General features: G+C 72.0%; 102 protein-coding genes and 8 pseudogenes (2 of these 110 only partly in view). 56 read left to right on the top strand and 54 right to left on the bottom strand.

The genetic code is table 11. The annotated features are described in order from the left end of the window. Nucleotides 1-467 carry the 5' portion of an isoprenylcysteine carboxylmethyltransferase family protein gene (locus tag BIV25_RS07145; protein WP_071371292.1) on the bottom strand. The gene continues 175 nt to the left of window position 1, outside the view, so 467 of the gene's 642 nt are visible here — the first part of the coding sequence; its start codon is at nt 465-467; the stop codon falls past the left edge of the window. 193 nt (nt 468-660) lie between these two features. On the opposite strand from BIV25_RS07145, the gene BIV25_RS07140 reads away from it, so the two are divergent. The 3 genes from BIV25_RS07140 to BIV25_RS07130 are packed head-to-tail and all read left to right on the top strand — an operon-like array spanning nt 661 to nt 2,654. Next, the gene (locus BIV25_RS07140; RefSeq protein ID WP_071371291.1) at nt 661-1,188 is read left to right on the top strand and encodes a GNAT family N-acetyltransferase; all 528 of its coding nucleotides are present in this window, start codon (nt 661-663) and stop codon (nt 1,186-1,188) included. 54 nt (nt 1,189-1,242) lie between these two features. Further along, entirely contained in the window at nt 1,243-1,680 is a 438-nt protein-coding gene (locus BIV25_RS07135; RefSeq protein ID WP_071371290.1) for a MerR family transcriptional regulator, read from the top strand. Beyond that, on the top strand, nt 1,677-2,654 hold the full coding sequence (locus tag BIV25_RS07130) for an NAD-dependent epimerase/dehydratase family protein (protein ID WP_071371289.1): 978 nt from the start codon (nt 1,677-1,679) through the stop codon (nt 2,652-2,654). Before BIV25_RS07135 ends, BIV25_RS07130 begins: the two co-directional genes overlap by 4 nt. 154 nt (nt 2,655-2,808) lie before the next feature. On the opposite strand, the gene BIV25_RS07125 is transcribed toward BIV25_RS07130, so the two are convergent. The 3 genes from BIV25_RS07125 to BIV25_RS50820 all read right to left on the bottom strand — a co-directional run bounded on the left by BIV25_RS07125 (nt 2,809) and on the right by BIV25_RS50820 (nt 6,071). After that, a complete protein-coding gene (locus tag BIV25_RS07125) occupies nt 2,809-3,786 on the bottom strand; it encodes an asparaginase domain-containing protein (RefSeq protein WP_071371288.1) in 978 nt (325 codons plus the stop codon). Between the two features lie 361 nt (nt 3,787-4,147). Next, a complete protein-coding gene (locus BIV25_RS07120) occupies nt 4,148-4,936 on the bottom strand; it encodes a flavodoxin family protein (protein WP_371272997.1) in 789 nt (262 codons plus the stop codon). 841 nt (nt 4,937-5,777) lie between these two features. After that, nucleotides 5,778-6,071 carry a hypothetical protein gene (locus tag BIV25_RS50820; protein WP_177235175.1) on the bottom strand — a complete coding sequence of 98 codons (294 nt, stop codon included), beginning with the start codon at nt 6,069-6,071 and terminating at the stop codon, nt 5,778-5,780. Nucleotides 6,072-6,123: 52 nt separating this feature from the next. On the opposite strand from BIV25_RS50820, the gene BIV25_RS07115 reads away from it, so the two are divergent. From BIV25_RS07115 to BIV25_RS07095, 5 genes and pseudogenes are all read left to right on the top strand, one after another. Beyond that, the gene (locus BIV25_RS07115; protein WP_177235174.1) at nt 6,124-7,401 is read left to right on the top strand and encodes an alpha/beta hydrolase; all 1,278 of its coding nucleotides are present in this window, start codon (nt 6,124-6,126) and stop codon (nt 7,399-7,401) included. A gap of 88 nt (nt 7,402-7,489) precedes the next feature. Further along, nucleotides 7,490-8,113, top strand: coding sequence for a TetR family transcriptional regulator (locus BIV25_RS07110; RefSeq protein ID WP_071371286.1), 624 nt, complete (start codon nt 7,490-7,492; stop codon nt 8,111-8,113). Nucleotides 8,114-8,524: 411 nt separating this feature from the next. Continuing rightward, nucleotides 8,525-9,217: pseudogene (locus BIV25_RS46495) on the top strand (response regulator transcription factor); the annotation flags it as partial. Further along, nucleotides 9,213-10,288, top strand: a pseudogene (locus tag BIV25_RS07100) (sensor histidine kinase). The pseudogenes BIV25_RS46495 and BIV25_RS07100, both read left to right, overlap by 5 nt. Before the next feature lie 40 nt (nt 10,289-10,328). Then, a complete protein-coding gene (locus BIV25_RS07095) occupies nt 10,329-11,093 on the top strand; it encodes an SDR family oxidoreductase (RefSeq protein ID WP_071371383.1) in 765 nt (254 codons plus the stop codon). Nucleotides 11,094-11,113: 20 nt separating this feature from the next. On the opposite strand, the gene BIV25_RS07090 is transcribed toward BIV25_RS07095, so the two are convergent. The 3 genes and pseudogenes from BIV25_RS07090 to BIV25_RS07080 form a co-directional block, all read right to left on the bottom strand. Then, entirely contained in the window at nt 11,114-12,118 is a 1,005-nt protein-coding gene (locus BIV25_RS07090; protein WP_071371284.1) for a 2-dehydropantoate 2-reductase, read from the bottom strand. A 167-nt stretch (nt 12,119-12,285) separates the two neighbouring features. Further along, a pseudogene (locus tag BIV25_RS07085) lies at nt 12,286-12,944 on the bottom strand (GNAT family N-acetyltransferase). Between the two features lie 90 nt (nt 12,945-13,034). Next, nucleotides 13,035-13,895: a (2Fe-2S)-binding protein gene (locus tag BIV25_RS07080; protein WP_071371283.1), complete on the bottom strand. Its 861-nt coding sequence runs from the start codon at nt 13,893-13,895 to the stop codon at nt 13,035-13,037. 185 nt (nt 13,896-14,080) lie between these two features. On the opposite strand from BIV25_RS07080, the gene BIV25_RS07075 reads away from it, so the two are divergent. The 9 genes from BIV25_RS07075 (at nt 14,081) to BIV25_RS07035 (ending at nt 25,268) form a co-directional block, all read left to right on the top strand. Next, on the top strand, nt 14,081-15,106 hold the full coding sequence (locus BIV25_RS07075; RefSeq protein ID WP_071371282.1) for an iron ABC transporter permease: 1,026 nt from the start codon (nt 14,081-14,083) through the stop codon (nt 15,104-15,106). Beyond that, nucleotides 15,103-16,152, top strand: coding sequence for an iron chelate uptake ABC transporter family permease subunit (locus BIV25_RS07070; protein WP_071371281.1), 1,050 nt, complete (start codon nt 15,103-15,105; stop codon nt 16,150-16,152). The genes BIV25_RS07075 and BIV25_RS07070 overlap by 4 nt, the downstream gene beginning before the upstream one ends. A gap of 113 nt (nt 16,153-16,265) precedes the next feature. Beyond that, complete coding sequence (locus BIV25_RS07065; RefSeq protein ID WP_071371382.1) at nt 16,266-17,075, top strand: ABC transporter ATP-binding protein; 810 nt, start codon at nt 16,266-16,268, stop codon at nt 17,073-17,075. Nucleotides 17,076-17,145: 70 nt separating this feature from the next. Further along, nucleotides 17,146-18,156, top strand: a complete 1,011-nt coding sequence (locus BIV25_RS07060; protein ID WP_071371280.1) for an ABC transporter substrate-binding protein — start codon at nt 17,146-17,148, stop codon at nt 18,154-18,156. Nucleotides 18,157-18,249: 93 nt separating this feature from the next. Then, on the top strand, nt 18,250-19,425 hold the full coding sequence (locus tag BIV25_RS07055; protein WP_071371279.1) for an acetyl-CoA carboxylase biotin carboxylase subunit family protein: 1,176 nt from the start codon (nt 18,250-18,252) through the stop codon (nt 19,423-19,425). Continuing rightward, on the top strand, nt 19,422-21,125 hold the full coding sequence (locus BIV25_RS07050; RefSeq protein WP_071371278.1) for an IucA/IucC family protein: 1,704 nt from the start codon (nt 19,422-19,424) through the stop codon (nt 21,123-21,125). Before BIV25_RS07055 ends, BIV25_RS07050 begins: the two co-directional genes overlap by 4 nt. Continuing rightward, entirely contained in the window at nt 21,122-22,324 is a 1,203-nt protein-coding gene (locus tag BIV25_RS07045) for an MFS transporter (RefSeq protein WP_071371277.1), read from the top strand. The genes BIV25_RS07050 and BIV25_RS07045 overlap by 4 nt, the downstream gene beginning before the upstream one ends. Further along, the gene (locus tag BIV25_RS07040) at nt 22,324-24,048 is read left to right on the top strand and encodes an IucA/IucC family siderophore biosynthesis protein (protein WP_071371276.1); all 1,725 of its coding nucleotides are present in this window, start codon (nt 22,324-22,326) and stop codon (nt 24,046-24,048) included. The genes BIV25_RS07045 and BIV25_RS07040 overlap by 1 nt, the downstream gene beginning before the upstream one ends. Then, a complete protein-coding gene (locus BIV25_RS07035) occupies nt 24,045-25,268 on the top strand; it encodes a type III PLP-dependent enzyme (protein ID WP_071371275.1) in 1,224 nt (407 codons plus the stop codon). The genes BIV25_RS07040 and BIV25_RS07035 overlap by 4 nt, the downstream gene beginning before the upstream one ends. Before the next feature lie 45 nt (nt 25,269-25,313). Here the strand turns inward: BIV25_RS07035 and BIV25_RS07030 are convergent, their stop codons facing one another. From BIV25_RS07030 to BIV25_RS52425, 4 genes and pseudogenes are all read right to left on the bottom strand, one after another. Then, nucleotides 25,314-25,892 (bottom strand): TetR/AcrR family transcriptional regulator, encoded by a 579-nt coding sequence (locus BIV25_RS07030; protein ID WP_071371274.1) that lies wholly within the window; start codon nt 25,890-25,892, stop codon nt 25,314-25,316. Nucleotides 25,893-26,525: 633 nt separating this feature from the next. Next, nucleotides 26,526-27,017, bottom strand: coding sequence for a peptidylprolyl isomerase (locus tag BIV25_RS07025; protein WP_071371273.1), 492 nt, complete (start codon nt 27,015-27,017; stop codon nt 26,526-26,528). A 127-nt stretch (nt 27,018-27,144) separates the two neighbouring features. Next, nucleotides 27,145-27,696 carry a hypothetical protein gene (locus BIV25_RS52430; RefSeq protein ID WP_256255657.1) on the bottom strand — a complete coding sequence of 184 codons (552 nt, stop codon included), beginning with the start codon at nt 27,694-27,696 and terminating at the stop codon, nt 27,145-27,147. Nucleotides 27,697-27,764: 68 nt separating this feature from the next. Continuing rightward, nucleotides 27,765-28,052 (bottom strand): annotated as a pseudogene (locus tag BIV25_RS52425) (MFS transporter); the annotation flags it as partial. 156 nt (nt 28,053-28,208) lie between these two features. On the opposite strand from BIV25_RS52425, the gene BIV25_RS07015 reads away from it, so the two are divergent. After that, nucleotides 28,209-28,703, top strand: coding sequence for a GNAT family N-acetyltransferase (locus BIV25_RS07015; protein WP_071371272.1), 495 nt, complete (start codon nt 28,209-28,211; stop codon nt 28,701-28,703). 392 nt (nt 28,704-29,095) lie between these two features. Next, nucleotides 29,096-29,254, top strand: a pseudogene (locus tag BIV25_RS07010) (DUF1330 domain-containing protein); the annotation flags it as partial. 48 nt (nt 29,255-29,302) lie between these two features. Here BIV25_RS07010 and BIV25_RS07005 read toward each other — a convergent pair. Together BIV25_RS07005 and BIV25_RS06995 are read right to left on the bottom strand one after the other, a co-directional pair. Further along, nucleotides 29,303-29,965, bottom strand: a complete 663-nt coding sequence (locus tag BIV25_RS07005) for a DUF3566 domain-containing protein (RefSeq protein ID WP_256255648.1) — start codon at nt 29,963-29,965, stop codon at nt 29,303-29,305. Between the two features lie 946 nt (nt 29,966-30,911). Continuing rightward, nucleotides 30,912-31,610, bottom strand: a complete 699-nt coding sequence (locus BIV25_RS06995) for a TetR/AcrR family transcriptional regulator (RefSeq protein WP_371272996.1) — start codon at nt 31,608-31,610, stop codon at nt 30,912-30,914. 136 nt (nt 31,611-31,746) lie between these two features. Here BIV25_RS06995 and BIV25_RS06990 point away from each other — a divergent pair, with 136 nt between their 5' ends. From BIV25_RS06990 to BIV25_RS06975, 4 genes are all read left to right on the top strand, one after another. After that, nucleotides 31,747-32,937 carry a cytochrome P450 gene (locus BIV25_RS06990; RefSeq protein WP_071371270.1) on the top strand — a complete coding sequence of 397 codons (1,191 nt, stop codon included), beginning with the start codon at nt 31,747-31,749 and terminating at the stop codon, nt 32,935-32,937. An 8-nt stretch (nt 32,938-32,945) separates the two neighbouring features. Next, on the top strand, nt 32,946-33,164 hold the full coding sequence (locus BIV25_RS06985) for a ferredoxin (protein ID WP_071371269.1): 219 nt from the start codon (nt 32,946-32,948) through the stop codon (nt 33,162-33,164). 477 nt (nt 33,165-33,641) lie between these two features. Then, nucleotides 33,642-34,610 carry a 5-dehydro-2-deoxygluconokinase gene (gene iolC, locus BIV25_RS06980; RefSeq protein ID WP_071371380.1) on the top strand — a complete coding sequence of 323 codons (969 nt, stop codon included), beginning with the start codon at nt 33,642-33,644 and terminating at the stop codon, nt 34,608-34,610. A gap of 4 nt (nt 34,611-34,614) precedes the next feature. Continuing rightward, a complete protein-coding gene (locus BIV25_RS06975) occupies nt 34,615-35,487 on the top strand; it encodes an aldolase (protein ID WP_071371268.1) in 873 nt (290 codons plus the stop codon). A 136-nt stretch (nt 35,488-35,623) separates the two neighbouring features. Here BIV25_RS06975 and BIV25_RS06970 read toward each other — a convergent pair whose 3' ends face one another. After that, nucleotides 35,624-37,153, bottom strand: coding sequence for a CoA transferase (locus BIV25_RS06970; protein WP_071371267.1), 1,530 nt, complete (start codon nt 37,151-37,153; stop codon nt 35,624-35,626). Between the two features lie 183 nt (nt 37,154-37,336). Here BIV25_RS06970 and BIV25_RS06965 point away from each other — a divergent pair, with 183 nt between their 5' ends. Next, on the top strand, nt 37,337-37,780 hold the full coding sequence (locus BIV25_RS06965; RefSeq protein ID WP_071371266.1) for a MarR family winged helix-turn-helix transcriptional regulator: 444 nt from the start codon (nt 37,337-37,339) through the stop codon (nt 37,778-37,780). Between the two features lie 150 nt (nt 37,781-37,930). Here the strand turns inward: BIV25_RS06965 and BIV25_RS06960 are convergent, their stop codons facing one another. Continuing rightward, the gene (locus tag BIV25_RS06960; RefSeq protein WP_071371265.1) at nt 37,931-38,542 is read right to left on the bottom strand and encodes an ABATE domain-containing protein; all 612 of its coding nucleotides are present in this window, start codon (nt 38,540-38,542) and stop codon (nt 37,931-37,933) included. 81 nt (nt 38,543-38,623) lie between these two features. Here BIV25_RS06960 and BIV25_RS06955 point away from each other — a divergent pair, with 81 nt between their 5' ends. From BIV25_RS06955 to BIV25_RS06935, 5 genes are all read left to right on the top strand, one after another. Next, nucleotides 38,624-39,421, top strand: a complete 798-nt coding sequence (locus tag BIV25_RS06955) for an MBL fold metallo-hydrolase (protein ID WP_071371264.1) — start codon at nt 38,624-38,626, stop codon at nt 39,419-39,421. Nucleotides 39,422-39,706: 285 nt separating this feature from the next. Beyond that, complete coding sequence (locus BIV25_RS52420; RefSeq protein WP_071371263.1) at nt 39,707-40,000, top strand: FAD-dependent oxidoreductase; 294 nt, start codon at nt 39,707-39,709, stop codon at nt 39,998-40,000. Nucleotides 40,001-40,086: 86 nt separating this feature from the next. Then, nucleotides 40,087-40,404 carry an oxidoreductase C-terminal domain-containing protein gene (locus tag BIV25_RS52415; RefSeq protein ID WP_071371262.1) on the top strand — a complete coding sequence of 106 codons (318 nt, stop codon included), beginning with the start codon at nt 40,087-40,089 and terminating at the stop codon, nt 40,402-40,404. Between the two features lie 76 nt (nt 40,405-40,480). Further along, complete coding sequence (locus BIV25_RS06940) at nt 40,481-40,861, top strand: hypothetical protein (protein WP_071371261.1); 381 nt, start codon at nt 40,481-40,483, stop codon at nt 40,859-40,861. A 261-nt stretch (nt 40,862-41,122) separates the two neighbouring features. Then, a complete protein-coding gene (locus BIV25_RS06935) occupies nt 41,123-42,214 on the top strand; it encodes a glutamate--cysteine ligase (RefSeq protein ID WP_071371379.1) in 1,092 nt (363 codons plus the stop codon). A 253-nt stretch (nt 42,215-42,467) separates the two neighbouring features. On the opposite strand, the gene BIV25_RS06930 is transcribed toward BIV25_RS06935, so the two are convergent. Next, nucleotides 42,468-42,932 (bottom strand): SRPBCC family protein, encoded by a 465-nt coding sequence (locus BIV25_RS06930; protein ID WP_071371378.1) that lies wholly within the window; start codon nt 42,930-42,932, stop codon nt 42,468-42,470. 46 nt (nt 42,933-42,978) lie between these two features. Between BIV25_RS06930 and BIV25_RS06925 the strand changes: the two genes are divergently transcribed. The 4 genes from BIV25_RS06925 to BIV25_RS06910 all read left to right on the top strand — a co-directional run bounded on the left by BIV25_RS06925 (nt 42,979) and on the right by BIV25_RS06910 (nt 48,130). Next, on the top strand, nt 42,979-43,605 hold the full coding sequence (locus tag BIV25_RS06925; protein ID WP_256255645.1) for a TetR/AcrR family transcriptional regulator: 627 nt from the start codon (nt 42,979-42,981) through the stop codon (nt 43,603-43,605). A 187-nt stretch (nt 43,606-43,792) separates the two neighbouring features. Continuing rightward, on the top strand, nt 43,793-44,317 hold the full coding sequence (locus BIV25_RS06920; RefSeq protein WP_071371260.1) for a hypothetical protein: 525 nt from the start codon (nt 43,793-43,795) through the stop codon (nt 44,315-44,317). A gap of 268 nt (nt 44,318-44,585) precedes the next feature. Continuing rightward, complete coding sequence (locus tag BIV25_RS06915; RefSeq protein WP_177235183.1) at nt 44,586-45,794, top strand: Ig-like domain-containing protein; 1,209 nt, start codon at nt 44,586-44,588, stop codon at nt 45,792-45,794. 173 nt (nt 45,795-45,967) lie between these two features. Further along, nucleotides 45,968-48,130: a SpoIIE family protein phosphatase gene (locus BIV25_RS06910; protein ID WP_071371258.1), complete on the top strand. Its 2,163-nt coding sequence runs from the start codon at nt 45,968-45,970 to the stop codon at nt 48,128-48,130. A 115-nt stretch (nt 48,131-48,245) separates the two neighbouring features. On the opposite strand, the gene BIV25_RS06905 is transcribed toward BIV25_RS06910, so the two are convergent. Continuing rightward, nucleotides 48,246-49,430, bottom strand: coding sequence for a polyketide synthase (locus tag BIV25_RS06905; RefSeq protein WP_071371257.1), 1,185 nt, complete (start codon nt 49,428-49,430; stop codon nt 48,246-48,248). Between the two features lie 554 nt (nt 49,431-49,984). Then, nucleotides 49,985-50,599: a TetR/AcrR family transcriptional regulator gene (locus tag BIV25_RS06900; RefSeq protein ID WP_071371256.1), complete on the bottom strand. Its 615-nt coding sequence runs from the start codon at nt 50,597-50,599 to the stop codon at nt 49,985-49,987. Between the two features lie 199 nt (nt 50,600-50,798). Here BIV25_RS06900 and BIV25_RS06895 point away from each other — a divergent pair, with 199 nt between their 5' ends. The 4 genes from BIV25_RS06895 (at nt 50,799) to BIV25_RS06880 (ending at nt 54,017) form a co-directional block, all read left to right on the top strand. Further along, nucleotides 50,799-51,569, top strand: coding sequence for an SDR family NAD(P)-dependent oxidoreductase (locus BIV25_RS06895; RefSeq protein WP_071371255.1), 771 nt, complete (start codon nt 50,799-50,801; stop codon nt 51,567-51,569). A gap of 61 nt (nt 51,570-51,630) precedes the next feature. Continuing rightward, nucleotides 51,631-52,059, top strand: a complete 429-nt coding sequence (locus BIV25_RS06890; protein ID WP_143076588.1) for a hypothetical protein — start codon at nt 51,631-51,633, stop codon at nt 52,057-52,059. A gap of 167 nt (nt 52,060-52,226) precedes the next feature. Continuing rightward, complete coding sequence (purU, locus tag BIV25_RS06885; RefSeq protein ID WP_071371253.1) at nt 52,227-53,099, top strand: formyltetrahydrofolate deformylase; 873 nt, start codon at nt 52,227-52,229, stop codon at nt 53,097-53,099. Nucleotides 53,100-53,219: 120 nt separating this feature from the next. Then, nucleotides 53,220-54,017, top strand: a complete 798-nt coding sequence (locus BIV25_RS06880; RefSeq protein ID WP_079176468.1) for an IclR family transcriptional regulator — start codon at nt 53,220-53,222, stop codon at nt 54,015-54,017. A gap of 28 nt (nt 54,018-54,045) precedes the next feature. Here BIV25_RS06880 and BIV25_RS06875 read toward each other — a convergent pair whose 3' ends face one another. The 12 genes from BIV25_RS06875 to betA all read right to left on the bottom strand — a co-directional run bounded on the left by BIV25_RS06875 (nt 54,046) and on the right by betA (nt 71,834). Then, the gene (locus tag BIV25_RS06875) at nt 54,046-54,648 is read right to left on the bottom strand and encodes a sarcosine oxidase subunit gamma (protein ID WP_071371252.1); all 603 of its coding nucleotides are present in this window, start codon (nt 54,646-54,648) and stop codon (nt 54,046-54,048) included. Next, nucleotides 54,641-57,898 carry a sarcosine oxidase subunit delta family protein gene (locus BIV25_RS06870; protein WP_071371251.1) on the bottom strand — a complete coding sequence of 1,086 codons (3,258 nt, stop codon included), beginning with the start codon at nt 57,896-57,898 and terminating at the stop codon, nt 54,641-54,643. The genes BIV25_RS06875 and BIV25_RS06870 overlap by 8 nt, the downstream gene beginning before the upstream one ends. Nucleotides 57,899-57,909: 11 nt before the next feature. Then, nucleotides 57,910-59,142, bottom strand: a complete 1,233-nt coding sequence (locus BIV25_RS06865) for a sarcosine oxidase subunit beta family protein (protein WP_071371250.1) — start codon at nt 59,140-59,142, stop codon at nt 57,910-57,912. After that, on the bottom strand, nt 59,139-60,422 hold the full coding sequence (gene glyA, locus BIV25_RS06860; protein ID WP_071371249.1) for a serine hydroxymethyltransferase: 1,284 nt from the start codon (nt 60,420-60,422) through the stop codon (nt 59,139-59,141). Before glyA ends, BIV25_RS06865 begins: the two co-directional genes overlap by 4 nt. Further along, a complete protein-coding gene (locus BIV25_RS06855) occupies nt 60,419-60,994 on the bottom strand; it encodes a tetrahydrofolate dehydrogenase/cyclohydrolase catalytic domain-containing protein (protein ID WP_071371248.1) in 576 nt (191 codons plus the stop codon). Before BIV25_RS06855 ends, glyA begins: the two co-directional genes overlap by 4 nt. Before the next feature lie 21 nt (nt 60,995-61,015). Further along, entirely contained in the window at nt 61,016-63,454 is a 2,439-nt protein-coding gene (locus BIV25_RS06850) for an FAD-dependent oxidoreductase (protein ID WP_071371247.1), read from the bottom strand. Nucleotides 63,455-63,675: 221 nt separating this feature from the next. Continuing rightward, nucleotides 63,676-64,641: an ABC transporter substrate-binding protein gene (locus BIV25_RS06845; RefSeq protein WP_071371246.1), complete on the bottom strand. Its 966-nt coding sequence runs from the start codon at nt 64,639-64,641 to the stop codon at nt 63,676-63,678. Between the two features lie 13 nt (nt 64,642-64,654). Continuing rightward, on the bottom strand, nt 64,655-66,631 hold the full coding sequence (locus BIV25_RS06840) for a proline/glycine betaine ABC transporter permease (protein ID WP_071371375.1): 1,977 nt from the start codon (nt 66,629-66,631) through the stop codon (nt 64,655-64,657). Continuing rightward, nucleotides 66,631-67,722, bottom strand: coding sequence for a glycine betaine/L-proline ABC transporter ATP-binding protein (locus BIV25_RS06835; protein ID WP_071371245.1), 1,092 nt, complete (start codon nt 67,720-67,722; stop codon nt 66,631-66,633). Before BIV25_RS06835 ends, BIV25_RS06840 begins: the two co-directional genes overlap by 1 nt. A gap of 20 nt (nt 67,723-67,742) precedes the next feature. Beyond that, complete coding sequence (locus BIV25_RS06830) at nt 67,743-69,212, bottom strand: aldehyde dehydrogenase family protein (RefSeq protein ID WP_071371244.1); 1,470 nt, start codon at nt 69,210-69,212, stop codon at nt 67,743-67,745. A 111-nt stretch (nt 69,213-69,323) separates the two neighbouring features. After that, nucleotides 69,324-70,160 (bottom strand): 5,10-methylenetetrahydrofolate reductase, encoded by an 837-nt coding sequence (locus BIV25_RS06825; protein WP_071371243.1) that lies wholly within the window; start codon nt 70,158-70,160, stop codon nt 69,324-69,326. Nucleotides 70,161-70,163: 3 nt separating this feature from the next. Next, nucleotides 70,164-71,834 (bottom strand): choline dehydrogenase, encoded by a 1,671-nt coding sequence (gene betA, locus BIV25_RS06820; RefSeq protein WP_071371242.1) that lies wholly within the window; start codon nt 71,832-71,834, stop codon nt 70,164-70,166. Nucleotides 71,835-71,988: 154 nt separating this feature from the next. On the opposite strand from betA, the gene BIV25_RS06815 reads away from it, so the two are divergent. Continuing rightward, nucleotides 71,989-72,786, top strand: coding sequence for an IclR family transcriptional regulator (locus BIV25_RS06815; protein WP_071371241.1), 798 nt, complete (start codon nt 71,989-71,991; stop codon nt 72,784-72,786). 66 nt (nt 72,787-72,852) lie between these two features. On the opposite strand, the gene BIV25_RS06810 is transcribed toward BIV25_RS06815, so the two are convergent. The 6 genes from BIV25_RS06810 to msrA all read right to left on the bottom strand — a co-directional run bounded on the left by BIV25_RS06810 (nt 72,853) and on the right by msrA (nt 78,445). Next, entirely contained in the window at nt 72,853-73,986 is a 1,134-nt protein-coding gene (locus BIV25_RS06810) for an aromatic ring-hydroxylating dioxygenase subunit alpha (protein ID WP_071371240.1), read from the bottom strand. A gap of 87 nt (nt 73,987-74,073) precedes the next feature. Continuing rightward, complete coding sequence (locus BIV25_RS06805; RefSeq protein WP_071371239.1) at nt 74,074-75,243, bottom strand: NAD(P)/FAD-dependent oxidoreductase; 1,170 nt, start codon at nt 75,241-75,243, stop codon at nt 74,074-74,076. Next, complete coding sequence (locus BIV25_RS06800; protein WP_071371238.1) at nt 75,240-75,602, bottom strand: bifunctional 3-phenylpropionate/cinnamic acid dioxygenase ferredoxin subunit; 363 nt, start codon at nt 75,600-75,602, stop codon at nt 75,240-75,242. Before BIV25_RS06800 ends, BIV25_RS06805 begins: the two co-directional genes overlap by 4 nt. A gap of 258 nt (nt 75,603-75,860) precedes the next feature. Then, the gene (locus tag BIV25_RS06795; RefSeq protein WP_071371237.1) at nt 75,861-76,493 is read right to left on the bottom strand and encodes an MBL fold metallo-hydrolase; all 633 of its coding nucleotides are present in this window, start codon (nt 76,491-76,493) and stop codon (nt 75,861-75,863) included. Next, nucleotides 76,493-77,578 carry an S-(hydroxymethyl)mycothiol dehydrogenase gene (locus BIV25_RS06790; RefSeq protein ID WP_071371236.1) on the bottom strand — a complete coding sequence of 362 codons (1,086 nt, stop codon included), beginning with the start codon at nt 77,576-77,578 and terminating at the stop codon, nt 76,493-76,495. The genes BIV25_RS06795 and BIV25_RS06790 overlap by 1 nt, the downstream gene beginning before the upstream one ends. Nucleotides 77,579-77,938: 360 nt before the next feature. Beyond that, nucleotides 77,939-78,445: a peptide-methionine (S)-S-oxide reductase MsrA gene (msrA, locus tag BIV25_RS06785; protein ID WP_071371235.1), complete on the bottom strand. Its 507-nt coding sequence runs from the start codon at nt 78,443-78,445 to the stop codon at nt 77,939-77,941. 294 nt (nt 78,446-78,739) lie between these two features. Here msrA and BIV25_RS06780 point away from each other — a divergent pair, with 294 nt between their 5' ends. Further along, nucleotides 78,740-82,705 carry a Pls/PosA family non-ribosomal peptide synthetase gene (locus BIV25_RS06780; RefSeq protein ID WP_071371234.1) on the top strand — a complete coding sequence of 1,322 codons (3,966 nt, stop codon included), beginning with the start codon at nt 78,740-78,742 and terminating at the stop codon, nt 82,703-82,705. After that, complete coding sequence (locus BIV25_RS06775; RefSeq protein ID WP_079176466.1) at nt 82,702-84,126, top strand: M1 family metallopeptidase; 1,425 nt, start codon at nt 82,702-82,704, stop codon at nt 84,124-84,126. Before BIV25_RS06780 ends, BIV25_RS06775 begins: the two co-directional genes overlap by 4 nt. A gap of 60 nt (nt 84,127-84,186) precedes the next feature. On the opposite strand, the gene BIV25_RS06770 is transcribed toward BIV25_RS06775, so the two are convergent. Next, nucleotides 84,187-84,699 carry a MarR family winged helix-turn-helix transcriptional regulator gene (locus BIV25_RS06770; protein WP_071371233.1) on the bottom strand — a complete coding sequence of 171 codons (513 nt, stop codon included), beginning with the start codon at nt 84,697-84,699 and terminating at the stop codon, nt 84,187-84,189. A gap of 172 nt (nt 84,700-84,871) precedes the next feature. Between BIV25_RS06770 and lgt the strand changes: the two genes are divergently transcribed. Then, nucleotides 84,872-85,759: a prolipoprotein diacylglyceryl transferase gene (gene lgt / locus BIV25_RS06765; RefSeq protein ID WP_071371232.1), complete on the top strand. Its 888-nt coding sequence runs from the start codon at nt 84,872-84,874 to the stop codon at nt 85,757-85,759. A 50-nt stretch (nt 85,760-85,809) separates the two neighbouring features. On the opposite strand, the gene BIV25_RS06760 is transcribed toward lgt, so the two are convergent. The 3 genes from BIV25_RS06760 to BIV25_RS06750 all read right to left on the bottom strand — a co-directional run bounded on the left by BIV25_RS06760 (nt 85,810) and on the right by BIV25_RS06750 (nt 89,083). Beyond that, the gene (locus BIV25_RS06760; RefSeq protein WP_256255643.1) at nt 85,810-87,252 is read right to left on the bottom strand and encodes an MFS transporter; all 1,443 of its coding nucleotides are present in this window, start codon (nt 87,250-87,252) and stop codon (nt 85,810-85,812) included. A gap of 402 nt (nt 87,253-87,654) precedes the next feature. Beyond that, a complete protein-coding gene (locus BIV25_RS06755) occupies nt 87,655-87,990 on the bottom strand; it encodes an ANTAR domain-containing protein (RefSeq protein WP_071371231.1) in 336 nt (111 codons plus the stop codon). A 298-nt stretch (nt 87,991-88,288) separates the two neighbouring features. Then, complete coding sequence (locus BIV25_RS06750) at nt 88,289-89,083, bottom strand: RNA polymerase sigma factor SigF (protein WP_071371230.1); 795 nt, start codon at nt 89,081-89,083, stop codon at nt 88,289-88,291. Nucleotides 89,084-89,363: 280 nt separating this feature from the next. Between BIV25_RS06750 and BIV25_RS06745 the strand changes: the two genes are divergently transcribed. The 4 genes from BIV25_RS06745 (at nt 89,364) to BIV25_RS06730 (ending at nt 91,507) form a co-directional block, all read left to right on the top strand. Further along, nucleotides 89,364-89,531 (top strand): hydrophobic protein, encoded by a 168-nt coding sequence (locus tag BIV25_RS06745; protein WP_071371229.1) that lies wholly within the window; start codon nt 89,364-89,366, stop codon nt 89,529-89,531. Nucleotides 89,532-89,579: 48 nt separating this feature from the next. Continuing rightward, entirely contained in the window at nt 89,580-90,671 is a 1,092-nt protein-coding gene (locus BIV25_RS06740) for an enolase C-terminal domain-like protein (protein WP_071371228.1), read from the top strand. Between the two features lie 135 nt (nt 90,672-90,806). Further along, nucleotides 90,807-91,097, top strand: a complete 291-nt coding sequence (locus BIV25_RS06735) for a hypothetical protein (RefSeq protein ID WP_071371227.1) — start codon at nt 90,807-90,809, stop codon at nt 91,095-91,097. A gap of 83 nt (nt 91,098-91,180) precedes the next feature. Beyond that, the gene (locus BIV25_RS06730; protein WP_071371226.1) at nt 91,181-91,507 is read left to right on the top strand and encodes a plasmid stabilization protein; all 327 of its coding nucleotides are present in this window, start codon (nt 91,181-91,183) and stop codon (nt 91,505-91,507) included. 36 nt (nt 91,508-91,543) lie between these two features. Here the strand turns inward: BIV25_RS06730 and BIV25_RS06725 are convergent, their stop codons facing one another. Further along, nucleotides 91,544-92,767 (bottom strand): saccharopine dehydrogenase family protein, encoded by a 1,224-nt coding sequence (locus tag BIV25_RS06725; protein ID WP_071371225.1) that lies wholly within the window; start codon nt 92,765-92,767, stop codon nt 91,544-91,546. 115 nt (nt 92,768-92,882) lie between these two features. On the opposite strand from BIV25_RS06725, the gene BIV25_RS06720 reads away from it, so the two are divergent. Beyond that, entirely contained in the window at nt 92,883-93,590 is a 708-nt protein-coding gene (locus BIV25_RS06720; protein WP_071371224.1) for a TetR/AcrR family transcriptional regulator, read from the top strand. 12 nt (nt 93,591-93,602) lie between these two features. Here the strand turns inward: BIV25_RS06720 and BIV25_RS06715 are convergent, their stop codons facing one another. Together BIV25_RS06715 and BIV25_RS06710 are read right to left on the bottom strand one after the other, a co-directional pair. Next, on the bottom strand, nt 93,603-94,610 hold the full coding sequence (locus tag BIV25_RS06715) for a zinc-dependent alcohol dehydrogenase family protein (protein WP_071371223.1): 1,008 nt from the start codon (nt 94,608-94,610) through the stop codon (nt 93,603-93,605). A 132-nt stretch (nt 94,611-94,742) separates the two neighbouring features. Next, a complete protein-coding gene (locus BIV25_RS06710) occupies nt 94,743-95,090 on the bottom strand; it encodes a helix-turn-helix transcriptional regulator (protein ID WP_071371222.1) in 348 nt (115 codons plus the stop codon). Nucleotides 95,091-95,233: 143 nt separating this feature from the next. Between BIV25_RS06710 and ppk2 the strand changes: the two genes are divergently transcribed. Continuing rightward, nucleotides 95,234-96,037 carry a polyphosphate kinase 2 gene (gene ppk2, locus BIV25_RS06705; RefSeq protein WP_071371221.1) on the top strand — a complete coding sequence of 268 codons (804 nt, stop codon included), beginning with the start codon at nt 95,234-95,236 and terminating at the stop codon, nt 96,035-96,037. Between the two features lie 66 nt (nt 96,038-96,103). Here ppk2 and BIV25_RS06700 read toward each other — a convergent pair whose 3' ends face one another. After that, nucleotides 96,104-96,523 carry a hypothetical protein gene (locus BIV25_RS06700; protein ID WP_071371220.1) on the bottom strand — a complete coding sequence of 140 codons (420 nt, stop codon included), beginning with the start codon at nt 96,521-96,523 and terminating at the stop codon, nt 96,104-96,106. A gap of 272 nt (nt 96,524-96,795) precedes the next feature. Here BIV25_RS06700 and BIV25_RS06695 point away from each other — a divergent pair, with 272 nt between their 5' ends. Beyond that, nucleotides 96,796-97,077, top strand: coding sequence for a hypothetical protein (locus tag BIV25_RS06695; RefSeq protein WP_256255641.1), 282 nt, complete (start codon nt 96,796-96,798; stop codon nt 97,075-97,077). A gap of 49 nt (nt 97,078-97,126) precedes the next feature. Then, nucleotides 97,127-97,528 (top strand): YrdB family protein, encoded by a 402-nt coding sequence (locus BIV25_RS06690; RefSeq protein ID WP_071371371.1) that lies wholly within the window; start codon nt 97,127-97,129, stop codon nt 97,526-97,528. A 25-nt stretch (nt 97,529-97,553) separates the two neighbouring features. Here BIV25_RS06690 and crcB (BIV25_RS06685) read toward each other — a convergent pair whose 3' ends face one another. From crcB (BIV25_RS06685) to BIV25_RS06655, 7 genes are all read right to left on the bottom strand, one after another. Continuing rightward, entirely contained in the window at nt 97,554-97,928 is a 375-nt protein-coding gene (gene crcB, locus BIV25_RS06685) for a fluoride efflux transporter CrcB (protein WP_071371219.1), read from the bottom strand. After that, entirely contained in the window at nt 97,925-98,419 is a 495-nt protein-coding gene (gene crcB, locus BIV25_RS06680; RefSeq protein ID WP_071371218.1) for a fluoride efflux transporter CrcB, read from the bottom strand. The genes crcB (BIV25_RS06685) and crcB (BIV25_RS06680) overlap by 4 nt, the downstream gene beginning before the upstream one ends. Nucleotides 98,420-98,623: 204 nt before the next feature. After that, nucleotides 98,624-99,919 carry an FAD-dependent oxidoreductase gene (locus BIV25_RS06675; RefSeq protein ID WP_071371217.1) on the bottom strand — a complete coding sequence of 432 codons (1,296 nt, stop codon included), beginning with the start codon at nt 99,917-99,919 and terminating at the stop codon, nt 98,624-98,626. A gap of 97 nt (nt 99,920-100,016) precedes the next feature. Then, nucleotides 100,017-101,153 carry an XdhC family protein gene (locus BIV25_RS06670; protein ID WP_071371216.1) on the bottom strand — a complete coding sequence of 379 codons (1,137 nt, stop codon included), beginning with the start codon at nt 101,151-101,153 and terminating at the stop codon, nt 100,017-100,019. Further along, nucleotides 101,146-103,284 carry a xanthine dehydrogenase family protein molybdopterin-binding subunit gene (locus tag BIV25_RS06665; protein WP_071371215.1) on the bottom strand — a complete coding sequence of 713 codons (2,139 nt, stop codon included), beginning with the start codon at nt 103,282-103,284 and terminating at the stop codon, nt 101,146-101,148. Before BIV25_RS06665 ends, BIV25_RS06670 begins: the two co-directional genes overlap by 8 nt. Then, nucleotides 103,281-104,273, bottom strand: a complete 993-nt coding sequence (locus tag BIV25_RS06660; protein ID WP_071371214.1) for a xanthine dehydrogenase family protein subunit M — start codon at nt 104,271-104,273, stop codon at nt 103,281-103,283. Before BIV25_RS06660 ends, BIV25_RS06665 begins: the two co-directional genes overlap by 4 nt. After that, complete coding sequence (locus tag BIV25_RS06655) at nt 104,270-104,851, bottom strand: (2Fe-2S)-binding protein (RefSeq protein ID WP_071371213.1); 582 nt, start codon at nt 104,849-104,851, stop codon at nt 104,270-104,272. Before BIV25_RS06655 ends, BIV25_RS06660 begins: the two co-directional genes overlap by 4 nt. Before the next feature lie 242 nt (nt 104,852-105,093). Between BIV25_RS06655 and BIV25_RS06650 the strand changes: the two genes are divergently transcribed. After that, the gene (locus BIV25_RS06650; protein WP_071371212.1) at nt 105,094-105,672 is read left to right on the top strand and encodes a TetR/AcrR family transcriptional regulator; all 579 of its coding nucleotides are present in this window, start codon (nt 105,094-105,096) and stop codon (nt 105,670-105,672) included. Nucleotides 105,673-105,777: 105 nt separating this feature from the next. After that, nucleotides 105,778-106,599, top strand: coding sequence for an SDR family NAD(P)-dependent oxidoreductase (locus tag BIV25_RS06645; protein WP_071371211.1), 822 nt, complete (start codon nt 105,778-105,780; stop codon nt 106,597-106,599). Between the two features lie 173 nt (nt 106,600-106,772). On the opposite strand, the pseudogene BIV25_RS06640 reads toward BIV25_RS06645, so the two are convergent. Continuing rightward, nucleotides 106,773-107,356, bottom strand: a pseudogene (locus BIV25_RS06640) (TetR/AcrR family transcriptional regulator). Between the two features lie 123 nt (nt 107,357-107,479). On the opposite strand from BIV25_RS06640, the pseudogene BIV25_RS06635 reads away from it, so the two are divergent. Beyond that, a pseudogene (locus BIV25_RS06635) lies at nt 107,480-108,245 on the top strand (class I SAM-dependent methyltransferase); the annotation flags it as partial. Nucleotides 108,246-108,369: 124 nt separating this feature from the next. Continuing rightward, nucleotides 108,370-109,065, top strand: coding sequence for an alpha/beta hydrolase (locus tag BIV25_RS06630; protein ID WP_071371210.1), 696 nt, complete (start codon nt 108,370-108,372; stop codon nt 109,063-109,065). A gap of 42 nt (nt 109,066-109,107) precedes the next feature. Here the strand turns inward: BIV25_RS06630 and BIV25_RS06625 are convergent, their stop codons facing one another. Continuing rightward, complete coding sequence (locus tag BIV25_RS06625) at nt 109,108-110,325, bottom strand: alginate lyase family protein (protein WP_071371209.1); 1,218 nt, start codon at nt 110,323-110,325, stop codon at nt 109,108-109,110. A gap of 356 nt (nt 110,326-110,681) precedes the next feature. Between BIV25_RS06625 and BIV25_RS52410 the strand changes: the two genes are divergently transcribed. Beyond that, the gene (locus tag BIV25_RS52410) at nt 110,682-111,023 is read left to right on the top strand and encodes a serine hydrolase domain-containing protein (protein WP_071371208.1); all 342 of its coding nucleotides are present in this window, start codon (nt 110,682-110,684) and stop codon (nt 111,021-111,023) included. Between the two features lie 288 nt (nt 111,024-111,311). Here BIV25_RS52410 and BIV25_RS06615 read toward each other — a convergent pair whose 3' ends face one another. After that, on the bottom strand, nt 111,312-111,722 hold the full coding sequence (locus tag BIV25_RS06615; protein ID WP_071371207.1) for a VOC family protein: 411 nt from the start codon (nt 111,720-111,722) through the stop codon (nt 111,312-111,314). A gap of 291 nt (nt 111,723-112,013) precedes the next feature. On the opposite strand from BIV25_RS06615, the pseudogene BIV25_RS46470 reads away from it, so the two are divergent. Together BIV25_RS46470 and BIV25_RS06605 are read left to right on the top strand one after the other, a co-directional pair. Beyond that, nucleotides 112,014-112,432 (top strand): annotated as a pseudogene (locus tag BIV25_RS46470) (xylosidase); the annotation flags it as partial. Nucleotides 112,433-112,678: 246 nt separating this feature from the next. After that, on the top strand, nt 112,679-113,009 hold the 5' end (the start) of the coding sequence (locus tag BIV25_RS06605) for a LuxR C-terminal-related transcriptional regulator (protein ID WP_256255638.1). 2,474 nt of this gene lie beyond the right edge of the window; only the first 331 of its 2,805 coding nucleotides appear in the window; it begins with the start codon at nt 112,679-112,681; its stop codon lies beyond the right edge, outside the window.

Below are 113,009 nucleotides of genomic sequence, written 5' to 3'. Positions count from 1 at the left end.
GCGACCCACACGCCGAAGCCACAGGCCAGCATCCCGCCGGCGACGAGGCCGAGCAGGCCGGCGTAGATGGGGTGGCGGACCAGCCCGTAGGGACCGTCCGTGCGGAGTTCGTGGTGCTCCCGCACCGTCGGGACGCTGGCCCACATCGTGCCCAGCACCCAGCGGGCCCACAGCAACAGAGCCGTGGAGGCGACGGCGAGAAGGGCGCCCAGGAGGGCCAGCTCGGGCTGCCAGTAGCGCAGGTGTCTCCAGAAGCCCTGGGTGCGGCCGAGCAGGAGCCAGAACACATAGACACCCGCCACGAGGAGGAGTCGGCGGGGCAGCGTGCGCCGCTGTCCGCGCCACCAGCCGCGCACCCCGGCGTGGCTCTTCACACCGAAGTAGACGGCGCCCACGATCCAGGCCGCGTAGAAGATCAGGACACAGATGACGATGAGCTGCACGAGCGCCGAGTGAAGCGATCCCATGCCTCAAGGGTGCTCCGCACGGACCGTCGGCCACCACCACCCACGGGTCGATGGAGACGGTCCGCCGATCTCCACCCTTGGGCGGAGACCGCTCGCCCGCCGCACGCCGCCCGCACCCGACCGACGACAGCATGCTCACGCTAGTCTCGGCCGCGTTCGCCGGCGTTTCACCATGGAGAGACGAGTACCCGAGATGACAGCGCCCCAGGTGGTCGTCCGTCCGGCGACCTCCGCCGACCTGCCGGCCGTAGCCGACGTCTACGCGTACTACGTCCGCCACACCGTGGCCACCTTCGAGGAGACCCCGCCGACCGTCGCCGCCTGGCAGGAGCGGCTCGGCGACCTGACCGGGCGGAAACTGCCCTTCCTTGTCGCCGCGTCGGACGGCGCGATCGCGGGCTTCGCACTTGCCGCGCCGTGGCGCCCGAAACCGGCGTACCGGAGCACGGTGGAGGACACCGTCTACCTAGCACCCGACGCCACCGGCCGGGGGCTGGGCACGGCCCTGCTCGACGCGGTCGTCACCGGGTCCGCCCGGGCGGGGATGCGGCAGATGATCGCTGTCATCGCCGACACCGGGAACGACGCCTCCCGCGCCCTGCACCGCCGCTTCGGCTTCACCGACGCCGGTCACCTGGTGCGGGTCGGCCACAAGCACGGCCGCTGGATCGACACCTTCCTCATGCAGCGGGAGCTGACCATCGAGCACGTCCGCCGGTGATCGCCGTCCGCCGGCGCTTGACCTCAAGCGCTTGAGGTGTGGTCTGCTGGCGCCATGACGACCTTCACGATTCATGATGTATCGACCCGTAGCGGACTCAGTGAGCCCACACTGCGCTATTACGAAGATGTCGGTCTCATCGGACCGATCGACCGGGACGAGAGCAGTGGGCACCGCCGGTACAGCAGCCGGGATCTCGACACGCTGGAGGCACTGTCCTGCCTGCGCGCGGTCGGCGTGAGCATCGAGGACATGCGCACCTACCTGCGCAACCGGGCGCGGGGCCGGGAGGCGGCGGCCGAGCAGCGTGACCTGCTGCTGCGGCACGCCGCACGGATCGAGGCGGAGATCGCCGCCCAGCGGGCGCGGCTGGGCTACCTGCGCGAGAAGGCGGCCATGTGGGACGCCCGCGACCGCGGCGACACCGCAGCGGAGGCCGAGTCGATAGCCCGTCTCGTGGACGCGGTCGAGGGTCTGGGGGTGCTGCGATGAGCACGGTCCTGGTCACCGGCGGAGCCGGCTACGTGGGAACGCACCTGATCACGGCGCTGCTGCGGGCCGGGCGCCCGGTGCGGGCCACGGTGCGTTCGACGGCCCGGGAGTCCGAGCTGCGCGCGGCGGTGCGTCGTGGTGGCGCCGACGACGGCGGTCTGGAGATCGTCGCCGCGGACCTGATGTCCGACGACGGCTGGCGCACCGCGGTGGCCGGCTGCGCGGAGGTCCATCACGTCGCCTCGCCCCTCCCGGCCGTCCAGCCGGAGGACCCGGACGAGCTGATCCTCCCCGCCCGCGACGGCACGCTGCGGGTCTTGCGCGCCGCGCGCGACGCGGGCGCCCGGCGCACCGTGCTGACCTCGTCGTTCGCCGCGGTCGGCTACACGCCGAAGCCCGGCGCCGAGTTCACCGAGGCGGACTGGACCGATCCCGGCACACCCGGGCTCGCGCCGTACCCCCGGTCCAAGGCGATCGCCGAACGGGCCGCGTGGGACCTGATGGAACGGGAGGGCGGCGACACCGAACTCGTCGTCGTCAACCCGACGTTCATCCTCGGCCCGGCCCTCACGACGGAGCCGCGATCGTCGACGCAGTTGGTCAAGGCGATGCTCGACGGCACGATGAGCGTCGCGCCCCGCCAGCGGTTCGGCCTCGTCGACGTCCGTGACCTGGCCGACCTGCACATCCGCGCGATGGCCGCCCCGGGGGCGGCGGGCAAGCGGTTCCTGGCCGTCGCCGACGGCCCGGCGCTGAGCTTCCTGGAGATCGCCGAGATCCTGCGCCGACGGCTCGGTCCGCTCGCCGCGCGCGTACCCACGCAGGAGGCGCCGGGCGACGAGCCGCCACGGCCGGTCATCCACAACGACCGCGCCCGCACAGAGCTCGGCTGGCACCCGCGCCCCGTCGAGACCACCATCATCCAGACGGCCGAGAGCCTGCTCGGCCCGGCAACGCCACAAGCGCGACAATGACTCAACCCCGCACGGCGAACGCCTCCACGATCCCGCCACACCCAACCCCCGTCACCAACAACAGCCAGCCGGCACCCGCGCCCCACCCGGACCACCGTCATCCAGACGACCGACAACCTGCCCAACCCAGCAACACCACAAGCACGGCACTCACTCAACCCCGCACGGCGAACGCCTCCACGATCCCGCCACGCCCGGTCCCGGTCGCCAACAGCAGCCGGAGCAGCACCCGGGCCTTGTACGGGTCGAGGAAACCGCCGTCGATCAGGCCGCGTCGGCGCAGGTCCGTCTCCGAGCCGGGGGCCTCGTAGGTGTGCCGCAGCACCGAACCGCTCCCGGTGCGCGAGGTCAGGACGACCGGCAGGTGTGCGGCCAGCGCGCCGAGCCGTGGTGCCAGCACGTCCGGTACATGACCGACGCCGAAACCGGCGACCACGAGGCCCCGTTGTGTCGCTTCGAGCCCGTCGAGCTGCGCGCCGTCGTCGTCCAGGGTGACCACGTGCAGGGCGACACGGGCGGCCGCCAGCCGCTTCCGGTCGACATCGGCCGGTAGCGGCTCGTGCCGGGGCTGGGCGAGGAGCATCCGCACCCGGCCCTCGACGACATGGCCGAGCGGGCCGGCGCTCGGCGAGGCGAAGGTCGCGGGGTTCGCGCTGTGCGTCTTGCGCACCCAACGCGCCGCGTGCACCTCGTCGTTGAGGACGACCAGCGCACCCGCGCCGCGCGCCTCCCGGGCCGCGGCGACGCGTACGGCGGCAAGTACGTTGGCAGGGCCGTCCGCTCCGGCCATGGCCGGCTGCCGCATCGCGCCGGTCAGCACGAACGGCGCGTCGTGCGGCCACACCAGGTCGGCCAGGAAGGCCGTCTCCTCCAGGGTGTCCGTGCCCTGGGTGACGACCACGCCGTCGGCGCCCTCGGCCACGGCCCGCGAGGCGACGGCGACGACGTCGAGGACCTGAGCGAAGGTGAGACTTCCGCTGGGTACGGCGTGTACGTCCCGCACCTCCAGCGGAACTCCGAGCTCCGCCAGGCCCGGTACGGCGGCGGTGATCTCGGCGCCGGTGAGCCGGGTTCCCCGCTCGCCGCCCGGCACGGAGATCGTGCCCCCGAGTGCCAGCAGTACGACGCTCAACGCCTGCCCCCTCCCCAGCCCGGGTTCCGCCGGATGAAGATCCACCGACCGGTCACCAACCTACCGGTGCGCCTGCCGCGGGACGCAACGGACGGCACGTCAGAACGCGCTTTCCGCACACTCGTTGACCTTGATCGTCCACATCCCTAGCCACCAACCTCATCTATGGACGGCTTGTTCGGCGTTCAAGGGGGAACCGGCCGGCCCACGCCACTTGTTGTCGTTGCCGTCGGCGTACTGATCCTGCTCTTTCCGGACGCCCTCGGCGTGTGCCCCGACGGGCGGCGTCGCCTTCGCGCGGTGTCCGTGCGCGCCCAGGCCGAGCGGGGCAGGGCGGAGGAGGCCGGCTCCTCCCCCGCCGCTACCGGTGCTCGGGGTTTTCGTAGTCGCGGCGGCAGCCGGCGTCCCAGGCCGCGCGCTGGTTGCCGTAGGCGGGAATGCCGCCCAGGTCCTTCAACGCCCGGGCCAGGTGGAGCAGGTTCCAGGTCATGAACGTGGTGTTGCGGTTGGTGAAGTCGTTCTCCGGGCCTCCCGAGCCGGGGTCGAGGTAGGAGGGGCCGGGGCCCGCCTCCCCGATCCAGCCGGCGTCCGCCTGGGGCGGGATGGTGTACCCCAGGTGCTGCAGGCTGTAGAGGACATTCATGGCGCAGTGCTTGACGCCGTCCTCGTTGCCGGTGATCAGGCAGCCGCCGACGCGGCCGTAGTAGGCGTACTGACCCTGTTCGTTGAGCAGGCTGGAGCAGGCGTAGAGGCGTTCGATCACGCGCTTCATCACGGAGCTGTTGTCCCCCAGCCAGATGGGGCCGGCCAGCACGAGGATGTCGGCTGCCAGGACCTGCTGATACAGGCCGGGCCAGGCGTCCGTCTCCCAGCCGTGCTTCGTCATGTCGGGCCACACGCCGGTGGCGATGTCGTAGTCGACGGCCCGTACGACGTCGACGTCCACGCCCTGTGCGTCCAGGATGGCGGTACTGCGGTCGATCAGTCCCCGGGTGTTGCTCGTCTCCGGCGAGCGCTTCAGGGTGCAGTTGATCACCAGGGCGTTCAGGTCGTCGTACCGGGCCGGCGGTGCGTCGGTGGGCGACGACGAAGCAGTCACAGGTCCTCCCAGAGCCTTGCCGGCGCACGGTGCGCGGCGAAGCGTTCCCATCCGGCTCCAGCGTGTGGGGTGGCCTCGGTCAGCGCCACGGCAAAGCCTCCGAATGGCCCCGGTGGCGCTTCGGCTCAGGCGCGGTCGGCTGCCCTGCCTCCCCTGCCGGCTGCTGATGAGCGGAACCGTGCGTCCGCCCGGTGACCACGTCACCGGGCGGTCCGCCCACCGACGCGGTCCGCACTCACCCGGGCGCCGAAGTCGCATCGGCCCCGCCGGTCCCCTTCAGCAGCCGGAGCAGGCTCGTGCGCAGTGCGTCCTGCGCGGCCGTCTCGGACATCCGGCCGGCATCCTGTTCCTCGCTCGCGAGATGGCCGAGCCGGATGGTGCCCGCGACCGGCCAGTCGACCGGTCGCAGGTCATCGAACGTCTCCCGAGGTCAGCGCCGTGACAGTGGACACCGACAGCGGACGGATCAATCGTGACCGGCGACCACCCCCTGGACGACACGGACGTACGCGCCGCGGTCGAGGAGGCGGGCTACGGGCTGATCGAGCCGACGCCCTGGGACACGCACGCGCTGTACTGACCGCGAGCTGCGCGAAGAGAGCCTCCCACAGCGCCGCCTCCGCCCACTCGGTCACATCACCGTGCGTGGCGACGGAATCGATCGCACGATCAACGGCCCGCCGCACACGGCGGTCGTTCCGGTGACGGCACTCCCCTCATGTCCGTGCGGAACGACGACGGCGCGCTGGACACCGCCAGGGCGGGCGCGGAGTCGGCCCGGACGCTCTTGCGGGCCGGGGCGCGTTCCGGGGACGCGGCATGGGGTCGTCCGCGGTCGTCCGTCCGTGCCACAGGACCGCTGTGTACTGGCTGGGATTCGATCGGGGTTCGATCAGGGTGGTCCCTGATGGACGATGTGCCGAGGACGGTCGAGGATGACGAGCGTGACAAGCAGAATGCGCACGCCACGCCCCACCGTGACGGGACGGTCGCTGAACCAGAAGGTCGTGGCCCTGAAAGCCAGGGCGTTCGGAACGGCGGTGCTCGTCACCGCGATGTTGACGATGCCTGTTGCGACTGCCGCCGCCGCGGATACCGTCGCCGCCGCCGGCAGTCCGGCGTCGTCCCTGAACTGGACGGCGTGCCCGTTTCCCGACTCACCGGCGCAACTCCAGTGTGCTTCCATCCAGGTGCCGGTGGACTACGCGCACCCACACGGATCGAAGACAACCATCACGGTGGACCGGCTCCGCGCGAGCGGCGCGCATCCGGTCGGTAGCCTGTTCTTCGACCCTGGCGGCCCCGGCGGTTCCGGGACGCAGTTCGTGCGCGCCGAATCCCTCGGGGCGCACGTGTTCTCCGCTGCCACCCGGGAGCACTTCGATGTGATCGGCCTGGACCCGCGCGGTGTCGGACTCAGCAGTCCCGTCCGCTGCGACCCCGCGCTGCTCAATCGCCAGGTCTCGCTGTTCCCCAAGGACGATGCCGAGTTCCGGCGCTTGGTCGCGCGGAACCAGGCACTGGGCCGGAGCTGCCGTCAGCTCACCGGACCACTGCTGGAACACGTCGACACCGTCAGCGCCGCCCGCGACCTTGAGGCCCTGCGCCAAGCGCTCGGCGAGGGAAAAATCAACTACCTCGGACTGTCCTACGGCTCCCAACTGGGCGCCACATATGCCGAACTGTTCCCGAACCGGATCCGGACCCTGGCGTTGGACGGCGCACTCGATCACTCGCTGTCGACGGTGTCCCTGTTCAAGGACGAGTCCCACGCATACGAGAACTCCCTCGCCCGCTTCTTCGACTGGTGTGCGCAGACCACCTCCTGCGCGCTGCACGGCACAGAGGCCTGGCGGCTTTTCGACACCCTGGTGGCAGCCGCCGACGACCGCCCGATCCCTGCCCCGGCCTGCGCCAAGGCGGGCAACTGCCGTCCGTTTGTGACCGGCGAGGACATCCGGTTCGCCGCGCAGGGCCTGCTGCTGTTCCCGTCCCGGCGAAACGATCTCGCCCTCGCTCTCCAACAGGCAGGGGCCGGCGACGCGTCGGCGCTCTCGCAGCCCCTTGCCACCGGGCCGAACGACGACGATGCGAACGGCAGCCAGATCGCGATCGAGTGCCTCGACTGGACGACCCCGATCCGGACGCTGCACGATCTGCAGCACCTGCGACGGCTCGGGCAGGCGGTCGCGCCTCGTCTCGGCGGCGCGTCCCAGTCGTGGACCATCCTCACCGGGTGCGTCGGCTGGCCGGCACGGGTGGCGAACCCACCGCGGCCCATCAAGGTCCGGCACGCACCGACGATCCTGATCACCAATGCCACCCACGACCCCTCAACGGCGTACCCCTGGGCCGTTCGCCTGCACCGCGAGCTTCCCTCCAGCGTGCTGGTGACCCGCAAGGGCGACGGCCACACCAGCTACCTGGCCAAAGGCACCAGCCACACCCGGGACGCCATCGACAGCTACCTGCTCACCGGTCGGACACCGCCGCCGGACACGGTCTACGACGACTGACGCGGCTCAGGCCGGGTTGGATCCTCGGCAACCTCGCCCAGGCCGGTACCACCGTTTCAACCTCCTTCTCTGGACGCCGTGTCGGGGGATGGATACGAACACTGGCCCGGCGGCCAACACGGCGGAGCGCGAACGTCAGCTCGTGTGCGACGAACTCGCTGATGCCGCCGTCAAGTTGCCGGCCGACCAGGGATGCGAAGGGACGACGGTCGACCAGATCGTGGCTGCCGTGGGGATGTCGCGCCGCACGTTCTCGCGGTACTTCGATTCCAGAGAAGACGTGATCGTGCACATGCTCGCGGAAGCCGGCGTGCACCTGTGCGCGGAGCTGAGCGCCCGGCCCGCCGACGAGCCCCACGCGGTGGCGCTCCGCCACGCCCTGCCGGTGTTCACCTCCCTGAGCGTCGACAATCCGGACAAGACGCTGCGTGTGAGCAGGCTGATCCTCGGCACGCCGGCCCTGCCGGCCCGGTTCCTGGAGCGGCAGTCGCAGTGGCAGACCGGGATGACCGGCATCCTCGCCCGGCGTACCGGGCTGGATCCCGGCGCCGAGCTGCGCCCCGCCCTCGCCGCGGGCGTCGCGCTCACCGCGTTCCAGACCGGGCTGCGCCGCTGGGTGGACGGCGACGGCACCAAGGACATGGACGAGCTGGTCGATCAGGCTTTCGCGGTCGTCGCGCCGGCCCTCGACCTCACCACCAACCCGAGCTGACCCTCCGGGGGCGGCTCCAGCCAGTCTTCCGGGAGGGTCAGCGAGGGACCGTGGGGAGGCGGCCACGGACACGGCCGACGCGCGCCGGCCCCTCCGGTACGTGACGGGGTTTGCGGCCTGCTCCTGGGCGGCGATGTCCAGCAAGAGCAAGACGATCGCGTCGTGATCGGCACTGCGCGATTCGGCGTAGTAGGTGATCAGGTCGGTGGCCAAGGGGGCCGTCGAGGTGGGTGGGCCAGGCAGCGGACGGTGAGCCTGACGGCCGCGAGCCGATTACGGTCTTCCGGTGCCTGGGGCGTTGCCCTTGTCGTCGTGTCGGTCCCACAGGTGGGCGAGCCCCGCACTTTTGCGGACCGGTTCACCCGGTGCTCAATACGCCCACGATACGTGGCGACACATAACCTTGATGACATGCGTGTGCTGATCGTCGAGGACGAGCCCTGTCTGGCAGAGGCCATCCGTGATGGTCTGCGGCTGGAGGCGATCGCGGCCGACATCGCGGGTGACGGCGACACCGCTCTGGAACTGCTGGGCACCAACACCTACGACGTCGCCGTCCTCGACCGCGAAATTCCCGGGCCTTCCGGTGATGAGATCGCCACACGCATCGTCGCCTCCGGCAGCGGTATGCCGATCCTGATGCTCACCGCTGCCGACCGCCTCGACGACAAGGCGTCGGAGTTCGGGCTCGGCGCCGACGACTACCTCACGAAGCCCTTCGAGCTCCAGGAACTCGCGCTCAGGCTCAGAGCGCTCGACCGCAGGCGCGCCCACAACCGGCCTCCCGTGCGGGAGATCGGGGGGCTGCGCCTCGACCCGTTCCGCAGAGAGGTCCACCGGGACGGGCGCTACGTCGCACTGACCAGGAAGCAGTTCACGGTGCTCGAAGTCCTCGTCGCCGCCGAAGGCGGTGTCGTCAGCGCCGAAGAACTCCTGGAACGCGCGTCGGACGCGAACGCCGACCCCTTCACCAACGCCGTGCGCATCACCGTCTCGGCACCGCGCAAGCGGCTCGGCGAACCCCGGATCATCGCCACCGTGGCCGGCGTCGGCTACCGCTTCGACACGCCACCACCGGCCGGACACAAGGGAGGAGACGGTGGACAGGCCGCCTGGTCCGAGCGTTCGCCTCAAACTCACCCTCAGCTACGCCGGGTTCCTCGTGCTCGCCGGCATCCTGCTGCTCGCGGCCGGGTGGGTGTTCCTGATGCGGGTGAGACACCCCGGGCTCATCGTCGTGCCCGACTACCGCTTGGCCGTCCTGCGCGCCTTCGCTCCGATCGCGGGTGTCGTGCTGGCGTTCCTGCCGCTGTTCGGGCTCGCGGGAGGGTGGTTCCTCGCCGGCCGGATACTCGCCCTCCTGACCCGGATCACCCACGCCACCCGTACGGCCACGAACGGATCGCTCTCCCACCGCATCCGGCTGCCGGGCCACAACGACGAGTTCCGCGAACTCGCCGACGCCTTCGACACGATGCTCGCACAGCTCGAGCACACGTGGCCGAACAGCGGAGGTTCGCAGCGAACGCCTCCCACGAGCTGCGCACCCCGCTCGCGATCTCGAAAACGCTCATCGACCTGGCCCGCACCGACCCGACGTGCGACACCGGCGAACTCTTCGACCGCCTCCACACCGTCAACACCCGGGCGATCGACCTCACCGAGGCGCTGCTCCTGCTCAGCCGCGCCGACCAGCGGACCTTGGTCCGAGTCCCCGTCGATCCGTCCCTCCTGGCGGAAGAAGCCACGGAAACGCTCCTTCCCCTCGCGGAAAAGAACGGTGTCACCATCGAGATCTCCGGCGACGTCACCCCCACCATCGGCTCGCAAGCACTCCTGCTGCAGCTGACCATGAACCTCGTGCACAACGCGATCGTCCACAACCTGCCCGAGCACGGCACCGTGTGGGTCCGCACCGGTGTCCGCCCCCGGAGTGTGGTGCTCACTGTCGAGAACACCGGCGAGACACTCACCCCACAGCTGGTCTCGACACTCACCGAACCCTTCCGGCGCGGCACCGAACGCATCCGCACCGACCACGCGGGCGTCGGCCTCGGCCTGGCGATCGTCAAGACCATCACCCGCGCACACGGCGGAACACTCACCCTCACCCCGCGCCCCGCCGGGGGGATCCGCATCACCGTGGAACTACCCGCGGCAGCCGCCCTCACGTGACGAGGCAGGGGACCCCGCGGAACACGATCAAGGAGTGGACGTGGAAAACCTCAGTGGCAAGGTCGCGCTGGTCACCGGCAGCAGCCGGGGCATCGGGCGAGGCATCGCGGAACGCCTGGCCCGGGACGGCGCTCTGGTGGCCGTGCACTACGGCAGTAACGCGTCGGCGGCCGAGGAGACCGCCACGGCCATCGCCGAGGCCGGCGGCAGGGCGTTCATCGTGGGCGCCGAACTGGGCGTTCCCGGCGACGTGGACACTCTCATGGCCGGGCTGGAGACCGGACTGCGCGCACACGGGGGAGCGACCATCGACATCCTGGTGCACAACGCGGGGCTCAATCTCATGGGGCGTCCGATCGACGTGCTCACCCCGGAGGAGTTCGACCGGATGGTCGCGGTCAACGTCAAGGCACCGTTCTTCCTCACCCAGCGGCTGCTGCCACGGCTGCGCGACGGCGGCCGGATCATCACCATCTCGTCCGTCTCCACCCGTATCGCCTCCGCCCACGGCATCGGCTATCCGCTCACCAAGGGCGCCCTCGAAGTGTTCAGCCACACCCTGGCCAAGCACCTCGGCCCCCGCGGGATCACCGTGAACTCCGTCGTCGTCGGGTTCACCCGCACCGACATGACCGCCGACGTGCTGGCCGACCCGGCGAACGTGGAGCGCAACATCGGCCTGACCGCCCTCGGCCGCATCGGCCGGATACCGGACATCGCCGACGCAGTCGCGTTCCTGGCTTCCGACGACGCGCGCTGGATCACCGGCACCAAGCTCGACGTCACCGGCGGCGTCAGCCTGTAGCACCGGCCGGCATGCGCGCATCAGCGCGCGGCGCGCAGCTCGGCGTACAGCTGCGGCCCCGTCCAGGTGCGCGGGGCGGACTCCGCCTCGTGCACCAGGGTCAGCAGCCGCGCGTTCGCGGGGGCGCCCAGTCCGTGGGCAGTGGCGAGGGCGACGATCTCGCCCTGCAAGGAGTCGATCTCCGTGCGCCGGCCGCGCTGGAGGTCCTCCCACATCGAGGAGCGGGCATGGGCGTCGATCCGGAGGGACGCCGCCGCCACCCGGCGGAAGAGGGCGTCGGGCAGTCCCAGCACATACGGGGTGACGGCGGGCGCGGTGGGGCCGAGGCGGGCCGGGGCGACCCCGGCGGCGCGGTACGCGGCGAGGGCTTCGCGCTGGCACAGGGCGAGACAGCGACGGTAGGCGCGCTGGCCCAGCTGATCGCGCAACGGCAGTCCGGACAGGGCGTTGATCGCGTTGTTGAGGTTCAACAGCAGCTTGGCGTGCTGCACTTCGGACATGTCGGTGCGGGCCTCGATCGCCAACCCGGCCGTGCGGAAGGCCGCGAAGAGCGTGTCGTCGGGCTCGGTCATGAGGCGGCCCGGCATGCCCTGGTGCACGGTGCCCGGCTCGGACTGCACCACGTTGTACGGCACCATCCCGGCCAGCACGGTGTGGCCGGGGAGCGCGGCACGCAGGGTGGCCGGGTTGTGCAGCCCGTTCTGGAAACTGACCACGACGGCGCCCGGGGCGAGATGAGGCGCGAGCTCCTCGGCTGCGGCCCCGGTACCGGCGGACTTCACCGTGACCAGCACATAGTCGGCCCCGGCTACGGCCTCGGGGCCGGTGGCCAGCACCAGCCGGTCCGGTGTGAGGTGGACGGGCGGCCGTACGGAGGTGCTCAGGGTGAGGCCCCGCTCGCGCAGCACGTCCATGGCACCGGGCCGACCGACGAGCGCCACGTCATGCCCGGCGGCGACGAGGTGACCACCGAGATGGCAGCCGATGCTGCCGGCACCGAGGACGGCGAAGCGGGGTGTGGGCATGGGGGCGTCTCCTGTGCACGAGCGGGGGCCGGCAGGGGCCAGCATGGCCCACGCGCACGTCCGCTGACCAGGCCCGGTCCGCGGCGGCGGACAGTCGCGTCACCTCGCCTCGCCGACGACGTTGCCGCGCCGGACGTCTGCTACCGGCCGTCGCGGCCCCTGCCCGGTCAGACGGGGGAAGGCGGACCGGCCGCCGACCACCCGGGCCGGGAGCCTCGCGCCATGCGCTGTTCGAGCCGCGCGCGGCAGTCCGGCCACTCCGCCGCGGTGATCGAGAAGATCGCGGAGTCACGGAGGCGACCTTCCTCACCTGGTACCCAGGACCGGGACCAGTTGCGCAGCACGCCCTCGAAGCGGGCGCCCACCCTCTCGATCGCAGCCCTCGACCGCCCGTTGCGCGCGTCCGTCTTCAGGTCGACCCGCGACACTCCCCAGTTCTCGAACGCGTGCCGGAACAACAGGTACTTCGCCTCGGTGTTCACGCCCGTCCCTTGCGCCGACCCGGCGAGCCAGGTGAACCCGACCTCGACCGCGTACAGTTCACCGCTCGTCGGCCACAGTCGCGGGTCCCAGCAGGCCCTGATCCCGATCGCCCGCCCCGAGGCCCGGTCCACCTGCGGTAGGGGGCCAGCTTTCCGGCGGCGGCGCGGGCGAGTTGGGCGTCGACGTACCCCTCGACCTCGTCGGCCGTGGGCACCCAGGTGAACCGACAGGAGCTGGGGTCGTCCTCCGCCGCCACGGCCAGGTCCGCCGCGTGGCGGTGCTCCAGTGGCTCCAGGCGCACGAGCGTGCCGTCCAGAACCGGTCCCTCAAGTGTGAGACTCATCGTTCACCCATCACGTGCCCGTACGGATGCGCAGCCCCGGCCCGTAGCGTTCCAGAGCATTCGCGGCCTTTCACGCGAATTGATGGCCGCTCAGTCGCGCAGCCTGCGCAGCCGCTCCGCGTCGCCGGTGCGCGGGCAGGTCACGCAGGCCTCGGCGGGGCGGATCGCATAGAACATGCAGCAACCGGTGCGCGTGCGGGTGGTGTACGTGCGGCCGTCCTCGTCGGTCAGCCGGCGGAAGCCGGCGCCTGACGGATAGGGGGGAACGGCGGCCGGGAGGACGTCGGTCGCGGCGCGTACGGCCTCCTGCTCCCGGCCCAGCATCCTGCCGAGGTACCAGATCCCGGACACGAGGTCGTCACCGACCATCCCCCACAGGGGACGCGCCCCGCGCCGTGCGACGGGGCCGATGGCGGCCAGCAGTGGACGCATGTGATCGGTCACCGCCATGCGCAACGCCGTGCGCAGAGCGGCTTCTTGAGGGAGCGTCAGCACGTCGGGGAGGCCGGCGAGGGCGTCGTCCGTCAGGCACGCGAGTTCCCCGCCGGGGGTGATGACGTACGTGCCCGACGCGAGATCCACCCACAGGTCTTTCGGGCGGATGCGCGGCACTCGTCGTTCGAGGAACCAGGCTCCTGCCGTCAACAGGCCCACCGACCAGGCGTAGTCGTGCAGGGCACGGGAGGCGGCGACATGCCGGCGGGCCGTGACCCCGTGGCGGTCCCGGATGCGGGCGACCTCGATGTCGACGAAGGCGTCGAGCGCACCGCGGTCCGACGTCAACTCCGCTGCGGTGAAACCCATTTCGGGCACACCCATGTCCCGTACAGCGCGTCCCGGTTCCACGACCCGCACGGTCAGTGCCTCGCAGACGTCGGCCAGTCGACGGTAGACGCCGCCCAGGGCGTGCGTGACGACGCCGGCCGAGGAGGTCTTCAGTGCCATGGACATGGGTGCTCCAGCCCGGGAAGTTCGCGAACAACCAGATAGGTAAGGCTTACCTTACTCAGATCACGGGCAGGGATCATCCATGACGTCCCGGAAGAGCCCCGAGGGCCACTCGATCACCGAATCTCCCCACAGTGACCGCACGGCCGGTTGATAAGTAAAGCAAGGCTTGCCTAAGCTCACGCCTTGTGACCGCTCCCCGACGGGGTGCACCCACCGGTGCGCTCTCCCCTGCCCTCAGACACGTCCCGCTCTTCCTGACCGGCCTCGCCGCCCTCGCCCTGTGCGCCGCGCTCAGCCTCGTCCTGGGCACCCGCTCCGTACCCCTCTCCACCGTGGCGGACGCCCTGTTCGGCCACGCCCATGGGCGCGAGGCGCTGGTGGTGACCGAGCTGCGGCTGCCCCGTACCGTCATCGGGCTCGCGGTCGGTGCGGCGCTCGGCGTCGCCGGGGCCGTCGCGCAGGGCATCACCCGCAATCCGCTCGCCTCGCCGACCACGCTCGGCATCAACGCGGGCGCCGGCTTCGCGGTCGTCGTCGCCATCTACGCGCTGGGGCTGGGCGACCCGGTCCAGTACGTGTGGTTCGCGTTCGCGGGCGCGGCGGCTGCCGCCCTGCTCGCCCAGGCGCTCGCCCGGCGCTCGGGTGACCTCGACCCCGTACGTCTGGCGCTCGGCGGCACCGTGCTCCAACTCGTGCTGCTGTCCTGGACGTCGGCGGTGATGCTGCTGAACCAGCGGACCCTGGACGAGGCCCGTTTCTGGCTGGCCGGGTCCCTGTCCGGCAGGCCCCTGGGGGTGCTGTGGCCGGTGCTGCCCACTCTCCTGCTCGGACTGGTCGTCGCCCTCGCCCTCTCCCCCGCCCTCAACGCCCTTGCGCTGGGCGACGATTCGGCGCAGGCGCTGGGCGTTCCGGTGGCCCGGATCCGGCTGGCGGGCGGGATCGCGGTGGTGCTGCTCGCCGGTTCGGCGGTCGCCATGGCCGGCCCCGTCGCCTTCATCGGCCTGGCCGCACCCCATCTCGTACGGCCCCTGCTCGGCAACGACCACCGGCTGCTGGTGCCCGGCTGTCTGATCGCCGGCCCGCTGCTGCTGCTCGCCGCCGACGTGCTCGGCCGGCTGGTGATCCGCCCCTCGGAGCTGGAGGTCGGCATCGTGACGGCGTTCCTCGGCGCGCCGCTGCTCGCTCTGCTGGCCCGGAAGGTGACCCGATGAGCACCGCCGCCGTGGCCCTGCGTACGGCATCCACGGCCCGCGCCCGGGTACGTCGCCGCGTCCTGGCCTTCGCCGCGGTCGGCTTGGTGGCGCTGTTCGTACTGCTCACCGTGTCCCTGACGATCGGTGAGGTGCCGATGCCCGCGGGCACGGCGCTGCGTGCGCTGGCCGGGTTCGGGGACGCGGGGGACGTGCTGGTCGTGCAGCAGTTCCGGGCGCCGAGGGCGGTGGCGGCCATCGTCGCCGGTGCCGGGCTGGGGGCGGCCGGATGTGTGCTGCAACGGCTGTTCCGTAACCCACTCGCGTCTCCGGATGTCATGGGCGTGACAGGCGGGGCGTCGCTGGGCGCGGTCGCGCTGATCGCGGCCGGGGCCGCACAGGCGCTGATCCCTGTGGGGGCACTGGGCGGAGGGCTGCTGGCGGCGCTGCTTCTGGGCGTGTTCGCCTGGCGCTCGGGGCTCGCCGTCACCCGTCTCGTGCTCACCGGCCTCGCCGTCCAGGCGGGTCTCGCCGCCGCCGTGAACCTCATGATCGTGCGCTTCCCGGCCGAGCTCGCCGGGTCGGCGCTCCAGTGGACCACGGGGTCGGTGTACGGCCGCACCTGGACGGAGGTGTGGGGAGCCGGCGGTGCCATGGTCGTCGCGCTCGTCGCCGCCCTGGTGCTGCACCGCAGGCTGGCAGTCCTCGACCTCGGGGACGACTCGGCGGGCGCCCTGGGTCTGCGGACGTCCGCCGCTCGCCTCCAACTCCTCTTCGTGGCTGTCGCGTTGACGTCGCTCGCCGCCGCGCTCGCCGGTCCGGTGACGTTCGTGGCGCTGGCCGTGCCGCACATCGTGCGGTTCGTCACCGGGCCGCCGACGGCCGCGTCCCTGGGTCTGGCCGGGCTCACCGGGGCGGTGCTGCTCCTCGCCTCCGACCTGGTCGTGCAGCACCTGCTGCCGGTGCAGGGGTTGCCGGTGGGGGCGGTCACCGCCACCCTCGGGGCCCCCTGGCTCCTGGTGCTGATGTTCCGGCAGAGCTCGCCCCTCCGCGGGACCCGACCATGACCGCCGCGGCCGAGGGCTCTCGACAGCCACGTACCACCGGCGGCGCCCCGGACGCCCGCCCGCAGTCGCACATCACCGGCGCACCGCACGCGCACGCGCATCAGGAGTCGCACATGACCAACCAGCTTCGCGCCGAGGGTCTCGACCTGCACTACGGCGAGCGCCTCGTCGTCGGCGGGCTCGATCTGGCCCTGCCCGGGGGTGCCGTCACCGCGATCGTCGGCCCCAACGCCTGCGGGAAGTCGACCCTGTTGCGCGGGCTGAGCCGGCTGCTCGCCCCGGCCGCCGGAACGGTCACACTGGACGGCGCCGACATCCACCGTATGTCCGCGCGGACGCTGGCCCGCAGGGTGGGACTGCTGCCCCAGCAGCCGGTCACGCCCGAGGCGATCACCGTGGAGGCGCTCGTACGTCTGGGCCGCTATCCGCACCAGCGGCTGCTCAGCCCCTGGTCGGCCGCCGACCAGCGGGCGGTGGACCAGGCCCTGGAGCGCACCGGCACCACCGCGCTGCGCGACCTCCCGGTGGACCAGCTCTCCGGCGGCCAGCGCCAACGCGCCTGGATCGCCCTGGCGTTGGCGCAGGACACCGAGCTGCTGCTGCTCGACGAGCCGACCACCTTCCTCGACCTGCGCCACCAGCTCGACGTCCTCGACCTGGTCGCCGCCCTGCACGCCGAGGCGGGCCGCACCGTGGTGATGGTGCTGCACGACCTCGGACAGGCCGCCCGCTACGCGGACCACATGGTGGTGCTCAGCGACGGCCGCCTCGCCGCCGCCGGCGCCCCGGCCGACGTCCTCGACGAGGAGCTGGTCAAGTCCGTGTTCCACGTGGAGTGCCGGGTGATCCCGGACCCGGAGACCGGCACCCCCCTGGTCATCCCGAAGGGCAGTGCGGTCCGGCACCCCGCCGCGACCGCCTGACCTCGGCACACCTGTCACCGCCCGAACACCACACCCGTCAGCACCTACCGGACCTACCAGAGAGACCCCCATGTCCCAGCGCTCTCCCCTGCGCGGAATCAGCCGGCTGCTCACCGTGCTGCTCTCCGTCGTCCTCGGCACGGCCGTACTGGCCGCGTGCGGCAGCGAGAAGTCCGACCCGGCCAGCACCGCGGGCTCGGCACCGGCCGGGTTCCCGCGCACCCTCAAGACCGTGATGGGCGACGTGAAGATCCCGTCGAAGCCGAAGCGCGTCGTCGTGCTCGACACCGGTGAGCTGGACGACGTCACCCTGCTCGGCATCGACCCGGTCGGCGCGGTCGCCCCGCACTTCAAGACCGAGGGCGGCTTCCCGACGTACCTGAAGGGCGAGCTGAGCGGCACCGCCGACGTCGGCCCGCTGCTCGAACCCAACCTGGAGAAGATCGCCTCCCTCAAGCCCGACCTGATCCTGTCCTCCAAGGTCCGGCACGAGAAGATCTACGACAAGCTCAGCGCCATCGCGCCCACCGTCTTCACCGCGACCACCGGTGGTGTCTGGAAGGAGAACCTGAAGGTCCACGCCCGGGCGCTCGGCCTGGAGAAGGAGGCCGCCACGAAGCTCAAGGAGTACGAGACGCGGGCGAAGGCCCTGGGCGAGGCCATCAGGAAGAAGGACGGCGGCACCATGCCGACCGCGTCCGTGGTCCGCTTCATCGCCGGCCCGACCCGCCTCTACCAGACCAACTCCTACAGCGGCGTCGTCCTCGCCGACATCGGCCTCAAGCGGCCCGCGTCCCAGATCTCCGACGACCCCGACGTCACCATGCGGGACGTCAGCCCGGAGGAGATCGACCGGGCCGACGCCGACCTGATCTTCGTGACGACCGCCGACACCCCGGACAAGACCCAGGAGAAGCAGGTCACCTCCAACCCCGTCTGGAAGGACCTGTCGGCCGTCAGGAACGGCAAGGTCCACGACGTCCCCGACGAGACCTGGATGTCCGGCATCGGTGTCCAGGCGGCCGGACAGGTCCTCCAGGACGTCGCCAGGGCAACCGGCGTGCGCCTCCCGCAGAAGTAGCTCCCGCTCCCCGAGGTGGGCCGCACCTCAGGTCACAGAGTGCGGCCCGCCGCCGCCAACACCCAACCCGTCAGCGGGGGTTGTTCCTCACCCATGCGTCTGTACCTGCTCGCCCTCAATCCGACGGACTCCGTCACCGAGGGCTTCCTGCCCGCCGCCGCCCGGCTGGGCCTGGACGTCACCGTCCTCTCCGACCAGCCCGAAGGCCATCACCGCACCCACCCGGACATCGAGGTCCTGGAGTGCGACGTCCGCGACCATCACGCCGTCGTCACCCGCATCTCCACGCACCACCGCCCCGACGCGGTCTTCACCAACAGCGACCACCTCCAGGTCCAGGCCGCCCTGGCCGCCGCCTACTTCGACCTGCCCGGCAAGGACTGGCGGGCCGCCCTGCGCACCAAGGACAAGGCCGAGATGCGGCGCCGGCTCGCCGCGGCGGGCGTGGACACGGTGTGGTCGGCCGAGCTGACCGAGGCCGTCGCACCCGACGACGCCCCGTACCCCTGTGTCCTCAAGCCGCGCGAGGGTGTCGCCAGCGAGGACGTCGTCCTCGTCCACGGCCCCGAAGAACTCACCGCCCACGCCAAGGAGATCCTTCGACGACGTCCGGGCGCGGTCCTGGTCGCCGAGGAGTACCTCCCCGGTGAGCTGTTCACCCTGGAGACCCTCGGCGACGGGCGGCACCGCCACCTCCTGGGCGGCTTCCGCACCGAGCTGTCGCCACCGCCGTACTTCGTCGAGGAGCGGATGACGTACGTCCCCGCCCACCCCGGGCCGGTGACCGAGCAGGTCCTGGCCCAACTGGACGCCCTGGGTGTGGGGTTCGGCGCGTGTCACACCGAGTTCGTGGTGCACGAGGGGCGGGCGGGGCTCATCGAGGTGAACTACCGGGCCATCGGCGACCAGTGCGACCTGCTGCTCGCCCGGCTGCTGGAGATCCCGCTCTTCGAGCACATCCTGCGCACCCATCTGGGCGAGCCCCTCCCGGCCGACCTGGGCGCCCGCCGCGACCGTGCCGCGCGGCTGGAGTATCCGTGCGCCGACCGCGCAGGAATCCTCGTGTCGGCCCCGGCCGCCTGCGAACGCACGGTCGACGGCGTCCATCTGACGTACCGTCCGCTGCGGACGGCGGGCGAGCGGCACGAACTGCACCACACGAACCGCGACTATCTGGGCGTCCTGCGGGCCGTGGGCACCGACGGGCCGGCGGTGGAGCGGGTGTCGGCCGGGTTCCTGGCAGACGAGCGCTGGGAGATCCGGCCGTGACCGCGCCGACGGTCACGGACGCCTGTGAGGCCGCGCTGCTCCGGCGGGTCCTCGGCGCGCTGCTGCGTGAGGACGTGGTCGGGCTGCGCAGCCGCAGTACGCTCGAACACCGCCCGGACGGCGTCTGGTTGCGGCTGCCCGCCGAGTCCGGCGCCCTGCTGCTGCCGGTCGCCGACGACGGCTACCAGTGCGCGTACGCCGCCCGGCTGCCCCTCCTGCTGCGCGAGCCGGACGGCACCGCACTGACCTCGTGCGACACCGTGCTGGGCGCCCTGCGCGAACTCGCCGAGCCCGTGGACCGCGCCGGCTTCGACGCGTTCGCCGAGGAATGCCGGCAGACACACGACACGATGCGGCTGCACGCTCGGACCCGGGCGGACGTCGAGGGGCGGCTGACCGCCCGGTACGGGCCGGATCCGGCCCACTGGAGCGGCCTCGCCCTCGACACGCTCGCCGCCCGGACCGACCATCCCGTCTACCCGACCGCACGCGGCCGTTCGGGACTGAGCGAGCGACAACTGCGTTCCTATGCCCCGGAGTTCCATCCCCGCTTCGCACTGCGCTGGCTGGCCCTGCCGCGCGCGGCGGTCACCCTGACCGGGAGCCTGCCCGAACTGTGGCCCCCGCCGGCCCAGCTCGGTCTGTCCGGGACCGGCCGCGACGAGGTGCTGCTGCCCGTCCATCCGCTGACCGCCGGCCCGGCACTCGACGACGCCCTGCGGGCCACGGGACTGTCGGCAACAGCCCGGCTGTCCGAACACGCCCGCCTCGATGTCGTACCGACGCTGTCGATGCGTACGGTAGCCACCGTCGCGGACCCCGCGCTGCACCTCAAACTCCCCCTGGCCACCGCGACGTTGGGGCTGCGCAACAAGCGGACGATGAAGCCCGGCACGCTCGTCGACGGCGCGGCGGGACAGCGGCTGCTGGAGGCGGTCATCGCACGTGAACCGCGCTTCCGGGACGCGATCCTGCACGCCGACGAGACGACCTACGCACACGCCGGCCATGAACTGCTCGCCGTGCTGTGCCGCCGACTCCCGCCCGGCCTCGACGACTCCGCCGTCGTACCGCTCGCCGCGCTCCTCGCCGAGGCACCCGGCGGACGCACGGTCCTCGACCACCTCGCCGACCGCTTCTACGGCAGTGACCCGCTCGCCCTGCTGGACGCCTTCCTGACGCTGCTGTTCGACTGGCAGACCACCCTGTTCGCCTACGGCATCGCCCTGGAGTCGCACCAGCAGAACGTCTCGCTCGTGCTGCGCCCGGGCAGCCTGCGTCTGTTGTTCAAGGACAACGACGGGCCACGCGTCAACTCCGCACGGCTGGCGGCGCGGCTCCCCGGTCCCTGGGGATTCGACGATCCCCGGATCCTCACCGTCGAAGACGGGCCGCTCGCCGACCTGTTCGCGACGATCACCGTCCACCTGTGCGCCGGCTCCTACGCCTTCGGACTCGCGCGGCATCGCGACGCGCTGCTGGCGCTGATCCGACACCGGCTCTCGGAGGCGGCCGACCGGGTCGGCGGCCGGGCGGGGACCGTCCTGCGGGAGCGCGTCCTCACCGCGCCCAGGCTGCCGGTGAAGGCGATGGTCACCGCCGGGACGTTGCTGGCCAAGGAGCGGTCCGGCGCGGCGGACATCAACAAGCACTACACCACCGGACCCAACTACCTGCTCCCCTCGGGAGGTTCCGCATGACTGCCGAGGCCGTGCGGATGCCGGCGACGACCGCGTTCGGCCGCGGACACGTCCACGCCGTGGCCGGCTGCTACTTCGTGGCCTCCTTCGCGGCGCTCGGGCTGCCGCCGTACCTCACCGCGATCCTGCCGGAACTGGGCGACCGGCAGGCGCGCTGGGCGGGTGTCCTGTACGTCGTGCCGACGGTGTTCGGCGCCGTGGGCGCCCCGCTGTGGGGACGCCTCGCCGACCGCCACGGACGCAAACGGCTTCTGTTGCGTGCCCAGTTGGGGCTGGCGGTGGCCTTCGTACTGGCGGGCTGGGCGGACTCGCTGGCGACGTTCACGCTGGCGCTGGTGTTCCAGGGCATCCTCGGCGGCACGTTCGCCGCCTCCAACGGCTATCTGGGCGCGGCCCTGGAGGGCCCGGCCCTGTCCAGGGCGCTCACCCTGATGCAGGGCAGCGCGCGGGCCGCACTCGTCGTGGCGCCTGTCGTCGTCGGCTCGCTGTCCGGCTGGCTGTCACCGCACCGCCAGTACGTCCTGCTCGCCGTACTGCCGCTGGCCGCCGCGCTGTTGCTCGCCGCGCTGCCCGAACCGGGTCCGGCCGCAGTGGAGTCGGCGGCCGGGCCGGAGGCGTTCACGGGGGAGCCGCCGCTGGTGTCGCTGACGGCGCTGTACGCCCTGGAGTTCGCCTTCGTGTTCTGCACCGTCATCTCCTTCCCGTATCTGATCGCCCTGGTCGACGACCGGCTCCCGGGCACCTCCCCGGCCCTCTCCGGCCTGCTGTTCGCCCTGCCGCACCTGTGCTACCTGGTGACGGCGCTCGCCGTGCACGCCGCTTTCCGCTCCCGTCCGCTGACCGGTATCGCGCTGGGTTTCGCCTGCATAGCGCTCGGGCTCGCCGGACACGCGGTGGCCTACTCGCTGCCCGCGCTGATCGCCGTACGACTGCTGCTCGGCGCCGGGCTCACCCTGGGGCTGGTGTGCCTGTCGATACTGGCGGCCGACTGTGCCAGGGGCAGGGCGCCCGGCGGGATGTTCGGGTCGCTGGAGTTCTTCTCCAAGGCCGGCGCGGTCGCCGCCGGCATAACCGCGGCGGCCGGCAGCGCGCGCTTCGGCCCGGCCGCCCCCGTCCTGGTCGGCGGCACGGCCGCCGCCGCGACCGTCCTCACCACCCTCGTCCCCCCACTGATCCACCGGACCCGCAGGAGCCGTTGATGCCCTCCCTGACCCAGTCGGCCAGGACCACCACCGCACTGCCCGCCGCCGACGACGCGGTGGCCCACACTCTGCTCAACTGCCTGCTGCGCGAGGTGTCGGGGCCCGAGCACCAGAGCGTCGTCCACGACGGACATCTGCTGCTGCGGCTCCCGCGCCGCGGGGTCCTCCTCCGCGTCGCCCTGCGCCGCACCTCGCTGCTGGGCGCGCACCGGTTCACCGGGCCGGTACTGGAGCGGCACGAGAGCGGCTGGCGGGAGGTGGACTGGCGGCGGCTGGCCGCGCACACGCAGGACGAGCTGTCGCTGCGGACGGGGGTGCACAACGAGGAGTTCCTGGAGCAGATCGCCTCCAGCCATGCCGCCGTCGCGACCGCGCTCCTCGCACCCCGACCCGCCGACCTGCCCGACGACCGGCTCTCCGCCTACCTCGCCTCCGAGCAGTCCCTGCTGTTCGGACACCGCTTCCACCCCACTCCCAAGGCCCGCACCGGCGATCCGCGCGCCTGGTCCGCGTACGCTCCGGAGGTCGGTGCCGCGTTCCCGCTGCGGCACCTCGCGGTCCGCGCCCACCTGATCGCCGAGGAGTCGGCCGAGCCGTCGGCGAGTGCCGCACTGGACCGCCTGCGCCCGGATGTCCCGGACGGCTTCCGGCTGCTGCCCGCCCACCCCTGGCAGTACGACACCCTCCGGGCACACCCGGCGCTGCGCGCCGCCCTCGACCGGGGCGACGTCGTCGACCTCGGCCCGGGCGGCCGGCCCTTCGCCGCCACCGCCTCGGTGCGCACCCTGTACGACGGGGACACCTTCCTCAAGTTCAGCCTGAACGTGCGGATCACCAACTGCCTGCGCAAGAACAGCAGTTACGAGCTCTCCGGCGCCGTCGCCCTGACCCGCGTGCTCGCTCCGGCCCTCGCCGACCTGGCCGACCGGTTCCCCGGCAGCGCCGTGCTCCGCGAACCGGCGTACCGCACGCTGGCCCTCCCCGGCCCGGACGGCACTCCGATCCGGGAGCTGTTCGAGGGCTTCGGAGTCATCGTGCGCGAAGGCCTGCCGCAGCGGCTGGCACCGGGCACCACTCCCCTGCTGGCGGCGGCCGTCGCCGACGAGTACCCGACCGGCGCCGCACACATCTCGCGTCTGCTGGCGGGGGCGGACGAGCGGGCGGCCCTCGACTGGTGGTCGGCGTATCTCGACCTGCTCGTCCCGCCCGTGCTGGCCGCCTGCTTCGACCATGGGCTGGTCCTGGAACCCCACCTCCAGAACGTCCTGATCTGTGTCGACTCCCACGGCAGGCCCGCCCAGGTGCTCTTCCGCGACCTGGAGGGCACGAAGCTGGTCCCCGAGCACCACGCCGGGACGCTGGCCGCGCTGCCGCCCGAGGTCGCGGGACCGATGACGTACGACTCCCAGCGCGGCTGGGACCGGGTCGTCTACTGCCTGCTGGTCAACCACGTCGCCGAGCTGCTCGCCGCGCTCGCCGACCTGCACCCGCGGGCGGAGGCCGCGCTGTGGGCCCGGGTTCGCGCCGTGCTGGAGACGTACTCCGACCGGTTCGGCCGCCCGCCCCGCCTCGCCGCCCTGCTCGCCGGCGTGCCCCTGCCCGCCAAGGCCAACCTCCTCACCCGCTGGGAGCGCAAGGCCGATCGCGACGCGGGCTACGTCCGGCTGCCGTCCCCGCTCGCCGAGGACATCCTGCGCGACACGGCCGGGAGCACCCGATGACCGCACCGACCCCCGCGGTCCGCGACCGCGCCCTGTCCCTTCCCTCCTCCGAACTCCCCTCCTACCTCTACGACTTGGTGGCCCTGCGGTCTCATGCCGCCGCGGTCCGGGACGCACTTCCGGAGCGGGTCGAGGTGTACTACGCGGCCAAGGCCAACCCGGAACCGGAGATCCTCGGCGCGCTCGACCCGTATGTCGACGGCTACGAGGTCTCCTCAGGCGGCGAACTCGCCCACGTCGCCGAGGCGGTGCCGGACCGGCCGCTCGCCTTCGGCGGGCCCGGCAAGACGCCGGACGAGATCACGGCCGCGCTGGAGCACGGCGTCGACCGCTTCCACGTGGAGAGCGTCCACGAACTGGGCATGCTGGCCGAGCTGGCGCGCAGACACGTGCCCGGGCAGCGGGTGGCGGTACTCCCCCGGGTCAACCTGGCAGTGCCGGAGGGGGCGTTGACGAGCAGCTCACTGGCGATGGGCGGGCGTCCGACGCCGTTCGGGCTGGATCCGGCTCGTGCGGGCGCCGTCGTGCGCGCGCTGAGCGACGGCACGTATCCGCAGCTCGCACTGCGCGGCATGCACGCCCACCTGGCCAGCGGCCTGGAGGCGGCGGAACAGCTCGCGGTGGCGGAGTCGGTGGTCGACTGGGCCATGGGGCTCGGGGTACCCCTCGCCGAGGTGAACGTCGGCGGCGGCATGCACGTCGACTACACGTCCCCGGAGCGCCGCTTCGACTGGACGGCGTACGGCCGGGGACTGGCCCGCCTCACCGCCGCACATCCCGGGCTGACCCTGCGCATCGAGCCGGGGCGGGCGCTGACGGCGTACTGCGGCTGGTACGCCACCGAGGTGCTGGACGTGAAGCCCAGCCACGGCGAGGAGTTCGCCGTCGTCCGCGGCGGCACCCATCATCTGCGCACCCCGGCGACGAAGGGCCACGACCAGCCCTGCGCCGTCCTGCCGGTGGACACCTGGCCGCACCCGTGGCCGCGGCCCGCCGCCGAGGGCGAGCGCGTCACACTGGCCGGACAACTGTGCACACCGAAGGACGTCCTGGCCCGCCGGGTACCGGCGCCGGGGCTCCGGGCCGGTGACCGCGTGCTGTTCGCGCTCGCGGGTGCCTACGCGTGGAACATCTCCCACCACGACTTCCTGATGCACCCCCGCCCCGGTTTCCACTTCCTGGACACCGAGGCCGACGCGCTCCCGCGTGCCGACGGATGAGGGGCGGCCGCGCCTCGACCGACAGGGCCGTACGGGACCGCAGCGCTACGACCGCTCCCCGCCGCCCGATCCGCCCCCTCCTGGCAGGTCCCGCACGGCGCGGGCGACCTCCGTGCCGAGGTCGTCGAGGCTGTGGTCGGGGCCGAGGATCATCCGGCGCAGCTGGGGCATCGCGATGCTCCAGCCGGCCAGAGCGAGGGTGAAGAACACCCGGGTGCGCGCGTCACCGCCCGCACCGCCGGACTCCGCCGCCTCGACCTTGTCCCGGTAGTGGCGGGTCCGGGCCTCCTCGGCCGGGACGGGCTGGTCGCCGATCTCCAGCGCCTCCCACATCACCAGACGCAGTGCCTCGGGCCGGGCCCGGTGATAGGCGAACAGGAGCTCCGCGTAGCCGGGCAGGTCCTCGCTGGGCGGTACGGCCTCGGCCAGCTCGGCCAGCGCGCGCTCCAGGACGACGGCGAAGAGCTTGTTCTTGTCACCGAAGTAGTCGTAGATCGCACGTTTGTTGGCCTTGGCCTCGGCGGCGATACGGTCCACCCGGGCGCCCGAGACGCCGTGTGCGGCGAACTCCTGCGTCGCCGCCGCGAGAATGCGTTCCCTGGTCGCTGCCGAGTCGTATGCCATGCGCCCATGCTAACGAACCAGTTCGTTTGCGAGCGCGGGCGGCGACGGCCTGCGCCTCCTGGAGCCGTCGCCGAAGGCAAGGGGCGCTCCTTCGGGCTGAGCGAGGCCGGTCCGGACGTCATCCGGCGGGCCCATGCCGTGCATCGGCTTCGTGCCGTGCTCCCCGCCGGACCGCGTCTTCCTGGCCGGCGCGGTGAAACCGGCCGCCGGGTATCCCTCGGACGACATGCGCGGCTTCGACGAGCGCCGGCGGCCCGGAAACCACGAGAAGAACCGCGCCGCCGTCCGTGCCGTTGACGGCCCTCGCGACGGCCAAGGGCATCACGATCACCTAGCTGACGCTGACCTGGCCGCCGGCCCAGGACGACGACATCGTGCCGATCCCGGGCACCCGCAGCCCGCACCGGATGGCGGAGAACGGCGCGGCCGGCGCCCGCTGCCCCGAGTCCACGATGCCGGCCTGATGGTCCCCAGCCGTCCGGGCCGAGGGGCGTGGGCCAAGGGCGGCGTCATCGACCCTGCGCGGGACACGCTGTCGACCGCGACCCCGGCGCGACCGTGGGGAGGGCCGCGAAGCCCGCACCGTGTCCGTGCGGCTCCGGTGCCGGGCCGCACGGACACACGTCACTGGGCTCAGGCCAGCTGCGCGGACACGATGGTGACCGGCTCCACCGGCACATCGCCGTGCCCGGCCCGGGACGTCGTGGGCACTCCCTCGATCGCGTCCACGAACTCGGTGCCCGCCACGACCTTCCCGAAGACCGCGTAACCCCAGCCGTCCTGACCCGGGTAGTTCAGGAAGTCGTTGCCATTGGTGTTGATGAAGAACTGCGCGCTCGCCGAGTGGGGGTCCGAGGTCCGGGCCATCGCCACCGTGTACTTGTCGTTGCGCAGGCCGTTCTTGGCCTCGTTCTCCACGCGCTGCGGCGCCGGGCGCTGCTGCATCTCCGGGGTGAAGCCGCCGCCCTGAATCATGAAGCCGGGGATCACCCGGTGGAAGATCGTTCCGTCGTAATGTCCGGCCCGGACGTACTCGACGAAGTTGGCCACCGTCTTCGGCGCCTTCGCCTCGTCGAGTTCCAGCGTGATGTCTCCGGCGGAGGTGTTCAGCAATACTTTGGTCATTCGGCCATCGTATGTCGCAGGCTGGGGAAACCCGGGAACCGGGCCGTCGTGACCGGCCGAGCACCGCGGGAGGGGCTCGGGCCAGCTGAGCCGAGGGGAGTCGCTTTCGTCACGGGCACAGAAACACTCACCATGGGCATGGGGGCCGGACCGCATGAGAGGCCCGCCGCCCATCGCCCTTCGGTCGCTTTCGGCTCTGGCCAGGCTTCGGCGGCCCTGTGCTCGCGGACGCGACGCGGCTCGTGCGGCGGCCCGACAATGTCCCCAGCCAGGAGCCGACACTGGCATCGGTGAAGCCGCAGGTCATATAGCCCACGATGCCGGCCGGGCCGCCCGCGAGGCCGGTCAGGAGGACGGCGCCGGAAGCGAGGGCGAGCAGAACGCACCACGGGTTGACGCGGTCGGGGCCGTACCGGTCGACCCGTCGGCCGGCCGCGGGTGCCAGGAACATGCTGGCCGCGTCGATCAGCGCGAGCAGGGCGACCGCGGTCCAGGCCGCACTGAACGCGCCGAAGACCGTGACCTGGACGTAGAGCGACCTCCGCGGCAGCGGCTCGTGACGCAGCAGGCGAAGCGTGTCGGCGAGCAGGGTGGGACAGCGGTCACGCGCGGTCGCGGCACCGCGTGGCAGGGCGAAGCCGAGGGCGAGGGCCGGCAGGCCGGTGAGAGCGGCCGCCACCAGGTACGGGCCCGCCAGCCCAGGTGTTCGCCCAGTACGCCGCCGAAGGCACGCGCCAGCAGAATGCCGCCGACCAGACCCGCCTGGAGCGTGCCGGTCACAGCACCCCGGCGCTCGGGCTCGACCATGCCCGCGGCCACGAACAGCAGGATCTGCGGAACGACGGTGGCGGCGCCCACGACCGCCTCGGCGGCGAGCAACGGCCCGAGGGCCGGGGCGAGTCCGGCCGCGAGCAGTGCGTACGCGGTGACGAGCAGCAGCGCGGTGACGAGCGGCCGCCGCGACAGCCGGTCGCCGAGGGGCACCAGCAGAAAGATCCCGGCGGCGTACCCGAGCCGCGTGACGGTGGCCAGCACGGCGGCCGAGTCCCGGCCGACGGCGAAACCGCGGGCGATCAGCGGGGTGACGGCCTGCGGAAAGTGGGCGTCGCACGGTCAAACGAACCAGTTGGTTCTTACCGCGTCCTACGATGGGCTGTCGACGAACCGGTCGCACATCGAGAGAGGAACGGCATGCCCGCTCTGCGCCAGGCCCGCGTCTGCGACCACGGAGCGATCGTCGAGTGCGTCCAACGCTGGTGGACGGACTCACGCAGCCCCGAGCAGGCCCGGGAGTTGTCCCTGCTGCTGCCCAGACTGTTCCTCCAGTTCTTCTCCGCCACCAGCCTCGTCCTGGAGGACGACTGCGGCATCAGGGCGTTTCTCGTCGGCTTCCACTCGGCCGACAACGACACCGAGGCGTACATCCACTTCGTGGGAGTTGCTCCGGAACTGCGCGGACGGGGCGTGGCCCGCGACCTCTACGCGACGTTCTTCCGACGTGCCGCCGAGGCGGGCCGCGCGGAGGTGCGCGCGATCACCTCACCGACGAACACGGGCTCCATCGCCTTTCACCGCGCCATGGGGTTCGCTGTGGAGCGCGGGGACCGAGAGATCGGCGGCCTGCCCGTGCACACCGACTACGACGGCCCTGGGCAGGACCGGGTGTGCTTCCGCAGGAGCCTCTGACACGGCCCGTCCGGTGACGAGACGACCCCGGCCCTGTCAACCGGTGACGGACGGCCGGGTCCGCTCGTAGATGGTCCCGCCGGGTATGAACCAACCCGCTGTCTTCCGCACCGCGGGGCTCGGGTCACTTGCCTGGGACGAACCAGGTCCGCTCCCGGTGCGCAGGTGTCCCACCCCTCACGCACAGCCGCGTTCGGGTCCCGCGGCCCGGCACGGACGGCGCCCACCGCGCTGTCCCCACGTCGCAGCAACTCGCGATACGCGGCGACGGTCCGCTGAGGATCACAGCACGTCCCGCCGAACAGGTTTCCATGCCCACGCTGGCCGAGGCGTCGATCCTTCACCACGGGGGTCGCTACGTCGTCCGCGGTGCCTGACCGGACGCCGTCGAAGGGGCCTGGCCTTCCGGACAGCGGCTCGTCATCGTCGAGTTCCCGGACATGGAACGGGCCAAGGAATGGTACGCCTCGCCCGAATACGCGCAGGTGCTGAAGATACGTCAGGTCGCACTCGAACGCCGGCTCCTGTTCGCCGAGGGCCTGCCCGAGTAGCCGTTCGCCTCAGCTCTCTTCTCTCCTCTCACCTGCCCTCTCTTCCCCTCAGTCCTCCTCGGCCCGCGAACGTCGTACGGCGTGGCAGGCCCGGGCCGGGATGTACGCGCGCAGCCGACGGCCGACGCGGCCCCGGGCCCGGGCCATCACCAGCAGGGCCCGGGCTGCGGCCGGGGTGGGCCCAAGGTCGTTGGTCACGGCCACTTCGACACCGCCGTTGTACTGCGCTGACAGGTTGTAGATGAAGGTGCCCAACGTCGCCAGGAACGTACCCATGGCGACTTCCAGGGTGACGACGCCGATCGAGACCGCGAAGACGGTGCGCAGCTCCGGCAGGACGTCCGGGGCCATCGCTTCCACCATGAACCAGACGACGACAGCGGTGCCGACCGCGAGCGCACCGAGCCCGGTCAGGAGCAGGAAGCTCGTCACCATCACCGACCACGGATCCCCCTCCGATATGCGCATCCGCACCGTCCACACTCCGGGTCCCGGGCCCCGGTCGGGGAGTGCCGGTGGCCGTGCCGCCGGTCTGTACGGGGCAGGAGGAGTTGAGGGCGGCACCGTCCGCTCCTCGGTGTGATCGGTGTGCCGGGTGCGCGACAGTTCGCCGACGGCTCCGTCGTTCCGTACGCCGTGGGCCCCGCCGCCCTGCTCCCGAGCCATCCGTCCGCGGGCGATGCTGCGGGGCCTGCGCCTGGCTCGACTCATGCCTGTCTCCCTGACTGGCGTGGCAGCCTCACATGAGCCCTCCCGCATCGAACGGGCCTGCGTCGACCGCCCTGCGGCCTTGGGGGGGCCTGCGGGTCCGTGCCTCCGACGGTATGGGCCCGGTCGGGATCACGCACCCGCAGCCGATGTCCCGAAACGCCTGGCGGCGGGCGCTGCCTGCGCCTGCGGTACCGCCTTCCCGGGCCGGGCCGCGCTCACGGGCGGCGCGGAACGACTCCGGACCATCGACGCCGAATGGGCGTACGGGCCTGTGGGTGACCGTCCTCCCCGTGGCCGATCCCGGCACCGGCCGCCTGATCGGCTCCGGCACCGGTCTCCGGACCCGGCGGGCGTGCCGGATCATCGAGTCCACGGGCCGGCCCGTGCCGTACCAGGACCCGCCGGACGCCACCCTGGGGAGACACGGGCGGACCCACGAGCGTGGGCGCCTCAGACTCCTGCCCCACGCGACGGGGACCCGGCCGGCGACGAAGGAGAGGTGCAGGGCTACCTCGTGAAGGGGCCGTGTCGTCCGTGGAGGACGGAGGCGTACCCCGCCGTCGGGCGCGCCCATGGCATCGGCGGCGACGGCGTCGGCGAGCGGCCGCCAGGGGACGTCGTCCGGCGCCAGTGCCGGTGTCAGTACCCGTGGTGCCGGTGGACGGGCAGCCGTCACTCCCGAGTTGCCGACCGTGCAGGACGTTCGGAGTCGCACGGCGCACGCGCGCCTCGCTTCACCTCACCTCACCGGACGGAGGCCCGGGACGGGCAGCACCGGTAAGGCCGGTCGCGGGCGGCCGTGCGACGGCTCGCCCCTCACCGGCGCCGACGACGGCGCGACACCGACCGCCCGGCTCGGGTTCGTCCGGCTCCGGTTCGTCCGGCCAGGCGGATTCGCCCGGTCCTGGTTCGCTCCGGCCGCCCCTCGGCGCGCCCGGCACCGGGACTACGGCCGCTCGTCGGACCGTTGCCCGGCTCCCTCGCCCCCGGCCGCCGCCCCGTCCCGCAGGAGCCCGTCGAGCGCCGTGAGCACATGCCCGCAGATCTTGTCCGGTTCGGCGCTGGCGAGCGGTTCCTGGCCCACCACGACCCGCATCAGACCGATGCCGAGCAGCCAGGCCATGGCGAGCTGGGCACGCAGCTTGCTGTCGTCGGCCGTGGAGAGGGCGGCGAGCGCGGCGGCGTACTCCTCGCCCAGCGCGCGGACGGTGTCCGGAGCGGCGTCCGCACTGCCGATGGAACGCAGGTAGACGGCGAGCAGGCGGTCCGAACCGGGTTTGCCGCCGTCCGCGAGGACACCGCGCAGCGCCGTCTCGAACAGCCGCTCCGGGGGCGTGCCGTTCACCTGCTCCTTGCCTCCCTGCGCCATCACCTCTGTGAGCAGGGCCTTCTTGGATCCGAAGTAGCGGAATATGAGCGCCTGGTTCACCCCTGCACGGCCGGCGATGTCACGGACGGTGGCTGCCTCGTATCCACGCTCGGCGAAGACCGCACCCGCCGCGTGCAGGATGCGCGCGCGGGTCCCTCGGGCGTCGCGCGGACGGTGCGGGGTGTCTTCTCGCGGGGTGTCCTCGTGCCGGATGTCCCGCTGCGGCGGGCCACCGCCGGTCCGGTCCTGGTGAAGGGTCTGCTCGCTGGTGTCCACCCTCTGCTCCTTCTGCCGCCGTGGGCCCGCTCGCGCCTGCCGAGGAGCCGTCAGGGTAACGGCCGATTAGCGTCGTTGACCGGCCGGTGCGCACCTCCTAGCTTTGTAAGCACGTGATTACACCAGGGAGGCAGCAGTGACGGCAACGGACCACGCACCCCTCGCCTATCCCTTCAACTCCAGCGAGGATCTGGCCCTGTCGGAGGCGTACGAGCAGGCCCGTGACACGCCGGGGCTGTTACGCGTCCAGCTGCCCTACGGGGAACCGGCATGGCTCGCCACCCGCTATGCGGACGCTCGGCTCGTCCTCGGTGACCAGCGCTTCAGCCGTGCTCTGGCGCTCGCTCACGACGAGCCACGTGCCTCCGAGGGCCGGCGGGACAGCGGGATCCTCAGCATGGATCCGCCCGACCACACCCGACTGCGCTCGCTGGTCGCCAAGGCCTTCACCGTCCGCCAGGTGGAAAAACTCCGGCCGCAGATAAGGGAGTTGACGTCCACTCTGCTGGACGCGATGGAGGCGGCGGGCCCGCCGGTCGACCTGGTCGACCGCTACGCCCTGCCGATTCCGGTCGCGGTGATCTGCCGGCTTCTCGGGGTGCCGGAGGAGGACCGGCCGCGGTTCCGTGCCTGGAGCGACGCGGCGCTGTCCACCAGCTCGCTGACCGCCGAGGAGTTCGATCGCAACCGCGAGGAACTGCGCGCGTACATGGCCCAGTTGATCGGCGTACACCGGAAGGAGCCCCGGGACGACCTGATGACGGCGCTGATCGAGGCGCGCGACCACGACGACCGGCTCTCCGAGCTGGAGCTCGTCGACCTGTGCGTCGGCATCCTCGTCGCCGGCCACGAGACCACCGCCACCCAGATCCCCAACTTCGTGGTCACGCTGCTCGACCATCCGGAGGCGCTGTCCCTCCTCCGTGCCGAGCCGGAGCTGATCACCGGCGCGGTCGAGGAGCTGCTGCGCTTCGTCCCCCTGGGCAGCGGCGCCGGTCAGCCCCGGTACGCCAGGGAGGACGTCGAGGTGGGGGGCACCCTGGTGCGGGCCGGGGAGCCGGTGCTGGTCGCCGTCGGAGCGGCCAACCGCGACGCGTTGCGCTTCACCGCGGCCGGCACGCTCGACATCACCCGGAGCGGCAACGCCCACCTGGGTTTCGGTCACGGCGTCCACCACTGCCTCGGGGCTCCCCTGGCCCGCCTCGAACTCCAGGAGGCCATCGGCGCGTTGGTGACCCGGTTCCCCCGACTGCGCCTCGCCGGTGACATCACGTGGAAGACCGAAATGCTGGTACGCGGCCCCCGCGTGATGCCGGTGGGATGGTGAGGCGGCCCATGAGCTGGGAGTTGCGCATCGACCCCGACCGTTGTATCGGCTCCGGTATGTGCGCCGGAACGGCACCGGACCTGTTCGCCCTCGACGGCGACCACGCGCATCCCGTGCACGAGCATCTCACCGAGCACGACGAGCGCGCGCTGGAAGCCGCCGACATCTGCCCGATGACGGCCATCACCGTGCGGGACGCCGACGGAACGGAAATCGCGCCCCGCTGAAACGCTCCGCCTACCGCCCTCCACTTATGGCGCCTCGCCGACGGCCCCGGCGCGAGCGCCCCGCGGAGCCCCACGACTTACTCCCTCACCCGGGTCGGCGTTGAACCGCCGACCCGGGTGAGGTCGTATCCCTGACACGTGCCGGACGTCCGAGACTTGGGACCACCCGTCGCCACATTGCGGAGGAGCTGCGCGTGAGCCCGGCAGGCCTGCGCCGCCCGCCACCGCCGCGGCCGCCCCGCCCCCCTGCCCGGCAGCACGCGTACGTCCGCGCCCTCCCCCGAGACATCTCGGTCCCCCTCCCCGGATACGACGACGCCCGCATACCACGAGCCGTCACTCCTCAACTTCGAGCTATTGACATGACATACGCACATGACCCATCGTACGGCGCTGGCGCGTGCTGACTGGGCGCTGGGGCGGATCACCGCCTGCTTCGACTCCCCGGGCTCCCCCGGAACGAAGGGAAACCGCGACATGCCGTTCGAAGTGCTGACCATGGGCCGTGTCGGAGTGGATCTGTATCCGCTCCAGACGGGAGTGGGGCTGGCGGAGGTCACGTCGTTCGGCAAGTACCTCGGCGGCAGCCCGACGAACGTGGCGGTGGCCGCCGCCCGGTACGGACACACGGCCGCAGTGATCACCAAGACGGGGCGGGACCCGTTCGGTGACTTCGTGCGCACGGCCCTGGACGGATACGGCGTCGCCAGCCGGTTCGTGGGGACGTCGGCGATCGCGCCGACGCCGGTGACGTTCTGCGAGATCTTCCCGACGGACGACTCCCCGCTCTACTTCTACCGGCTACCGAAAGCCCCTGACCTGGACATACACCACCAGGAACTCGACGTGGAGGCGGTGCGCGAGGCGCGCGTGTTCTGGCTGACGGGGACGGGTCTGAGCCAGGAGCCGAGCCGGTCGGCGACCCTGGCCGCGCTGGAGCACCGGGCCAGGGCCGGGATCACGGTCGTCGATCTGGACTGGCGGCCGGTGTTCCGGAACGGCCCGGACACCGCCCGCTCCGGGTACGCCGAGGCGTTGCGTCGCACGACTGTCGCGGTCGGCAACAGCGAGGAGTGCGCGGTCGCCACCGGTGAACGCGAGCCGTATGCCGCGGCGAAGGCGCTGCTGGCGGCGGGTGTGGAACTGGCGGTGGTGAAGCAGGGCCCCAAGGGCGTGCTCGCCATGGGGCGCGACGGAACGGCCGTTCAGGTGCCGCCGGTCCCGGTCGACGTGGTCAACGGGCTGGGTGCCGGTGGCGCCTTCGGTGGCGCGCTGTGCCACGGGCTGCTGTCGGGCTGGGACACCGGGCGGACGATCGCCTTCGCCAACGCGGCCGGCGCCATCGTCGCGGGCCGACTGGCCTGCTCGGACGCGATGCCGACCGAGACCGAGGTCGAGGACAGGCTCCGCGAGACGCGCCTTGTTTCCGCCGAGCGGAAGGCCTGAGCCTGTGCTGTCCGACCACGTGCGCCGGATCATGCAGGCCCGGGTCAAGGACCCCGGCGCGATCGCCGCCGCGGCCGCCCGCCGGGTCAAGGCGACGTCCCTGTCCGGTGAGCACGGCAAGACGATGATCATCGCCGCCGACCACCCCGCACGCGGCGCCAACGCCGTGGGCGGCAACCCGACGGCGATGGCCGACCGCTCCGAGCTGCTGGACCGGCTGTGCACCGCGCTGGAGCGCCCCGGCGTGACGGGTGTGCTGGGCACCGCCGACATCCTGGAGGACCTGCTCATACTCGGTGTCCTGGACGGCAAGAGTGTCTTCGGGTCGATGAACCGGGGCGGGCTTGCGGGTTCGGTCTTCGAGATCGACGACCGGTTCACCGGTTACGACGCCGAGACGATCGCCGCGATGGGCTTCGACGGAGGCAAGACCCTCACCCGCATCGCCCTCGGCGACCCCGCCACCCCCTCCGTACTGGAGAACACCGCGCGTGCCGTGAACGAGCTCAACGACCGCCGACTGATCGCCATGGTCGAACCGTTCATGTCGCAATCGCAGGACGGAAAGATCCGCAACGACCTGTCCACCGAGGCCGTGATCAAGTCGGTCACCATCGCCTCCGGACTCGGCCGCCGCACCGCCTACACCTGGCTGAAGCTGCCCGTCGTCCCCGACATGGACCGCGTACTGGCCTCCTCCACCCTCCCCACGCTCCTGCTCGGCGGCGAAGTCACCGACCCCGACGCCGCGTTCGCCTCCTGGAGCAAGGCCCTCAGGCTGCCCACCGCACAGGGTCTGGTCGTCGGCCGTTCCCTGCTCTACCCGGCGGGCGGCGACGTCGCCGGCGCCGTCGACAAGGCGGTGAGCCTGCTGTGAGCGACACGAGCAAGTACCGCCTGCCGAAGGGCAGAAGGCATCCGCTTCTGCACCCGCCCCAAGGTCGTCATCACCCGCTGGCCCCACGCCGAACAACACACCACCGCGGGCTTCTACTTCCCCACCTCCCGCTGATTCAACTGTGGCGGGGCAGCCAGACGGGGGCGCTGCCGCCGCGGGGAAGCAGGACGTAGCGGAACCGGCCGGGGGTCCTGGACATGGTCACCTGGTCGGTGACGCCCTGGTAGTGGCCCAAGGGGGTGTCGGCCGTGAAGGTGTCCGGGTCGAGGTAGGCGTGCGGGGAGTCGGGGTCGGGGTTGAGGGCGACCTCGTGGGCGTAGTCGCGGTCGAAGACGCCGAGGCTGAGGATCCAGGTGGCGATGCGGGTGAGGTTGAGGGTGACGCGGTAGCTGCCGCCGTCCGTGGCGCGGCGCATCAGCGCGGCGAGGGTGCCGGTGGTGGCCAGCCAGGACAGGACGTAGTCGTTGACCACGCTGATGTACGGCAGCGCCGGCGTGCTGGTCGGCTCGGCCGCGACACCGTCCGCGCCCTCCATCAGCATGATGCCGCTGAGCGCGCCCGCGGTCTGGTCGAAGCCGACGCGGTGCATCCAGGGGCCGCTCTCGCCGGCGAGCGTGACGCTGACGTGGATGATGCCGGGCCGCTCGGCCGCGGCCTCCTCGGCGCTCAGGCCGATCTTCTCCAGGTAGCCGGGGCGGCGGTTGGCGTAGAAGATGTCGGCGTCGCGCAGCAGCGCGCGGATCTTCGCCCGGCCCTCGGGGCCGTACGGGTCGATGGTGGTGGAGCGGACGCCGACGTTGGCGGTGTTGTAGGTGGAGTCGTGCTCCAGCTCGTTGGGGCGCCAGATGTTCAGCACGTCGGCGCCGTGCTGGGCGAGGTCACGGCCGACTCCCGCGCCCGCGATGACGTGACCCATGCCCAGGGCGCGTACGCCGGAGAGCGGCTGGTCGGCGGCGCCGGGGAGGGGTTCGGGCGCGCTGTCGCCGATCTTCTCGATCCTGATGAGCGGTTCCCGCGCGATGTACTGGTACGCCGGTTCCCGCAGGAGCTCCTCGGTGGTGCGCAGCATCGGCATGACCACACCGGCCTGCTCGCCGGCCCGTTCCAGGTCGGCGGCGTTCCACTGGGCGACGGCGTCGGCGACGGCCTGCTTGTCGGGCCAGGTGCGCAGCAGCTTGTAGACGCTGTTCTTGATCTTCGGGTAGGGGTTGAGCGGCATGACCCAGCGGCCGTCGCGTGCCTGGTAGAAGTCGAAGCCGAGGGGGTTGGCCGGGTCGGAGGGTGTGCCGCCGGGGTAGCCGTTGAGGAGTTCCCACTTCTTGTCGTAGAAGGGGCACAGCCGGTGCGGGGCCTTGCGCAGGTCCATCGTGATGTCCTGGCCCTCGCCGCCGCGGTGCCGCCAGAGTGCGGCCAGGGCGACGGACTTGGCGGTCATGCCCAGGGCGGGGACGGCTCCGAGGCGCATGATGCTCGGGACGATCGGGTCGCTGCCGATGAAGGTGATCTTCCCGCCGCTGTCCGTGGGATGCAGGCCGACCGAGGAGAGGATCTCGCGCAGGGCTTCGTGGATGTCGAAGCCGTCGTCGTGGGTGATCGGGTTGGCGATGGCCTTCTGGATGCGGTCGGTCAGTTCCTCGGCGCTCATGCGGGGCCGCCTTTGCGATGTGTCGGCGCTTTCCACGGTCTAGCGAGTTGCAAAGTGCAACATGCTCACTGTAAACCCGGAGGAGTGGTGTTGCAAAATACAACTTGCCGCGCGACGCGCGTGTGATCATGCAGGAAACCGCACTCCACCAGGGCGTACGGGCCGCAGGGAAGGGGAACACACGTGACCGGACACGACCGAGGGCTCTCGGAGCTCGTACGCGAGCTGGTGACCCTCTCCCGGCGCTTTCGGTCCAACGCCGACCGGCTTCACCCGGACCTGACCTTCGTCGACTATTCCCTGCTGTCGGAGATGGCCGAACGTGACGGCGCGCGCGCAGCCGACCTGGTAGGCCTCTACAGCCTCAACAGGTCCACGATCAGCCGCCAGGTGGCGGCCCTCCAGCGGGCGGGCCTGGTGGTGCGTGCGGCCGACCCCGACAACCCGCGCGTCCAGCTTCTGCATCCCAGCGACCGCGGCCGTGAACTCCTCGCGGTCGCCGACGCCCGGATGCGGCGCGAGGTCGACGCGCGCACCGAGGGCTGGCCCCCGGACGAGGTCAGGGCGCTGCGCACGCTGCTCGCCCGCTACAACGCCGCACCCTCCCCGCTCACCGGGGACCTGTGACCCGGACGGCCCGACCGGCCGTCGGCACGCGGCATCCGTGACAGACACAACCCCCCTGCCGGTCCTCGCACTTGACCGGCACCGGCCTCGGGTGCGCAGCCGTGGACCTGAACAGTCCTCCGATCCCGCGTCCTCAGGCCGGCAAGCTCGTCATTCCGCCCCGGGCCGGCCGCGGCGGGCGTAGGCGCGGGCGGCGCGGGCGCGGTCGCCGCAGCGGGTGGAGCACCAGTGGCGTCGGCCGTGGCGGAGCAGGTAGCGGTTGCAGGGCGCCGAGCCGCAGGCGGTGAGGCGATCGGCGTCGGGTCCGGTGAGCAGTTCGGCGGCGTCGGCCGCGAGGGCGGCCAGTGCGTGCTCGACGATCGCGGTGGTGGGATGCGGTGTGGCGCGGTAGGGGCCCTTCTCGTCGTCCCAGTGCAGCAGCGGGGCGGTGGGGACGCGGGTCATGGCGTCGTTGACGGCCGCGACGGCGGCGGGGAGGGCGGGCAGTCCCGCGGTCCGGGAGGCGAGCAGCGATCTGATCTGTTCGCGCAGTGACCGCAGTTGGGTCGTGCACATCTCCAGCATGCCGGCGTCGACAGGCGCGAGACCGCGCGCCGTCAGCCAGCGGTTCGCCTGTGCCGGAGTCACCAGGAGATCGACCGTGTGCCCGCCGGGCAGGGTGATCGAGCTGTTGGCGAGGGCCAGGGAGACATGCTCCCCCTCGCCTTGGGCGGGCGGCAGGGCCGGCTCTTCCATGACGTGCTGCTCCTTCACGCTCCTCATGGTACGGCTTGCACTCATCCGTGAGAAGCGACTACGGTCACCTCACGGTTCACTGGAATCTATCCGTGAGGTGACTCCACCATGTCCTCGTCCTCGTTCTCCGTGGCCACCCACCCGTTCCCGGTCCACGTCCTCGGCGGCCCGACGGTCCTCTTCGAGTACGGCGGCCTGCGTTTCCTGACCGACCCGACCTTCGACGGCCCCGGCGACTACGGCCGGCCCGGCCGCCCGGTCCTGACCAAGACCGCTCCCTCCACCGCCACTCCCGCCGAACTCGGCCCGATCGACGCGGTCCTGCTCTCGCACGACGAGCACGCCGACAACCTCGACGACTCCGGCCGCGCCCTGCTCGCCGACGTCCCGCTCACCCTCACGACGCCCGGCGGCGGCCGGCGCCTCGGCGGCACGGCCAAGGGCCTGGCCGACTGGGAGTCCGTGGAGCTGAGCCGCCCTGACGGCGGCACGATCACCGTGACCGGCGTACCCGCGATCCACGGCCCGGGGACGCGCGAGGAGACCGAGCCGAGCACGGGCCAGGTCGTCGGTTTCGTCCTCACCGGCGCCGGCCTGCCCACCGTCCACGTCAGCGGCGACAACGCCTCCCTCGACGTGGTCAGGGAGATCGCCGCGCGGTTCGCCCCGGTGGACACCGCCGTCCTGTTCGCCGGAGCCCCCCGTTTCCCCGCCCTGTTCGGCGGCGCGCCGATCGTCCTCGACAGCGCCCGGGCCGCCGAGGCCGCACAGATCCTCGGCGCCCGCAGGGTCGTACCCGCGCACTATGACAGCTGGGCCCACTTCACCGAGGGACGCGACGAACTGGCAGCCGCCTTCGCCGCCGCAGGCCTCGCCGACCGGCTGGACTGGGGCCGACCCGCCTGAGCCGACGCGCCTGAGCCGACGCGCCTCGACTGTCGCGCCTGAGGCGGGCCGACGGCCGGAGTTCGGGGGGCGCACCAGGGCCGGCCCTGTCAGCGACAACCGTGCGGCGTACGGGGGACGGCATCCGGCCACCTTCGACAATGCTTCGCCAAGAGGGTGGGAGGGAGCCGGCATGACGGAAGCGTTCAAGCGCCGCACACCCAGCCGGTGGAGCGAGGGCGGCGCCCTGAAGGAGGAGACCCTGGCGACCGCCGCGCGGCTGCTGGCGGAGTCCGGCCGGTCGTGATGGGCGCCGGGTTCCTCGGTGCCGAGGTGGCCTCCGCCGCCCGTGGCCTCGGCGTGGACGTCGCTCTGGTCGAGCCCGCGGCCGTACCGCTCACCCATGCCGTCGGGCCACAGGTCGGCGCGTATCCGGCAGACGTGCACCGCGCCAACGGCGTGGACCTGCGCACCGGGACACAGGTCGCCGCGATCGAGTCGACATCCGGGCAGGCCACCGGAGTTCGGCTGAGCACCGGAACCGTCGTACCCGCGGACGACGTACTGGTCGCCATCGGCTCCCGGCCCAACACCGAATGACTGCACGGCAGTGGGCTGCGGACGGCCGACGGGGTGGGGTGCGACATGGCGTACACGCGCGGGGCGGCGGCGCTGTACAGCAGGGCATGGCCGCCGCCCGCACCCTCCTGCGCCCCGAGGACGCGCGGCCGTTCGCCCCGATCCCCTACTTCTGGTCGGACCAGTACGGGCTCAGGATCCAGGCGTTCGGAAACCTGCGCGGCCACGACGAGGCACGCGTGGTCCACGGTGACATGGCGGAAGGCCGCCTCCTCGTCGCCTACCGCACCGGCCCCACGCTCACCGGCGCACCGGCCGTCGGCATGCCGCCACGCGAACTGCGCGAGTGGCGAACGGCGGTCGCCGCCAGGACCGGCCGGCAGGACGCCACCGCCACGGCCACCGCGTCCGGGCCGCCCGCCTGACGTGCGGGCGCCGCGATCAGGATCCACGGGGTCCTGTGACCGCGTCGACCGGGCCGTGCGGGGGTAACGTCGTGGCATGACGTCAGCGCTGGTCCGGTTTCCGCCGTATCCGATCCGTGGCGTGCGTGTGCTGCACCAACGGCAGAACTGCGCGCCGCAGTTCGCGGACATCACGGTGGACTTCGAACCCGCGGCCGAGGGCTTCGCCTTCCAGGTGCCGAAGGGGCTGACGGTGGAGTACGAGCCCGCCGAGGATCTGCCGCGCTATTTCGCCGCGATCGCCGCGGGCATCCGCGAGCAGTTGAGCCTGCCTGAGCACGGGGTCGTGACCGCGGCCAGGGTGGTACTGCGAGAGGTCCGCGCCCACACGCTCGGTTCCCATGAACTCGCGTTCAAGGTCGCGGGCTGTCTCGCCGCCCGCAAGGCCCTGGAGCACACGAGGGGACCGCGCGTCTGAAGGCCGCCCACGCCGTACCCCAGGAAGCGGCTCCCGGACGTGATTACGATGGATTTCGCGTACAAAGGGCCCGACGGCCTCCGGGGCGGCCATGCCCCGCCGGTCGTCGGCCCGGTCACCGTCTGCTCTCGCGGCGCAGCGGACCTGCGGCAGAGCGCGGAGGGCGCATCCGGGTTTCGGCGTGGCGACGGCCCCTGGGCGCCGGGCACCTCCGGGCGCCGGATACCCCCGGGCCGTACGGAGCAGGAAGGCGGCACACAGGTGCGCACGGTAGGCGTGGAGGAGGAGCTCCTTCTGGTCGATCCCCGCAGCGGGGAACCGCAGGCCATGTCGGCCGCCGTCCTCGCCCACGCGGCCGAGGACGACCCCGGACAGGAGGTGTTCGAGAAGGAGCTGTTCGGGCAGATGCTGGAATTCGCCACGCGGCCGCACGCGGAGATGGAGGTCCTCGGCGCCGAGATCATGCACTGCCGCAAGGAGGCGGCCCGGCACGCGGGCGAGCTCGGCTGCGCGGTGGCCGCGCTGGCCACCTCCCCGTTGCCCGTGAGCCCGACGATCACGGCGAACGAGCGCTACCAGTGGCTGGCCGAGCGGTACGGGATCACCGCCCGGGAGCAGATGGTGTGCGGCTGCCATGTGCACGTGTCGGTGCACTCCGACGAGGAGGCCGTGGCCGTGGTCGACCGGCTGCGTCCCTGGCTCCCCGTACTGTGCGCGCTCAGCGCCAACTCGCCGTTCTGCCAGGGCCGGGACACCGGCTACGCCGCCTACCGCAGCCGTCTGTGGAACCGATGGCCGTCGGCGGGGCCGACCGAGCTGTTCGAGTCCACCGAGGGCTATCACCGGCGGGTGGCGGACATGCTGGCCACCGGGGTGATACTCGACGAGGCGATGGCCTACTTCGACGCGCGCCCGTCCGCGCGCTACCCGACCGTGGAGATCCGGGTGGCGGACGTGTGTCTGCACGCGGAGACCGCCGTCCTCGTCGCCGCGGTGGGGCGTGCCCTGGTGGAGACGGCGGCTCGCGACTGGCGGGCCGGCGAGCCGCCGCTCGACCACAGTGTCAGCCTGCTGCGGCTGGCCTCCTGGCAGGCCGCCCACGCGGGCCTGGACGAGTACCTGCTCGACCCGGCGACCATGCGGCCCCGGCCCGCAGCGGAGGTGGTGCGCTCGCTGCTGGACCACATCGGCGACGTCCTCACCGAGAACGATGACGCGGCCCGCGTCGAACACACGGTGAGCCGGCTGCTCGGCCGGGGCAGCGGCGCCTGCGAACAGCGGCTGCTCCTGGAACGCACGGGCAGCCTGCGGGGCGTGGTCACGGAGTGCGTACGGCGCACCCAGGGCGAGTGACGAGGCCAGGGGCCCGCGACGACCCTTCCGGCGGGCGCCTTGGCCTCTCTCCCCCCCTGCTGAAGGCGCCGTGGAGGAGCCGGCGCCGGAGGTGAGGCCGCCTCGGGGGGCGATGCGACGGGCGGTTCAGGCCATGAGTTCGGCGGTCGGGCCGTAGGCGCCGGGGCCTTGGAAGGTGAACGTCGGCGAGCGGTGTGCCACGCGTGGGACACAGGCCATGGCGGCCACGCGGGCGGCCGCACGCCGCCCGGCCTCAGGAATCGGTCGCGGCGGTGTGGTGGGCCAGTTCGGTGGCGAGGCGTCGCATGACCGTGCGGTTGGCGCGCCGCATCACGGCCCGGACGACGGGTGCGAGCATGCGGTCGGCGAGCGGGGCGCGGACCCAGGCGTACGTGAACGCGACGCGGCTCCCGCCGGTGCGCAGCGGTGCGAGGGTGTAGGTGCCGTGGGCCAGGCGCCGTCCGCCCGCGCTGACGTTGCGCTCGACGATGCGGCGGGGCGCGTCGGCCTCGACGACCTCGATGGTGACGTCGGTTCTGGCGCCACCCAGCGCGGCGGTGACCGTGGCGCACGATCCGATGCCGCGGGCGGGTCCGCTGTAGCGCCAGTCGCTCAGGTAGTGGTCGGTGAAGCGCTCGTGGTGAGCCATGACATCGAGGAAGTCGTAGACCTGCTCGGGCGTCTGCGGTACGTCGGTCGACACGGTGACAGACTTCATGTACCACACGGTACATCCGGCATGTACCACTCGGTACACTCGCGGCGTGGCGAAGACCGACGTCCCGAACCCGGACCCGTACCCGCACTCCCACCACAGGACAGCGCACGGTACGGACCGGGACCGGCGTGCCCGGCTGGTGGACGCGGCCGTCGACCACGTCGCGGCGCACGGCATCGCGGATCTGAGCCTGCGCCGCCTGGGCGCCGCGATCGGTGTCAGCCACCGCATGCTGATCCACTACTTCGGTTCCAAGGAAGCGCTCCTCGTCGAGATCGTCCGGACGGCGGAGCGGCGCCAGCGCGAGCTGCTGTCCCAACTCCGTCTGGAACCGGGCTTGTCGCCCGCCGATGCCGCCCGCCGGTTGTGGCAGCGATTGACGGACCCCGAGCTGGCCGGCCAGGAGCGGCTCTTCTTCGAGCTGTGCGGGCAGGCGCTGCGCGGCCGCCCCGAGGCCGTCCCGGTCCTCGACGGCCTCGTGTCGGGCTGGCTGGAGCCGCTGACGGCCGCCGAGACGGCGGCCGGGGCCGATCCCGCCTCGGCCCGCGACCGCGCCCGGCTCGGTCTCGCCACCGTCCGCGGCCTGCTGCTCGACCTGCTCGCCACCGGCGACCGGGCGGGGGTCGACGCGGCGATGGAGGAGTTCCTCCGGCTCTACTACGGCCCGGAGTGACGCGCGGCATCCCTGTCAACAACCAAGTTCCAGCCAGGACTTGGCCTTGACAACCCCTGCCGTGAATAAACGTTCAACCAAAGGGCTTCCCTGGGCGGCAAAGCGTCTACCCGCATAGATGATCCCGTGTTGTCATGATCATGCCCGCCCGGACGAATGCCGGGCACCACACCGGGAGATCCCCCACATGTCCCGAACGGCACGCCCCCTCGTGACCGCCCTGTCCACCCTCGCCCTCGCCGCGGCGGGGCTCATCGTCACCACCGGAACCGCGCACGCGCAGTCGTGCAGCCAGTCCTACCTCCCCCTCCCCGACCCCACCTGTCAGCCCGGCGCCCTCAACCCGGACGTCACGCAGAGCACCATCAACTCCACGATCTGCGTCTCGGGCTGGACCTCGACGGTGCGTCCCCCGAGTTCGTACACCACCGCGCTGAAGAAGAAGCAAATCGTGGAGTACGGCTACACGGACACCAGCACCTCGGACTACGAAGAGGACCACTTCGTCCCGCTCGAACTCGGTGGCGCGCCGAGGAGCGAGCAGAACCTGTGGCCCGAACCGCACTACGGCAACGAGACCTCGGCCGACAAGGACGTGGTCGAGAACAAGCTCAAGAAGGCCGTCTGCGCCGGCACCGTCAACCTCACCGACGCGCAGGACGCCATCATGACCGACTGGACGACGGCACTGGCGAAGCTCGGCATCAGCTGAGCCCCGACCTCCCCCCACGGGGGCCGGCTCCCCGCCCGGGGCGGCCGGCCCCCGTTCGGTTGTCCGCGCGCCACCCGGGGACCCGCACCGGCCGACAGACCCCTCATACGTGGAATTCGCCACAATTCACTCCCTTTAGGGTGGATGAGTGCGTAAGAGTGGATCCTTCACGCCGATTGCACTCCTCCGGCAACCGGCTCCACGCACTCGACGACCAACGACACGGGAGAAGCGTTTGATCACGGCACGCAAGCGACGCACCGGACTGATGGGAACGGCCGGCGTACTCGGCGGCGTACTCGCGCTCACGGCCCTCGGTGGCACCAGTAACGCTGCCACCAGCGGCAACGACACCGGGAAGCAGCCGAAAGCGCACGCGCAGGGAGCTCAGGCGAACGCCCAGGACGCTTCCGCCGCCCGAATAGGGATCACGCCCGGTCAAGGCGCCCACAACGTCGCGGTCAACAGCCCCGTCCGTGTCACCGTCAGCAACGGCAAGCTCACCAAGGTGACCATGACCGCCGTCGCGACCGGTACCGAGATTCCGGGCACGCTGTCCGCGGACGGCACGTCCTGGAAGCCGAACGGGCCGCTGGAGCGGGCCACCGCCTATCAGGTCGAGGCGGAGGCCGCGGACGCCAAGGGCCGCTCCGTCACCGGGAACGCCACGATCACCACGGTCTCCCCGGCCAACGACTTCATCGGGCACCTCTCCCCCGAGAGCGGCTCGACCGTCGGCGTGGGCATGCCGGTGTCCGTCACCTTCGACAAGGCGATCGGTGACAAGGCCGCCGTGCAGTCGCAGATCCAGGTCAGCTCCAGCAGCGGCCAGCGGGTCGTCGGTCACTGGTTCAACGGCAACCGCCTGGACTTCCGCCCCGAGAGCTACTGGAAGCCCGGCTCCGCCGTGACCGTGAAGCTCACCAGCCACGGTGTCCGGAAGACGGTCACGTTCAAGATCGGCCGGAGCCAGATCAGCACCGTCGACGCCAGGACGAAGCAGATGACCGTGGTACGGGACGGCAAGACGATCAAGACCGTCCCGATCTCGTCCGGCAGCCCCGAGCACCCGACGTACAACGGCCGGATGGTCATCTCCGAGAAGTTCCGGCACATCCACATGAACGGCGCGAGCGTCGGCCTCACGAAGAAGGACGGCAAGCCCGCTTACGACATCAGTGACGTGCCGCACGCCATGCGCCTGACCGCCTCGGGCACGTTCATCCACGGCAACTACTGGGGTGCCGACTCGATCTTCGGCAAGGCCAACACCAGCCACGGCTGCGTGGGCCTGAAGGACGTCAAGGGCGGCGGCGACGGCAGGCAGCCGGCCGCGTGGTTCTTCGACAACTCGATGATCGGTGACGTCGTCGTCGTCAAGAACTCCGCGGACAGGACCACGTTGGCCCCGGACAACGGCCTCAGCGACTGGAACATGCCGTGGAGCCAGTGGGTCGCGGGCAGCGCGACCCACTGACGCCCCACGGGCCTCGGCAGCCCGTCCTGTCCGCCGTCGCCGTGTGATCCGCTGATGTGGGCGAAGCGACCCCCGGTGTTATTCAATGAGGTGTGCCGTCAGGGATCTCGGGCCCCGTCGGACGGGTCCGAGTACGGCCCCGGCGTCGCGCCGGGGATTGCCGAGAGAGCCGCATGGACTCCACACCCTCCGCTTCGTCCTCTTCGCCGTTCGATCTCGTCAGCAGCGCTCTGGGGCGCTACTTCCCGAGCGGCGGAGCGGCGGCGGCCGCCGGTCCTGCCGACGCGCGGGACGACCGCGCCACCGGTCGGCCCGTACCCGGCGACGCGGCGGCGGGCGGTCAGGAGCGGATTCTCGGCGCGATCAACCTGGACCGGGACCTGAGAATCACCCGCTGCAATCTGGACGCGCCCGTGTTCGCGGGTCTGGACGCCGTGGCCGGGAGCCCTTTCGTCGATCTCCTGCCGCCCGGGGACGTACCGACGGTCACGCGGCGGCTGCGGCAGGTCCTGGAGTCCGGTGAGGCGCACGTCGCCCGGATCCAGCGCCTGCGTCGCGGCGACGGGTCGGAGCTGGTGGTCTCGCTGAGCATCCTGCCCGCGGCGGTGCCTCAGGAGGGCCTGACCGTCTCCGTGATCGCCATGGCCAGGAGGCTGCACCTGTACGCCGCCGAGACCGCGATCGGCACCTCGCTGGACATCGGCGAGACCGCGCAGTCGCTGGCGGAGTCCCTGCTGGCCTGGGGAGACGTGGCCGCCGTCGACCTCGACTTCGCCGTGTGGACGGGCGAGGGCGTCACCGAGCGGGCGCAGCGGCGCATCCGGCTGCGACGGGCGGCCCTGGTGCCGGACCGGGCGTGGCCCGAGGGCTACGTGACGCCGGGCGACGATCTGCCCGGCGACGCGAGTCGTCTGCTGGCGCTGGCGGTACGGCGGGCCGATGCCCCACAGGCCATCGTCATACCCGACGGGGCGGCGGTCGAGCGGGTACTCGGCAGTCCGCGCGTGCGGCGTGCCCTGGTGCCCGGTGACCGGTCGGCGGGTGTGGCGTGCATTCCGCTGGTCCTGGACGGCGCGCCGCCCGTCGTGCTGGGCGTGGCGGAGGTCTGGCGGCGCGCGGACTGCCCCTTCCGCGACAGCGAGCTGTTCGACCTGCAGGAACTCGTGGCCAGGACCGTCCACCACGTCGACCTGGCCCGTCAGCACCAGCGCGAGCACACGCAGGTGCTGGCGTTGCAGCGCCGGCTGCTGCCGCGGACCGGCGGCGACACCATCGAGATCGCCAGTGTCTACCAGCCGGCCACGCCCGACAGCGCGGGCGTCGGCGGCGACTGGGTCAACAGCTTTCCGCTGCCGGACGGCCGTACCGCGCTGGTGGTCGGTGACGTCGTCGGGCACGGCCTGGGTGCCGCGGCCACCATGGGCCAGCTGAGCATGGAGGCCCGTGCGCTGCTGTCCGCGGGGCTGGCGCCCGACGAGGTGCTGGAACACCTCGACGAGACCGTGACGCTGCTGGACGACACGGAGTCCGGGCTGGCGGCCGGCTACAGCGCCCTCGGGTCGACCTGCTGCATCGCCCTCTACGACCCGGTCAGCTACCACCTGGCGCTGTCCAGCGCCGGCCACCTCCCGCCCGTGCTGGTCTCCCCCGACGGGCACGCGGTCCCGCTGGTGGTCCGCCCGCACCCCGGCCTGGGCGCCGAGTTCGCGCTGCGGGAGCCGTTCGACGTGCACACCTTCGGCGCGCCCCCGGACTCACTGCTCGCCCTCTACACCGACGGCCTGGTGGAGGATCCGGCCGTGTCGATCGACGAGGGCATCGCCAGGCTGGCGGACGCCGTGTCCGCGGTGCACCCGTGGGACGGACTGCAGCAGGCGGCACGGCAGGTCGTCTCCGCGCTGGCACCCGTGCACCAGCGCGACGACGTGACCCTGCTGCTCGCGCGGATGATCGGCTACCGCAAGGGGGACACCGCGACCTGGCGGCTGCCCGCCCGCGACGACGCACCCGCCCGTGCCCGCGCACAGGTCTCCGCGCTGCTCCGGCGCTGGGGCACCAGGGACGACACCCGGGACACCGTGCTGCTGCTGGTCAGCGAGCTGGTCACGAACGCGGTGCGCTTCGCCACCGGTCCCATCACGGTACGGCTGATCAGGGCCGGTCACGGCCTGCTGTGCGAGGTGGGCGACACCGGGAACGGCCGGCCGCGGCTGGGCAGGGGCGGCCTCCTCGACGACGACGGTCGCGGCCTGCAGACCGTGCACAGGCTGACCACCCGGTGGGGGGTGCGGTGGACGGACACCGGCAAGGTGGTCTGGGCGGACGTCGCGAGGTGACACGGCTGACGGGCGGGAGTGGCACATCGCACGACATGGCACCGCGTGACGTGACCGGCGTACGGCAGGTGACGCGGGCGGCACCGTTCGCCGGGACCGCCGGCGCGGGCTCGCGCTACAGCCACACGCCTTCCAGGGCGGTGGCGGTCAGGCCCGGTGCCGCCGCGTACAGGACGGCGCGGCTGCCCGGCTTCTGCCCGGCGTCGTACGCCCGCCGCATGATGTCGAACACGGCGGCACCTCCGCGGTTGCCGCTGGTGTAGCTGTCCCGGCTGTAGTCCAGCAGCCCCGACGGCCACGCGTCGGGCATCGTCTGCTCCATGTACTCCAGCACCCGGGTCCCGCCGGGGTGCGCCAGCAGCACGTCGGGGTGCCAGGAGTCCGGGTCGTCCTGGTAGCGGAGACGCAGCCACTCCCACATCGCGGTGACCGTCTCCTGGACGGCACGCGGCCCGCGCCGGTCCATCACGAAGTGCGTGCCGTCCGCACGGGTGTCCAGACGGTGCAGATCGTGGGTGCCGGGCAGGGTGTGGTGCCAGGCGGCGTCCAGCCGCAGCGCCGACTCGCGCCTCGGGCGGCCCGTGACCACCGCGGCGACCGCGGTGTCCGCGAACAGCAGCCGGACGATCAGGGACTCCAGAGTGTCGTCCGCGGGCTGGTAGGTCGTGCTCAGCGCCTCGGCGATCACGACCAGGACCACCCGGTCGGGGTCAGCGGCCACGAGGTCGGCCGCCAGCGCCAGGGAGCGGGTCCCCGCGACACAGGCCCATTGCGTGGCCGGCAGCAGCATCACGTCGTTGCGCAGGGGAAGCCTGTTGGCCAGGGCGACGTCCAGGCCCGGCAGCGCCGGGGTGGTGGAGTGACTGGTGATCAGGCAGTCGATGTCCGCGGCGTCCAGCCCGGCGATCTGCAGTGCTCCGCGCGCCGCACGCTCCCCGTAGGACTGCACGGCCTCCCAGGCCGGCGCGGTGCGCTCCTGGACGGTCTGCGGCACGGGTATCGCCTCGAGCGCGGCGATCACGCGGTCCACGTCCTGCTGGGTGAACCCGTCACGTACCAGTGCCTCTTGGGCCGGCCCGGCGCCGACACCGCGCAGGCCACCGCCGTTGCCGGGAGCGACAGCGGCCTCCAGCGGCAGCATCCACCCACGGGTCTCGATACCCGTGCCGGCCGCGATGCCGTCGATCCGCGGCTCCCATGCGGCGTGCGGGTGCCGCTCACGCACTTCCGCCACGATCTGGCTGGTCTCCACGGGGTGTTCGCCGTGAATCACGGCAGGAGGGCAGAGGTAAGCGGCCATAAGGGGGCACCTTCCCGGTGAGGAGGAATGTCGCGAGTGCTGTGTCATGGGTCACTTCGGACGTCGCACCCAAGGGGTCGCCGATGGGCTCCACTTGGGGGCTCGCTGTCGGCATCGAGCATGGACGCCAAAAGGACATTTCCGCTGTGATGCAGACAACTCAGGAGCAGGTCGGAATTCGTGACACGGCACACATCACCGAACAGGGACCACCGGAGCCTCTCCGCACGCCACACCTGACAGACCGACAGACAGGAGTCGGGACAACCGCCCGGTCACCGCAGATCACCCGCGGACAGATCACTCCCGGCGAGACCCGCGGATCATCACGGGAACGGCGAAGATCCATGGCGCGCAGAACCGGACAGCGCGGTGCCGGCACCGGGCCGCCCGCGTCTCCCGACCACACACCGGGGCCCGCATCGCACCCCCCGCAGAGCTACGCCAACGCGGCGGCCGGCGTGGCGCGTTCGACTCGGAGCCGGGGCCCACCGCCGTACCGCGGCCGGCAGGCGTGCAGGCCGGCGCCGGTGCGCCGCCGGTGCCGGCGACCGTCAGGCCCCTGCCGACTCCCCCGCCGTCGCGCGCAGGTGTGCGATGCCGGTGTCGAGGGCCGCCTTGAGGTGGGTCGAGTCGCCCGTGGACATCATGATGGCCACGCCTCCCTGGACACCCGCCAGCAGCGCGGCCGCCGCCCTGTCCACGTCGAGGGTCGATGACACCAGGCCGTTCGCCCGGAGGGCACGCATGCCGTCGGCGAGCTGCTGCTGCCACTGGCGCATCAGCTCCGCCACGATCGCCCGCGCACCGGGCCGGGACCGCCCGACCTGCATGAACAGCGACCCCAACGGGCAATGGTCGCCCTGGCGTTCGTACCGTTCCACCACCGCGTCCCGCCACCGCTGCCAGGACTCCCACGAGTCCAGACACCCCAGGTGCGGCTGCTGGTCGGCCAGCACACGGTCCGCCTCGAACTGGGCCGCCGCCAGCAGCAGTTGGTCCTTGCCCTCGGGGAAGTAGTGGAAGAGCTGGCTCTTGCTCGTGCCGGTGCGGCCGCGGATGTCGTCGAGCGTCGTGTCGGCGACACCCCGCTCGCGCAGCACCTCGGCGGCCCCTTCGACGATGCGGGCCCGCGTGGCACGCCCCTTCGCGGTCGGCACGTCCGGCATGCGCCCTCCCTCTCCGCCTCGATGGACCGTCGGGTCCACTTTACTGTCACCGAGCCCGCCACTCTGGACTTGCCGGTCCATTTTCTGCGACGCACAGTGGTCCGCACAGCGCACGACAGGGCTGCGCGCCGCAGTACTGCGCGCTGCAGGACCGGTGACCGTGTGGGACACGACCGTACGAGACAAGGGAGATCGCGTCATGGGTGAACGGCTGCGGAACAGGACGGCGCTGGTGACGGGGTCGACCAGCAACATCGGGCAGGCGATCGCCGAGGCACTCGCCGCCGAGGGGGCCCATGTCGTCGTGTCCGGGCGGAATCGGGAGCGCGGCGCACAGGTCGTCGAGGGGATCCGCGCATCCGGTGGCCGGGCCGACTTCGTGGCGGCGGACCTCGACGGCAGCGCGGAGGCCGCCCAGGGCCTGGCCCGGCGGGCCCGTACGGCCCTGGGCGGGCGGATCGACATCCTGGTGAACAACGCCGGCGTCTATCCGGCCCCCGGTACGACCGCCACCGACGAGAAGACGTTCGACCGGGTCTACGCGATCAACGTCAAGGCGCCGTTCTTCCTCACCGCGGCGGTAGTCCCGGTCATGACGGAGTCCGGAGGCGGGGTGGTCATCAACCTCGGTTCCTGGATCGCGCGCCTGGGCGTTCCCCTGGGGGCGCTGTACAGCTCCACCAAGGGGGCCATGGAGACGCTCACGCGCGCGTGGGCCGCGGAGTTCGGCCCGCTGGGCGTGCGGGTCAACGCGATCTCGCCGGGTGTGATCCAGCCGCCGGCGCCGGAGGGCGGCGAGCCCCATCCCGGCGAGATCATGATGAAGGGCACCCCGGCCGGCCGGGTCGGCACGCCGGACGCCATCGCGCACGCAGCGGTCTGGCTGGCGAGCGACGAAGCGGCGTTCGTACACGGAACCGTGGTGGACGTCGACGGAGGCAGGACCGGAGTCGCGGTCATCGCCGCGTAACCCGCGGACCGGGCGGCCGTTCTCCCCGACCGCCGATCACCGATCGTCTATGATCATGGGCATGTCTGCCCTCCAGGAGCGTTCCGCCCACCATCAACTCGCCTCCGGCGAGCGGCTCTTGGGGTACGGCAGCGTCGTACCCGCCAAGAGCGCCAAGGGCATCAGCGTGAACCTCGGCGGGTTCATCGCGAACCAGTTCGTCAACGGCGTCGGCGCGCAGTCCGGCGCGGCCGGCAGCATCGCCGGAGGGATGCCCGACACCTCCGGCGCGCTGCTGCTGCGCGTGACGGACCAGCGTGTCGGACTCGTCAAGCCCCTGGACGGCACCCCAGTGTGGGAAGTGCCCCGCGCCTGGGTGGCCCGGGTCGAACGCCGCCCCAGGACCCAGCTCATGGCCCGCTTCCGGCTGCACTACGCCGACGGCTCGTGGCTCGCCTTCCTCACGATGCGACGCCGCACGATCGAGCAGTTCCGCTCGCTCATCGGCTGACCGACGTCGAGGCGCGGCGGAGCGGACCACCCCCGCGAGATCCACCTGTTGCACATCACGAAACCTGATGCGCAATGAGAACTGCACCCTTGACCAGTCGACCACGCACGCCCGACCATGTTGCGTATTACCCGCATCGTTGCGCACCACGCATCAAGGGAGATGTCATGTCCCCTCGACCGCAGCCGGGCCGCGAGTTCGTCCTCACTCTTTCGTGCCCCGACCGGGCCGGTCTCGTCCACGCCGTGAGCTCCTTCCTCGTCACCCACTCCGGCAACATCCTGGAGAGCCAGCAGTTCGACGACCGGCTTCAGGACCGCTTCTTCATGCGGGTGCACTTCGACGTCTCGGACCCGGGCGTCTCGCCGGAGGACCTGCGCACCGGCTTCGGGCCGGTCGCCGAGGCGTACCGGATCACGTGGCAGCTGCACGACGCCTCGACCCCGACCCGCACACTGGTCATGGTCTCGAAGTTCGGTCACTGCCTGAACGACCTGCTCTTCCGCACATCCACGGGCGCGCTCAACATCGAGATCCCGGCGATCGTCTCCAACCACCGCGACTTCGAGGCGCTGGCGCGGAACTACGGCGTCCCCTTCCACCACATCCCGGTGACGCCACAGACCAAGGCGGAGGCGGAGGCCCGGCTGCTCCGGCTCGTCGACGAGCTGGACGTCGGCCTCGTGGTCCTCGCCCGGTACATGCAGATCCTCTCCGACGACCTGTGCAAGAAGCTCGACGGCCGGGCCATCAACATCCACCACTCCTTCCTGCCGAGCTTCAAGGGGGCGAAGCCCTACGTCCAGGCGCACCAGCGCGGCGTCAAGCTCGTGGGGGCCACGGCGCACTACGTCACGCCCGATCTCGACGAGGGCCCGATCATCGAGCAGGACGTCGTCCGGGTGCACCACCGGCACGCCCCGGACGAACTGGTCGCGCTCGGGCGTGACGTCGAGGCCCAGGTGCTCGCCCGCGCCGTGGAGTGGCACAGCGAGAGCCGCGTACTGGTCAACGGCCACTGCACCGTCGTCTTCCGCTGACGGGAGGGGCGGCGGCGCACACCGGAACCGCGGACCCAGGTCTCCGCGGACAGTACTGTGCCGTGGTATGCCTTCGCCTCAGGGGCGGGACACCGGGACATCGATGCGTATAGTTGCGCCATGAGCAACTACACAGCAGATGGCGAAACAACAGGCCCCGCTGTGAACGGGGTGCAGTCCGTCGACCGTGCCGTCAGCGTCCTGGAGATCCTCGCCCGGCGCGGCGAGGCGGGCGTCAGCGAGGTCGCCGCCGAGATCGACGTCCACAAGTCGACCGCGTTCCGCCTGCTCGGCGCACTTGAGGCACGCGGCCTGGTCGAGCAGGCGGTCGAGCGGGGCAAGTACCGGCTGGGTTTCGGAATCGTACGTCTCGCGGGCGCGGTCACGGGCCGGCTCGACGTCACCCAGCAGGGCCGGGCGGTGTGCGAGCGGCTGATAGACGAGATCGGCGAGACCGTCAACATCGCCGTCCTCCAGGAGCATTACGCGGTCAACCTCTACCAGGTACGCGGCCCTGGCGCGGTCGGCACGCACAACTGGGTCGGGCAGCTCACCCCGGTGCACGCCACCTCCAGCGGCAAGATCCTGCTGGCCCATCTGCCGGCGGAGCCGCGCGCCCGGGTGCTCGCGGCGTCCGGCCTGCGGAAGCTGACGCCGCACACCCTGACCTCGAGGACGAAGCTGGAGAAGAACCTCACCGAGGCGCGCGAGCGCGGCTACGCGGTGACGCTGGAGGAGCTGGAGATCGGCCTGCACGCCGTCGCGGCCCCGATCCGCTCGCACGACGGCGAGGTCATCGCCGCCCTCAGCGCGTCGGGGCCGGCGTACCGCTTCACCGAGGAACGCCTCCACGAACTCGCACCGGCCCTGCTCAAGGGCGCGCAGGAGATCAGCCACCGGATGGGGTACCTGGGCTGACCCGCGAGCGGCGCCGGTGCGCGGTCGCTCACCCGTACTCTACGGCCGCGTCCAGCAGCCACTCTGTCAGATAGCCGGCGAACGAGGAGCGCACCAGGATCCAGAAGCCCGCCCTGGTCTCGTCGCGGGCGACGAGGATGATGTGGGCGCGGGCCAGGGTCGTCTGGGCGCAGCGGCCCGGTCCGAAGGTGCTCGGGTGCAGGTCCAGCGCGCAGCCGTGGGCGAGCAGGTCGCGGGCGCGGGGGCCGGTGACCAGGAGGGTGGTGCGCTGGGCGGAGACGTCGGTGACCGAGACGTGCTCGTCGCCGGCCGCCGCGCGGATCCGGCCCTCCAGCTCCTGCTGGGCACCGGGCTGTCCCACCACCAGCCATTCGTCCGGGCCGAGCCACACCACGGTGAACTCGCCCGCGCGGACGACCGTGTCGGGTTCCAGGGGCAGGGGGAGCCCGAGCGCGAGGCCTACGGCGTCCGCCGCCGGGCTCTTGGCGTCGAGGCGGACGTTCACCTGGGCCAGGAAGGGGACCTCGGCCAGGCGGACCGCGCCCCCAAAGGAGCGCGTCGCGGCGGCCAGGCGGCCTGCCGCGTGCGCCAGCGGGCTGCGCGGCCGGGCGGTCGGGGCGGTGTCAGCCATCGCGGCGGGCTCCCTCGGGGTCGTAGAGGACGGGACTGGCGACGGTCACCGGGAACAGCCGGTCGCCGACGGGCGCGTAGAGGCGTTCGCCGATACGCTCGCGGCCGCCCTTGACCAGGGCGAGCGCGAAGGTCCGGTCGAGCGCCGCGCTGCGGTAGCTGGAGGTGACGTGGCCGAGCATCGGCACGGGCGGGGCGGGCAGTTCGCTCTCGGCGACCAGCTGGGTGCCTTCGGGGAGGAGCACGCCGCTGTCGTCGGGGAGCAGGGCGACCAGGTGCTTGCGGTCGGGGCGGACGGCGTCGGCGCGAGCGTGGGAGCGCTTGCCGATGAAGTCGCGCTTCTTCTTGGACACCGCCCAGCCCATGCCGAGGTCCTGCGGGGTGACCGTGCCGTCCGTGTCCTGGCCGACGATCGGGTAGCCCTTCTCGGCGCGCAGGACGTGCATGGTCTCGGTGCCGTACGGGGTGATTCCGTAGGGGGCGCCCACCTCGTCCAGCGCCTCCCACAGCGTGCGGGCGTGCCACGGCGACACGTTGATCTCGTAGGCGAGTTCGCCGGAGAAGCTGATCCGGCACACGCGCGCCGCGATGCCGGCGACGGTCGTGTCACGCCAGGCCATGAACGGGAAGTCGTCGTTGGACACGGCCAGTCGGGGTGCGAGCGAGCCGAGGACCGCGCGGGACCCGGGGCCGACGAGGGCGACGGTGGCCCACTGCTCGGTCACCGACGTGCAGTGCACCCGCAGGTCGGGCCATTCGGTCTGGAGCCACTCCTCCATCCAGTCCAGGACGGCCGCCGCGTTGCCGGTCGTGGTGGTGACGAGGAAGCGGTCCTGGGCCAGCCGGATGACGGTGCCGTCGTCGAAGACCATGCCGTCCGGGCGGCACATCACGCCGTAGCGGATCAGGCCGGTCTTCAGGGTGCTCATCATGTTGGTGTAGAGCAGGTCGAGGAAGCGTGCGGCGTCCGGGCCCTGCACATCGATCTTGCCGAGGGTGGAGGCGTCCATGAAGGCCACGCCCTCGCGGGCGGCGCGGCACTCGCGCAGCACCGCGCTGTCCCTGTCCTCGCCGGCTCTGGGGTAGTACCAGGGCCGCTTCCACTGGCCGACGTCCTCGAAGAGCGCGCCGTGCTCGACGTGCCAACTGTGCAGGGCGGTCGTACGGATCGGGTCGTGCAGCGCGCCGCGGTCGCGGCCGGCGAAGGTGGCGAAGGAGACGGGGGTGTACGGCGGCCGGAACGTGGGCAGGCCGAGCGCCGAGATGTCGAGGCCGAGGAGTTCGGCGACGACCCCGCTCGTCAGGACGCCACCCGTCCTGCCCTGGTCGGCGGCCGTGCCGGCCGTGGTGTAGCGCTTGGTGTGCTCGACCGAGTGCAGGCCCGCTCCGGTGGCCCGCGCCAGGTCGTCGACCGTGACGTCACGCTGGAGGTCGACGAAGCGGGGGGCGCCGGTGTCGGTGGGCACGGTGAAGACCTGCATGGGCGGGGTGTACGGCGGTGCGGCGACGGCCGGGAGCGCGGGCGCCTCGGCGGTGTAACCCTCCGCCTCGACCGCGCGGGCGCCGGCCGCCGCCCCCTGGGCGAGGACCGCCGCGAGGTCGAAGGCGCCGTTCGCGCTGCCCGAGACCTCGACCGCCTGACGGCAGTGGTCGGGGACGAACGCGCCGAGCACGTCGTCGTACCGCAGCGTGCCGCCCGCCTGGCTGAACAGATGCGCGACCGGGTTCCAGCCGGCGGAGACCAGGAGCAGGTCGACGGCGAACTCCCGCTGACCCGCGCTGTCCTGGCCGTACGGGGCGACGGTCACGGCGGTGAGCCGGGGCGTGCCCCGGGTGCCGGTGACGGCGTGCCCGGCGAGCACCTCGATCCCGGCGGACCGGGCGCGCTCGGCCCACTGCCCCGGCTCGGGCCGGGTGTCGACGATCGCCGCGATGTCCACTCCGGCCGCCGCCAGGTCGAGCGCGGCGGCGTAGGCGCTGTCGTTGGTGGTGAACACGACGGCGTGCCGGCCCGGCACGACGGCGTACCGGTGCAGATACGTCCGGGCCGAGGCGGCCAGCATCACGCCGGGCCGGTCGTTGTCGCCGAAGGCGAGGGAGCGTTCGTGGGCGCCGGTGGCGAGGACGACGCGCCGGGCGCGGATCCGCCAGACGCGCTCGCGGGAGACGTTCGCCGGGGCGTCCGCGCCCAGGTGGTTGGTGCGGCGCTCGACGGCGAGGACGTGGTTGTCGTCGTAGTGGCCGAAGACGGTGGTGCGGGCGAGGACACGGACCTCGGGGGCGGCTTCGAGCCGTGCGTGTGTGGCGTGGACCCAGTCGAGGTGTTCCCCGGTGCCGAGCAGGCTGCCGCCGGGTTCCGGCTGGTCGTCGGCGAGGATGACGCGGGCGCCGCTGTGGGCTGCTGCTGCCGCCGCCGCGAGACCGGCGGGGCCGGCGCCGACGACCAGCAGGTCGCAGTGGGCGTGCACGGCGTCGTAGCGGGCCGGGTCGGGTTCGCCGGCGAGGCGTCCCTGGCCAGGCAGGCTGCGCGCGGCCAGGCCGTCGTAGAGCTCGACGGCCGGGGCGGGGAGCATGGGCTCGGGGAAGGGAGCCTCGATCTGGACGACGGCGTTGGGTTCCTCGACACCGGCCGAGAAGATGCCTCGGGGGCGGCCGAACTTGATGCTCGTGGCGGCTTGGATGACGCCGTTGGCGAGGAGGGCGGAGGCCAGGGTGTCGCCGCGGTAGCCCTGGTATTCGGTGCCGTCGAAGGTGAAGGTGAGGGGGGTGGCACGGTCGATGCGGCCGCCGGTGGGGGTGCGGAAGGGATGGTCGCCCCCGCCGCCCCTGCCCGTCCCGTCCTCCAGGGGCTCTGCCCCTTCGACCCCGCCGGGGGGCTCCGCCCCCTGGACCCCCACCGGCCCTGAACGGGCCTTGTCCTCAATCTCCCCCAGGGGGGGTGCCCCCAGACGGGCTGAATGCAGCTGACGAGGCTCGACAGTCGCCGGACGCGGTTCCCCCGCCCGGTACACCGCCAGGATCTCGTTGGTCGACGTGTCCCGCACCGCGTTGAACCACTTGCGGCAGCCCGCCGCGTGGGTCCAGCGTTCGGCGAACGGACCCTTGGGGTTGGCACGGAAGAAGAGGTAGCGCGCCCACTCCTCGTCACCGAGGGCGGCGGGGTCCTCGGGGTAGGGGACGTGGGCCTGGCCGCCGTAGTGGAACTCGGACTCGTCGCGGGGCCCGCACCACGGGCAGGAGATCAGCATCATGGTCGGGCTCCCTAGTGGGCCACGGCGGCAGCGCCGTGTTCGTCGACGAGCGCGCCGGTGGTGAAACGGTCGAGCGAGAACGGGGCGTTCAGTGTGTGCGGTGCGTCGTGGGCGATGGTGTGGGCGTACACCCAGCCGACGCCCGGGGTGGCCTTGAAACCGCCTGTTCCCCAGCCGCAGTTGAGGTAGAGGTTGCCGACCGGGCTGAGGCCGACGACGGGCGAGGCGTCGGGGGTGACGTCCACGATGCCGCCCCAGGTGCGCAGCACGTGGGCGCGGGCGAACACCGGGAAGAGCTCCAGGGCGGCGGACATCTGTTCCTCGATGACGTGGAACGCGCCGCGCTGGGTGTAGGAGTTGTACGCGTCGATGCCCGCGCCCATCACCAGTTCGCCCTTGTGTGCCTGGCTGACGTACACGTGGACCGCGTTGGACATGACGACGGTCGGGTGCACGGGCTCCAGCAGTTCGGAGACGAGTGCCTGCAACGGGTGGCTCTGGAGGGGGAGTTCGATGCCCGCCATGGCGGCGAGGACCGAGGTGTGGCCGGCCGAGCACAGGGCCACCTTGCCGGCCGCGATCGGGCCCCGGGTGGTCTGCACTCCGACCACCCGGCCGCCGGCCACGTCCAGGCCGGTGACCTCGCAGTTCTGGATGATGTCGATACCGGCGGCGTCCGCGGAGCGGGCGAAGCCCCAGGCCACGTAGTCGTGCTTGGCGATGCCGGCGCGCGGCTGGTAGGTGCCGCCCAGGACCGGATAGCGCACGTCGGGCGAGGTGTTGACGATCGGGCAGACCTCTTCGACCTGTTCGGCGTCGAGCCATTCGGCGTCGACTCCGTTGAGCCGGTTGGCCTCGACCCGGCGCACGCTGTCGCGGACGTCCTGGAGGCTGTGGGCGAGGTTCAGCACACCGCGCTGGGAGAAGAGGATCGGATAGTCCAGCTCCTCCTCCAGCCCCTCCCAGAGTGTGAGGGCGTGCTCGTAGATGCCGGCGCTCTCGTCCCACAGGTAGTTGGAGCGGATGATCGTGGTGTTGCGGGCCATGTTGCCGCCCGCGAGCCAGCCCTTCTCCAGGACCGCGACGTCGGTGATGCCGTGGTTCTTCGCCAGGTAGTGGGCGGTGGCCAGGCCGTGCCCGCCGCCGCCCACGATCACGACGTCGTACGACCGCTTGGGCTCGGGGGTGCGCCAGAGGAAGTCCGGGTGGTCGGGCAGGTCGGCGCCGGGGGTGCGGGGGCTCATCGGGCGCCTCCGTCGTGCGAGAGGTGCGGGTAGAGCGGGTGCTTTGCGGCCAGCGCCTCGGTGCGGGCGCGCAGGGCCGGCACGTCCGGCTCGGGCTGGAGGGCCAGGGCGATCACGTCGGCGGCCTCGGTGAAGTCCTCCTCGGTGAAGCCTCGGGTGGCCAGCGCCGGGGTGCCGATGCGCAGCCCGGAGGTGACCATGGGCGGGCGCGGGTCGAAGGGGACGGCGTTGCGGTTGACGGTGATGCCGATCTCGTGGAGGAGGTCCTCGGCGCGTTTGCCGTCGAGTGCGGAGTCCCGCAGGTCCACGAGGACGAGGTGGACGTCCGTGCCGCCTGTCAGCACCCGCACCCCGGCCGCCGCCGCGTCGGGCCGGGTCAGGCGCTCGGCGAGGATGCGGGCGCCGGCGAGCGTGCGGGCCTGGCGCTCGGCGAACCCGGGCGACGCGGCGACCTTGAAGGAGACCGCCTTCGCGGCGATGACGTGTTCCAGGGGGCCGCCCTGCATCCCGGGGAACACGGCCGAGTTGAGCTTCTTGGCGAGGTCGGCGTCGTCGGTGAGGATGACGCCGCCGCGGGGTCCGCCGAGCGTCTTGTGCGTGGTGGTGGTGACCACGTGGGCGTGCGGGACGGGGCTCGGGTGCAGTCCGGCGGCGACGAGGCCCGCGAAGTGCGCCATGTCGACCATGAGGAGCGCTCCGACCTCGTCGGCGATCCGGCGGAACGCCGCGAAGTCCAGCTGCCTCGGGTAGGCCGACCAGCCCGCGATGATCATCTTGGGGCGGTGCTCCTTGGCGAGCCGCTCCACCTCGTCCATGTCCACGAGGTGGTCGGTCTCGGAGACGTGGTACGGCACGACGTTCAGCATCCTGCCGCTGTAGTTGATGCGCATGCCGTGGGTGAGGTGGCCGCCGTGCGCGAGGTCGAGGCCGAGGACGGTGTCGCCGGGCTTCAGCAGGGCGAAGAACACGGCGGTGTTGGCCTGGGCGCCGGAGTGCGGCTGGACGTTGGCGAAGCCGGCGCCGAAGAGGGCCTTGACGCGTTCGATGGCCAGCTTCTCGGTGACGTCCACGTGTTCGCAGCCGCCGTAGTAGCGGCGGCCGGGATAGCCCTCGGCGTACTTGTTGGTCGCGACCGAGCCCTGTGCCTCCATCACGGCGGTGGGGGCGAAGTTCTCGGAGGCGATCATCTCCAGGGTGGACCGCTGGCGGTGCAGTTCGGCCCGGAGCGCGTCGTGGACCTCGGGGTCCAGCTCGGCCAGGGGGGTGTTCAGCGCGTTCATGCGGGGTTCGCGTTCCTCTCGGCGGCCTCGACGACGTTGGCGAGCGGCATCGCCCGGGGCATGGATCCCACGCCCCCGTGCTCGGTGCGGGTGATGCCGACGTCCAGGACGGCGGCGCCGGGGCGCAGCGTGTCCTTGGTGATCGGTCCGGGCGAGCCGGCCGCAGCGACGACGATGTCCGCCTCGCGTACGTGCCGGGCCAGGCCCTCGGTTCCGGTATGGCAGAGGGTGACGGTGATGCCCCGTCCGACGACACGCACCCGGGCCCCGGTGCAGGGCAGCGGGGCGTCGACGCCGAGGACGAGCCGGCCGAGGTCGACCGGGTGGAGTCCGTCGGCGTCCTTGGCCGGCTCCATGCGCGTGAGGACGGCGTTCGCGTCCAGGTGGCGCGGTAGCGGGAACTGGACGATGTACCCGGTGCAGTCCGGGGCGGCGGTGAGCTCGTCGACGACGTCCTCGGCCTGCCGCTGGCCGGCGTCGGCGGGCGGTCGGCGGCGCGGCGGGTCGATGCCCGGGCCCGGGGGCCAGGCCGTGCGGGTGGCCGACCTGGCGTCGAGGAGTTGTGCGGTCACGCGCGGTGCTCCTTCCAGTGCTCAGCCACGCAGGCGGGACATGGTCGGATCGAACAGCGGCTCCTCGGCCACGACCGCCTCGACGCGCTGGTCGAAGTAGCCGATGTGCACCGTGGTGCCGGGGACGGCGAGTTCGGCCGGGAGCCAGGCGTAGGCGATGCCCTTGCCGATGGTGTGGCCGTAGGCGGCGCTGGTGACGTAGCCGACGGCGCGCTCGCCGTCGTACACCGGCTCCTTGCCCATGACGACCGCGCTCGGGTCGTCGACGGTGAGGCAGGACAGCCTGCGCCGTACGTCCGCCCTGCGGCGTTCCAGCGCGGACCTGCCGATGAAGTCGCCCTTGTCGAGCCTGACGGCGAAGCCGACGCCGGCCTCGTAGGGGTCGTGCTCGTAGGTCATGTCGGTTCCGAAGGAGCGGTACCCCTTCTCCAGGCGGAGGCTGTTGAAGGCGCCGCGGCCGGCGATGACGCCACCGAGCGGCTCGGCGGCGGCCCACAGGGTGTCCCACAGCTTCTGGCCCTGGTCGGCGGTGGTGTAGAGCTCCCAGCCCAGCTCGCCGACGTACGACAGGCGCATCGCGGTGACCGGGACGCTGCCGATGTAGGCGTGCCGGGCGCGGAAGTACTTCAGGCCGTCGTTCGTGAAGTCCGCGTCGGTCAGGGGCTGGAGGACGTCTCGGGCGAGCGGGCCCCACAGGCCGACACAGCAGGTGCCGGCGGTGATGTCGCGGACCTGGACCCTGCCGTCGGCGGGCAGGTGCCGGGTGAACCAGTCGAGGTCGAGGTTGCCGTTGGCGCCGATCTGGAAGCGGTCGGGGGCGAGGCGGGCGACGGTGATGTCGCTGCGGATACCGCCGTCGTGGTCCAGCAGCAGTGTGTACGTCACCGAGCCGACGGACTTGGCGACCTTGCCGGTGACCAGGCCCTCCAGGAAGTCGGCGGCGCCGGGGCCGCTGACCTCCAGGCGCTTGAGGGCGGTCATGTCGTACAGGGCGACTCTCTCGCGGGTGACCTGTGCCTCGGCTCCGACGATCGGGGACCAGTAGCGGGCGGCCCAGTCGTTCGGCGTGGGGATCGAACGGCCCTCCACCAGGCCCGCGTTGGCCTCGTACCACTGCGGGCGCTCCCAGCCGTTCGCCTCCAGGAAGAAGGCGCCGTGCTCCTGCTGGCGGGTGTGGAAGGGGCTGGTGCGGATCGGGCGCGGCTTTCCGGACGGCTGGAGGGGGTGGAGGATGTCGTAGACCTCGACGAAGTTCTGGCAGTCGCGGGCCAGGACGTACTCCGGGGACAGCTGGTGCGGCTCGAAGCGGTTGACGTCGCACTCGTGCAGGTCGAAGGAGGAGCAGTGGCCGTCGACCAGCCATTCGGCGACGGCGCGGCCGACGCCCGCGGAGTGGGTGACCCAGACGGCCTCGGCGACCCAGAAGCCCTTGACGTCCGGGGACTCGCCGAGCAGCGGGAAGCCGTCGGTGGTGAAGGAGAACAGACCGTTGATGCCCTCCTCGATCTCGGCCTCGCGGGTCGCCGGGAGAAAGGACCGCGTCTCGGTCCAGGCGTCCGCGAAGTCGTCCTCGGTGAACTTCAGGACCGAGGGCATCTGTTCGGCCTCGTCCACGGAGAGGATGTCGTCCGCGGAGACCGGCATGGGGCGGTGGCCGTAGTAGCCGATGCCGAGGCCGTCGAAGCGGTCGCGGTAGTAGAGGTCGGCGTCCTGGTGGCGCAGGATCGGGCGGACGGCCTCCTCGGTCTGGCCTTTCAGCGCCGGTATCGGGCCGGTCCAGGCGAGTTGGTGGGCGAGCGGGGTGAGCGGCAGGTTCATCCCGGCCATGCGGGCGATCTTCGGGCCCCAGATGCCGGCGCAGCACACGACGATGTCGGCGGGGATCTCGCCCTGGTCGGAGACGACGCCGGTGACGCGGCCGGCGCTCTGCCGGATGTCGAGGACTTCGTGGCGGGCGAGGAAGCGCACGCCGCGCTCGGTGGCCCGGCGGATCTGCGCCTCGACGGCGAGGACGGCCTTGGCGAGTCCGTCGGTCGGGACGAGGAGGCCGCCGAGCACCCGGTCCCGGTTGACCAGCGGGTGCCGCTCGACGCACTCGTCGGGGCTCAGCAGACGGGACTCGATGCCCCAGGCGGTGATCCAGCCGTGGCGGCGGTGCAGTTCGGCGAGGCGCTCGGGGCTGGTCGCCACTTCGAGGCCGCCGACCTGGAGGAAACAGGGCTTGCCGTCGACGTCGAGGGAGCAGAACTTCTCGACGGTGTAGCGGGCGAGCTCCGTCATCGTCTTCGAGGGGTTCGTCTGGAAGACCAGGCCGGGGGCGTGCGAGGAGGAGCCCCCGGTGGCCGGGAGGGGGCCCTGGTCGACCACGGTCACTTCGGTCCAGCCGCGTGCGGAGATCTCGTCCGCCAGGGCCGCTCCCACGACGCCCGCTCCGATGATCACCACTCGGGGTCCCGCCATCGCCAACCTCCGAACTTGAGACCGGTTCAGTTGCTTGGTGCGCAACGCGACGCAGGTTGCGCAACTCAATGTGCCCGCCGTCGAGGAGGGGTGTCAAGGGGGCGGTGACATCGGAAAACCGCCTGAACAGGGGCGGGGAACACGACAGCGCCCGGCAGGCGGTGCGCACACATGCGCACCGCCTGCCGGGCTTGTCGGTTCAGCCCTTGCCCCGCCCCGCGCTACTTGAGCCAGGCGTCGACCTTGTCGCGGTTCGCGTCGACCCACTTCCTGGCTGCCGCGTCGTCCGACATCTTGTCCTGAGCGATGTAGCGGGCGACGGCGTTCTGGTCGTCGTTGGTCCAGTGGAAGTTCTTCACCAGGCGGTACGCCGGGCTGCCCGACGCGGCGAACTGCTTGCTGACGATCTTGTCCAGGTCGTAGACGGGATAGTCGCAGGCGACCTTCGCCGCGTCGGCGTCGCACCCCGTCGTGTACGTCGGCAGGTTGACCTTCACCAGCTGCACCTCGGACATGAACCACTGCGGCTCGTAGAAGTAGCCGATCATCCACTGCTTGTTCTTCTCGGCCGTTCTGAAGGCCTGGATGAGCGCGGTCTCGCTGCCTGCGTACACCACCTTGAAGTTCAGCTTCAGGTTCTTGACCAGGGCCGCGTCATTCGTGACGTACGACGGGTCGCCGTCCAGCAGCTGGCCCTTGCCGCCGGACTCGGAGGTCTTGAACCGGTCCGCGTACTTGTCGAGGTTCTTCCAGTCGAGGATGTCCGGGTGCGCCCTGGCCAGCCACGGCGGGACGTACCAGCCGATGACGCCCCTGTTGCCGGTCGAGCCGGCCTCGACGGCGGTCTTCTGGCCCGCCATGTACTTCTTCTTCAGGTCGTCGTGGCCCCAGTTCTCCAGGACCGCGTCGACCTCGCCGGTCCCGAACCCCTGCCAGGCGATCTCCTCCTTCAGGTCCTTCTTGGTGACCGTGCAGCCGAGGTCGTGCTGGGCGACGTACGCGACGACCGCCGCGTCCGCCTCGTAGCCGATCCAGGGGTTGACGGCCAGGTTGAAGGTGCCGCACGTGCCGTCCGAGCGTTTCGAGCCGGACGAGTTCATGTCGCTGACCTTGGCTCCCGCGCAGGAGGTCAGGGTGAGACAGAGGAGGGTCAGACCGGCCGCGCCGGTGCGCCAGTGTCGTGCCATGGTGTCGTGCTCCTTACGCCCGGGTGCGTCGCGCCGCGGCCTGAGTGATCCGGTCGAACATGACTCCGAGCAGGACGATGGCCAGTCCCGCCGCGAGCCCCTTGCCGTACAACTCGCCCTGCGAGAAGCCGGCGACGACGTCGTAGCCGAGGGCGCCCGCCCCCACCAGACCGCCCACCACGACCATCGACAGCACATAGATCAGCCCCTGGTTGGTCGCGAGCGTCAGGGCGCTGCGGGCCATCGGCAGCTGCACCTTGGTGATGATCTGCCAGGTGTTGCACCCGGCCGAGGTGGCCGCCTCCACGGTCGTCTCGGGGACGTTCCGCACCCCATCCGCGATGATCTTGATCGCGACGGGTGCCGCGTAGACCACGGCCGCCACGATCGCGGTGAACCGGGTGGCGCCGAACAGGGCCAGGAACGGCACGAGATAGACGAAGGGCGGCATGACCTGTGCCGCGTCCAGGGTGGGCCGCACCACCCGGTCCACGAGGGCGCTGCGCCCCATCCACACGCCGAAGACGACGCCGAGCAGCATCACCAGCACAGTGGCCACGGCCGTCGAGGCGAGGGTGGTCATGCTGTCCGACCACACGCCCGTGCCGACCAGCAGCCCGACACAGCAGGCGGCCGTCACCGCGGCCCACCGGCCGCCGAGCACCAGGGCGAGCGCGACCAGGACGATGCCGACGAGCCACCACGGCGAGTCGGTGAGCAGGGTCTGGAACGGATTGAGCAGGCCGTTGGTGAGCACGTCGCGCAGACCGTTGGTCAGTCCCGACACATGGTTCTGGAGCCAGTTGGTCGTGGTGTCGGCCGCGCTCGCGATGTGGCCGCCGACGGTGCCGTTGCCCGGGAACTGTGCCGCCCACACGTAGGTGTGGGACACATAGATCACGAAGCCGAGTCCGATCGCGCCCGCCGCCAGCAGCGGGCGGCGCCACCTGAGCAGCCGGGCGTCGGTGCGGCGGGCCGTCTCGGTGCGCGCGGCGGCGGCCGTGGTGACCCGGTCGAGCACGATCGCCATGACGACGATGGCGAGTCCGGCGTTGAAGGCGGTACCGACGTCGAGGGACTGGAGGGCCTGGACGACGGTCTTGCCGAGGCCGGGCGCGTCGATCAGGGCGGCGATGGTCACCATGGCGAGGGCGGCCATGATGGTCTGGTTCACGCCCATGACGACGGTGCGCCTGGACATCGGCAGCAGCACTTTGACCAGTTGCTGCATGCGTGTGGTGCCGAGCGAGTCCGCCGCCTCGACGGTGGTCTCGGGCACGGAGCGGATGGCGTGCGCGGTGATGCGGATGGCGGGCGGTGCCGCGTAGATCACCGTGGTGATCACGGCGGAGGCGCCGCCGATGAGGAAGATCAGGGTCAGCGGGGCGAGGTAGACGAAGGTCGGCATCGTCTGCATGAAGTCCAGGAAGGGCGTCATGATCCGGTGGAACCGGTCGGACAGCCCCGCCCACACGCCGAGCGGGATCCCGATGGGCAGCGCCACGAGGACCGCCGACAGGGTCAGCGCCAGGGTGTCCATGCTCTCCTGCCACAGCCCCTGCAAGCCGAAGAAGGTGAAGCCGGCCACGGCCAGCAGCGCGACCCGCCAGTTGCCCACGGCCCAGGAGACGTAGCCGGTGATGCCGACGACGCCGAGCCAGCCGATCTGCGGGACCGGGCGGGCGCCGACCGGTTGGGAGATCAGCTGCTGGACGAAGGTCACCAGGTGGTCGATGGCCAGCCGGATCTCGTTGAAGAAGTACAGGAAGAGCGGGTTGGAGTCGCGGTTGGCGCCGATGGTGTCGTTGACGTCGTTCAGCCAGCGGTGCAGTCCGGTGAGGTCGGCCGCCGCGAGGGTCAGCGTCTGCCGGCCGCGCAGCACGGCGAAGAGCACCAGCCAGCCGACCAGGACGGCGGCCACCACCACCGGGCGGCTGACCTTCTCGCGCAGCGGGGTGACCGACGCGGTCGCGTCGGCGGCGACGGCCATCACGCACCGCCTTCGGCACCGGCGACGACGGAGAGGATCTCCTCGTCGCCGACGATGCCGAGCAGCTTGCCGCCCTCGACGACCTTGACCGGCTTCTCGGCGGCCAGCACCGCCCGGGTGGCCTCGCGCACCACGACGTCCGGCCCCAACTCGGGCCCGTCGAGGGCGTCTTCGGGCTCGGCGGGGCGCATGATCCAGCGCAGGGTGAGGACGTCGCCGCGCGGCACGTCCCGCACGAAGTCCCGTACGTAGTCGTCGGCAGGGGCGCCGACCAGTTCGTCCCCGGTGCCGCACTGCACCGTCCTGCCGTCGCGCATGATCAGGATGCGGTCGCCCAGTTTGAGGGCCTCGGAGAGGTCATGGGTGATGAACACCATGGTCTTGCCGACCTCGTGGTGCAGCCGGACGACCTCGCTCTGCATGTCACGGCGGATCAGCGGGTCGAGCGCCGAGAACGGCTCGTCGAAGAAGAGGACGTCGGGGTCGCCGGCGAGGGCGCGGGCGAGGCCGACACGCTGCTGCATACCGCCGGAGAGCTGGTCGGGGTAGGAGTTCTCGTATCCCGAGAGACCCACCAACTCGACGGTCTCCAGGGCCCGTCGGACACGCTCGGCCCTGCTCATGCCGCGGATCTCCAGCCCGAAGGCCACGTTGTCCACGACCTTGCGGTGCGGCAGCAGGCCGAAGTGCTGGAAGACCATGGAGAACTTGCTGCGCCGCATCTCGCGCAGCCGCCGGGAATCGGCGCCGCGGATGTCCTCGCCCTCGAAGACGACCTCGCCCGCGGTGGGTTCGATCAGCCGGGTGAGACAGCGCACCAGGGTGGACTTGCCCGAGCCGGACAGTCCCATGACGACGAACACCTCGCCGGGCGACACCTCGAAGCTCACGTCCCGTACGGCGGCGGTGCAGCCGGTGCGGTCCATCAGCTCGCGGCGGGTGAGTCCGCACAGCTCCGCGGAGCCCGGCACCTCGTCGGCCTTCGGCCCGAACACCTTCCACAGCCGGCGCACGGAGACGACGGGGGTGCGGTCCTGGGGGTCCTCGGACGTGTCGCGCCGCTGCGACGCCTCGGTCTGTGCTGGGGCCATGGTCGACCTCTCTTCGGCGTTCAGCCGCGGAACCAGTGCTGCGGCCGGGGTTGGATGTTCTGCCAGACGTGCTTGGGCTCCCGGTATTCGTCGAGGCCGGTCGGCCCCAGCTCACGGCCCACGCCGGAGTGCCCGAACCCACCCCACTCCGCCTGCGGCACATAGGGGTGGTAGTCGTTGATCCACACGGTGCCGTGCCGCAGCCGGCGGGCGACCCGCTGCGCCTTGCCCGCGTCCTGTGTCCACACGGCCCCCGCGAGGCCGTACTCCGTGTCGTTGGCGATGCGCACGGCGTCGTCCTCGTCACGGAAGCTCTCGACGGTGAGCACGGGTCCGAAGGACTCCTCGTGCACCACGCGCATGTCCTGCCGGCACGCGTCCAGGACGGTCGGCGGGTAGTAGAAGCCGCCTGCCAGCGCCGGATCGTCGGGACGTGTCCCGCCGCAGCGCAGTACGGCGCCCTCGGCGAGGCCCGCCGCGACGTACGCCTCGACCTTCTCCCGGTGCCGCGCGGAGATCAGCGGCCCGGTCTCCGCCCCGGGGTCGAAGGGCCCGCCGAGGCGGATCAGGCAGGCGCGGCGTACGACCTCGTCCACGAAGGCGTCGTGCAGCGAGTCCTGCACGATCAGCCGGGCACCGGCCGAGCAGACCTGCCCGGAGTGCAGGAAGACGGCGGTGAGCGCGAAGTCGACGGCCGTCTCGACGTCGGCGTCGGCGAAGACCACGTTGGGGTTCTTGCCGCCGAGTTCGAGCGCGACCTTCTTCACCGTCGCCGCGGCGGTCGCCATGATGTGCCGTCCGGTGTCCAGGCCTCCGGTGAACGACACCATGTCGACGGCCGGGTCCTCGGCCAGCGGTGCGCCCGCCTCGGCTCCGGCGCCCAGGACGAGGTTGGCGGCGCCTGCGGGCAGTCCGGCCTCCTCCAGCGCCTTCATCAGCAGGATCGCGGTGGAGGGCGTCAGTTCGCTGGGTTTGAGGACGATCGTGTTACCCGCCAGCAGGGCCGGGGCGACCTTCCACGAGGCCTGCAGCAGGGGGTAGTTCCAGGGGGTGATCAGTCCGCAGACGCCGACCGGCTCGTACACGACCCGGCTGAGGGCGTCGTCGCGGCCGGTGTCGATCACCCGGCCGGCGCCGGTGCCGGCGATGCCGCCGTAGTAGCGCAGGCAGGAGACGACGTCGGCGATGTCGTACTCGCTCTCGACCAGGCGCTTGCCGGTGTCGAGGGACTCGGCGCGGGCGAACTCCTTGGCGTCGCGCTCGATGACATCGGCGGTGCGCAGCAGCAGCGCGCCGCGTTCGCGCTCGGGGGTGCCGGGCCAGGGGCCGTCGTCGAAGGCCCGCCGGGCCGCGGCGATCGCCGCCCCGGTGTCGGGGCGGGTGCCTTCCGAGACCGTCGCGACGAGCGTGCCGTCCGCCGGACAGCGGATCTCGCGGTGACCGCCGGCCACCGGATCACGCCATTCTCCGGCCACATACAGATCTGCCATGCGACGCGCCCTTCGAACCGAATCCGTTGCGCATTGTGCATTGCATTGCTTGTGGTGGAACACCCTGGCCGAATGCCCGGCACCCGTCAAGGGGTCGGTCGACCGCGATTCTCAGCCGCCCAGCCGGTCCAGCAGGGCACGCCGCCAACACTCCGTCTCGGCCAGCTGGTTGAAGGTGAACAGATGCAGACCGGCCACCGCGGCCGACGGCCCGGTCAGCGCCTGCGCGCCCCGGGTGAGCAGCCGCTCGGGGACATAGCCGCCGGGTGCCGCGAACCGCAGGAACCAGGCAGGGTGCCGGGCGAGGAAGCGCGTCGACTCCCCCACCCCGATCCTCGTCGCCGTGGCCATCAGCTTCGCGCGCTGCACGGGCCCGGCGACGCCTACGTACACGGGGAGGGTGATGTCGCGCCGCCGGATCCGGGTGATCCAGTCGCCGAGCACCCGCGGGTCGAAGCACAGGTTGCTGACGATGTACGTCGCGTGCGTGCGCTTGTCCCACATCGACCGGACGGTGATGTCGTCGTGGATGAGGGGATGGCTCTCCGGGTAGCCGGTGATGCCCAACTCCCGGAAGGGATTGCCCAGTTCGGTCAGCCTGCGCAGCACCGGGAGCGCGCCCTCGTACGGTCCGGCCGGCGGGTCGGCGTCGCCCGCCGGTACGAAGAGGTCGTCGATCCCCGTGGCGCGCAGCCGTTCGGCGACGTCCTTCAGGTGCGCGTCGTCCCGCAGCAGCCGTGCGGGGAGGTGCGGGACGACGCGGTAACCGTGTGCCGCGAGCCGCTCGGTGAGGGCGAGTGTCGGTTCCAGCCCCTTGACCGGCGACGCCGTGACCGTGACCACGATGTCGCGGGGCACATGGGCGAGGACCTTCTCCTCCGTAGCCCGTGCCGGCAGCACCTCGTAGCGGACGCGGCCGAGCAGGGCCCGCAGTGCCTCGGCGGCCATCGGCTACCCGGCCTGTGTCCGGGCGTCGCCGTGCCGGTAGTACACGGCCTTGGAGGGCTCCAGCGGCTCCCGGCCGAGAATGATGTCGGCGGCCTTCTCGGCGACCATCATCACCGGCGCGTAGATGTTGCCGTTGGTGACGTAGGGCATCACCGAGGCGTCCACCACGCGCAGTCCGTCCACGCCGTGCACCCGCAGGGTCAGCGGGTCGACGACGGCCATGTCGTCGGTGCCCATCTTGCAGGTGCAGGAGGGGTGCAGGGCCGTCTCGCCCTCCTTGGCGACCCAGGCGAGGATCTCCTCGTCGGTGTCGACGGAGGGTCCGGGCGAGACCTCGCCGCCGTTGTAGGAGGCCAGCGCGGGCTGGTTGAGGATCCGGCGGGCGACGCGGATCGCCTCGACCCACTCGCGGCGGTCCTGCTCGGTGGAGAGGTAGTTGAAGCGCAGCGCGGGCTTGACCCGCGGGTCCCTGCTCCTGATCTTCACCGAGCCGAGCGCGTCGGAGTACATGGGCCCGACGTGCACCTGATAGCCGTGGCCGCCGGCCGGCGAGGAGCCGTCGTAGCGGACCGCGACCGGCAGGAAGTGGAACATCAGGTTGGGGTAGTCCACGTCCTCGTTGCTGCGGGCGAAGCCGCCGGCCTCGAAGTGGTTGGTGGCCGCCGGCCCCGTGCGGAACAGCCATTGCAGGCCGATGAAGGGCGCGCGCCACTTCGCCATGTACGGCTGCATGGAGACGGGCCGCTTGCAGGCGTACTGGACGTACACCTCCAGGTGGTCCTGCATGTTCTCGCCGACGCCCGGCAGGTCGTGGACGACGTCGATGCCGAGGGCGGACAGCTCGGCGGCGTTGCCGACGCCGGAGAGCTGGAGCAGCTGGGGCGAGTTGATCGCGCCGCCGCACAGGATGACCTCGCCGGCCCGGACCTGCCGGGGTGCGCCCTTGCCGCGCCGGTACTCGACGCCGACCGCGCGTCTGCCCTCGAAGAGCACCCGGGTGACGAGCGCGCGGGTGTGCACGGTGAGGTTCGGCCGCTTCATCGCGGGCTTGAGGTAGGCCTTCGCGGCCGACAGCCGCCGTCCGCGGTGGACGTTGCGGTCGAACTTGGCGAAGCCCTCCTGCCGGTAGCCGTTGACGTCGTCGGTGGGCGCGTAGCCCGCCTCCTGGGTGGCCTTGAGGAAGGCGCCGAAGAGCGGGTTCGTCGCCGGGCCGCGCTCCAGGACGAGGGGGCCGTCGTGGCCGCGGAACTCGTCGTCCGGGTCGGCCGCCAGACAGTTCTCCATCCGGCGGAAGTACGGCAGACAGTGGGCGTAGTCCCAGGTCTCCATGCCGGGGTCGGCGGCCCAGCGCTCGTAGTCCATGGGATTGCCGCGCTGGAAGATCATGCCGTTGATGCTGCTGGAGCCGCCGAGCACCTTGCCGCGGGCGTGGTAGATGCGCCGGCCGCCCATGTGCGGCTCGGGTTCGGACTCGTACTTCCAGTCGTAGAAGCGGCTGCCTATGGGGTAGGTGAGGGCCGCGGGCATGTGGATGAAGACGTCCCAGGGGTAGTCGGAGCGGCCCGCCTCCAGGACGAGCACACGGTTTCCGGGGTCGGCCGACAGCCGGTTCGCCAGTGCGCTGCCGGCCGATCCACCGCCGACGATGACGAAGTCGTAGTGCAGAGGAGCCATGTGTCCGCCTCGTCTCGCTCGCGCCGTCGTGATGCGCGGCATGCTAGTACGGGTGTCGCAATGTGCACCAGGTTGCGAACAACGCAACTTGTAAGATCCTTGTTCACGCCGCGTTACGTGAATGCCCGTTGTTTACTGCGCGTATAGTTCCGTTATGAGCAACTACAGTCCGGATACCGGAACGAGCGGAACGCAGTCCGGCGGAGTGCAGTCCGTCGACCGGGCCATCAGCGTCCTGGAGATCCTCGCGCAGCGTGGCGAGGCGGGGGTGAGCGAGGTGGCCGCCGAGATCGATGTGCACAAGTCGACCGCGTTCCGCCTGCTCGGCGCCCTGGAGGCGCGCGGCCTGGTGGAGCAGTCGGGCGAACGGGGCAAATACTCCCTCGGTTTCGGCATCGTACGCCTGGCCGGCGCCGTCACAGCGCGTATCGACATCACCCAGCAGAGCCGGCCGGTGTGCGAGCGGCTGGCCGAGGAGATCGGCGAGACGGTCAACATCGCCGTGCTGCAGGAGCACTACGCGATCAACCTCTACCAGGTGCGCGGCCAAGCCGCCGTCACCGCGCACAACTGGGTCGGCCAGCTGACCCCGCCGCACGCCACCTCCAGCGGCAAGATCATGCTGGCCCACCTGCCCGCGAAGGAGCGCGCCGCGCTGCTGACGGAGACGGGCCAGAAGAAACTGACCCCGCGCACGATCTCCTCGAAGGCGAAGCTGGAGAAGAACCTCACCGAGGCCCGCGAGCGCGGTTACGCCTGGACGCTGGAGGAGCTGGAGATCGGGCTGCACGCCATGGCAGCGCCGATCCGGGACCGGGACGGCCGGGTCATCGCCTCGATCAGCGCGTCCGGGCCCGCGTACCGGTTCACCGAGGAGCGCATGCACGAACTGGCTCCCCTGCTCGTCAAGGGTGCGGAGGAGATCAGCCAGCGGATGGGATACCTGGGCTGATCGCACCCGGCACGACCGCCGTTCGGCCCGCGTTCGCCCCCTGCGCGGGCCACGGGCGGACCCCTTCTACTGCGGCGCGCGTGCGCCGAGGCGCTCGCTCACCCAGTCGTGGAACGCGCCGATGTGGTGCTCGCTGGGGACCAGCACGCCGCCCTTGGCGTAGAGCCGTGAACCCATGCCGGGCTGAGTGCGCTCGCAGGCGTCGAAGTCCTGGCGGTTGACCCGGTCGAAGAGCTCCACGGACCGGCTGACGTCCTTGCCGCTCGCCACGACGTGCGGCAGGTAGAGCCAGTCGCACTCCACGATCGTACGGTCGGCGGCCACCGGGTACATCCGGTGGAAGATCACGTGGTCGGGCACCAGGTTGATGAACACCTGCGGTTTGACGGTGATCGCGTAGTACCGGCGGTCCTGGTCCTCCGACACCCCGGGAATGCGGTCCAGGCCCGCGGAGCCGTCCACGGTGAAGCCCTGGACGTCCGCGCCGAACTCGGCGCCGTGGCCGACGTAGTACTGGGCGGCGTAGCCGTCGGCGAACTCCGGTAGCACTTCGGTGAGTTCGGGGTGGATGGTGGCACAGTGGTAGCACTCCATGAAGTTCTCGATGATGAGCTTCCAGTTCGCCCGCACGTCGTAGACGATCCGCCTGCCCACCGAGAGGTTCGCGATGTCGTAGCGGTCGATCGACTCGACGTCGCCGAGGCGGGTGATCACCTCGCCCATGACGTCCTCCTCGAAGGAGGGCGGGTGCTCCGCGAGGCAGACCCAGACATAGCCGAGCCATTCCCGCACGGCCACGCTCACCAGGCCGTACTCGGTACGGCCGACGTCGGGCATCCTGGTGAGGTTGGGCGCCGCGACGAGCTTGCCCTCCAGGTCGTACGTCCAGGCGTGGTACGGACACTGGAAGGCGCGCTTGACCTCGCCCGACTCCTCGGTGCGGAGTCGGGCTCCGCGGTGCCGGCAGACGTTGAAGTAGGCCCGGACGGACAGGTCCCGGGCGCGGGTGACGAGGATGCTCTCGCGGCCCACGTCGACGGTGCGGAAGGCGCCGGGTTTCGCCAGGTCGGACGAGCGCGCGACACAGAACCACATCGTCTCGAAGATGTGCTCCTGCTCCTGGGCGAAGACACCGGGGTCCGTGTAGGCGGAGCCGGGGAGAGTGGCGATCAGGCTGTCCGGCAGGCTGGTCGAGGTCACGGTGCACTCCTCGGGAAACGTCGTGTTGCGATCAATACATCGATACGTCGCTACGTCGCTACATCAGTACGTCGGTCCGCGGCGGCGTCAGGACCCGGTCGCCACGGAGGCGAGCTGTTTGCGCCAGCGGGTGAACAGCCGCGGCTGGTTCATCCCGAGCACGGCGACCGGCCGGCCCGCCCGCCGGTACACGGCGAGGAAGCTGCGGTCCTCGGTCGAGCCCTCCTCGACCGTCACGTCGTCGGCGCCTGCCGCGTGACCGGCGAACTGGATCTTCACGCCGTACTGGTCCGACCAGAAGTACGCGGGGCGGGGCACACCCGGCCCCCCGGCACCGCCCGCGAGGAGCGTGGCGACGGCGATGTCCGGCCGTTCCAGTGCGCCGGTCCAGTGCTCGACCCGGCGGTGGGCGCCGGTGTGCGGGTCGTACCAGTTGGCGCAGTCGCCCACGGCGACCACCCCGGCCAGGGTCGTGCGGCCGTCGGCGCCGCACTTCACGCCGTTGTCGAGCGCCACGCCGGATCCGTCGAGCCAGTCGACACAGGGCCGGGCGCCCACGCCGACGACGACGATGTCTGCAGGGACGCCGCGGCCGTCCTCAAGCAGCACGGCGTCCACCCGGCGCTCCCCGCCGAGCCCCTTGACGCCCACACCGCACAGCAGACGTACGCCGTGATCGGCGTGCAGGGCGGAGACGATGCCGCCCATGGCCCCGCCGAGCGGCCCGGCCAGCGGCGTCGGGGCCGCCTCGACCACGGTGACGTCGAGGCCGAGGGCGTGCGCGGTGGAGGCGACCTCGGCTCCGATGAACCCGCCGCCGATCACCACCAGCCGTCCGCCCAGGGCGAGTTCGTCACGCAGGGCGCGGGCATCGTCCAGCGTGCGCAGCACATGGACGCCGGCGAGGCCCTCGGTGCCGGGCAGGACGCGGGCGGCGGCGCCGGTGGCGACGACCACGCCGTCGGCGCGGATCGTCCGGCCGTCGGCGAGCCGGATCGCCCGCTCGGCGCGGTCGAGTCCGGTGGCACGGGTGCCGAGCACCCACTCCGCCTGCAGGTCCTCGTCGTCCCGCTCCAGCGCCAGTTCGGCTTCGCCGAGGGTGCCGGCCAGGAACTCCTTGGACAGCGGCGGCCTGTCGTACGGCCGGTGCGACTCCTCGCCGACGAGGACCAGGCGGCCGTCGTAACCCCGCTTGCGCAGCGAGCGCGCGGCCGACAGACCGGCCAGCGAGGCGCCTACGACGGCCACGGTCCTCACGCGACGCCTCCGGCCAGCCGGGCGGAGACGCACGGCGGCAGGTTGGGCGCCGCCGTGGAGAGCCGGACGTACAGCATGCCGTCCTCGACGACGACCTCGTGGGTGCGGACCGGCAGCTTGGCCGGGGGCGCGTCCACGGCACCCGTGCGCAGGTCGAACTTCGAGGCGTGCAGGGGACATTCCACCTCACAGCCCTCCAGCCAGCCGTCGGCGAGCGACGCGTCCTGGTGGGTGCAGGTGTCGTCGACGGCGAAGAGTTCACCGTCGTCGGTGTGGAACACCGCCACGGGCGGGTCGACGTCGAGCCGGTGGGCCTCGCCTCGCGGCAGATCCGCGAGACGGCACGCGGGAATCATCATGACACCTCGGGTGCGTATAGCGAAACGGATTGCGATGAGCGCAACGTCAGTGTGCTGGCGGCGCTGAAGGCTTGTCAAGGCGTCGTATGGGCAGGTTGCGCGGGCCGCGGCGAGGCTGTTCCGGGCATGCCGAAGCGCCCCCGAAAGCACAGGTCAGAGGGGGGAGTCAGGCGTCCGTGAGGCGCGCCTGCGGCCCTGCCGCCGATACCCTCCGCGCTGGGGAGGCACCGGCGGCAGGGCCGCTCAGCGACCGGGCGGTCAGAAGCCGCGGTCGAGCCACTCCTGGAGATGCGGCGCCTCGGCGCCGATGGTGGTGGTGTCGCCGTGACCGGTGTGCACGACGGTGTCGGCCGGCAGGGCGAGGAGGCGCTCGCCGATCGAGCGGATGATGGTCGGGAAGTCGCTGTACGAGCGTCCGGTCGCGCCCGGCCCGCCGGCGAAGAGGGTGTCGCCGCTGAAGAGCGCGGAGAGCCGTGGGGCGTACAGACACACGGCCCCGGGGGCATGGCCAGGGGTGTGCAGCACGGTCAGCTCGGTCCCCGCGACCAGGAGGGACTGCCCGTCGGTCAGCTCGGCGTCGGGCGTCCGGTCGGGATGAGTCTGTTTCCACAGGCCCAGATCGTCGGCGTGCAGCAGGACGGGCGCCCCGGTCCGGGCGGAGAGTTCGGGCGCGGCGTCGATGTGGTCGTTGTGCGCGTGGGTGCACACGATCGCCCGCAGGGCGCGTCCGGCGACGGCCCGGACGACGGCGTCGGCGTCATGGGCGGCGTCGATGACGATCACCTCGGTGTCGTCGCCCACGATCCACACGTTGTTGTCGACGTCCCAGGTACCGCCGTCGAGCGAGAACGTGCCCGAGGTGACGAGGCGTTCGATGCGGGCGCCCGGCATCAGAGGACGACCACCGAGCGCAGGACGTCGCCGTGGTGCATCCGCTCGAACGCCTTCTCCACGTCGTCGAGGGCGATCGTCTCGGTGACGAAGGCGTCCAGGTCGAGCCTGCCCTGGAGATACAGGTCGATCAGCATCGGGAAGTCCCGGGAGGGCAGGCAGTCGCCGTACCAGGACGACTTCAACGCCCCGCCCCGCCCGAACACATCGAGCAGCGGCAGCTCCAGCTTCATCTCCGGCGTCGGCACGCCGACGAGGACGACGGTGCCGGCGAGGTCACGGGCGTAGAAGGCCTGCCGGTACGTCTCCGGGCGCCCCACCGCGTCGATCACGACATCCGCGCCGAAGCCTCCGGTCAGCTCGCGTACGGCGTCGACGGCGTCCGCCTGCCTGGAGTTGACGGTGTGGGTCGCGCCCAGCGTCGTCGCCGTGGCGAGCTTGCGGTCGTCGATGTCGACGGCGATGATCCTCGCCGCGCCCGCCAGCTTCGACCCCGCGATCGCCGCGGCCCCGACCCCACCGCAGCCGATCACGGCGACGGTGTCACCACGGCCGACGTTCCCGGTGTTGATCGCCGCACCCAGACCCGCCATCACGCCGCACCCCAGCAGCCCGGCGGCAGCCGCGGACGCGGCCGGGTCGACCTTCGTGCACTGCCCCGCCGCCACCAGCGTCTTCTCCGCGAACGCACCGATCCCGAGCGCCGGCGACAGCTCCGTGCCGTCGGTCAGCGTCATCCTCTGCTTCGCGTTGTGCGTGTCGAAGCAGTACCACGGCCGCCCGCGCAGACAGGCCCGGCACTGACCGCACACGGCACGCCAGTTGAGGATGACGAAGTCACCGGGAGCGACGTCGGTGACACCCTCCCCCACCGCCTCCACGACACCCGCCGCCTCGTGCCCCAGCAGGAACGGGAAGTCATCGCTGATCCCGCCCTGCCGATAGTGCAGATCGGTGTGGCAGACACCGCAGGCCTCGATCTTGACCAGCGCCTCCCCCGGTCCGGGATCCGGCACGACGATCGTTTCCAGACTGACGGGGGCGCCCTTGCTCATCGCGACGACAGCACGGACCTGCTGAGACATGGCCACTCCTCGGCTGACAGTAGGGATGGTGTCTATGTTGCTCATTACGGCACGCATCTCATGTTCCGCAACACAGCATCGCGGAGGCCGCAGCGGCGGTCAAGAATCAGGACGTGGCGGAGCGGCCGCCGGCGGGCTCTCGTCCGCGACGGGCGAGCGGCCGGGACGGCAGGCGTCGTCGCGGATCCGCCCCAAGTGCGGGGCGACGGCGTGAGGTTGCGGGCAGGCGAGGGCGAGCGTCCGGCTCAAGCCGCCGACCGCTCCATGTGCGACGGCCGCACTGCCGGCGCCGAAGGAGCTCTCGCTACCGCTGGGCGCCGAGGAGGCACGTCACCCTGCCGACGGGTCCGTCAGGGACGTTCACACCCGGCGCGGCAGCTTCCAGTTCGGGCGGGGGAAGTGGCAGGTGTAGCCGTCGGGGTAGCGCTCCAGGTAGTCCTGGTGCTCGGGCTCGGCCTCCCAGAAGTCGCCGACGGGCTCCACTTCGGTGACGACCTTGCCCGGCCAGAGCCCGCTCGCCTCGACATCGGCGATCGTGTCCAGGGCGACGCGGTGCTGCTCCTCGTCGCCGTAGAAGATGGCGGAGCGGTAGCTGCGCCCGATGTCGTTGCCCTGGCGGTCCTTCGTGGTCGGGTCGTGGACCTGGAAGAAGAACTCCAGGACGTCGCGGTAGCTCGTGACCGCCGGGTCGAAGAGGATCTCGATGGCCTCGGCGTGATCGCCGTGGTCGCGGTAGGTGGCGTTCGGCGTGTCCCCGCCGCTGTAGCCGACGCGCGTGGAGACCACGCCCGGCTGCTTGCGGACCAGATCCTGCATGCCCCAGAAACAACCGCCCGCCAGCACGGCCCGCTCGGTTCCCACAGTCATCGATCACTCCTGACGCTCGCGTCCGGCGCCCGACGGGCGCGCCGACCATGCGATCATCACACAATGGCGGTACAGAAATCAAACCGTTCTCACGTCGAATTCTTCCCGTAATCAAAGAGAATGTGCGTAGCTCGATTCGAATGGTCGAATCACGGTTTGGACTTCACCAATTTCCCCCCATGGGCCGGCCGTGTATTAATTGCAATGAGTTGGTGAACGTTTCGCGGCAGAAGCACGTCTCACAAGTCGTAATGGATTTCGCATCCGTTGGCACCGCACACCAGAGGCACGAATTTGTCTTCGCCCGCATTCGATGCGTCACACCTACCCCTCGGGTCGCCTGGGAATCAGGCTCTCTTCCGCTCCGCGGCCGCCTCGTCGCCGCGTACCCTCGTCGATGTTCTGCACACCACGGTCACCCGGAATCCGGATGCCCCGGCTCTGGACACCGGCGCGGAAATACTGACCTACCGCGAGCTGTCCGCCGAGGTCGTCCGCCGTGCCCAGCAGCTCACCGGCCAGGGCGTCGGCCCCGGCGACCGGGTGGGGATCCGGATCCCCTCGGGCACCGCCGAACTGTATCTGTCGATCCTCGCCGTACTGCACTGCGGAGCGGCCTACGTACCGGTCGACGCGGACGACCCCGAGGAGCGGGCCGCCACCGTCTTCCGCGAGGCCGGGGTGTGTCTCGTCCTCGGACCCCACCCGCAGCCCGCCGGGGCGGCCGTCGCGTCGGGAGTGGCGACGGGCCGCAGCGCGCCCGCTCCGGAGGACGACGCGTGGATCATCTTCACCTCCGGCTCGACCGGCGCGCCCAAGGGCGTGGCCGTCTCCCATCGCTCCGCGGCCGCGTTCGTGGACGCCGAGGCGCGGCTGTTCCTGCGCGACCGGCCGCTCGGCCCCGGTGACCGGGTCCTCGCGGGGCTGTCCGTCGCCTTCGACGCCTCCTGCGAGGAGATGTGGCTGGCGTGGCGCTCGGGCGCCTGCCTGGTACCCGCCGAACGCGCCCTGGTCCGGGCGGGCCACGAACTCGGGCCCTGGCTCGACGAGCGGGGCATCACCGTCGTCTCCACCGTGCCGACCCTGCTGGCCATGTGGCCCGAACAGGCCCTGCGCCGCGTGCGGTTGCTGATCCTGGGCGGCGAGGCCTGTCCGCCCGGCCTGGTCGAGCGGTTCGCCGGTCCCGAGCGGGAGATGTGGAACACCTACGGCCCCACGGAGACCACCGTCGTGGCCTGCGCCGCCCCGCTGCGGCGCGGCCGCACCGTGCGCATCGGCCTGCCGCTGGCGGGCTGGGACCTGGCCGTGGTCGACGAGGCCGGGGAACCGGTCGCGTACGGGGAGCAGGGCGAACTGGTCATCGCCGGCGCCGGTACCGCGCGCTACCTCGACCCCGTGAAGGACGCGGAGCGGTTCCGGCCGTGCGCCGCGCTGGACTCGCCGCGCGCCTACCGCTCGGGCGACCTCGTGCGCGCCGACGCCGCGGGACTGGTCTTCCTGGGCCGCGTCGACGACCAGGTCAAGCTCGGCGGACGGCGCGTGGAGCTGGGCGAGATCGACGCGGCCCTGCTCGCCCTGCCCGGCGTGCGCGGAGCGGCCGCGGCCGTGCAGCCGACGGCCGCCGGTGCCTCGATCCTGGTCGGGTACGTCGTACCGGAGGCGGGCGCCGACGGGCGGTCCGGGTTCGACGCCGCCAAGGCCAGAGCGCTGCTGGCCGAGCAACTGCCCGCGGCGCTGGTGCCGGTGCTCGCCGAGGTGACCACGCTGCCCACGCGCGCCTCCGGGAAGGTCGACCGCGCGGCCCTGCCCTGGCCGGTCCCCCTGACGGGCGGCGAGAGTGACAGCGGTGACGCGGACCACCCGCTGGAGGGTACGGCGGCGCGGCTGGCGGACGTCTGGGAGCAGTTGCTGGGGCTGCGGCCCGGCCCGGACAGCGACTTCGTCGCGCTCGGCGGCACCAGTCTGACCGCGGCCCGGATGGCCTCGATGCTCCGCGAGGAGTATCCGGGGCTGTCCGTCGCCGACCTCTACCGGCACTCGGTGCTGCACCGCATGGCCGACCACCTCGACTCGCTCGCCGGGACCACGCAGGAGGTGCGCGAGGTCCGCCCGATCCCTCGGACGACCGCCGTCGTGCAGTTCTTCGTGCAGATGGCCGGCTACGCCGTCACGGGCCTGCGCGGACTGGTCGGACTGGCGGCGGCGGACAACGTGCTCGGCTGGATCGCGCCGCACCACTGGGCGCCGCACACGTCGTGGTGGCTGGTCCTGGCCGGGTGGGTGGTGCTGTTCAGCTCGCCGGTGCGCTGTCTGGTCGGCGCGGTCCTCGCCCGCACCCTGGCCGGCTCGATCACTCCGGGCGCCCACCCGCGCGGGGGCAGCACGCATCTGCGGCTGTGGACCGCGGAACGGGCGGTCGCCACGTTCGGCGTACCGTCCCTGCTCGGCACCCCGTGGGCGGTCCTGTACGCCCGCATCCTGGGCTGCCGCACCGGGCGTGACGTACAGCTGCACACGATGCCCCCGGTGACGGGCCTCGCCGAGCTGGGCGAGGGGTGCAGCATCGAACCGGAGGCGGACATCGCGGGCTGGTGGCTCGACGGTGACACCCTGCACGTCGGCCCGGTCTCGGTCGGGGCGGGCGCACGGGTCGGTCACCGCAGCACGCTGCTGCCCGGTGCCGTCGTGGGCCGCGGCGCGGAACTGACCGCCGGCAGCTGTCTGAGCGAGCGGATCCCGGACGGCATGGTGTGGACCGGCTCCCCGGCCCGGCCGGCCGAGCCCGCCGAGCGTCTCGCGGGTGTCGGGTGGCCGGCACCGACGACGGACCGCCGGCGCCGCTGGCACCTGGCCTACGCGCTGTCCCTGACCGTGCTGCCCCTGACCTCGCTGCTCGCGGCGGCCCCCGCCCTGTTCCTCACCTGGCTGCTGGTCCGCACGACGCCGACGCTGTCCGGGGCGGCGGGGCACCTGCTCGCCGCGGCACCACTGTTCGCCCTCATGACGATGGTGTCCGGGCTGCTGCTCACCGCGCTGACCGTGCGGCTGCTGAACCGGTCGATCAAGCCCGGCATGCACCGTGCGGACGGCGGCGTGGCCTGGCGGGCCTGGCTCGTGACACGGATCCTCGACGGCGCCCGGGGCGGCTACTTCCCCCTGTACGCGAGCCTGGCGACGCCGTCCTGGCTGCGGCTGCTCGGCGCCCGCGTCGGCCGCGGCACCGAGATCTCCACGGTGCTGCCGCTGCCGTCACTGCTCCGCGTCGACGACGGGGCGTTCCTCGCCGACGACACACTGGTCGCGCCGTACGAACTGCGCGGCGGCTGGCTGAAGTTGGGGAAGGTACGGGTCGGCGAGCGCGCGTTCGTCGGCAACTCCGGCATCGTCGGACCGGGTCGCGAGGTGGCCGACCACGCGCTGGTCGGGGTGCTGTCCGACGCGCCGGTGCAGGGCGAGCCCGGCATGTCCTGGATCGGCCGGCCCGCGATGCCGCTGCCCCGGCTGCCGGAATCCGGCGACCCGGCGCGCACGTTCGCCCCGCCCCGGCGGCTGGTGGCGGCCCGCGCGGCCGTGGAGCTGTGCCGCCTGCTGCCGGTGATCCTCGGCATGGTGCTGGCGGAGGGCCTGTTCCTCGGCGAGCAGCGGTTCTTCGACCTCGGCGGGCTGCCCCTGGCCGCGCTCACCGCCGCCCCGCTGCTGATGGCCGCGGGCCTGGCCGCGTGCCTCGTCACCACCGGCGCCAAGTGGCTGCTGGTGGGCCGGTTCCGGGTCGGCGAACGCCCGCTGTGGTCGCCGTTCGTGTGGCGCAACGAGCTGTTCGACACGTTCGTCGAGGTGCTGGCCGTGCCGTGGGGAGCGGGCGCGCATGTGGGCACCCCCGTGCTGAACTGGTGGCTGCGCAGCCTCGGCGCGCGCATCGGTCGCGGTGTGTGGTGCGACACCTACTGGCTGCCGGAGACCGATCTGATCACCCTCGGCGACGGCGCCAGCGTCAACCGCGGCTGTGTGCTGCAGACCCATCTCTTCCACGACCGCATCATGCGGATGGACACCGTGGAGCTGGCGGCCGGTGCCTCCCTGGGCCCGCACAGCATCGCCCTGCCCGGCACCACGATCGGCGCCGGTGCCTCCATCGCCGCCGCTTCGCTCGTGATGCGCGGCGAGACCGTGCCGGACGGCACCCGCTGGGCCGGCAACCCCATCGCGGGCGCCGACGCGACCGCGCCCGCCGCCCCGCTCGCCGGTGGGGAGGCGGCATGAGGTGGTGCACCCGGCGGGCGCTGCTGCGCGGCGCGGCGCTCGCCCCGCTCGCGGCGACGGCCGCGGACCAGCTGCCGCACCAGGCCGAACGCTACTTCGCGAGCCATGGCACGTACGGCCACCGCACCCTCGCCTACGACCTGCACCTGGCGTACGACCCGGTCGCCGGCCGGCTCGACGGGCGGGCGCACATCCAGGCGGTGGCGGACCGGACGCTGCCGCAGGTCGAACTCGACCTCGCCCGGCTGACCGTGTACGACGCGCGGATCGACGGGACCGCCGTACGCCCCGGCCGACGGCGGGACAAGCTGGTCCTGCCGGCCCCGCGCACGCTCCGCGCCGGTACCCCCTTCAGCGTGGAGATCGGCTACGGCGGCCGGCCGGGTCCGCTGCGCACGCCGTTCGGGCAGATCGGCTGGGACCGCACGGGCGACGCGCACGACGGGACGCTGGTCGCCTCGCAGCCGCTCGGCGCCCCGTCGTGGTTCCCGTGCAACGACCGCCCGGACGACAAGGCCGAGTTCACCTTCCGGGTGACCGTGCCGCGCGGTCATCAGGTGCTCGCCAACGGGACGCTGCTGGAGCGGAGCGAGGCGGGGTCGACCGAGTGCTGGACCTTCCACCACCCGGGCCCGATGGCCCCCTACCTCGCCTCCCTCTACACCGGCCGCTTCGCCTACGACACCTGGGAGGCCCGGGACTCCGCGACCGGCCGCCGGATCGCCGGACGCAACGCCTTCCCCGCCCGGCTGGCGGGCGCCGCCCGGCACGATCTGGGCCGTCAGCCCGCCATGCTCGGCGCGTTCACCGACTGGTTCGGGCCGTATCCGTTCGAGACGTACGGCGCGGTCGTCGTGGACGCGGAGCTGGACGAGCCCGTGGAGAACCAGACGGTCTCCGTCTTCGGGCGCAACCACGTCGACGGCCACCGGACCTGGGAGACCCTCGTCGCCCACGAACTCGTCCACCAGTGGTACGGCAACAGCGTGAGCCTGCGGGACTGGCGCGACATCTGGCTCAACGAGGGCTTCGCCACCTACGGCGAGTGGCTGTGGTCGGAACACATCGGCGAGGACTCGGCGGACGACATCGCCCGTCAGGCCTGGCACACCATGGCGAAGGGCGCGCAGAACCTGCGGACGGCCGATCCCGGGCCGCACCGCATCTTCGACGACCGCGTCTACAACCGGGGCGCGTGCGCACTGCACGCGCTGCGTCTGACGCTGGGTGACGAGCGGTTCTTCGCGATGCTGCGCGGCTGGCACGAGCGGCATCGCGGCAGGAGCGCCGGGACCGCCGCCTTCATCGCCCACGCCGGCCGGTCCCGGCCCGCGGAGCTGGAGCCCCTGCTGCGCGCCTGGCTCTACGACAAACGGCTCCCGCCGCTGCCGCAGCCCGGCCCGGACCACGCACAGGTCTGAGCCCGTCCGCCCACTCGCCCCTGTGCGGCGGGTGGGCGGACGGACGTCTCCCGGTCCTTGTCAGTCCTCCGCCGCGCCGTCGGCCGGTTCGCCGAGGTGCTCGGCCAGCTGGAACAGGGCGGGCAGCGCGTCCTTGATGGCCGCCCGGGCACTGTCGTCGAGGGCGGCGAGGGCGGCGTCGATGCGGCGTTCGTGGGCGGTCGTCCAGGCGGCGAGCTTCTCGCGGCCGGCGTCGGTGAGGGCGACGACGGAGGCCCGGCGGTCTGTGGCGTCGACGTCACGGGTGACCAGTCCGGCGGTGATCATCTGCCCGATCAGCCCGCTGACCGTGCTCGGCGCCAGCCTGCGGCGGGCGGCGAGGTCACTGATCCGCGCGGGCGAGTGCTCGCCGAGCACCTGCAACAGCTCGACCTGCGCCATGGGGAGCGTCTCCCACGGGTAGTCGGTGCGGATCGAGGAGCGCAGCGCGCGCCGGAGCCGGGTGACGGCCTCGGTGAGCTGGCGGGCCTCCGGTTCCCGGCCGAGGGGGCCAGCCGGAGGTGAGGAGACCTCGGTACGGGGCTGCGCGGGCATGGGGCAAGGGTAACGGGGCGGCCTGCGGGTGCGGTTCCGCGGTCCGCCGGTCGGACGCCCGGTCCGCCGACGCCGCCTCCTTACCGAAAGCTTCGGTGACCGATGTATCGTCGACGGGATCCGCCCCCGGCTCGTGAGCCGGGTTCCGTACGTGTGAGAAACGGTCTGTCTCTTGAACCTGGCGTACCTCCCCAGTCCCTCGCAGGGGGTCTGGCACCTCGGACCGCTGCCGATCCGCGCGTACGCACTGTGCATCCTGGCCGGGATCTTCACCGCCGTATGGCTCACCGGCCGCCGCTGGGAGGCCAGGGGCGGACGCCGCGAGGACATCGCCGACATCGCCATCTGGGCCGTGCCGTTCGGCGTCCTCGGTGGCCGGCTGTACCACGTGATCACCGACCCGGAGCTGTACTTCACCGCCGGGAAGCAGCCCATCCGCGCCCTCTACATCTGGGACGGCGGCCTGGGCATCCCGGGCGCGGTGGCCCTCGGCGCGGTCGGCGCATGGCTCGGCTGCCGACGCCGCGGCATCAAGCTGTCCGACTTCGCCGACGCGGTCGCACCGGGGCTGGTGCTGGCCCAGGCGATCGGCCGCTGGGGCAATTACTTCAACCAGGAGCTGTACGGCCGCCCCACCCACCTGCCGTGGGCGCTGCAGATCGATCCCGCGCACCGTCCCGCCGACATGCCCACGATCGGTCTCTACCACCCGACGTTCCTGTACGAGTCGCTGTGGGACCTCGGCGTCATGGCGCTGCTGCTGTGGCTGGACCGCCGCCACCACCAGCGCCTGCGCCGGGGGCGGCTGTTCGCCTGTTACGTCCTCGCCTACACCACCGGCCGGGCCTGGATCGAGGCCCTGCGCATCGACCACGCCAACCATTTCCTCGGCCTGCGGCTGAACGACTACGTCTCGATCGTCCTGTTCACCGGCGCGCTGGTCTATCTGCTCGCGAGCCGCCGCCCGCGCAGCGACGACGACGCCCCGTACCCGCCCGGCGCCGACGAGGGCGGGGCGCAGTCCCCCGCGGTCGGCACGCCGCACCGGAAGCAGGGCTGACGGCGACGCGCCGGGCCGCACGGTGTTCCCCCTCCTCTGATCTCCCCTGATCACGCCTTCCGTTCCGTAGGGGGGCTCAGCCACGCCGACGCGACGGCGATCGCCGAGGCCGCGACGAGGACGACGGCCGCCCAGCGCGCTCCGGATGGTGTGCCCGCGCTGCCCGCCAGGTGCAGGGCGAGGGTCACCAGGGCCACGCCGAGTGCCGTGCCCAGGCCACGGGTCATGTTGACGAGACCGCCGCCCGTGCCGGAGGAACCGGCCGGTATCGCGCCCATGATCATGGCGTTGTTGGCCGGGGTGAACGTCCCGAGACCCAGCCCCGTCAGCGCCAGCACGGGCACCAGCCAGGCAGCCGTCAGCGGGACCACCAGCAAGGCGGCCGACACGGCCAGGAACAGCGCGGCCCCGGCCAGACAGCGCCCGCGGTCCGGCAGACCTCGCGGCAGCAGCCGGTCACCGCCCGTCGCGGCCAGCGCGAACCCGGTCGGCAGGGCCGTCAGCACCAGCCCGGCGGTCAGCTCCGAGGTGCCCCGCGCGGTGAGCACGACGGGCACCAGCACCAGTGGGCCGAACAGCACGAGATAGCCGCTGAGCGCGCCCGCCAGTCCGAACGTCACCGTCCGCACCCGGAGCAGGGCCAGGTCGAGCAGGGGCTCCGTCGTCCCGCGCTGGCGGCGGACGAACCCCCAGCCCGTCACGGCCGCCACCGCGAACAGCGCGGCCACGCCCCAGCCGGGCACCGGCAGCCCGGACGCCGCGGAGACACCCATCAGCGTGCCGGTGGTCGCCGAGGCCAGCAGGACGAGCCCCCACCAGTCGAAGCGTGCGACACGGGTACGCGTCCGGGTGCGGGGCAGCAGATAGTGGCCCCCGACCAGTGCGATCACGCCGACGGGGACGTTGACCCAGAACACCCACCGCCAGCCCAGCGTCGACACCAGTGCCCCGCCCACCGTCGGTCCCAGCGCCAGCCCCAGCGCCTGGGCGGCCGCCTGGACGCCCAGGGCGCTGCGCATCCGCTCGCGCGGTGCGCTGGTCGTGACCAGGGCCACGCTGTTGGCCTGCATCATGGCCGCTCCGGCCGCCTGGACCACCCGGAACGCGACGAGCGCGAGCAGGGAGGGAGCGAAGCCGCAGGCGGCAGAGGCCAGGGTGAAGACGGCGAACCCGTACAGGTACAACAGCTTGCGGCCGTGCGCGTCCGCCAGCCGCCCGGCCGGCACCAGGAGTGCCACCAGGGTCAGCAGATAGCCCAGCGACACCCACTCCACCGCCGCCAGCGACGTACGGAACCCGGCGCGCAGGCTGCCGTAGGTCAGCGTCACGATGCTGGCGTCCAGCTGGCCCATGAAGGCGCCGAAGCACACGGCGCCCACGGCCAGCCACCAGCCGCCCGGCCGCGACCGTATCCCTTCCGGACGGGGACGCTCGACGGTGAGCAGGGCAGGCCAGCGTCGCTTGGACGCGGGGGGATTCATGTCGGTGGCCATACATCCATATTACATCGGCTACCGAAATATTCTGCCAGCGTCCTATCTCCGACGGGAAGCGGTTGCTCATCCGGGAGTCCAGCACCCAGACGTCGGTGAATCCGTGGATCGGCGCCCTCGCCCCGCCGGAACCGTGTCAGGCCCAGCCCCAGGCCGTCCTCGGTGGTGAACGGATGGTGCGCCGTGCCGGCGTCCGGGACGCCGTCGAGCGAGAACCTCGGGATGCGCTGTGCCATGGCCATGCTTCCCCCGTCCGCGTGCGTTCCCCCGACGGCAGGACCCGGCCCGGTCAGGTCGCCGCAGCGACAGCGTGACAGAGAGAGCGGCGACGTGGAGTCGGACCGCGGACGCAGATACGCCGCGAACCCGCGCGGCACGTGTCGCCGAGGGGTCCGGGCCGGCTCAGTCCGTGGGCGACGCGCCCGGAATCTGCGCGGGCCCGTGCCGGTCCAGGGCCTCTTCGAGTTCGACCCGGATCTCCGGGGAGATCTCCCCCTGCCGTCCCCAGACGAGGATCATCTCGGCGACGTGGCGCAGTTTGATGTTCGTGTGCTGGGACACGTCCTTCAGCACGGCCCACCCCTGCTCGGGTCCGACCCGGCCCAGCGCGACCATCATCCCGATCGCCTGGTCGACGACCGCGTGCGAGCTGACGGCGTGCCGCAGCTGGTCGACTTCTTCCTCCAGCTCATGGATGCGCTCACCGTCGGCCCCGGCCGGGCCGCCGTCCGTGGTCATCAACCCCTCCGGAGTCCGACGCGCAGTGCGCCTCTCACATACTCTCCCGGCCCATCCATCGTGCCCTTCCCGGGAGAGCTGTGCCACCCTTGCGCGGCGTCGGACACCGCCCCGCCGCACGGCGTCAGCGTCTGCCCAGGCAGACGCTCGCTCCCACGGCGAGGGGCGCGCCGAACGTCCGGATCCAGGCCATCGGGTGGCCGTGGTCCAAGGTCCGCCTCCAGAAACCCGCCCGTCGGCATGAAGCCACCCCGCGCAACAGACGCCACCGACCCGCGGAAGGCCTCCGGGCACGCTGCTAGGCGACGTCCTGCAGCACCTCGTCCCGCAGTTGGTGACAGCAGCGGTTGATCAGGCGCGAGACGTGCATCTGTGAGATGCCGCGCTGTTCGGCGATGCGGCTCTGGGTCATGTCCTTGAAGAACCTCATGTACAGGATGGTGCGTTCGCGCTCGGGCAGGGCCTCCAGACGGGGCTTGACGGCCTCGCGGTCCACGACGACGTCGAGGGCCGGGTCGCACGCGCCCAGCGCGTCGCCGAGGGAGCAGCCGGCGTCGCTGCCGGGGGCCTCGGCGTCGAGGGACAGCGCGCTGAAACTCTCCAGCGCCTCCAGCCCGACCTGGACGTCGTGCTCGCTGAGGTCCGTGTACTCGGCGATCTCACTGACGCTGGGCCGGCGGTCCGAGACGTTCTGCGACAGGTCCTGGCAGGCGGTCCGCACCCGGTTGCGCAGGTCCTGGACCCGGCGCGGCACGTGCAGGGTCCACATGTGGTCGCGGAAGTGCCGTTTGATCTCTCCCGTCACCGTCGGGACGGCATAGCTCTCGAAGGCGTGGCCGCGCCCCGGGTCGTAGCGGTCGACCGCCTTGACCAGCCCGAGGGCCGCGACCTGGCACAGGTCCTCGTAGCTCTCGCCACGGCTGCGGAACCGGCTCGCGATTCTCTCGGCCATCGGCAGCCAGGCCTCGACCAGTTCCTCACGGAGCATGTCACGTCGGTGCCCGGGAGGCAGTGCGGCGAGCCGCCGGAACGCATGCCCGGTGTCCGGGGCGTCGTCGTGCGGATGGTGTTGCGCGCTCGTTCGGGTTCGCATGGTGCGTCGCACCTCTCCTGCGCGAGGGATGAACGATCACAGTGGACGAGCCACCGCGTTCCGGAACGGCCGCATCCGGGCGACGGGGACGTCGCTCCCACGGATGTGCCTCCTGTCCGAAACACTCACTGTGGCCCCTTCCCCCGAGGCCGGTGGCCGAACCCGATCCGCGTCGGCGACCCGGCCTGCCCCTCGCCGTCCTGCCCGGGTCACCCGGCGGACCGGCCGACGCGTGATCTCCGTATCCCGGGGAACTCGAAGGGGTCAGGAGGTTCACGTCATGGTTCCCATCCTTCTCGTACTGCTTCTGGCAGTCGTTCTCTTCGGCCTCGGCTTCGCCGTGAAGGTTCTCTGGTGGATCGCCCTGGCGGTTCTCGTCGTATGGCTGCTGGGCTTCCTGGTCCGCGGCGCGGCGGGCGGCGGCAGGGCTCATTGGTACCGGTGGTGACACCGGCCGATCGGGAGACTCCGAGATGTCGCCCCCGGCAGGAAAACGATGAAACTCCGCCGCCCCGAGGTGTCCGTCTACACGGTGCCGACCGACGCCCCCGAAGCCGACGGCACGCTGGCCTGGGCCTCGACGACGATGGTGATCGCCGAGGCCTCGGCCGGGGACGTGACCGGCACGGGCTGGACGTACGGTCCGGCGGCCGTCGGGCTGATGCTCGGCGAGCACCTCGCACCCCTGGTCGAGGGGCACGACCCGCTGGACATACCGGCCCTGCACGACGCGATGTGCCGATCGGTCCGCGACGCAGGGCGGCCGGGGGTGACCGCGTGCGCCATCTCGGCCCTCGACATCGCCTTGTGGGACCTCAAGGCGCGTCTGCTCGGCCTCCCCCTGGTCAGCCTCCTCGGCGCGGCCCGCACCCACGTGCCGGTGTACGGCAGCGGCGGGTTCACGACCTATGACGACCGGCGTCTCGCCGAGCAGCTCGGCGACTGGGTGCACGCCCGGCACATCCCCCGCGTCAAGATCAGGATCGGTGAGGACTGGGGCCGCGCACCCCGGTGGGACCTCGCCCGGGTCCGTACGGCGCGCCGGACCGTCGGCCCCGAGGCCGAGCTGTACGTCGACGCCGGCGGCGCCTACACCCGCAAGCAGGCGCTGCGCGTCGGAGACGGGCTCGCCGAGTACGGCGTGACCTGGTTCGAGGAGCCCGTGTCCGCCGACGACCTGACCGGTCTGCGGCTGCTGCGCGACACCCTGCCGTGCGAGGTGACGGCCGGTGAGTACGGCTACGACCTGCCGTACTTCGCCCGGCTGATCACGGCACACGCGGTGGACTGCCTCCAGGTCGACGCGACCCGCTGCGGCGGCATCACCGAGTTCCTCCGGGCCGCCGCCCTCGCCCAGGCCCACGGGCTGGAGGTCTCCGCGCACCGTGCCCCGCACGTCCATGCCGCGGCGGCGGCCTCGATCCCCAACTTCCGTCACCTGGAGTGGTTCCACGACCATGTGCGGATCGAGTCGATGTTCTTCGCCGGCGCGCTGGACCCCGCCGGCGGCACGGTCCGGCCCGAGCAGGGCCACGGGCTCGGCCTGACCCTGCGCCGGGACACGGCGGAGAAGTACCGGGTCGCCTAGCCCGCGGCCGCGAACCCCCGCCTGTCCCGCCGCGGTGTGGTGCGCCCTGTTCCAGGTACTCGGTACCCGAAGGGAACGACGACTCCGCAACGGCGGCCCGACGACTCCGCGGGGAGACGAGAGGAGATGAATCGGATGCTGTTCCTCGGACTGCTCCTCATCGTGGGGGCCGGTGCCTTCACGGCGCTGGCGATCAGCGACAACATGTCCGGCGGCCCGGACCACACGGTGTCGGTGCTCGGTCACGACATCGCCAGCCTCGGCCCGCTCGCCCTCTTCTGCTCGGGCCTGGCGCTGGCCCTGATCTTCTGCCTGGGCATGGCCATGACCTTCGGCGGCGCGGCACACCACCGGCGCGGCACGGGTGCGCACCGCAGGCACGGCAGGACCACGGCCGGCCCGCCGATCGGCGGCACGCGGGCCTGACGCCGGCGTGACGCGTCCGCTGTCGGGGGTACCCGTGTGTCCGGATCCGAACAGGGACCGGATCCGGACAGGAAGGAGCCGACATGCCTGCGGGATCGAGCGCCAAGCGTGAGCGCCAGTACGAGCACATCAAGAAAAGCGCCGAGCAGCGCGGTGAGTCCACGCGGCGGGCCGAGGAGATCGCGGCGCGCACCGTGAACAAGGAGCGGGCCAGGTCGGGCGAGGCCGAGAGCGCGAGCCGGACGTCCACCCGCGATCCGAAGTCGGCGTACGAGCGGGGCGGACAGCGCTCGCACGGCGGAGCGGAGGGCCCGACGAAGGACCAGCTGTACGAGGAGGCCAGGAAGCGCCACGTGCACGGGCGTTCCTCGATGACCAAGCAGGAGCTGAAGCGCGCGCTCGGCCGCTGAACCGGGCGCCGCCGGGCCTCGGTTCGGACCGGCCGGTCAGTTCTCCTCGCGCAGGCCCCAGGGCGAGCCGTACTCGGTGAGCAGGTCCAGGAAGGGGCGTGGGGGCAGGGCTTCCGGGCCGAGGACGCCCGTGCCGGACCAGGCGCCGGTGGCCAGCAGTTCCAGCGCGACGACCGGGTTGACCGCGGTCTGCCAGACCACGGCCTGAGAGCCGTACTCCCGCATCGACCACTCGTTGTCGACGACGTGGTAGAGGTACACCTCGCGCGGCGCCCCGCCCCTGGTGCCCTTCACCCAGGTGCCCGCGCAGGTCTTGCCCGTCATACGGTCGCCCAGGCCGGCCGGGTCGGGCAGGCAGGCGGCCACGACGTCCCGCGGGGACACCCGCACCGGTCCGTCGTCGCCGCGCACGGTCACCTCGGCGGTGGAGTCCAGGCTCAGTTCGTGCAGCGTCTTCAGCTTGGCGATGAAGTCGGCGCCGAGCCCGTACTTGAAGGTGACCCGGCGCGCGTCCACCCATCGCGGGATCAGCAGCACCTCCTCGTGCTCGACGTTGACGCACTCGACGGGACCGATGCCCTCGGGGAAGTCGAAGACCTCGGGCTCGCTGAACGGGGCGGTGGTGAACCAGCCGCGCTCCTTCTCGTAGACCACCGGCGGGTTCAGGCACTCCTCGATCGTCGTCCAGATGCTGAACGACGGTGCGAAGTCGTAGCCCTGGACGGTCAGGTTCGCGCCGTCCCGGACGCCGATCTCCTCGATGTCGTCGAAGAGTTCGTCGGCCGCGTAGCGGGCGAAGACGTCCGACAGGCCGGGCTCGACGCCCATGCCCACCAGGGCCAGCCGTCCCGCCTCGGCCCAGCGCGCGGCCAGCGCGAACTGCTCGTCGCCGAGCTTCACACCGCACTCCTCGTGCGGACGCGAGCCGTGCGGCGCGGACAGTGACATCGCCATGTCCAGGTAGTGCGCACCGGCCTCCAGGGCGGCTCGGAAGAGGGGCATCACGAACCTGGGGTCGGTGGCGTTGAGGAGGACGTCGCAGCGCTCGTCGACGAGCAGCCGGCGCACCGCGTCCTGGTCGGAGGCGTCCAGCCGCCGCGCGCCGAACCGGTCGCCCCGCTCCCCCAGCGCCGCGACCGCGGCCTCGGCACGGGCGAGGTCGTAGTCGGCGACGACCATGTGACCGAGGAAGTCACGACGGGCCGCGATCCGGGTGACGGCCGTTCCGACACCACCCGCGCCCACGAGGAGTACACGCATGACACACACCTTTCTTCCGGAGGGGACCGATGGAACGGGACACAGGAAGATAAGGTCAACCCTGTTGGCATAAGGGACTCTGCCGGCACAGGGGCCACGGACGGAGGCGGGCGGCATGGCGAAGCAAGTGGTGCCGGAGGCAGCACGGCGGCGGCGACGGCCCACGCGCACGGGCACGGTGCTGTCCGAGGGGATCATCGTCGACACCGCCCTGCGCGTGCTGCGCGAGCACGGCAGCACGGGGCTGACGGCCCGGCGTCTGGGCGCGGCGCTGGGCGCGGATCCCAGCACCCTGTACCGCTACTTCGCCGGGATGGACGAGCTGACCCGGGCCATCGGGGACGAGCTGATGGGGCGGGCCCTCGACAGCTGGACGGCGACCGGTGACTGGCGCGCCGATCTGCGCGCGCTCGGCCGGGCCGTCTACGGCGCCTACCTCGCCCACCCGCAGGCCGCCCTGCTCACCGCCAGCCGTGTCACCGGACGGCCCCGCGAGATCGCGGTGGACGAGGCCGTCCTCGGGATCCTGCGCGGTGCCGGACTGCCCGACCCGGTGGCGGTGCGCGTCTACCACGCGTTCATCGACCAGAGCCTGGCCTTCGCCGCGCTCGACGCCGGTTCCCTCGCCCTGGCCGACGAGGCGCGCGCCCAGGACGAGGAGATGTGGCACACCGCTTATGCGCGTCTGCCCGCCGAGTCGCATCCCCACATCGCCGCCACGGCCGCACTGCTCGCCCGGCGCATGCCGCACAGCGCCTATCCGGCCGCGCTGGAGATGCTGCTGGACCACACCGCCGCGCAGCTGCCCTCGCCGGATGCGTGACGGACGACCGCGTCAGGCCTGCGGGGCCCGCGGCTCGACGGTGACGACGATCTTGCCGACCTGACCGCCCGCCGCCATGTACCGGTGCGCCTCGGCGATGTCGTCCAGGGCGAAGGTGCGGTCGACGACCGGCGCGAAGGCCCCCGATGCGAGTCCGGCGTTGACGAACGCCACGGCACGGCGCAGCCGTTCGGGGTCCGAGGTGATCTCGAAGAGGGTGTACGTGCTGCTGTTCAGCGCCGGGTAGGAGCTCGCGTTGGGCAGCGGGGTGGGGCGTGGGTCGAGGGCGCCGTAGACCACCAGGAAACCGCCGGGCGCGATCCCCTGGGCGAGGGTCTCGACGCCGGGACCGGCCACGGGATCGAAGGCCAGGCGGACGCCTTCGCCGCCGGTGATCTCCTTGATCCGGGCGGGCAGGTCCTCCTCGTCGGTGACGATGACGTGGGCGGCGCCGGCGTCCAGGAGGCGCTGCCTCTTGCCCGCGCCCCGCGTGGTGGCGATCGGGACCGCGCCGAGGTGGCGGGCGATCTGGATGGCGGCCAGTCCCACGCTGCTGGAGGCCGCGGTGATCAGCACATGGTCGCCGGGCCGGACCCGGCCGCTCTCGGCGACGGGGCCATAGGCGGTGACGTAGGCCATCCACACCGCCGCCGCCCGGACCGGGTCGAGGTTCGCGGGGCGGAGCACGACCGCCGAGGCCGGGAGGAGGACGTGATCGCCGTACGTGCCGTACTCGGTCTGGAGGAACGACGGCACCACCGCGACCGGATCACCCTCGGCGAGGCCGGTCACGCCCTCGCCGACGGCCTCGACCACACCCGCGGCCTCGTACCCGAGCGTGGACGGGAAGACCGGCTGGTAGAAGTAGCCGCCCTCGCGGTACATGAGCTCGGCCCGGTTCAGGCCGATCGCCTCGACGCGGAGCCGCACCTCTCCGGCCCCCGGAGCGCCCACCTCCACCTCGCGCAGAGTGAGGACCTCGGGGCCGCCGAGCCGGTCGAACTGTACGAGACGTGCCATGACGTATCCGTCCTGGGAGCAGGGATGGGGAACGCACCGCAGCGGCGGTGCCGACGTCCACCATGCCCTAAGGTTCGATGACCGTCAAATTTCGAGCGTCATCGAAATAAGTATCTCGCCCCCTCTCCCGACTCAGGCCGGGACCGCTCCGCCCTCCGCCGCGGAGGCCGCCAGCACGGCGCTGAGCAGGCCGGGAAACCGCTGCTCCATCTCGTCCGCGCGGAGCGCGTTCAGCTTCGTCGTGCCCACGTAGTACTGCCGGATCACGCCCGCCTCGCGCAGCACGTTGAAGTGGTGGGTCAGCGTCGACACCGACACCGGCGCCTCGAACGTGCCGCAGCTCATGTCCTCGTCCGCCGCGGCCAGCTGGGTCACCACGAGCCGCCGCACGGGGTCCACCAACGCCTCCAGCACCTGCTGAAGGGAGACCTCCGACAGGTCGGGGTGCTCCACTGTCCGGGCGGTGCGGGGGCGGGCCACGGTGACTCCTCGGGGCGGCTTCGGTGCGGTCAGGCCATGGTACGACCGCCGTCGAACCGCCATCCGAAGGGACGCGGGGAGCGCCCTTCGACATCAGCTCACCCCTCCGGGCCGGACAGCGGGCACTGGGGGAAAATGCAAGCATGAAGGGGAACAAGGGGCCAACGCTCTCCCGCAAGGTCTACGAAGCCGAACTGCTGCGTCTGCAGACCGAGTTGGCCAAGCTCCAGGAGTGGGTGCGAGCCGAGGGCGCCCGGCTGGTGGTCGTGTTCGAGGGGCGGGACGCGGCCGGCAAGGGCGGCGCCATCCGGCGGGTCACCGAGTACCTCAACCCTCGCGGGGCCCGGATCGCCGCGTTGCCCAGGCCGACGGAGCGCGAGCGCACCCAGTGGTACTTCCAGCGGTACGTCGAGCATCTGCCGGCCGCCGGTGAGATCGTGCTCTTCGACCGGTCCTGGTACAACCGGGCCGGGGTCGAGCACGTCATGGGGTTCTGCACCCCGGAGGAACACGAGCGGTTCCTGCGCCAGTGCCCCACCTTCGAGCGGATGCTGGTCGAGGACGGGATCCTGCTGCGCAAGTACTGGTTCTCGGTGAGCGACACGGCACAGCAGGAGCGGTTCCGGCGCCGGCTGGAGGATCCGCTGCGGCGCTGGAAGCTGTCGCCGATGGACCTGGAGTCGATCACCCACTGGGAGGCGTACTCCCGGGCGAAGGACGAGATGATGGTGCACACCGACATCGGCGAAGCGCCCTGGTACATCGTCGAGAGCGACGACAAGCGGCGCGCCCGGCTGAACATGATGGCCCACCTGCTGGCGTCCGTGCCGTACCACGAGGTCCCGCCGCCGGTGCTGAACCTGCCCGAGCGACCGCCGTCCACCGGCTACGAGCGGCCCCCGCGCGATCTGCGGACCTACGTCCCCGATCACGCGGCGCAGTTGTAGGCGGCCGCGGGGGCAACGGGATCCGCCTGTACGAGGATTCCTCGTACAGGCGGGAGTCGGACCGTCTCAGCGGACGGTCACGTTGAAGACCGGCGAGGCCGTGGAGCCGTTGACGATGCGCAGGTCGTTCTTGCCCTTCAGGCCGAGCTTGACGCCGAGCGAGTAGGAGCCGTTGTGCAGGACGGGCACGGACGCGGGCAGGCTGACCCACTTGCCGTGCTGCTTCTGCTGCAGGGTCACCTTGCTGCCCGCCTTGATGCCGGTGGTCTTGCCGGTGACCCGGAACAGCTGCCAGGCGCGGACCGAGGACACCGACGGCTTGGCGGTGATGCTCGCCTTGGCGGGCTGCGCCTTCTGCGTGGCGGCGACGGCCGAGGCGGTGTGCGTGGCGGGGGTGGCCGCCATCGCGGTGCCGGCGAGGGCGAGGGAGGCGGCGCCGAGGGTACCGACGACGGCTATGCGCAGGGAGCGACGCTTCGAGACCATCACAGATATGTCCTTTTCCGTGGAGAGAAGAGTTTTTCGCGCCAAAGGTCAGTTACATGTCGATTGGCGTGGTCATTAGAAGTGACGAGACGGGCAAGGCGGGCGTTCACTGACGCCATGTCGCTGTCTTGTAACAGCCCGGAGGGAAGTCGCGGCCGCAGCGGAGTGGGGCAGGAGAGCAACAAGCACTTGCCGTCTTGCGCAATAATTGAAGTCAACGGAGGTCCGTACCGGCAGTGGGGGAAGGCAGGGCGTTCATGCCACGTGGGGACATGCGACGAGTACGTGACGCGAATCTGCGGCTCGGCGCCGCCGTGGCCGAGGTCGAGGGGCTCTACTCGGCGCTGTTGCGTGCCGGGACCTCGGAGCGGCGCCGGCGCTTACAGGCGGACCTCGCCCGCGCCGCCGGCCGGCTCGCCACCCTGGCGGCCACCCCGCCGGAGCGCCCGTCCCTGCCCGTCGCCCCGCGTCGGTCCCGGTGGGGGCGCAGGCGGGCGCTTGCCGAGCGCGGCGCCACATGGATCGCGGCGCGATTCGGCCAGAACCAGCGCTGAGACCGCCGCCCTGTCATGCTGGACTCCCGCGGTGCACCGGGAGGACGCCATGTCAACAAGCCCTGACGGCACGGCCGTTGCGGACGGACGGCACTGGTACACCGTCAACGAACTCCTGGCGTTCCTGCTCGAACTCGCCGCGCTGGCATGCCTGAGCTGGTGGGGGTTCACCGTCGGCGACGACGCGGCCCTTCATGTCCTGTTCGGTCTGGGCACACCTCTGGCGGCGGTGGCGCTGTGGGGGCTGTTCGCCGCGCCGAAGGCCCGGCTGCGGCCGCGGCTCCCGCTCGTGCTCGCGGTGAAGGCGGTCGTGCTGGGCGGCGGGGCCGCGGCCCTGTACGCCGTCGGGCATCCGGCCGGCGCCGTCGCCATGGCCGTGGCCGTGACCGCGAACACGGCCGTCGCCGAACTCTTCCGCCGCCGGCCGCCGCTCTCTCACACCAGGGGCTGACGGGGCCGGCGTGGCTCTCGCGGCATCACGCCCACAGCGCGTCCGCGAACGACACCCCGACGAACACCGCCCCGAGGCCGGCCACCACACTGGCGACGACGTTGGCGACGGCGTAGAACCGGGCCCCGTCCTCCGCCAGCCGCAGCGTCTCGTACGAGAACGTCGAGTACGTCGTCAGCGCGCCGCACAGCCCGGTGCCGAGCAGCAGCTGGACGTGCGGCGAGGCGGCACCGGCCGACGCCGCGCCGGAGAGCAGGCCCAGGATCAGACAGCCGACCACGTTCACGGTGAACGTCCCCCAGGGGAACACCGTGTCGTGCCGTTTCTGCACCGCGCGGTCCGTCAGATAGCGCAAGGGCGCCCCGACCACCGCCCCGACCACCACCAACAGCCAGTTCACGCCCTCTCCTCCCGGCCTGCCCCGGTCACCAGGCGGCGCGTCGTCGACGCCGCGAGCCACACCGCCGTCAGCGCCGCGCACAGCGTCACGGCCAGATACGCCAGCGCCGTCCGGGGATGCCCGCCGTCGACCAGCTTCCGGATGTCCACCGCGTAGGTCGAGAACGTCGTGAAACCGCCGAGGACACCGGTTCCGAAGAACGGCCGCACCAGCCGGTGCGCCTGCCACACCTCGGTGATCAGCACCATGAACACGCCGATGACCGCACAGCCGGCCGTGTTGACCCACAGCGTCGTCCACGGGAAGACACCCGCCGCCGGCCACACCAGGCCCGCACCGTAACGTGCCGAGGCGCCGATCGCCCCGCCGATCGCCACCACGGCGACCACCGGCGCCTGCGCCCGCCATTCCGCCTCCCGCGGCCGGGCGGGCACACGAAGATCGACGCCGGGATCCGCGGACTCGTCCACCTGAGGGTTCGGGGCTGTCATGAACGTCCGTCTCCTACTCGCCGGAACCCGCACACCTCTCACGCGCGCGGGCGTACTCCACCGCAAGTAGGGACTGTTGGCGGCACCGATGCCGCGGTTCGGGTACGGCGAGCCCCACCGCCGCGCCATGACCGGAGGTCACAGCCGCGGATCACAATAGCGTGCCCGCGAGGGGGCCCGGCACCGGTCCCCCTCCGGGCAGTTTCAGGGCGACGCCTTCGCCGTACGGTGCGTCGCGCCGGGCGGAGGGGCCGCGTCCGCGGGTGGTCTGCGGACCGCGGAGGCCGGTGGCCGTTCCCGCAGAGCGCCGTACCCGACGAAGTACGCGGGCAGCCGGCGGACCCAGCGCGACCCGGCGAGCAGATGCGCCACGGCCTTGGCCCGGTCCGCGCTGCCGAGCGGGGGCCGGCCCTGGAGCACGGGGGCGACGAAGCGGGCGTGAGCCGTCCGCTGGAGGGCCTGGGTGACGACCGTGGTGGGCCGGCGGCGGCGCTGCACCCGGCGTACGTCGCGCAGGCCCACGGTCCCGCGGCGCAGCGGCTCGACGAGATACCGGGCCGCGGCCACCGCGTCCTGCACGGCGAGGTTGATCCCGATGCCGAAGACCGGGGACATCGCGTGCGCGGCGTCGCCGATGCACAGCAGTCCGGGACGGTGCCAGCGGCGCAGCCGGTCCATGCGTACGTCGAGCAGTCTGACCTCGTCCCACGAGCGCAGGGCGTGCGTCCGGTCGGCCATCCAGGGAGCGGCGGCCGCGAACTGGGCCAGGAAGTGGTCGAGTCCGGCGGCCCGGCGCTGTGCGTCCGTGCCCTTGGGGATGAGTCCGGCGCACTGCCAGTAGTCGCCGCGGTCGATCAACGCGGCGAGGAAGCGGTCACCGGCGGCTCCGACGAGTCCTTGCGGGTCGCCTTCGCGGCGCGGCAGCCGGAACCACCACGCGTCCATCGGGCAGGGGAAGTCACGCAGTCCCAGCTCCGGCCGGATGCGGGCCAGCGAGCCGCGGCCGTCGCAGGCGACGGTGAGGTGGGCGCGCAGCTCGCCGGTGCGGCCGTCGGCGGTGCGGTAGCGCACACCCCGCACTCGTCCGGACCCGACCATGAAAGAGGTCACCTCCGTACTCATCCGCAGGTGGAAGGACGGCTCGCGGCCGGCCTCGTCCGCGAGCAGGGCCAGCAGGTCCCACTGCGGCACCATCGCGACGTAGTTGTACGGGCCGGGCAGGACGGACAGGTCGCCGACCGTGACGTTCGAGCGGCCGGGTCCGACCGGCAGCTGGACGGTGCGCACCCGGCGCTGCGGCAGCCGGGCGAAGCGTTCGGCCAGACCGAGGTCGTCCAGCAGCGCCAGGGTGGAGGGGTGGACGGTGTCGCCGCGGAAGTCGCGCAGGAAGTCGCCGTGCTTCTCCAGCACCGTCACGTCGATGCCGGACCGGGCCAGCAGCAGGGCGAGCACCATGCCGGCGGGGCCGCCGCCCACGACGCAGCACGTGGTCTGTTCCATGGCAGTCCTGCCCTTCGGGAGAGCAGTGAGTCAGCAGCGGATGCGGGAGCGCTGACTCATCAGCATTAATTCATCGATCGATGAATACTCTACTCCTTCAGGCGGCCGCCCGCCTCCCTTGTTCTTCGTCGTCGTGGTGGATCGGCGTGGTCGAACCGGTCAGCGGGACGCCCGTACCGCCGCGCCGGACCGCGACGATCTCCGCCGCAATCGACAGCGCGGTCTCCTCGGGCGTCCGGGCGCCGAGGTCGAGGCCGATCGGCGAGCGCAGCCGGGCCAGTTCCGCCGCGGTCACGCCCTCCGCGCGCAGCCGCCGGGTGCGGTCCTCGTGGGTGCGGCGCGAGCCCAGCGCCCCGATGAACGCCGCCGGCATCCGCAGCGCGGCCGTCAGCAGGGGCACGTCGAACTTGGCGTCGTGGGTGAGCACGCACAGCACCGTGCGGGCGTCGGTGCCGGTGCGCCGCAGATACCGGTGCGGCCAGTCCACGACGACCTCGTCGGCCTCGGGGAAGCGGGCCCGGGTGGCGAAGACCGGGCGGGCGTCGCAGACGGTCACGTGATACCCGAGGAACTTTCCCGCCCTCGCGAGCGCTGCCGCGAAGTCGATCGCGCCGAACACGATCATGCGCGGCGGCGGCACGTTCGACTCGACCAGCAGGGTGAGACCGCCGGGGCAGTGCGAGCCGTCCGCTCCGAGCTCCACCGTGCCGGTGCGGCCCGACTCCAGCAGGGCCCGGGCCTCCGCCGCCGCCACCCGGTCCAGGTCCGGGTGGCCGCCGAGTCCGCCCTCACAGGTGCCGTCGGGCCGGACCAGCAGGGCATGTCCGCGCAGCCCGGCCGGGCCGCGGGCGACCCGGGCGAGGGCCACGGGCTCACGGCGGGCGGCGGCCGCCAGGGCCGCGGCCGACAGCTCCCCGGCCCGGCCGGAGACCGGGGTCACCAGCACCTCGATGGTCCCGCCGCAGGTGAGTCCCACGGCGAAGGCGTCCTCGTCGCTGTAGCCGAACCGTTCGAGCACGCTCTCGCCGGTCCGCAGCGCCTCGCGGCACAGGTCGTACACCGCGCCCTCCACGCAGCCTCCGGAGACCGAGCCGATGACGGTGCCCTCGCTGTCGACGGCGAGGGCGGCGCCGGGACCGCGCGGCGCGCTGCCGCCGACCGCCACGACGGTCGCGACGGCGAACTCCCGGCCGTCCTCGGTCCATTGGTGCAGTTCCTCGGCCAGGTCAAGCATCCGGCGCCTCCGCGGCGGCCGCGAGGATCCGGTCCGGGCGGATGGGCAGGCTGCGGTGGCGCACGCCGGTCGCGTGCCAGACCGCGTTGGCGACGGCGGCCGCGGCGCCGACGATGCCGATCTCACCGATGCCCTTGATGCCGACCGGGTCGTCGGGATCGGTGTCCTCGATCCAGTCGGCCTCGATGCGGGGCACGTCGGCGTGTGTCGCGACGTGGTAGCCCGCAAGGTCGGCGCCGACGTGTCCGCCCGAGACGCGGTCACGGACGGCCTCCTCGTGCAGGGCCATGGAGATGCCCCAGATCATGCCGCCCCGCAACTGGTTGCGCGCGGTGAGCGGGTTGACGATGCGGCCCGCCGCGAAGACGCCGAGCATGCGCCGCACCCGCACCTCGCCGGTGCCGGGGTCCACGGAGACCTCCGCGAACTGCGCGCCGTAGGAGTGCCGTTCGGCCGCGGCGAGGGCGCCGATGGCCTCGGTGGTGTCCGACCGTACGGTGATCCCCTCGGGCGGGATGCCGGTGCCGAGGGCCAGCCGCTCGCGCAGTTCCCCGGCCGCCACCCGGATCGCCCAGGCCCAGGAGCGGGTGCCCATGGAGCCGCCGGCGATCATCGCCGGGCCGAAGTCGCTGTCCCCGATGCGCACGTGGACGCGCTCGGGAGACGTCCGCAGCGCGTCGGCAGCGACCAGGGTGAGTGCGGTACGAGCCCCCGTGCCGATGTCGGCCGCCGAGATCCGGACGGTGAAGGTGCCGTCCGGGTGCGCGGTCGCGCTCGCGGTGGACGGCATGGCGCCCGCCGGGAAGGAGGCGGCCGCCATACCCGTGCCGAGCAGCAGGCGGCCCTCGCGGCGCAGACCGGGGCGCGGGTCCCGCTCGGCCCAGCCGAACCTGCGGGCGCCCTCCCGGAGACAGGCGGCCAGATTGCGGCCGGCGAACGGCAGGCCGGACACCGGCCCCCGGTCGGGTTCGTTGCGCAGACGCAGTTCGATCGGGTCGATCCCGCACTTCTCGGCGAGTTCGTCGAGGGCAGCCTCCAGCGCGAACGATCCCGGCGCCTCGCCCGGGGCGCGCATGAACGTCGGGGACGGTACGTCGAGCCGTACGACGCGGTTGGCGGTGTGGTGGGCGTCCGCGTCGTACATCACCCGGGCCACCCCGGCGCTCGACTCCACGAACTCGTAGCCGGAGGCGGTCTGGCTGAGGGAGCGGTGCGCCAGGGCACGCAGGTGTCCGTCGCTGTCGGCGCCGAGCCGGACGTGCTGGACGGTGGGGCTGCGGTAGCCGGCCAGCGAGAACATCTGACGACGCGTCAGGACGACGCGCACCGGCCGCTGGAGGACGGTCGCGGCCATCACGGCGGCCACCTGGTGGGCGCGCACGCCCTTGCTGCCGAAGCCGCCGCCGACGTGTTCGGAGCGTACGCGTACCGCGGCCGGGTCGAGCGAGAAGAGGCTCGCCAGCTCGCCCACGACCCAGGTGGCGCCCTGGTTGGAGTCGGTCACCTCCAGCCGGCCGCCGTCCCAGCGGGCGGTCGCGGCATGGGGTTCCATCGGGTGGTGGTGCTCTTCGGGCGTGGTGTACTCGGCGTCCACGACGACGGCCGCCGCGGCCAGTTCGGCGTCGAGGTCGCCCTTCTCCGTCACCGCCGGAATGTGTCCGTCCGCCGCGTAGGCGTCGGGGTGCCCGGCGCCGAACCCGACGTCGTGCGGCTCCTGTTCGTAGTGCACCACGAGCGTTTCGGCGGCCTCCCTGGCCTGCTCGGACGTCTCGGCCACGACCAGCGCCACGGGCCAGCCCAGGTGGGGCACCCGGTCGTGCTGGAAGACGGCGCAGGTCGGGTCCGGCCGCATGCCCAGCAAGCTGGTGTAGTCGGTGGTGAGGCGCGGGGCGTTGCGGTGTTCCAGGACGGCGAGGACACCGGGCATGGCGAGAACGGACTCGGTGTCGAGGTCACGGATCCGGCCACGCGCGACCGTGGACAGCACCAGCCAGCCGTGGGCGAGGCCGGCGAAGGGTACCTCTCCGGCGTAGCGGGCGGCTCCGGTGACCTTGTCCCGTCCCTCGACCCGGGTGTGCGCGGTGCCGACGGCGGGTGTGTGCAGGGTGGTTGCGGTGGTGAGGGTGGTCATCGGGCGGCCTCCTCGGCGAGTTCGGACAGGACGGCCACCACGAGGTTGCGGATCAGCTCCACCTTGTAGCCGTTGTGCGGCAGCGGCCGGGCCGCCGCCAGCTCGGCGTCCGCCGCGGCGGCGTAGGTCCCGGCGTCGGCCGGCGCACCGATGAGGACCCGCTCGGCCGCGCCGGCCCGCCACGGACGGGAGGCGACGGCGCCGAAGGCCAGGCGGGCGTCCTGTACGACGCCGTCGCGGACGTCGAGCGCCGCGGCGAGCGAGCCGATGGCGAACGCGTACGAGGCACGCTCGCGCACCTTGCGGTAGCGGGAGCGGGCGGCGACCGGGGCGGGTGGGAGTGTGACGTGGGTGATCAGCGCGCCCGGCGGCAGGGCCGTCTCGCGGTGCGGGGTGTCGCCGACGGGCAGGTAGAAGTCGGCGAGCGGCAGTTTCCCCGGCCCGTCGGCCGTGTGGAAGTGGACGACGGCGTCGAAGGCGGCCAGGGCCACGGCCATGTCCGAGGGGTGTACGGCCACGCAGTGACCGGAGGCGCCGAGGATCGCGTGGTTGTGGTGTTCGCCCTCGATCGCGGGGCAACCGCTGCCGGGCACCCGCTTGTTGCAGGGCTTGGTGACGTCGGTGAAGTAGCCGCAGCGAGTGCGCTGGAGCAGGTTCCCGCCGACCGTGGCCATGTTGCGCAGCTGTCCGGAGGCGCCCGCGAGCACCGCCTGCGCGAGGGCCGGGTAGCGACGGCGGATCTCGGGGTGGGCGGCGAGGTCGCCGTTGGTGACCGTGGCACCGATGCGCAGTCCGCCGTCGGGCGTCGACTCGATCTCGTCGAGCGGGAGTTCACGGATGTCGACGAGCCGGGCGGGGCGCTCGACCCCGGACTTCATCAGGTCGACGAGGTTGGTGCCGCCGCCGAGGAAGCGGGTGTCCGGATCGGCGCCGAGCAGCGCGACGGCGCCGGCGACGTCGGACGCCCGCTGGTAGTCGAACTCCCTCATGCCGCCGCCCCCTTGCCCGCCGGAACGTCCTCGCCGCGGCGCTCGTCCGCCTGGATCTGGGCCGCGCGGGCCACCGCCTCGACGATGGACACGTACGCACCGCAGCGGCACAGGTTGCCGCTCATCCGCTCCCGGATCTCCTCGGCGCTCAGCGGCGGCGGCCCCGCCTCGGGCCGTACGTCGGAGGTGGCGGCGCTCGGCCAGCCCACCGCGTGTTCCTCGATCGCCCCGATCGCCGAGCAGATCTGGCCCGGGGTGCAGTAGCCGCACTGGAATCCGTCCAGGTCGAGGAAGGCCTGCTGCACGGGGTGCAGGCGGTCGCCGTCGGCCACGCCCTCGATGGTGGTGATCTCGCGGTTCTCGGCCGCCACGGCCAGTTGCAGACAGGCGACCGCCCGGCGCCCGTCCAGCAGGACGGTACAGGCCCCGCACTGTCCCTGGTCGCAGCCCTTCTTGGTGCCGGTCAGGTCGAGGCGCTCGCGGAGTGCGTCGAGCAGGGTGGTGCGGTGGTCGACGGGCAGTGTGTGTTTCTCGCCGTTGATCTTCAAGGTGATGACACTGGACGTCGATGAGGTCATGAGCTGCTTCTTTCGCATGGACAGTGCGGACGGGAGGGTCCGGCGGCCGGAGTACGTACGGCGCGGGGCGAAACGAAGGTGCTGGGTGGTGAGCCGGGACAGGGGCAGCCGGCGACTGCCGCTGGGCTGTGTCCGCCGCTATGGTGGACACAACCGGACAACTGTCCGTTACTTGAGAACGTACCGGACAGTTGTCCGGTTAGCAAGGGTGGGTTCCCGCCACGGACCCATGAGGAGGACGCGTGCCGCAGCAGCAGGACTCGCCCCGGCGCTCGGACGCGCAGCGCAACCGCGAGCGCATACTCGACGTGGCCCTCGTCGAGCTGTCCCGGTGCGCGGACGCCCCGCTGAGCATGATCGCCAAGAAGGCGGGCGTCGGGCAGGGCACGTTCTACCGCAACTTCCCGAACCGCGAATCGCTCGTGCTGGAGATCTACCGCCACGAGATGCAGCAGGTCGCCGCCAGCGCGACCCAGCTGCTGGAGACCCGGCCCCCCGACCAGGCCCTGCGCGCGTGGATGGACCGGCTCGCCGAGTTCGCCATGGCCAAGGCCGGGCTGGCCGACGCGATCCGCCAGGCCACCTGCACTCCCGGCGGGCCGGAGAAGCCGCCGCCCACCCCGGTCATGAGGGCGGCGGGCCTCCTGCTCCGCGCCGGCCAGGACGCCGGCACCATCCGCCCCGGCTTCACCGCGGACGACTTCCTCCTCGCCATCGCGGGCCTGTGGCAGCTCGGCCCGGACGACGACTGGGAGCCCCGCGCCGCCCGTCTCCTCGACCTGGTCATGGCCGGGCTGCGCACGGGGCCCGCCGGCGCCTGAGCACCGCCCGGCAGTCGCGCCGTGGCCGGAAGTCGTCAGCGGTGACGCCGTCGGTCATAGAGTCGGACGGTGTCTGGGTGATCTCGGCGAAAGGGCCTGACTGCAGTGGCTGACAAGCGAGTTGTCATCGTGACCGGCGGAGGCTCGGGCATCGGGGAGGCCACGGCCCGGCTGCTCTCCGAGGGCGGGCATCAGGTGGTCGTCTCCGGCCGCCGCGCCGAACCGCTGCACCGCCTGGCACGGGAGACCGGGGCGCTGGCGTACCCGTCCGACATCGGGGAGCCCGACACGGCCGACGGTCTCGTCCGGGCGGCCCTGGAGGCACACGGACGGCTCGACGGCGTGGTCCTGAACGCGGGGACCGGGCGCGGCGGAGCCGTGGGCGACCTGACCCTCGGCGACTGGGACGAGGTGATGCGCACCAACGTCACCGGGCCCATGCTCCTGCTGCGGGCCGCGATTCCGCATCTGCTGGAGTCCAAGGGGGCGGTGGTCGCCGTGGCCTCGGTGTCCGCCCTGCGCAACGGCGTGCGAAACGCCGCGTACGCCACGTCCAAGGCGGCCCTGCTCCAGCTCTGCCGCTCCGTGGCCGTGGACTACGGGCGTGCGGGGGTGCGCGCCAACATCGTGTGCCCCAGCTGGGTCCGGACCGAGATGGCCGACCGGCGCATGGCCCGGTTCGCCCAGGACGCGGACCTGGGGGACGCGGGCGCGGAGGCCGCCTACGCGGAGGCGACCCGGCTGATGCCGCTCGGGCGGCCGGGCGAGCCAGGGGAAGTCGCGGAGGCGATCGACTGGCTGCTGTCCCCGGCGGCGTCGTACGTCAACGGCGCGGTCCTCACGGTGGACGGCGGCACGACGGCCCTGGACCCGGGCACCGTGGCGTTCGACTTCCACATCACGCCACGGGGCGACGACACCCTCTGAGGGAAGGACACCGCCCAGGGGTGTCGTTTGGATCATCCCGGCGTCGCGGGCCCGGCACGCACTCCCCCAGAGGGGCCACCCCCAGCCGCGTCGTCGTCACTCGCCGACACCCCCACGCTCGGGGCGGCCGACCCGCACCGTTCGCCCCGGCGGCCTGATCCAAACGACATCTCCTAGCCGCCCACCAACACGCCGACCAGGCGCGTCATGGCGGAACGGGGGTCGGGGGTGCCCGGCCGGCTGGTCATCAGCAGGTGGTGGGCGGCACCGACGACAGCGAGGGCGGCCGAGCCGGGGTCGACGGTCTGCGCCACGCGGCCGAGCCGCCGTTCGGCCTCCAGACAGCCGGTGACCGCCAGCTTGATGGCGTCGAAGCCGGATGCCCCGCCCGCCAGCGCCTCGCGGATGCGCAGCGCGGCACCGGCCGGGTCATGGCGAGACCGGAGATGGCGGGGCCGCCGGAGTCGCACAGGGCGAGGGCGACGGCTTCGAGATTGCGGGCCACGGTGCCCCGGCCCACGTGGTCCGACAGCGACCTCGCCGTGGCGGCGGTGCGGGCGAAGCGGTCGACACACAGCTCGGCGACGAACTCGTCCATACCCGCGAAGTGCGTGTGCAGCAGCCTCTTGGCGCAGCCGGCCTCGGTGGTGACGGCCCGGCTGGTGAGGGCTCCGGGGCCGTCCCGCTCCCCGACGCGCCCGGCGGCGGCGAACAGCTGCTCGCGCACGTCCGGCGTCGCCACTCCGCGTGGTGCCATGGGCCTCTCATCTCTCCGGAATCCGCCGCTCACGCGACACGCAACTTCCCTGAGAGCAATGGATATTGCGACTTTGGGCGTACGCCCGTTCTCCGCCGTCCACCGCAGCAGGAACCCGTGTCCGACCGCTGGAACGCGGTGAACGGGGGCTTCGACGAGCCCCTCCTCGACGCCGCCGCCCCCACCGCGGCCGACCGCGTCCTGGACGTCGGCTGCGGCGCCGGCCGGACGACACGCCTCGCCGCGCTCAGGGCACCGGAGGGGCACGCGACGGGTCTCGACCTGTGGCCCGATGCCGACCGAGGCGCGGGCCCGCGCGGCGCGCGAGGGCATCGCCAACGTCTCCTTCGTCCAGGGTGACGCGCAGGTCCACCCCCTCCAGGCGGGCTCGTTCGAGGTGGCGATCAGCCGCACCGGGGTCATGTTCTTCGCCGACCCGGTGGCCGCGTTCACCAACGTCGGCCGGGCCCTGGGCCCCGGCGGCCGCCTCGCGTTCGTCTGCCCGGCCGACCCCGGACGCAACGACCGGGTCCTCGCCGTGGCCGCGCTCCGGGGCATCCTGCCGGTCGGCGACTTCGGCCGGCCGGGGCTGCCCGGCATGTTCTCCCTGGCCGGCCCCGATGACATCCGCGCCGTCCTCACCGCGGCCGGTTTCACCGCCGTCACCGTGGACGAGGTCCGGGCGTACGGGGACTGGGGAGAGGGAGCCGAGGACGCGGCGGACTGCCTCCTCGGCACCGGCCCGGGCCGTCACCTCACGTCCCGGGCCGACGCACCGACCCGGGCCCGCGCCCGCGACACCCTCGCCGCCCGTCTGCGCGCCCACGAGGCCGCCGACGGCACGGTCCGTCTGCGCAGCACGGCCTGGCTCGTCACGGCGGACCGGTGAGCGGCACCGCCGGTCGACACCTTCGGGCCGGCGCGCAGCCGCAGGGGCGGGCAGGTACGGTGCCGCGTTCTGCTGTGGGCCGAGACGCTCGCGTCCTCACCTCCGCCAGCGGCAGGATCGCACCATGCAGACGACCTTCGTTCTTGTGCACAGCCCGTCCGTGGGCCCGTCCACCTGGCGCCCCGTGGCCGAACACCTGCTGGCCACGGGGCACCGGGTCCACGTGCCGTCCCTGCTGCGCATCGGTACCGGTGAGCCGCCGTTCTGGCCCCGCGTCGCCGAGGCGGTCCGGGACGCCGTACGGGACGTGCCGACCGACAGCCCGCTGGTGCTGGTGGTGCACAGCAACGCGGGCCTGTTCCTCCCGGTGATCCGCGCGGCGCTCGACCGTCCGGTGGCCGGGACGGTCTTCGTGGACGCGGCGCTGCCGGCCCGCGCGGGAGCGACCCCGGTCGCCGCACCGGAACTGCTGGACTTCCTGCGTCCCCTGGCCGTGGCCGGCCGGCTGCCGCGCTGGACCGACTGGTGGGAGGAGGCGGACGTCGCCCCCATGTTCGCCGATCCGGTGGTGCGGAAGACCGTCGTCGAGGAGCAGCCCACCCTGCCGCTGTCCTACTACGAGCAGCAGATCCCCGTCCCCGCCGGCTGGGACGACCACCCCTGTTCCTATCTGCTGTTCGGCCCGCCGTACGACGATCTCGCCGCCGAGGCGCGCGCCCGTGGCTGGCGCGTGGCGCACCTGCCCGGCGCGCACCTCCACCAGGTCGTCGATCCCGTCGGCACGGCCCGCCGTCTCGTGGAGCTGGCCGCCGTGGCGTGACCGTTCCCCGGTGCGGGTTGCCTGACCGGCGGGCCTGTCGGGTCAGTTGGGGTTGTCGCCGTCGGTGAGGGTCTCCCAGGCCACGAAGAGGTTGTCGGTGCCGGCGGGGCGGTTCCGCTCGGTCAGGGTCTGCGTGTGGGACATGGCGATGCCCAGGCGGTTGTGCAGGGCGTTGTAGCCGACCTCGGTGACGGGACCGAGACCGAGCTTGAGGGACCCGCCGCACAGCCAGCTCGGCACGGCGGCGCCCAGCTCGTACGTGGACTGGAACCCGAGCGCCTGCCGCAGCCGTTCGCCGACGTCGGTGCCGTAGAGGTCCTGCCCCTGGATGCGGCTGGTCTCGGCGACGTGCGAGATGGCGGAGATGCCGTATCCGGTGTGGGTGAAGTCGCGGCAGGTCTCCTGGGTGAGTCCGGTCACGAAGGTGGACTGGCCCTGCCAGTACGAGATGATCTTGTCGCGGGTGTTCAGGTTCTGGCTCGGCACGGTCTTCGGCAGGGCGCCGTCGGAGGAGAGGTACACATAGGCGGCGGTACGGGTGCGGAAGCGGGCCATGGCCGAGTCGTAGGACGCCTTGTCCTCCAGGAAGACGGAGATGCCGACGGCGGCCTCCATCATCGTCAGCTCCCAGTTTCCGTTGGAATTGGAGCCGTTGATGACCTCGGGCAGGTAGACGGTGCGCAGCAGGGTGGCGAACCGGCCGGAGTTGGCCCAGGTGCCGGTGTACGTGTACTTGATAAGCTCGGCGGCCTTGGCCCAGGAGGCGCCGGACCAGGCCGTCTGCAGAGGGGCGTTGCTGTTGGTGTGGGCCGTGAGCGTGGCGGACCAGGCGTCCATCAGCTCGATCGCCTTCTTCGCGTACCGGTCGTCCCGGGTGACGTACCAGGCGAGCGCGTCGGTGTACGCGGCGATGGCGTCCTCACGCTCGTCCGTGCAGCCGTAGTCGGGGTTGGAGTAGGGACCGCACTCGACGACGGCGCGGGGCTTGGCAGTACGGCTGAGGGAGGCGTACGGGCTCGCCATCATCTGGTCGTACGCGCTCTTCCAGGGCTGGGCGCCGGCGAGCACCTTGCCGCGCGCGAAGTCGAGTTGGGCGCGCGACACGGTGACGCCGGGGTGCACGAAGGCGGCGGGAGCGGCCTGTGCCCGCTGGGCGCCGGGCCAGGAGAGCAGTCCGGTCGTCAGCAGGGCGGCGGCTGCGGTGAGCGCGAGGGTGGAACGCCTGGAGGCGCGGCGGCGTCGAGCGGTGGTGTCCTGCATGAGTCCGTCCTCATATGTGAACAGCATGCGACAGCTTGAACATTGCGTTGACCGACGACCATAGGTACGGACCATACGGCCGTCAAGTGCCGGGAACCCGCAGGGCGTTGGACGGCACTGCGGCGACGGCCGGTCCGGCACAGTCCTTTCCACGGTGGCCGCATGCCGATCACCCACCACGGGACCGGGCGGCCCGCGGCCCGGGACGCATACGTGCGGACCGGCAGCACCACGAAGACGCGCGGCGACCGTGATGCTCCAACTCGTCGGTGCGGGACGGCTGTCGCCGCACGGCACGGTGGACAGATGGCCGCCGGGCCTGGTGCGCGGGCAGGCACGACGGGCGGCAGATCACCGTGCGCCAGTCTCTGCAGCACACCAGCGGACCGCCCGACTACGTCGAGGACGTCGCGCCGGACCTCGACGCCGCCAGGTACCGCAGGAACCTCTGGACCACCTACGCCTCCGAGCAACGCGTCGCCTCGGCCCTGCGGCACCGGCCGTCCTTCACACCGGGGACCGGCTGGACGTACTCCAACACCGACTATGTCCTGCTGGGCATGGTGATCCAAGCGGTCACGGGCCGTTCCTGGGGGCGTGAGGTCCGGGCGGGGATCGTGCGTCCGCCACCACTCACGCACACGCGCCGGGCGACCGGCCGTTCCTGCCCGTCGGCGGTGACGCCGACGGAGCGCTGACCAGCACGGCGGCGGACACCGACAGGCTCCTCAGGGCGCTCCTGGGAGGCGAGCTGCGGGCCCCCGCAGCCGACCGGGATGCGGCGAACCGCGAGACTGCCGCCCGGCCACGGCGACGGGCTCGGCTACCTGGCGTGGCCCGCCACGACCGCGGACGGACGAACCGCCCCCACCGTCCCCTGCACAGCCTCCCCGGCGACGAGGCAACCGCCGTACGCCAGATCCGCGACGTGACCGATGTCGTGGACCACACCCTGTGCGCGCCGCGACGAGCGCGCACCGGCGGCCTCAGGCGGGCAGGTTGAGCTGCCAGGACACGCCGAACCGGTCGTTCACCCAGCCGAACTTGGGGCTGAAGCCGTACTGTCCCAGCGGCATCAGCTCCGCGCCGCCCTGGGCGAGGGCCGCGAAGAGCCGGTCGATCTCGGCCTCGTCGCCACACTGCACGTAGAGCGACATCGAGGGGGTGAAGGTGAAGTCGTGCTGTGCGGGGCTGTCGATGCACATGAACCGCTGACCGGCGAGCGAGAACGTCGCGTGCTGCACGCTCCCCTCCTTGCCGGGGCCATCGGCGCCGTAACGCGTGACGTGCACGACCTCGGCGTCGTCGAAGAGCGAGACGTAGAAGGCCATCGCCTCCTCGGCGGCGCCCTCGAACATCAGGAACGTGGTGATCTTCTGCGACGACGCGATCTCCATGCCGGTCGCTCCTTCGGCGTTGTCAGGTGTTCGGCAGGCGGCCATGCTATCCGGAGGCCGCACACTATCTGATGATTCGTCACATTGCGGGATCCCGGCCACCCGGGCGGCATCACCGACGCCTCACCGGCCCACGCAGATGACCGCCTTGACGCCCCATCAGTCCCAGGACTCAACTCATGACTTGAGATTTACGCCGCCGGCATCTCCCCCTCCCCCACACACGCGGAGAACCCCCATGCCGATGCCTCACCGCGCCCCCACCTGGACCCGCCGCAAAGTGCTCGGCACGGCCGGATCGGCACCGTCTCGGACGCGGACGACTTCCACACCAGGGCCGCGGTGCCGGACCTCGCCGACTGCGCCGCCCACGGCGTCGACTACCAGCCGTGCGTCCTGCCCGCGACGTCTCCGCCCGCCGGCGCGTGCACGGCGACTTCATGCGGCGGCAGTTCTACAACATGGTCCGGGCCGGCGTGCAGGGCATCCACATCTCCATGTACGACGAGTACAACGAGGGCAACCAGATCGCCAAGACCGCCTAGTCGAAGGACTGGGTGCCCGCGGACTCGGGACTGCTCGCGCCGGACGAGAACGGAACGGCCTGCTCGTCGGACTATTATCTGCGGCTGACCGGCGACGGCGGCCGGATGCTCAGGGGTGACCTCGCCCTGACCGCCACCCACCCCACCCGGCCGACCGTCGGCGGCCTCTCCGCGGCCACCCGCTCACTGTCGGCGCGCGGACGGCGGCAAGGTCGTGATTCCCTCCGGCGGCGCTGACGGAGCGACCGCGCGCCACGCGTTCACCACCTGCGTACCAGTGAGCCCTCCGCACCTCCTCCCTGATGCCCGCGCCCGTGTGCACCGCGCGGGCAGCCGGGTACGTACTAGTCTGCGTCCCTTCAAAAACGGACATGGAGCGTCATGGGGCCCACTGCACAACCATTGCCGCACGTGCGCGGGCGGGAAGCACAACTGGCACAGATCGGTGCCCGTCTGCACACCGTGACGGACACCCGGCGGAGCCGGGTTCTGCTGGTGGAGGGGGCGCCCGGCGCGGGCAAGACCCGGCTGCTCGCCGAAGCCGCCGCCCTGGCCGGTGCGAACGGCTTCTCGGTCGTCGACGGCGTCCCCCGCGCTTCCGACACCGTCTCCCGGGCGGCTCCGCACGCGCCGCCCCTGACCCGCACCGTCGAGGACGGCTTCCCCACCCCGCGGGCCTCCTTCGCGATCGAGGCCGCACGGGCGCTGCTGCGCAACAAGGCGGAGCCGGTCCGCACCGTCG

Source organism: Streptomyces sp. MUSC 14 (genome assembly GCF_001866675.1).
Lineage (GTDB): Bacteria > Actinomycetota > Actinomycetes > Streptomycetales > Streptomycetaceae > Streptomyces.
Note: the sequence above shows the minus strand (reverse complement) of the source record. Positions and strands in the feature narration are given on the sequence as shown.

Coding starts and splice junctions, on each gene's coding strand:
- BIV25_RS07140 (WP_071371291.1), top strand. CDS start 661: ATGACAGCGCCCCAGGTGGTCGTCCGTCCGGCGACCTCCGCCGACCTG.
- BIV25_RS07135 (WP_071371290.1), top strand. CDS start 1,243: ATGACGACCTTCACGATTCATGATGTATCGACCCGTAGCGGACTCAGT.
- BIV25_RS07130 (WP_071371289.1), top strand. CDS start 1,677: ATGAGCACGGTCCTGGTCACCGGCGGAGCCGGCTACGTGGGAACGCAC.
- BIV25_RS07120 (WP_371272997.1), bottom strand. CDS start 4,936: ATGGGAACGCTTCGCCGCGCACCGTGCGCCGGCAAGGCTCTGGGAGGA.
- BIV25_RS50820 (WP_177235175.1), bottom strand. CDS start 6,071: ATGGAAGCACACTGGAGTTGCGCCGGTGAGTCGGGAAACGGGCACGCC.
- BIV25_RS07110 (WP_071371286.1), top strand. CDS start 7,490: ATGGATACGAACACTGGCCCGGCGGCCAACACGGCGGAGCGCGAACGT.
- BIV25_RS07090 (WP_071371284.1), bottom strand. CDS start 12,118: ATGCCCACACCCCGCTTCGCCGTCCTCGGTGCCGGCAGCATCGGCTGC.
- BIV25_RS07080 (WP_071371283.1), bottom strand. CDS start 13,895: ATGTCCATGGCACTGAAGACCTCCTCGGCCGGCGTCGTCACGCACGCC.
- BIV25_RS07070 (WP_071371281.1), top strand. CDS start 15,103: ATGAGCACCGCCGCCGTGGCCCTGCGTACGGCATCCACGGCCCGCGCC.
- BIV25_RS07065 (WP_071371382.1), top strand. CDS start 16,266: ATGACCAACCAGCTTCGCGCCGAGGGTCTCGACCTGCACTACGGCGAG.
- BIV25_RS07060 (WP_071371280.1), top strand. CDS start 17,146: ATGTCCCAGCGCTCTCCCCTGCGCGGAATCAGCCGGCTGCTCACCGTG.
- BIV25_RS07055 (WP_071371279.1), top strand. CDS start 18,250: ATGCGTCTGTACCTGCTCGCCCTCAATCCGACGGACTCCGTCACCGAG.
- BIV25_RS07045 (WP_071371277.1), top strand. CDS start 21,122: ATGACTGCCGAGGCCGTGCGGATGCCGGCGACGACCGCGTTCGGCCGC.
- BIV25_RS07040 (WP_071371276.1), top strand. CDS start 22,324: ATGCCCTCCCTGACCCAGTCGGCCAGGACCACCACCGCACTGCCCGCC.
- BIV25_RS07035 (WP_071371275.1), top strand. CDS start 24,045: ATGACCGCACCGACCCCCGCGGTCCGCGACCGCGCCCTGTCCCTTCCC.
- BIV25_RS07030 (WP_071371274.1), bottom strand. CDS start 25,892: ATGGCATACGACTCGGCAGCGACCAGGGAACGCATTCTCGCGGCGGCG.
- BIV25_RS07025 (WP_071371273.1), bottom strand. CDS start 27,017: ATGACCAAAGTATTGCTGAACACCTCCGCCGGAGACATCACGCTGGAA.
- BIV25_RS07015 (WP_071371272.1), top strand. CDS start 28,209: ATGCCCGCTCTGCGCCAGGCCCGCGTCTGCGACCACGGAGCGATCGTC.
- BIV25_RS07005 (WP_256255648.1), bottom strand. CDS start 29,965: ATGAGTCGAGCCAGGCGCAGGCCCCGCAGCATCGCCCGCGGACGGATG.
- BIV25_RS06985 (WP_071371269.1), top strand. CDS start 32,946: ATGAGCTGGGAGTTGCGCATCGACCCCGACCGTTGTATCGGCTCCGGT.
- iolC (WP_071371380.1), top strand. CDS start 33,642: ATGCCGTTCGAAGTGCTGACCATGGGCCGTGTCGGAGTGGATCTGTAT.
- BIV25_RS06970 (WP_071371267.1), bottom strand. CDS start 37,153: ATGAGCGCCGAGGAACTGACCGACCGCATCCAGAAGGCCATCGCCAAC.
- BIV25_RS06960 (WP_071371265.1), bottom strand. CDS start 38,542: ATGAGGAGCGTGAAGGAGCAGCACGTCATGGAAGAGCCGGCCCTGCCG.
- BIV25_RS06955 (WP_071371264.1), top strand. CDS start 38,624: ATGTCCTCGTCCTCGTTCTCCGTGGCCACCCACCCGTTCCCGGTCCAC.
- BIV25_RS52420 (WP_071371263.1), top strand. CDS start 39,707: ATGGGCGCCGGGTTCCTCGGTGCCGAGGTGGCCTCCGCCGCCCGTGGC.
- BIV25_RS52415 (WP_071371262.1), top strand. CDS start 40,087: ATGGCCGCCGCCCGCACCCTCCTGCGCCCCGAGGACGCGCGGCCGTTC.
- BIV25_RS06940 (WP_071371261.1), top strand. CDS start 40,481: ATGACGTCAGCGCTGGTCCGGTTTCCGCCGTATCCGATCCGTGGCGTG.
- BIV25_RS06930 (WP_071371378.1), bottom strand. CDS start 42,932: ATGAAGTCTGTCACCGTGTCGACCGACGTACCGCAGACGCCCGAGCAG.
- BIV25_RS06920 (WP_071371260.1), top strand. CDS start 43,793: ATGTCCCGAACGGCACGCCCCCTCGTGACCGCCCTGTCCACCCTCGCC.
- BIV25_RS06915 (WP_177235183.1), top strand. CDS start 44,586: ATGGGAACGGCCGGCGTACTCGGCGGCGTACTCGCGCTCACGGCCCTC.
- BIV25_RS06910 (WP_071371258.1), top strand. CDS start 45,968: ATGGACTCCACACCCTCCGCTTCGTCCTCTTCGCCGTTCGATCTCGTC.
- BIV25_RS06905 (WP_071371257.1), bottom strand. CDS start 49,430: ATGGCCGCTTACCTCTGCCCTCCTGCCGTGATTCACGGCGAACACCCC.
- BIV25_RS06900 (WP_071371256.1), bottom strand. CDS start 50,599: ATGCCGGACGTGCCGACCGCGAAGGGGCGTGCCACGCGGGCCCGCATC.
- BIV25_RS06895 (WP_071371255.1), top strand. CDS start 50,799: ATGGGTGAACGGCTGCGGAACAGGACGGCGCTGGTGACGGGGTCGACC.
- BIV25_RS06890 (WP_143076588.1), top strand. CDS start 51,631: ATGTCTGCCCTCCAGGAGCGTTCCGCCCACCATCAACTCGCCTCCGGC.
- purU (WP_071371253.1), top strand. CDS start 52,227: ATGTCCCCTCGACCGCAGCCGGGCCGCGAGTTCGTCCTCACTCTTTCG.
- BIV25_RS06880 (WP_079176468.1), top strand. CDS start 53,220: ATGAGCAACTACACAGCAGATGGCGAAACAACAGGCCCCGCTGTGAAC.
- BIV25_RS06875 (WP_071371252.1), bottom strand. CDS start 54,648: ATGGCTGACACCGCCCCGACCGCCCGGCCGCGCAGCCCGCTGGCGCAC.
- BIV25_RS06870 (WP_071371251.1), bottom strand. CDS start 57,898: ATGATGCTGATCTCCTGCCCGTGGTGCGGGCCCCGCGACGAGTCCGAG.
- BIV25_RS06865 (WP_071371250.1), bottom strand. CDS start 59,142: ATGAGCCCCCGCACCCCCGGCGCCGACCTGCCCGACCACCCGGACTTC.
- glyA (WP_071371249.1), bottom strand. CDS start 60,422: ATGAACGCGCTGAACACCCCCCTGGCCGAGCTGGACCCCGAGGTCCAC.
- BIV25_RS06850 (WP_071371247.1), bottom strand. CDS start 63,454: ATGGCGGGACCCCGAGTGGTGATCATCGGAGCGGGCGTCGTGGGAGCG.
- BIV25_RS06845 (WP_071371246.1), bottom strand. CDS start 64,641: ATGGCACGACACTGGCGCACCGGCGCGGCCGGTCTGACCCTCCTCTGT.
- BIV25_RS06840 (WP_071371375.1), bottom strand. CDS start 66,631: ATGGCCGTCGCCGCCGACGCGACCGCGTCGGTCACCCCGCTGCGCGAG.
- BIV25_RS06835 (WP_071371245.1), bottom strand. CDS start 67,722: ATGGCCCCAGCACAGACCGAGGCGTCGCAGCGGCGCGACACGTCCGAG.
- BIV25_RS06830 (WP_071371244.1), bottom strand. CDS start 69,212: ATGGCAGATCTGTATGTGGCCGGAGAATGGCGTGATCCGGTGGCCGGC.
- BIV25_RS06825 (WP_071371243.1), bottom strand. CDS start 70,160: ATGGCCGCCGAGGCACTGCGGGCCCTGCTCGGCCGCGTCCGCTACGAG.
- betA (WP_071371242.1), bottom strand. CDS start 71,834: ATGGCTCCTCTGCACTACGACTTCGTCATCGTCGGCGGTGGATCGGCC.
- BIV25_RS06815 (WP_071371241.1), top strand. CDS start 71,989: ATGAGCAACTACAGTCCGGATACCGGAACGAGCGGAACGCAGTCCGGC.
- BIV25_RS06800 (WP_071371238.1), bottom strand. CDS start 75,602: ATGATGATTCCCGCGTGCCGTCTCGCGGATCTGCCGCGAGGCGAGGCC.
- BIV25_RS06795 (WP_071371237.1), bottom strand. CDS start 76,493: ATGCCGGGCGCCCGCATCGAACGCCTCGTCACCTCGGGCACGTTCTCG.
- BIV25_RS06790 (WP_071371236.1), bottom strand. CDS start 77,578: ATGTCTCAGCAGGTCCGTGCTGTCGTCGCGATGAGCAAGGGCGCCCCC.
- msrA (WP_071371235.1), bottom strand. CDS start 78,445: ATGACTGTGGGAACCGAGCGGGCCGTGCTGGCGGGCGGTTGTTTCTGG.
- BIV25_RS06775 (WP_079176466.1), top strand. CDS start 82,702: ATGAGGTGGTGCACCCGGCGGGCGCTGCTGCGCGGCGCGGCGCTCGCC.
- BIV25_RS06770 (WP_071371233.1), bottom strand. CDS start 84,699: ATGCCCGCGCAGCCCCGTACCGAGGTCTCCTCACCTCCGGCTGGCCCC.
- BIV25_RS06760 (WP_256255643.1), bottom strand. CDS start 87,252: ATGGCCACCGACATGAATCCCCCCGCGTCCAAGCGACGCTGGCCTGCC.
- BIV25_RS06755 (WP_071371231.1), bottom strand. CDS start 87,990: ATGACCACGGACGGCGGCCCGGCCGGGGCCGACGGTGAGCGCATCCAT.
- BIV25_RS06750 (WP_071371230.1), bottom strand. CDS start 89,083: ATGCGAACCCGAACGAGCGCGCAACACCATCCGCACGACGACGCCCCG.
- BIV25_RS06745 (WP_071371229.1), top strand. CDS start 89,364: ATGGTTCCCATCCTTCTCGTACTGCTTCTGGCAGTCGTTCTCTTCGGC.
- BIV25_RS06740 (WP_071371228.1), top strand. CDS start 89,580: ATGAAACTCCGCCGCCCCGAGGTGTCCGTCTACACGGTGCCGACCGAC.
- BIV25_RS06735 (WP_071371227.1), top strand. CDS start 90,807: ATGCTGTTCCTCGGACTGCTCCTCATCGTGGGGGCCGGTGCCTTCACG.
- BIV25_RS06730 (WP_071371226.1), top strand. CDS start 91,181: ATGCCTGCGGGATCGAGCGCCAAGCGTGAGCGCCAGTACGAGCACATC.
- BIV25_RS06725 (WP_071371225.1), bottom strand. CDS start 92,767: ATGCGTGTACTCCTCGTGGGCGCGGGTGGTGTCGGAACGGCCGTCACC.
- BIV25_RS06720 (WP_071371224.1), top strand. CDS start 92,883: ATGGCGAAGCAAGTGGTGCCGGAGGCAGCACGGCGGCGGCGACGGCCC.
- BIV25_RS06715 (WP_071371223.1), bottom strand. CDS start 94,610: ATGGCACGTCTCGTACAGTTCGACCGGCTCGGCGGCCCCGAGGTCCTC.
- ppk2 (WP_071371221.1), top strand. CDS start 95,234: ATGAAGGGGAACAAGGGGCCAACGCTCTCCCGCAAGGTCTACGAAGCC.
- BIV25_RS06700 (WP_071371220.1), bottom strand. CDS start 96,523: ATGGTCTCGAAGCGTCGCTCCCTGCGCATAGCCGTCGTCGGTACCCTC.
- BIV25_RS06695 (WP_256255641.1), top strand. CDS start 96,796: ATGCGACGAGTACGTGACGCGAATCTGCGGCTCGGCGCCGCCGTGGCC.
- BIV25_RS06690 (WP_071371371.1), top strand. CDS start 97,127: ATGTCAACAAGCCCTGACGGCACGGCCGTTGCGGACGGACGGCACTGG.
- crcB (WP_071371218.1), bottom strand. CDS start 98,419: ATGACAGCCCCGAACCCTCAGGTGGACGAGTCCGCGGATCCCGGCGTC.
- BIV25_RS06675 (WP_071371217.1), bottom strand. CDS start 99,919: ATGGAACAGACCACGTGCTGCGTCGTGGGCGGCGGCCCCGCCGGCATG.
- BIV25_RS06670 (WP_071371216.1), bottom strand. CDS start 101,153: ATGCTTGACCTGGCCGAGGAACTGCACCAATGGACCGAGGACGGCCGG.
- BIV25_RS06665 (WP_071371215.1), bottom strand. CDS start 103,284: ATGACCACCCTCACCACCGCAACCACCCTGCACACACCCGCCGTCGGC.
- BIV25_RS06660 (WP_071371214.1), bottom strand. CDS start 104,273: ATGAGGGAGTTCGACTACCAGCGGGCGTCCGACGTCGCCGGCGCCGTC.
- BIV25_RS06655 (WP_071371213.1), bottom strand. CDS start 104,851: ATGACCTCATCGACGTCCAGTGTCATCACCTTGAAGATCAACGGCGAG.
- BIV25_RS06630 (WP_071371210.1), top strand. CDS start 108,370: ATGCAGACGACCTTCGTTCTTGTGCACAGCCCGTCCGTGGGCCCGTCC.
- BIV25_RS06625 (WP_071371209.1), bottom strand. CDS start 110,325: ATGCAGGACACCACCGCTCGACGCCGCCGCGCCTCCAGGCGTTCCACC.
- BIV25_RS06615 (WP_071371207.1), bottom strand. CDS start 111,722: ATGGAGATCGCGTCGTCGCAGAAGATCACCACGTTCCTGATGTTCGAG.